Origin of the sequence: Desulfosediminicola ganghwensis (assembly GCF_005116675.2) — a bacterium.
In the GTDB taxonomy this organism is placed as follows: domain Bacteria; phylum Desulfobacterota; class Desulfobulbia; order Desulfobulbales; family Desulfocapsaceae; genus Desulfopila; species Desulfopila ganghwensis.
On sequence record NZ_CP050699.1, the window covers coordinates 2,168,432 to 2,283,774 of the forward strand.

At 48.6% G+C, this 115,343-nt stretch carries 87 protein-coding genes, 1 tRNA gene and 5 pseudogenes (1 of these 93 cut by a window edge); 56 read left to right on the forward strand and 37 right to left on the reverse strand.

Annotation, left to right across the window (positions count from 1 at the left end; translation table 11 throughout):
• Both FCL45_RS09155 and FCL45_RS09160 read right to left on the reverse strand, forming a co-directional pair.
• Positions 1-647 carry the start of a sigma-54 interaction domain-containing protein gene (locus FCL45_RS09155; RefSeq protein ID WP_136799495.1) on the reverse strand. The gene continues 835 nt to the left of window position 1, outside the view, so the window shows 647 of its 1,482 coding nt (coding positions 1-647); its start codon is at positions 645-647; its stop codon lies off the left edge, out of view.
• Positions 648-775: 128 nt separating this feature from the next.
• A pseudogene (locus tag FCL45_RS09160) lies at positions 776-1,108 on the reverse strand (GGDEF domain-containing protein); the annotation flags it as partial.
• 267 nt (positions 1,109-1,375) lie between these two features.
• Between FCL45_RS09160 and FCL45_RS09165 the strand changes: the two are divergent.
• Positions 1,376-1,567, forward strand: a complete 192-nt coding sequence (locus FCL45_RS09165) for a hypothetical protein (protein WP_136799497.1) — start codon at positions 1,376-1,378, stop codon at positions 1,565-1,567.
• A 16-nt stretch (positions 1,568-1,583) separates the two neighbouring features.
• On the opposite strand, the gene nhaA is transcribed toward FCL45_RS09165, so the two are convergent.
• Positions 1,584-2,933: a Na+/H+ antiporter NhaA gene (gene nhaA / locus FCL45_RS09170; protein ID WP_136799498.1), complete on the reverse strand. Its 1,350-nt coding sequence runs from the start codon at positions 2,931-2,933 to the stop codon at positions 1,584-1,586.
• Between the two features lie 1,254 nt (positions 2,934-4,187).
• Here nhaA and FCL45_RS09175 point away from each other — a divergent pair.
• Positions 4,188-4,406, forward strand: coding sequence for a hypothetical protein (locus FCL45_RS09175; RefSeq protein ID WP_136799499.1), 219 nt, complete (start codon positions 4,188-4,190; stop codon positions 4,404-4,406).
• Positions 4,407-4,697: 291 nt separating this feature from the next.
• Here the strand turns inward: FCL45_RS09175 and FCL45_RS09180 are convergent, their stop codons facing one another.
• Positions 4,698-5,432, reverse strand: coding sequence for an IclR family transcriptional regulator (locus FCL45_RS09180; protein WP_136799500.1), 735 nt, complete (start codon positions 5,430-5,432; stop codon positions 4,698-4,700).
• A 321-nt stretch (positions 5,433-5,753) separates the two neighbouring features.
• Between FCL45_RS09180 and FCL45_RS09185 the strand changes: the two genes are divergently transcribed.
• From FCL45_RS09185 to FCL45_RS09225, 9 genes are all read left to right on the forward strand, one after another.
• Positions 5,754-5,978 carry a 4Fe-4S dicluster domain-containing protein gene (locus FCL45_RS09185; protein WP_228721466.1) on the forward strand — a complete coding sequence of 75 codons (225 nt, stop codon included), beginning with the start codon at positions 5,754-5,756 and terminating at the stop codon, positions 5,976-5,978.
• A 1-nt stretch (position 5,979) separates the two neighbouring features.
• Entirely contained in the window at positions 5,980-7,047 is a 1,068-nt protein-coding gene (gene vorB, locus FCL45_RS09190) for a 3-methyl-2-oxobutanoate dehydrogenase subunit VorB (RefSeq protein ID WP_136799501.1), read from the forward strand.
• On the forward strand, positions 7,032-7,775 hold the full coding sequence (locus tag FCL45_RS09195; protein WP_136799502.1) for a thiamine pyrophosphate-dependent enzyme: 744 nt from the start codon (positions 7,032-7,034) through the stop codon (positions 7,773-7,775). The genes vorB and FCL45_RS09195 overlap by 16 nt, the downstream gene beginning before the upstream one ends.
• Entirely contained in the window at positions 7,768-8,304 is a 537-nt protein-coding gene (locus FCL45_RS09200) for a 2-oxoacid:acceptor oxidoreductase family protein (RefSeq protein ID WP_136799503.1), read from the forward strand. The genes FCL45_RS09195 and FCL45_RS09200 overlap by 8 nt, the downstream gene beginning before the upstream one ends.
• Before the next feature lie 9 nt (positions 8,305-8,313).
• Complete coding sequence (locus FCL45_RS09205) at positions 8,314-10,407, forward strand: acetate--CoA ligase family protein (RefSeq protein ID WP_136799504.1); 2,094 nt, start codon at positions 8,314-8,316, stop codon at positions 10,405-10,407.
• A gap of 51 nt (positions 10,408-10,458) precedes the next feature.
• Positions 10,459-11,640, forward strand: a complete 1,182-nt coding sequence (locus FCL45_RS09210) for a Glu/Leu/Phe/Val family dehydrogenase (RefSeq protein ID WP_136799505.1) — start codon at positions 10,459-10,461, stop codon at positions 11,638-11,640.
• A gap of 95 nt (positions 11,641-11,735) precedes the next feature.
• A complete protein-coding gene (locus FCL45_RS09215) occupies positions 11,736-12,989 on the forward strand; it encodes an MFS transporter (RefSeq protein ID WP_176360017.1) in 1,254 nt (417 codons plus the stop codon).
• An 86-nt stretch (positions 12,990-13,075) separates the two neighbouring features.
• The gene (locus FCL45_RS09220) at positions 13,076-14,527 is read left to right on the forward strand and encodes a sodium:solute symporter family protein (protein ID WP_136799507.1); all 1,452 of its coding nucleotides are present in this window, start codon (positions 13,076-13,078) and stop codon (positions 14,525-14,527) included.
• A complete protein-coding gene (locus tag FCL45_RS09225) occupies positions 14,508-14,846 on the forward strand; it encodes a DMT family transporter (protein ID WP_136799508.1) in 339 nt (112 codons plus the stop codon). The genes FCL45_RS09220 and FCL45_RS09225 overlap by 20 nt, the downstream gene beginning before the upstream one ends.
• A 560-nt stretch (positions 14,847-15,406) precedes the next feature.
• Here FCL45_RS09225 and glgP read toward each other — a convergent pair.
• From glgP to FCL45_RS24995, 4 genes are all read right to left on the reverse strand, one after another.
• A complete protein-coding gene (gene glgP / locus FCL45_RS09230) occupies positions 15,407-17,932 on the reverse strand; it encodes an alpha-glucan family phosphorylase (RefSeq protein WP_176360018.1) in 2,526 nt (841 codons plus the stop codon).
• 163 nt (positions 17,933-18,095) lie between these two features.
• Complete coding sequence (locus FCL45_RS09235; RefSeq protein ID WP_136800036.1) at positions 18,096-18,341, reverse strand: universal stress protein; 246 nt, start codon at positions 18,339-18,341, stop codon at positions 18,096-18,098.
• A 903-nt stretch (positions 18,342-19,244) separates the two neighbouring features.
• Positions 19,245-19,685, reverse strand: a complete 441-nt coding sequence (locus tag FCL45_RS09240) for an Hsp20/alpha crystallin family protein (protein ID WP_073616346.1) — start codon at positions 19,683-19,685, stop codon at positions 19,245-19,247.
• A gap of 70 nt (positions 19,686-19,755) precedes the next feature.
• Positions 19,756-20,352 (reverse strand): 2,3-bisphosphoglycerate-dependent phosphoglycerate mutase, encoded by a 597-nt coding sequence (locus FCL45_RS24995; protein WP_176360019.1) that lies wholly within the window; start codon positions 20,350-20,352, stop codon positions 19,756-19,758.
• 564 nt (positions 20,353-20,916) lie between these two features.
• On the opposite strand from FCL45_RS24995, the gene FCL45_RS09250 reads away from it, so the two are divergent.
• The 8 genes from FCL45_RS09250 (at position 20,917) to FCL45_RS09285 (ending at position 30,807) form a co-directional block, all read left to right on the forward strand.
• Positions 20,917-21,195: a hypothetical protein gene (locus tag FCL45_RS09250; protein ID WP_176360020.1), complete on the forward strand. Its 279-nt coding sequence runs from the start codon at positions 20,917-20,919 to the stop codon at positions 21,193-21,195.
• 150 nt (positions 21,196-21,345) lie between these two features.
• Complete coding sequence (locus FCL45_RS09255; RefSeq protein ID WP_176360021.1) at positions 21,346-21,609, forward strand: hypothetical protein; 264 nt, start codon at positions 21,346-21,348, stop codon at positions 21,607-21,609.
• Positions 21,610-22,373: 764 nt separating this feature from the next.
• Complete coding sequence (locus tag FCL45_RS09260; protein WP_136799754.1) at positions 22,374-24,464, forward strand: sigma 54-interacting transcriptional regulator; 2,091 nt, start codon at positions 22,374-22,376, stop codon at positions 24,462-24,464.
• Positions 24,465-25,008: 544 nt separating this feature from the next.
• Positions 25,009-26,445 (forward strand): hypothetical protein, encoded by a 1,437-nt coding sequence (locus tag FCL45_RS09265; RefSeq protein ID WP_136799753.1) that lies wholly within the window; start codon positions 25,009-25,011, stop codon positions 26,443-26,445.
• A 4-nt stretch (positions 26,446-26,449) separates the two neighbouring features.
• A complete protein-coding gene (locus FCL45_RS09270; protein ID WP_136799752.1) occupies positions 26,450-27,160 on the forward strand; it encodes an NERD domain-containing protein in 711 nt (236 codons plus the stop codon).
• A 125-nt stretch (positions 27,161-27,285) separates the two neighbouring features.
• Complete coding sequence (locus FCL45_RS09275; RefSeq protein WP_136799751.1) at positions 27,286-28,443, forward strand: iron-containing alcohol dehydrogenase; 1,158 nt, start codon at positions 27,286-27,288, stop codon at positions 28,441-28,443.
• 15 nt (positions 28,444-28,458) lie between these two features.
• Positions 28,459-30,234 carry an aldehyde ferredoxin oxidoreductase family protein gene (locus tag FCL45_RS09280; RefSeq protein WP_136799750.1) on the forward strand — a complete coding sequence of 592 codons (1,776 nt, stop codon included), beginning with the start codon at positions 28,459-28,461 and terminating at the stop codon, positions 30,232-30,234.
• 497 nt (positions 30,235-30,731) lie between these two features.
• Positions 30,732-30,807: transfer RNA gene (locus tag FCL45_RS09285), tRNA-Phe, on the forward strand.
• A 520-nt stretch (positions 30,808-31,327) separates the two neighbouring features.
• Here FCL45_RS09285 and FCL45_RS09290 read toward each other — a convergent pair.
• Entirely contained in the window at positions 31,328-33,550 is a 2,223-nt protein-coding gene (locus FCL45_RS09290) for a cation:dicarboxylate symporter family transporter (RefSeq protein WP_136799749.1), read from the reverse strand.
• A 214-nt stretch (positions 33,551-33,764) separates the two neighbouring features.
• Positions 33,765-34,880: a calcium:cation antiporter gene (locus tag FCL45_RS09295; RefSeq protein ID WP_136799748.1), complete on the reverse strand. Its 1,116-nt coding sequence runs from the start codon at positions 34,878-34,880 to the stop codon at positions 33,765-33,767.
• 509 nt (positions 34,881-35,389) lie between these two features.
• On the opposite strand from FCL45_RS09295, the gene FCL45_RS09300 reads away from it, so the two are divergent.
• Entirely contained in the window at positions 35,390-35,617 is a 228-nt protein-coding gene (locus FCL45_RS09300) for a hypothetical protein (RefSeq protein ID WP_136799747.1), read from the forward strand.
• Positions 35,618-35,832: 215 nt separating this feature from the next.
• Here the strand turns inward: FCL45_RS09300 and FCL45_RS09305 are convergent, their stop codons facing one another.
• Positions 35,833-37,059 (reverse strand): PP2C family protein-serine/threonine phosphatase, encoded by a 1,227-nt coding sequence (locus FCL45_RS09305; RefSeq protein WP_136799746.1) that lies wholly within the window; start codon positions 37,057-37,059, stop codon positions 35,833-35,835.
• A 1,222-nt stretch (positions 37,060-38,281) separates the two neighbouring features.
• On the opposite strand from FCL45_RS09305, the gene FCL45_RS09310 reads away from it, so the two are divergent.
• Both FCL45_RS09310 and FCL45_RS09315 read left to right on the forward strand, forming a co-directional pair.
• Positions 38,282-38,869 (forward strand): LbetaH domain-containing protein, encoded by a 588-nt coding sequence (locus FCL45_RS09310; protein ID WP_136799745.1) that lies wholly within the window; start codon positions 38,282-38,284, stop codon positions 38,867-38,869.
• 673 nt (positions 38,870-39,542) lie between these two features.
• Positions 39,543-39,893 (forward strand): RidA family protein, encoded by a 351-nt coding sequence (locus FCL45_RS09315; RefSeq protein WP_136799757.1) that lies wholly within the window; start codon positions 39,543-39,545, stop codon positions 39,891-39,893.
• Positions 39,894-39,977: 84 nt separating this feature from the next.
• Here FCL45_RS09315 and FCL45_RS09320 read toward each other — a convergent pair whose 3' ends face one another.
• Both FCL45_RS09320 and FCL45_RS09330 read right to left on the reverse strand, forming a co-directional pair.
• A complete protein-coding gene (locus tag FCL45_RS09320; protein ID WP_217907704.1) occupies positions 39,978-41,168 on the reverse strand; it encodes a patatin-like phospholipase family protein in 1,191 nt (396 codons plus the stop codon).
• A gap of 640 nt (positions 41,169-41,808) precedes the next feature.
• Positions 41,809-42,039 (reverse strand): hypothetical protein, encoded by a 231-nt coding sequence (locus FCL45_RS09330; RefSeq protein WP_136799744.1) that lies wholly within the window; start codon positions 42,037-42,039, stop codon positions 41,809-41,811.
• A 293-nt stretch (positions 42,040-42,332) separates the two neighbouring features.
• Between FCL45_RS09330 and FCL45_RS09335 the strand changes: the two genes are divergently transcribed.
• On the forward strand, positions 42,333-43,403 hold the full coding sequence (locus FCL45_RS09335; RefSeq protein ID WP_136799743.1) for a response regulator: 1,071 nt from the start codon (positions 42,333-42,335) through the stop codon (positions 43,401-43,403).
• 186 nt (positions 43,404-43,589) lie between these two features.
• Here the strand turns inward: FCL45_RS09335 and FCL45_RS09340 are convergent, their stop codons facing one another.
• The 5 genes from FCL45_RS09340 to FCL45_RS09360 all read right to left on the reverse strand — a co-directional run bounded on the left by FCL45_RS09340 (position 43,590) and on the right by FCL45_RS09360 (position 49,210).
• The gene (locus tag FCL45_RS09340) at positions 43,590-43,952 is read right to left on the reverse strand and encodes a DUF5329 family protein (protein WP_136799742.1); all 363 of its coding nucleotides are present in this window, start codon (positions 43,950-43,952) and stop codon (positions 43,590-43,592) included.
• The gene (locus tag FCL45_RS09345) at positions 43,949-44,995 is read right to left on the reverse strand and encodes an endonuclease/exonuclease/phosphatase family protein (RefSeq protein WP_136799741.1); all 1,047 of its coding nucleotides are present in this window, start codon (positions 44,993-44,995) and stop codon (positions 43,949-43,951) included. The genes FCL45_RS09340 and FCL45_RS09345 overlap by 4 nt, the downstream gene beginning before the upstream one ends.
• Before the next feature lie 344 nt (positions 44,996-45,339).
• Positions 45,340-46,032 carry a DUF554 domain-containing protein gene (locus FCL45_RS09350; protein ID WP_136799740.1) on the reverse strand — a complete coding sequence of 231 codons (693 nt, stop codon included), beginning with the start codon at positions 46,030-46,032 and terminating at the stop codon, positions 45,340-45,342.
• 775 nt (positions 46,033-46,807) lie between these two features.
• Positions 46,808-46,951, reverse strand: a complete 144-nt coding sequence (locus FCL45_RS09355; RefSeq protein ID WP_153305571.1) for a hypothetical protein — start codon at positions 46,949-46,951, stop codon at positions 46,808-46,810.
• Between the two features lie 186 nt (positions 46,952-47,137).
• Positions 47,138-49,210: a multicopper oxidase family protein gene (locus FCL45_RS09360; RefSeq protein WP_136799739.1), complete on the reverse strand. Its 2,073-nt coding sequence runs from the start codon at positions 49,208-49,210 to the stop codon at positions 47,138-47,140.
• A 748-nt stretch (positions 49,211-49,958) separates the two neighbouring features.
• On the opposite strand from FCL45_RS09360, the gene FCL45_RS09365 reads away from it, so the two are divergent.
• The 5 genes and pseudogenes from FCL45_RS09365 to FCL45_RS09385 form a co-directional block, all read left to right on the forward strand.
• On the forward strand, positions 49,959-50,609 hold the full coding sequence (locus FCL45_RS09365; protein WP_136799738.1) for an MBL fold metallo-hydrolase: 651 nt from the start codon (positions 49,959-49,961) through the stop codon (positions 50,607-50,609).
• Positions 50,610-50,672: 63 nt separating this feature from the next.
• Positions 50,673-50,960 (forward strand): hypothetical protein, encoded by a 288-nt coding sequence (locus FCL45_RS09370; protein ID WP_136799737.1) that lies wholly within the window; start codon positions 50,673-50,675, stop codon positions 50,958-50,960.
• A 185-nt stretch (positions 50,961-51,145) separates the two neighbouring features.
• Positions 51,146-53,089, forward strand: coding sequence for a DUF3604 domain-containing protein (locus FCL45_RS09375; RefSeq protein ID WP_136799736.1), 1,944 nt, complete (start codon positions 51,146-51,148; stop codon positions 53,087-53,089).
• Positions 53,090-53,502: 413 nt separating this feature from the next.
• A complete protein-coding gene (locus FCL45_RS09380) occupies positions 53,503-54,957 on the forward strand; it encodes an IS4 family transposase (protein WP_217907577.1) in 1,455 nt (484 codons plus the stop codon).
• 34 nt (positions 54,958-54,991) lie between these two features.
• Positions 54,992-55,396: pseudogene (locus FCL45_RS09385) on the forward strand (transposase); the annotation flags it as partial.
• A 34-nt stretch (positions 55,397-55,430) separates the two neighbouring features.
• Here FCL45_RS09385 and FCL45_RS09390 read toward each other — a convergent pair.
• The 3 genes and pseudogenes from FCL45_RS09390 to FCL45_RS09400 all read right to left on the reverse strand — a co-directional run.
• A pseudogene (locus tag FCL45_RS09390) lies at positions 55,431-55,625 on the reverse strand (IS3 family transposase); the annotation flags it as partial.
• Between the two features lie 21 nt (positions 55,626-55,646).
• On the reverse strand, positions 55,647-56,705 hold the full coding sequence (locus tag FCL45_RS09395) for an IS110 family RNA-guided transposase (protein WP_136800040.1): 1,059 nt from the start codon (positions 56,703-56,705) through the stop codon (positions 55,647-55,649).
• 213 nt (positions 56,706-56,918) lie between these two features.
• Positions 56,919-57,895, reverse strand: a pseudogene (locus tag FCL45_RS09400) (IS3 family transposase); the annotation flags it as partial.
• A gap of 62 nt (positions 57,896-57,957) precedes the next feature.
• Here FCL45_RS09400 and FCL45_RS09410 point away from each other — a divergent pair.
• The 4 genes and pseudogenes from FCL45_RS09410 to FCL45_RS09425 all read left to right on the forward strand — a co-directional run.
• Positions 57,958-58,268: pseudogene (locus FCL45_RS09410) on the forward strand (transposase); the annotation flags it as partial.
• Positions 58,269-59,021: 753 nt separating this feature from the next.
• Positions 59,022-59,309, forward strand: a complete 288-nt coding sequence (locus FCL45_RS09415; protein ID WP_136798895.1) for a DUF1540 domain-containing protein — start codon at positions 59,022-59,024, stop codon at positions 59,307-59,309.
• A 179-nt stretch (positions 59,310-59,488) separates the two neighbouring features.
• A complete protein-coding gene (locus FCL45_RS09420; protein ID WP_217907705.1) occupies positions 59,489-60,550 on the forward strand; it encodes a M20/M25/M40 family metallo-hydrolase in 1,062 nt (353 codons plus the stop codon).
• 130 nt (positions 60,551-60,680) lie between these two features.
• On the forward strand, positions 60,681-60,956 hold the full coding sequence (locus FCL45_RS09425) for a hypothetical protein (protein ID WP_136798894.1): 276 nt from the start codon (positions 60,681-60,683) through the stop codon (positions 60,954-60,956).
• Positions 60,957-61,108: 152 nt separating this feature from the next.
• Here the strand turns inward: FCL45_RS09425 and FCL45_RS09430 are convergent, their stop codons facing one another.
• The gene (locus FCL45_RS09430) at positions 61,109-62,710 is read right to left on the reverse strand and encodes an acyl-CoA dehydrogenase family protein (RefSeq protein ID WP_136798893.1); all 1,602 of its coding nucleotides are present in this window, start codon (positions 62,708-62,710) and stop codon (positions 61,109-61,111) included.
• Positions 62,711-63,239: 529 nt separating this feature from the next.
• On the opposite strand from FCL45_RS09430, the gene FCL45_RS09435 reads away from it, so the two are divergent.
• From FCL45_RS09435 to FCL45_RS09455, 5 genes are all read left to right on the forward strand, one after another.
• The gene (locus FCL45_RS09435; RefSeq protein ID WP_136798892.1) at positions 63,240-63,872 is read left to right on the forward strand and encodes a tetratricopeptide repeat protein; all 633 of its coding nucleotides are present in this window, start codon (positions 63,240-63,242) and stop codon (positions 63,870-63,872) included.
• Positions 63,873-64,632: 760 nt separating this feature from the next.
• Positions 64,633-65,319 (forward strand): phosphoglycerate mutase family protein, encoded by a 687-nt coding sequence (locus tag FCL45_RS09440; protein ID WP_136798891.1) that lies wholly within the window; start codon positions 64,633-64,635, stop codon positions 65,317-65,319.
• Positions 65,320-65,400: 81 nt separating this feature from the next.
• Positions 65,401-66,249, forward strand: coding sequence for an SAM-dependent methyltransferase (locus FCL45_RS09445; RefSeq protein WP_136798890.1), 849 nt, complete (start codon positions 65,401-65,403; stop codon positions 66,247-66,249).
• Positions 66,250-66,337: 88 nt separating this feature from the next.
• Positions 66,338-67,576: a metallophosphoesterase family protein gene (locus FCL45_RS09450; RefSeq protein WP_136798889.1), complete on the forward strand. Its 1,239-nt coding sequence runs from the start codon at positions 66,338-66,340 to the stop codon at positions 67,574-67,576.
• A gap of 229 nt (positions 67,577-67,805) precedes the next feature.
• Positions 67,806-69,677 (forward strand): multiheme c-type cytochrome, encoded by a 1,872-nt coding sequence (locus tag FCL45_RS09455; protein ID WP_136798888.1) that lies wholly within the window; start codon positions 67,806-67,808, stop codon positions 69,675-69,677.
• Between the two features lie 66 nt (positions 69,678-69,743).
• On the opposite strand, the gene FCL45_RS09460 is transcribed toward FCL45_RS09455, so the two are convergent.
• Positions 69,744-70,307 (reverse strand): hypothetical protein, encoded by a 564-nt coding sequence (locus tag FCL45_RS09460; RefSeq protein ID WP_136798887.1) that lies wholly within the window; start codon positions 70,305-70,307, stop codon positions 69,744-69,746.
• A 328-nt stretch (positions 70,308-70,635) separates the two neighbouring features.
• Positions 70,636-71,088 carry a methylglyoxal synthase gene (locus tag FCL45_RS09465; protein ID WP_136798886.1) on the reverse strand — a complete coding sequence of 151 codons (453 nt, stop codon included), beginning with the start codon at positions 71,086-71,088 and terminating at the stop codon, positions 70,636-70,638.
• Positions 71,089-71,219: 131 nt separating this feature from the next.
• Between FCL45_RS09465 and FCL45_RS09470 the strand changes: the two genes are divergently transcribed.
• Complete coding sequence (locus tag FCL45_RS09470) at positions 71,220-71,513, forward strand: putative quinol monooxygenase (protein ID WP_136798885.1); 294 nt, start codon at positions 71,220-71,222, stop codon at positions 71,511-71,513.
• Between the two features lie 115 nt (positions 71,514-71,628).
• Here the strand turns inward: FCL45_RS09470 and FCL45_RS09475 are convergent, their stop codons facing one another.
• Positions 71,629-71,850 (reverse strand): hypothetical protein, encoded by a 222-nt coding sequence (locus FCL45_RS09475; RefSeq protein WP_136798884.1) that lies wholly within the window; start codon positions 71,848-71,850, stop codon positions 71,629-71,631.
• A 337-nt stretch (positions 71,851-72,187) separates the two neighbouring features.
• Between FCL45_RS09475 and FCL45_RS09480 the strand changes: the two genes are divergently transcribed.
• Positions 72,188-72,367, forward strand: coding sequence for a hypothetical protein (locus FCL45_RS09480; RefSeq protein WP_136798883.1), 180 nt, complete (start codon positions 72,188-72,190; stop codon positions 72,365-72,367).
• A gap of 99 nt (positions 72,368-72,466) precedes the next feature.
• Here the strand turns inward: FCL45_RS09480 and ybaK are convergent, their stop codons facing one another.
• Positions 72,467-72,937, reverse strand: a complete 471-nt coding sequence (gene ybaK / locus FCL45_RS09485) for a Cys-tRNA(Pro) deacylase (protein WP_136798882.1) — start codon at positions 72,935-72,937, stop codon at positions 72,467-72,469.
• Between the two features lie 742 nt (positions 72,938-73,679).
• Between ybaK and FCL45_RS09490 the strand changes: the two genes are divergently transcribed.
• From FCL45_RS09490 to FCL45_RS09535, 10 genes are all read left to right on the forward strand, one after another.
• The gene (locus FCL45_RS09490; RefSeq protein ID WP_136798881.1) at positions 73,680-75,536 is read left to right on the forward strand and encodes an AMP-dependent synthetase/ligase; all 1,857 of its coding nucleotides are present in this window, start codon (positions 73,680-73,682) and stop codon (positions 75,534-75,536) included.
• A complete protein-coding gene (locus tag FCL45_RS09495) occupies positions 75,533-77,920 on the forward strand; it encodes a 3-hydroxyacyl-CoA dehydrogenase/enoyl-CoA hydratase family protein (protein ID WP_136798880.1) in 2,388 nt (795 codons plus the stop codon). The genes FCL45_RS09490 and FCL45_RS09495 overlap by 4 nt, the downstream gene beginning before the upstream one ends.
• Before the next feature lie 136 nt (positions 77,921-78,056).
• Positions 78,057-79,229, forward strand: coding sequence for a thiolase family protein (locus FCL45_RS09500; RefSeq protein ID WP_136798879.1), 1,173 nt, complete (start codon positions 78,057-78,059; stop codon positions 79,227-79,229).
• A gap of 82 nt (positions 79,230-79,311) precedes the next feature.
• Entirely contained in the window at positions 79,312-81,090 is a 1,779-nt protein-coding gene (locus FCL45_RS09505; protein WP_136798878.1) for an acyl-CoA dehydrogenase family protein, read from the forward strand.
• A gap of 325 nt (positions 81,091-81,415) precedes the next feature.
• A complete protein-coding gene (locus tag FCL45_RS09510; protein ID WP_136798877.1) occupies positions 81,416-82,357 on the forward strand; it encodes an MBL fold metallo-hydrolase in 942 nt (313 codons plus the stop codon).
• A 13-nt stretch (positions 82,358-82,370) separates the two neighbouring features.
• The gene (locus tag FCL45_RS09515; RefSeq protein WP_136798876.1) at positions 82,371-84,371 is read left to right on the forward strand and encodes an oxidoreductase; all 2,001 of its coding nucleotides are present in this window, start codon (positions 82,371-82,373) and stop codon (positions 84,369-84,371) included.
• Entirely contained in the window at positions 84,371-84,889 is a 519-nt protein-coding gene (locus FCL45_RS09520; protein WP_136798875.1) for a DUF4442 domain-containing protein, read from the forward strand. Before FCL45_RS09515 ends, FCL45_RS09520 begins: the two co-directional genes overlap by 1 nt.
• Positions 84,890-84,932: 43 nt before the next feature.
• Complete coding sequence (locus FCL45_RS09525) at positions 84,933-86,633, forward strand: acyl-CoA dehydrogenase family protein (protein WP_136798874.1); 1,701 nt, start codon at positions 84,933-84,935, stop codon at positions 86,631-86,633.
• A 55-nt stretch (positions 86,634-86,688) separates the two neighbouring features.
• Entirely contained in the window at positions 86,689-87,870 is a 1,182-nt protein-coding gene (locus FCL45_RS09530; protein WP_136798873.1) for a 4Fe-4S binding protein, read from the forward strand.
• Between the two features lie 246 nt (positions 87,871-88,116).
• On the forward strand, positions 88,117-89,745 hold the full coding sequence (locus FCL45_RS09535; RefSeq protein ID WP_136798872.1) for a choice-of-anchor I domain-containing protein: 1,629 nt from the start codon (positions 88,117-88,119) through the stop codon (positions 89,743-89,745).
• Positions 89,746-89,930: 185 nt separating this feature from the next.
• Here the strand turns inward: FCL45_RS09535 and FCL45_RS09540 are convergent, their stop codons facing one another.
• The 6 genes from FCL45_RS09540 to FCL45_RS09565 form a co-directional block, all read right to left on the reverse strand.
• Entirely contained in the window at positions 89,931-90,788 is an 858-nt protein-coding gene (locus FCL45_RS09540) for an isocitrate lyase/PEP mutase family protein (protein ID WP_136798871.1), read from the reverse strand.
• Positions 90,789-90,793: 5 nt separating this feature from the next.
• Positions 90,794-92,065 carry a TRAP transporter large permease gene (locus tag FCL45_RS09545; RefSeq protein ID WP_136798870.1) on the reverse strand — a complete coding sequence of 424 codons (1,272 nt, stop codon included), beginning with the start codon at positions 92,063-92,065 and terminating at the stop codon, positions 90,794-90,796.
• Positions 92,066-92,078: 13 nt separating this feature from the next.
• Complete coding sequence (locus tag FCL45_RS09550) at positions 92,079-92,579, reverse strand: TRAP transporter small permease (protein WP_136798869.1); 501 nt, start codon at positions 92,577-92,579, stop codon at positions 92,079-92,081.
• 48 nt (positions 92,580-92,627) lie between these two features.
• Positions 92,628-93,620 (reverse strand): TRAP transporter substrate-binding protein, encoded by a 993-nt coding sequence (locus tag FCL45_RS09555; protein WP_136798868.1) that lies wholly within the window; start codon positions 93,618-93,620, stop codon positions 92,628-92,630.
• A gap of 508 nt (positions 93,621-94,128) precedes the next feature.
• On the reverse strand, positions 94,129-95,163 hold the full coding sequence (locus FCL45_RS09560; RefSeq protein ID WP_136798867.1) for a 2-hydroxyacid dehydrogenase: 1,035 nt from the start codon (positions 95,161-95,163) through the stop codon (positions 94,129-94,131).
• A 238-nt stretch (positions 95,164-95,401) separates the two neighbouring features.
• Complete coding sequence (locus FCL45_RS09565) at positions 95,402-96,841, reverse strand: sigma 54-interacting transcriptional regulator (RefSeq protein WP_136798866.1); 1,440 nt, start codon at positions 96,839-96,841, stop codon at positions 95,402-95,404.
• Between the two features lie 201 nt (positions 96,842-97,042).
• Between FCL45_RS09565 and FCL45_RS09570 the strand changes: the two genes are divergently transcribed.
• The 7 genes from FCL45_RS09570 to FCL45_RS09600 all read left to right on the forward strand — a co-directional run bounded on the left by FCL45_RS09570 (position 97,043) and on the right by FCL45_RS09600 (position 110,881).
• Positions 97,043-97,810 (forward strand): lipase family alpha/beta hydrolase, encoded by a 768-nt coding sequence (locus FCL45_RS09570; RefSeq protein ID WP_136798865.1) that lies wholly within the window; start codon positions 97,043-97,045, stop codon positions 97,808-97,810.
• Positions 97,811-97,962: 152 nt separating this feature from the next.
• Positions 97,963-101,877, forward strand: a complete 3,915-nt coding sequence (locus FCL45_RS09575; protein WP_136798864.1) for an MFS transporter — start codon at positions 97,963-97,965, stop codon at positions 101,875-101,877.
• A gap of 596 nt (positions 101,878-102,473) precedes the next feature.
• Positions 102,474-106,934 (forward strand): FAD-dependent oxidoreductase, encoded by a 4,461-nt coding sequence (locus FCL45_RS09580; protein WP_153305562.1) that lies wholly within the window; start codon positions 102,474-102,476, stop codon positions 106,932-106,934.
• Positions 106,916-107,383 (forward strand): hydrogenase iron-sulfur subunit, encoded by a 468-nt coding sequence (locus FCL45_RS09585; protein ID WP_136798861.1) that lies wholly within the window; start codon positions 106,916-106,918, stop codon positions 107,381-107,383. The genes FCL45_RS09580 and FCL45_RS09585 overlap by 19 nt, the downstream gene beginning before the upstream one ends.
• Before the next feature lie 54 nt (positions 107,384-107,437).
• Positions 107,438-108,736 carry a (Fe-S)-binding protein gene (locus tag FCL45_RS09590; protein WP_136798860.1) on the forward strand — a complete coding sequence of 433 codons (1,299 nt, stop codon included), beginning with the start codon at positions 107,438-107,440 and terminating at the stop codon, positions 108,734-108,736.
• 318 nt (positions 108,737-109,054) lie between these two features.
• Entirely contained in the window at positions 109,055-109,738 is a 684-nt protein-coding gene (locus tag FCL45_RS09595; RefSeq protein ID WP_136798859.1) for a methylenetetrahydrofolate reductase C-terminal domain-containing protein, read from the forward strand.
• Positions 109,739-109,939: 201 nt separating this feature from the next.
• Positions 109,940-110,881 carry a methylenetetrahydrofolate reductase gene (locus tag FCL45_RS09600; RefSeq protein WP_136798858.1) on the forward strand — a complete coding sequence of 314 codons (942 nt, stop codon included), beginning with the start codon at positions 109,940-109,942 and terminating at the stop codon, positions 110,879-110,881.
• Between the two features lie 602 nt (positions 110,882-111,483).
• On the opposite strand, the gene FCL45_RS09605 is transcribed toward FCL45_RS09600, so the two are convergent.
• The 5 genes from FCL45_RS09605 to FCL45_RS09625 form a co-directional block, all read right to left on the reverse strand.
• Positions 111,484-111,747 (reverse strand): hypothetical protein, encoded by a 264-nt coding sequence (locus FCL45_RS09605; RefSeq protein WP_217907706.1) that lies wholly within the window; start codon positions 111,745-111,747, stop codon positions 111,484-111,486.
• Between the two features lie 243 nt (positions 111,748-111,990).
• Positions 111,991-112,161 carry a DUF3553 domain-containing protein gene (locus FCL45_RS09610; protein ID WP_167495850.1) on the reverse strand — a complete coding sequence of 57 codons (171 nt, stop codon included), beginning with the start codon at positions 112,159-112,161 and terminating at the stop codon, positions 111,991-111,993.
• A gap of 512 nt (positions 112,162-112,673) precedes the next feature.
• Positions 112,674-112,826, reverse strand: coding sequence for a hypothetical protein (locus FCL45_RS09615; protein ID WP_167495849.1), 153 nt, complete (start codon positions 112,824-112,826; stop codon positions 112,674-112,676).
• 92 nt (positions 112,827-112,918) lie between these two features.
• Positions 112,919-113,119, reverse strand: a complete 201-nt coding sequence (locus tag FCL45_RS09620) for a cold-shock protein (protein WP_136798856.1) — start codon at positions 113,117-113,119, stop codon at positions 112,919-112,921.
• 111 nt (positions 113,120-113,230) lie between these two features.
• Entirely contained in the window at positions 113,231-114,496 is a 1,266-nt protein-coding gene (locus FCL45_RS09625) for a DEAD/DEAH box helicase (RefSeq protein ID WP_136798855.1), read from the reverse strand.
• Positions 114,497-115,343: the final 847 nt, after the last annotated feature.

The window sequence follows — 115,343 nt, forward strand, 5'->3', positions numbered from 1 at the left end:
AAAATCAGGACAGTTGTATCAGAGTGTGCAATCTGCTCAATTTTATAAAAAACATATTTGATCTCATTGCTTTGGCCAATAATATTGTCGTAGTTGAGTTCGAGTTTTATCTCTTCAAGCAGGTACGCTCGCTCAGCCTCAAGCTGATCCTTGAGCTTTTTTATCTCTTCCAGAGCATCTTCGGCAATGCGTCTGCTTTCCTCTGCATTTTTCCGGGAAATCCGCAGTTCAGCAGTGCGTTGCTTTACAAGTTCATCAAGATTTCGTTTGCTGTATTCCCGATCTGTCACATCCTCAATTGCCAGAAGAATCAACTGATTTTCTTCTTTTTCGCTTGCAATGCGCCTGGCATTCAGATGCATGATCTTGAAACCGATGTCAGTAAAGGTATGTTCAACTTCAAAATCATTGAATTCTGAATTCTGGGGGAGGATCGTCTCCAGCAGCTCTCTCAGCCCGGGAATATCCCATTGACCATTGCCAAGATTATAGATTATCACGCCTTCGGTCTGATGAGGCTCAATAGCAAAAAAACGGTAAAATGAGCTGTTAGCCTTGACGACCCTGAACTCACTATCAAGGGCGACCAGAGGCTCACGAACGGCCCCAAGGATATCATCAAAAATGAGTAGAAAATTTTTCTTCATATGCGTCTCTACTCGCCGTTTTTCTTTTTACATCTTCATGCTTATCTGGTCACTACCTGTTAGGTGAAAACATTATTATATCTGTTATATGGAGTGTTATTGAATGGGACCATCGGAGAGGAAAATGATTAGCAGCAAGCGCTGACAACTTTGTTCTTACCTCCACACTTCGCTTTATAGAGAGCAATGTCAGCAATGTATACCAGGTCATTGGCAGATGCCAGGAGATCTGAAGCGACAATGCTGGAAACTTCTATACTCACTGTTATTGGTGGTCCAGCCTCCTGAAAGCAGTGAGCCAGATCTTCACGTAACGTATCCGCCTTTTGGGTAGCTTGAGTACTTGTTGTTTCCGGTAAAATGATAGCGATCTCCTCATCTCCGTAACGTGCAGGAAAATCAGCCTTCCATAGACTGCCAAGAATGGTATTTCCTATTCTTCTAAGCACATCATCCCCGAGCTGTTTACTGTAAAAAACCTATAATCTGACAACGTCTGAACTTATGAGAAATTCGAGCTAAATTTTACATCTGCACTTCAATATCCGAGATATTAAAGAGTATAGAACAACCTTTTTCTACCCTTCGCAGTTCCAACATCTTCACCTACAAATGTATCGCCTCTATCATTTCTTCTCCAGAAAAATTATTATTTCCTGGCGTTGACAAAGATGATGCTCAGTGGATTGTGTGGCTGACCCGAGAGCCGCTCTGCAGTAAAGGGATTTTTGAGACAACTTGCTGAATGTATCCTGGTTCTTGACCTTGAACAATGCACTCGCGACCAGAAGAAAACAGAAGTTGCCAGGCGGGGAGAGTCGTATCAACTACCCAAAGATGAGTCTATTAAGCAGATAATATACAGGATAAAAAAAGCTGTTTTGTTGATGATATATTTCGACATCGACAATGCCATCTAATCCTATAACTCGCCGTTCATTCGTGACCCGCTTCAGGAGTTGCCCCACTCTTTGATACCCACATCAGAAATGCAATTCCCGCCAGTGCAGAAAAAGCAGACGCAAGAAAGATTCCCATCTTAGCACTTCCGATCAGACTCTTGCTGAATGCCATGTTCGCAATAAACAGCGCCATGGTAAAGCCGATTCCTGCAAGCAGGCTCCCCCCGATCATTAATCTCCAGGTGAGCTCATGGGGTCGGATTGCAATGTGCAATCGTATAGCCAACCAGCTGAAAAACAGAATGCCAATTGGCTTACCCAAAACAAAACCTAAGAAAATCGTCAGGGTGACCGAGTTTCCCAGATCGTTTAGAGTGAGTGCTATCCCAGCATTGGCCAATGCAAACAGGGGCATGATGACAAAACCGACCCAAGGATGTAGTGCAATCTCCAGGCGCTCAACCGGAGACAGTGCTTCACGGGCGGCAATTTCAGCAATTTGCAATGTTTGTCGATCTTTCGTGTCTTCACTGCTTTCGCTGGTGACCGGATGTGCAATAACCTGGCCCAATATGGCGTATAACCGATCGTCGCTAACCCATCGGCGCGCCGGAGTCATCAGGCCGAGTATCACACCTGTGATGGTGGCGTGGATCCCTGACGCATCCATTGCCAGCCAGATGCCCACTCCCATCAGCACATAGAGCGGAAAACCACGAAAACCGAGCTTTGCCAAGGCTCGCAAAACCACTAACCCAAGCGCAGCTATCACCAACGGCCACCAGGCAATGTGGCTACTATAGCTGATCGCTACGACCATAATAGCGCCAAGATCATCAACAATTGCTAAAGACAGCATAAACACACGTAAGCTCTGAGGGATGCGCGAGCCGAGCAGTGCCAGGCAGCCAATAACAAACGCTGTGTCAGTTGCCATGACAGTGCCCCACCCATGATGGCCTGGTTGTCCTGATTGTAATGACAGGTAAATCGCGGCGGGGACGATCATACCTCCCAGAGCGGCGGCTATGGATAGCGCAGCCATACGAGGTTTGTTCAACTCTCCGAGAACCAACTCCCGCTTGAGCTCCAATGCGACAATAAAGAAAAACAGGGTCATCAGGCCATCGTTGATCCACTCTCGCAGCGAGCGGGCAAATTCAAACGAACCAAACTGGAGACCTAGCTTTGTCTCCCAGGCGTGTTCAAATGATTCGGCCCATGGGGAGTTTGAGAAAACGAGGGCCGCAACAGTGAATAATAGCAGAATCGCACCACCAGCAGACTGAATGCGCAAGAAACGCACAAAGGGGTTCGTCAGCCGATCAACTAACTCAGTCGGCAACCGGGTTGCTTCGGAATTTACTTGTTGATCTCTACTCATAAGAAACCTTCCCGACTGCCAAACACTAACAGATGTTTACAGATAAACTGAAGACACATACTGCAAAGAGTATACAATCACAACGTGTGTTAGGCAAATTGCCAGATACCACAGAGATATCTCGGTATGATGAATGACTCAGGTAACCGTTCACCGCTGTGTGGAAAACATGCCCGATACCCGAACATGTAAGCGTTTACCAGTGCACAATATGCGTACAAGCAGGCCGCAGGGCTATAGCCTATCTATGCAGGAAGCTATGACCACTCAAAAATGGGGGGGCGTGTAAGAAGTGACCCACCGTTTTCATTAAATAAACATAGAAACAGTACAGTCAGGCCAACATAAAATGGTTTCATGATCTCTTTTTACGAATCCACGTATTGGACCATCTTGAGAAATAACAAAGACGATTGTGTTTTCATTTTCGCTATATTCGATTAATAAGTGCAACATTCTTACCTAAAAGGTTTTCCAGAGGAGTTTGTTCTCCGGGTATCCTTCTTAGGCCAGAAACGTTGAATCCTACCATTTGCATTCACGTTCATGCCTCGCTGCCACTGTGCTGTGGCCTAGATTTACGTAGCCTTGAGATCTGATATCTTTGTTCCTGAGTGAGTTGTCGATAGTGTTTGTGCTGTTTCATGCAGTGCAGACCTTGGTTAAGTGAAGGAGCTAACACTATACCGTAAATAAGAAGTCAAAACAGCACGTTAACGGCAAGGTGCATGAGATGTCAACTTGTATCTCGGATTATCTATGCGAATTGCGTTATGAACGGCTCATGAACAGAATCATCTCTGATTGAATGAAAAATTTTATCTCCAGGACCTCTGCAAAATAGCAAGATACAATCATGCAAAAGATATTGAAGATGTATCTCGGCAATCTAATGGTGTTCGCGGATTAGGGAACTGAAGATTATTCCTGATAATGTCCAGATCCTTCTCGCTGGAAAATTGCTCCATTTTCGATCAGAGGCGGTGAAAGAAACTACTTTCGTATCAACCACCCTGATCAAGCCTAAACAGCCCCTCTGTCGGAAAAGCTATACCTGAGAATGTTCCAGCCTGTCAGGAGAATCTTCACCGCATGGATTGCAGTTTTTTCAAATAGCCGAGGGGATAGATTGTTTCTCTGCTTGGAGAATGTTACGGTTATAGAACTGACTCAAGAAAACGGTTGGGCAACCTATGCTATTGCAGATGTGTGGAAGATCTGCAGAAATATAATTGGTGAGAAGAGGGGTGGGCTATGATAATTCTTGATACTGGCGGAATTAAGGAGCTGATGTTAGGAAGTTTCGTTGCTGCAGTATGTTTTGGTGCTCCCGTATTAATGAAATATACGTTTCCTGAACCTACGGCAATACACGAAGTGGTTAATGAAATGCCGTTTCTCGGCTGTCTGATTGTTGGTTTAACGTTTATCAGACTGTTGCAGCGCAAGAAGAATCTCGAAAAAGATGCATAAAACTAATTAATATGATTACGTTTTTGGCGACCCCACATTGAGTGAGAATAACCAGCACTCTTTAAAGGATTGAAGAGACTACTTTACTGTCAGGCATTACAACAGTGTTGCCTCCCAAGTAAGATACCGGAATGTTTTCCCCAAATTATGTAATGTTCCTGTAAGAACATACATTCATCAAAGCAAAATAGCAGTACAGTTATATCAAACAGAAGTGGGTGCGGTAAATTGGACCATTAGCTAAGGTGGAGATCTGGCTATAGTATCTGTTACTCCATACTATTCTACCGGCTAACCTATCTCTTCCGTAATTATTTGTGACACATTTTTTAATTTATCAGCTACCCCTGGAATTACATCACTGGCAATTTGCAGACCAGATAAAGTCATTGCTGCGATAACTTTTTTATGGATAAAGATTGGTACCGAAACACAAGTAACTAAGTCATTCCATTCACGATCATCTACCCCATAACCACGTTTTAGGGTTGTTTTCAATTCTTCAATGAAGGCGTCTTTTGATGTGATCGTGTTATCGGTAAACGGTGAAAATTTAAGTTTTGATAGAACCTTTTTTTGTTTTGCATCTGTCATATAGCTCAACAACACCTTGCCTGAGGCAGATGCATGCAAAAAGTCTTTTGTGTTCGATGAAGCAGGGGTTATTATTGCTCCCTTCGGGGTATGTTCAAAAACATAATTTAAGACGATCCCTTCAAAAACAACTAAAGAGCTTGCCATCTTCATCTGATCTGAAAGTTTTAAGATGTGTGGCTTTGCAACACCATAGAGTTCTTTATCCCCCGCATACGCCGTGCCAACTTCATTAGCCATAAAACCAATATAATATCGATTGCTTGATTCCCTCAGGAAAAGTGCCATTTTAAGGGTTCGCACGATATCAAATGTACTGGTTTTGGGTAATTTCAGCCTCTCTCCAATTTCCGTAACGGTTAACCCTTCAGGACACTGTGCCAGCAGTTTCAATATTTCAGTAGCTCTATGCGTGGTTCTGTTAATTTTCATTGTAATTGTTTAGTAACTTTATCTGTCATGATTTTCCACTTCTATTTATAAAAGATATTCCCTGAATTGTCTATAGCAACCCCTTGTCGATCGCATATACGAACGACAGATCGCATATACATTTTTGTATTGACTCGTTTTTATTCTTGGTATATGTCTATGCCAAGTTCAACGCGATTCACTTTTTTCAAATGATGGTTCCTTAATCAGTTCTACTTAAAAACTATTTAGGTAGGACTGGTTTTAAATGCAATATCGCAATGAAACCATGTTTCATCTGTAGACAATTGGCTGCATTAAATCTCACCAGGAGCTCAAACTGTGACCAAGACAAAGAAGAAAGCACGCATGGTGCAACATTATGAGAGATGCAAAGGATGCGGATTTTGCGTTCTGGAGTGTCCCAAAGATGCATTGTCGTTTTCTCAGAACGTTAACAAAAAAGGATACACCACTGTTGTTCTCGATATTGAGCGTTGTATAGCCTGTGCAATTTGCTACACAGTATGTCCGGATTACGTATTTGAAAAAAAGGAGGCCTGCTGATATGTCACGCCGTCTCATGAAAGGAAATGATGCCCTTGCCGAAGCCGCAGTTCGAGCAGGTTGCCGCTTTTTCGGCGGATATCCGATCACTCCTCAGAGTGAAATTCTTGAATATCTCTCAGCACGTCTTCCTGAAGTTGGAGGAACTTTCCTTCAAGCAGAATCAGAACTTGCCGGGATCAATATGGTCTACGGAGCAGCAGCAGCAGGATTCAGGGCTATGACCAGTTCTTCCGGTCCGGGTTTCAGTCTGTTGCAGGAAGGAATTTCCTATATCGCATCAGCTGAACTTCCTGCCGTTATAGTTGACGTTCAGCGCTATGGCAGTGGGCTTGGCGACATCTTCCAGGCCCAAAGCGATTACCATATGGCAACCACCGGCGGAGGACACGGGGACTACCATATGCTGGTTTACGCACCGGCATCCGCTCAGGAAAGTGTTGACCTGATGTGTCTTGCTTTTAATAAAGCCGAAGAGTATCGCAACCCTTGTCTGATCCTCACCGATGCATCCATCGCCCAGATGATGGAGCCTGTCGAACTGCCCGAGATGAAAGAAGTAAATCCTGATAAACCTTGGGCAGTACGAGGCAAGAGCGGACAGGATTTCAAGAAAATCACCTCAACTATGTATTATATCGATGACTTCGATACATACATAAAAGAAAAATATGATGCAATGGCAGAGAAGGAGCAGCGTTGGGAAGCTCTCCATATTGCCGATGCAGACGTTGTACTTGTCGCTTACGGAATCAGCTCCCGAATCTGCAAAGAAGCAGTTGCTACTGCGAGGGAGCAGGGTATCCGTCTTGGTCTCTTACGTCCAATTACCGTCTGGCCTTTTCCTGTAGACGGTTTCAAGGAAGTAAATCCGGATGTCAAAGCGTATCTTACCGTTGAGCTTAGCTCTCTGCCAAAACTTGATATAGACGTCAAGCTCGCCTGCAAAATGAAATCACCCGTTGAAAATTTCCTTGGTGGTGCTGTTATTCCGGAATCTCAACAGATTATAGAAAAAGCTGTTTCTGTTCTCGAAAAAGTGGAGGCGACATCATGTCTGAAAAATTAATTCCTAACCTCCTTGTTGAAGACAATAAATTCTGTCCAGGATGTGGCCACGGCATCATTAACAGAGTTGTTGCCGAAGTCCTTGAAGAGATGGATCTTGCAGACAAGGCAGTTGGTTCACTTGCTGTCGGTTGCGCATGTCTGATGATGGATACCTTTGGAACCGACTGGATTCAAGCACCCCACGGACGGGCTGCCGCTGTTGCTGTCGGCGTTAAACGTGTCCGCCCTGAATGTTGTGTTTTCACCTATCAAGGAGATGGAGACTCTCTGGCGATAGGTTTTTCTGAGACGATGTATGCAGCTCTTAGAAATGAAAATATTACCGCCATCATCGTCAACAACGGCATATTCGGAATGACCGGTGGCCAAATGGCGCCAACCACATTGCCAGGACAACGCACGACCACCTCACCTCAAGGAAGAAACGCTGATACAACAGGCCAACCCGTAAATATCATCAACCAAATTAAGGAAGTACCAGTCGGATATTTAGCACGAGGTTCGGTGGATACTGCCAAAGAAATCAACAAGCTGAAAAAATATATACGCACCGCAATCGAAACCCAGATGTCCGGGGGGGGGTACTCTCTGGTCGAAATATTATCCCCCTGTCCCACAAACTGGAAGATGACCCTTGAGGCAAGTCTTGATCATATCAAAACAAAAGTCAAGGAAACCTACCCATTGGGTGAATATGTCAAAAATGGAGAGAGAGTCGATGCTTAGTATTACTTGTGCAGGTTTTGGCGGCCAGGGAGTGCTTACTGCAGGGATGCTGCTTGCCCATGTATCCATGGTTTCCGGCAAAGAGTTAACCTGGGTTCCTTCTTATGGCTCGGAAATGAGAGGAGGAACGGCAAGCTGCCATCTGCGGATAGATGATCGGGAAATATTAAATCCATTTTTTAAAACCCGCGATGCCCTGATCGGTATGAACGAAGAGTCCGTTAAGGACTTCCAGGAGAGTATTATTCCGGGGGGAGTTTTGATTTCCAATGCAACGATGGTAAAGGATGTTTCCTTCAGGGAAGATATCAAGGTCATAGAGGTACCGGCCACCTCGATTGCTGCTGATCTGCAGAATCCAAGAGGGGCCAATATCGTTATGCTTGGTGCGGCAATTGAAGCAACCGGACTCTTTCCGCCTGAAGAATTCGCAGATGGTATTGACGCCTATTTCAGAAAGAAAGGCCGTAACAACCCGCTCAACCGCGAATGCTTTATTCACGGCGTCAAAATTGCTACAAGAGCATAGGGGAATGGGATGAACATTACGAAACTCCTTGCCCCACGAGCCGTCGCTATTATCGGAGCGAGTGAAAAAGAAGGTTTTGGCGGCGATACCTGCCGAAATGTCATATCCTATGCGGATAAAGAGAAGGTCTATTTCGTCAATCCAAAACGATCGACTGTCTTCGGCAACAAGTGTTATCCATCATTAGCCGAGATACCAACAGAAATCGATCTGGTTGTTCTCTGCACACCCCAGAAAACCATTGAACCTCTACTGCGAGAAGCTGCGGTTACCGGTGTTAAAGCCGCAGTGGTTTATGCTTCAGGCTACTCTGAAACTGGAACAGAAGAAGGGCGTAGAGCCGAGGAAGACCTTAAACAGTTGTGTAAAGAGTTGGATATTCTCCTGATGGGGCCCAACTGTGCAGGTTTCATGAATTATGTCGATGAGGTAACTGCTTTCGCTTTTATCTCACAGGAGCGGGACAGAAAAGGTTCTGTAGGACTTGTTTCACAGAGCGGTCAACTTTGCCTTTCATTCATGGATCATCCTGCGATGCGGTTTTCCTACGCGATTTCCGCCGGCAACTGTTCTGTTGTCAGTATGGAAGATTACCTCCATTATCTCGTTGACGACGATCAAACCAAGGTTATCGGGATTTACTTGGAAGGGGTAACCCAACCGGATAAATTCAGCCAGGCTTTAAAAAAGGCTGCTGAAAAGCGAAAGTCGGTTGTTGTTCTCAAGACAGGCAGAAGCGAAAAGGGCAAATTGGTTGCAGCATCGCATACCGGTTCACTTGCAGGAGCCGATGCGATGTATGACGGTATCTTCAGAAAGTTTGGCGTAATCAGAGTCAATGATGCTGAAGAGCTTCTTGCAACAACCCAGCTTTTTGCCACTCTGCCATATATTCCTGAAAAAACAGGCTTTGCTTCAATCAATCTCTCAGGAGGCGAAACCGGAATCTGTGCCGACATGGGGGAATTGCATGGAATTGATTATCCGGACTTTCAGGAAGATACTCTAGCCCGACTGAGAAAACTTCTACCATCGTATGCAAATCCGGCCAATCCCCTGGATACTACTGCCACAATTTCCTACGATGCAGACATCTATGCGCAGGTATTGCAAGCTGTAATGGATGACCCAGGTATAGGTCTGGTAGTTATAGGATATACTCTGCTTCATGAAATTGCCGACCCGTGCATTCATTACATGGCCAAGGGAATTGAACAGGTTGTAGAAAACGGTAACGCAAAGCCGATGGTAATGCTGCCGTTTTTTGAGAATACCAGAAATCCTGAATATGAAATTAAATTGGCCAAAGCGGGTGTGCCCGTACTACCACCTCCTGCCTATGGCTTTGCCGTCCTTAATCATCTCAAAAGTTTTATCGAATATAAGCCTGAAAACCATACCCTCGAACTTGCGATTCCAAAATCTGAGCAGGCTACCCAGCGTAGAACCCTATCAGAGTATGAGAGTTGCAAGGTCCTTGCTGATTACAACATTCCTACTCCAAAAGGGTATATAGCAAAAGACCAGGGTGAGGCTGTCAAAATTGCCAGGGAAGTCGGATTCCCTGTAGTAATGAAGATTGCATCTGCTGATATTGCTCACAAATCCGATATTGGGGGAGTTGCTCTTGGCCTTCGTGATGAAGCAGAGGTGCGCACTACCTTTGATCGTCTTCTGGAAAATGGGAAGAAACATGCCCCGGAGGCAGAGGTGGACGGTGTCTTTGTCCAGCAAATGTTATCTCCCGGCCTTGAGGTAATTATAGGCGTAAATAATGACCCGCAGTTTGGTCCTGCAGTCCTGGTTGGGCTAGGGGGAGTATTTGTTGAAATTTTCAAGGATACCGCCCTGCTCCCAGCACCTCTCACCAAGCCGGAAGCACTGCAGATGATTCAAAGTTTAAAGGGCTTCCCTCTTTTTACAGGATATCGCGGAGCCAAAGAGCTTGACATTGATGCTTTGGCAGAAATTATCGCCCAAGTGTCATTGCTTGCCCAGGACCATAAGGAGAGTCTGGTTGAATTGGATATCAACCCCGTTTTTGTCTACGAAAAAGGGCAGGGAGTCTGTGCTGCTGACGGACTGATTGTAATGAATAACTGAATTGTTCCATCTCATCGTTATTGAAAAGTTGACAGTAAGGAGAAAAAGCAAATGGCTGAAAACAAACCGTATATTCTCGTCGAATGGAATGACACTGAAACCGATGCCAAGGGATGGCTATGTGCCTACAATTTTGTGAACAACTACTGTGGTGGTGGAACAAGGATGCATCCAACGGTTACTGCAGAAGAAGTCGTCCGCTTAGCAACTGCAATGGGCTACAAGTATAATGCTTGCGAATCCAAAACAACTGGAGGCTGTAAAGGCGGAATTGCCTATGACTACAAGGCACCGGACGCCAAGGATGTCTTGCGCCGATACCTCAGGGCAATGATTCCATATATCAACAGCGGGGTTTCTATCGGTGGAGATCTTGGCGTTGATTATGGTGATGTCCTCGAAATTTTAGATGATTTCGGGATCGGTCTTCCACAGACAAACTCAATGCGTAACGATCCGGTACAGCAAAAACGCATTCAGGACCATGACGATGTCTGCAAGATGACCTATGACGGTTTTCTCATGTATGACATGATTACCGGTTACGGTTGTGCTGCCGCTCTTGATGAAGCATGGAAATTCAAAGGAAACGTGGCGACCGGTACCCGTGTCGTATTGCAGGGTTTTGGTTGTGCCGGTGCAAGTATGGCCAACTGTCTCGATAAATGGGGTTACAAAGTTGTAGGTATAGCTGATGCCAACTGTCTGGTTACCTGTGAAGAGGGACTGGATGTCAAGAAACTCGTGGCAACACGTAAGCCAAAAGGAGAGCTCGATCCGGCAGCATTTGAAGAGAATTACACCGTTTTCTCGAATGACAAATGGCTCGATATCGACTGCGATATTTTAGTTCCTGCTGCCCTGGAAGACGTAATCAACGAACAGAACGTGGACAAAGTAAAAGCCTCCCTCATCGTGGAAGCAGCCAACATCCCGGTAACTTTCCAGGCTGATAACGTGCTGGCGGAAAGGGGTATTGATGTTTGTGTCGACTTTGTTACCAACATGGGTGGTATCCGAATCTATGAAGTTGTTGTTTTTGGACTCGTTAACCCGGAACCCAACGCAATAGCGGAGGATACCATGGATATCATACGTAAACAGACAAGAAAGGTTTTTGAAGAAGCCAAAAGAACCGGAGAAAGCACAAGGGAAGTTGCCCGCAGATTGTTCGCTCCCAACAAGTCAGACTTTCCAGATATGCCTGTTAATACTGAAAATATTGCCAATTGAGTCAATAAATCAATGAGTGTCACGTCACCTCATTATTGACGTGACATAAACTGTTCACAGTTTACAAATGACGATTGCTTTATCAGGAGGTTGTTATGAGTCCATTCTTTAGAAAGTACTTGTGTATTCTGGCATTGTCCATAGCCGGAGGTTCCATATATACCCTTCCTTATCTCAAATACGTTTTTTATGATACGCAACTGCAAGTGATGGGGATAACCAATGCTCAATCCGGGTTCTTGCTGAGTATGTATGCAATTGGCTGCATGTTGTCATATATCCCAGGTGGGTTGATTACAGACCGAATCTCGCCTCGAAAAGCTATAGCATATTCCCTCTTGGGCACTTCGGGCCTGGGATTTTTGTATGGCTTCACCTTCAGCTACTCTATGGCACTTGTTATCTGGTTTCTCTTTGCTTTGACTACAGCATTTGTCTTCTGGACTTCGCTGATCAAGGCGATAGGGATGGCCGGAAACCGTAATGAGCAGGCACGGTTATATGGCATCTACTATGCCGGGAATGGCGTAACCGCTGCCATCGTCAATAGTATAGCCCTAAAGGCGTTTACTTTTGGTCAGGACCCCAAGCAGAGCCTCTTCTATGCAGTGGTAGCAATGTCGATTTGTATTCTTCTTTCTGCTGTGATGGTGATGTTTCTTGTAACTGACGAGAAAGTTCAAACAGCCGAAGAAGACAAATTTGATTTTTCTGTCATAAAGGATCTTGTTAAGAGCCCGATGCTGTGGTGTTTTTCTTTTATTGTTTTTGCGGGATATGCTATTTACTCAAGTACATCCTATTTTACCCCATATCTCACCCAGGTTGTCGGTTTGTCTGTGGAGGAATCTGGTGCATTCTCCATTATCAGAAGCTACCTGTTCTATCTGCTTGCACCATTAGGCGGGTATCTGGCTGACCGAGTCCTGCACTCAACCTCCAAACTTTTTACTGTTCTTTTTTCACTTCTTGCTATCAGCATATTCGGAGTAATGTTCCTGCCTTCAACGATGAGTACATTATCCATTAGTATCTATACCCTTATTCCGGGAGCTATAGGCTTAATGCTTTACGGCATCGTGTTCTCGGTAATTCAAGAGTCTGGAATACCTGTCAAAGTTGCAGGTACAGCCATAGGACTGGCTTCGATCATAGGGTACACTCCGGATTTCTTCTTTTCACCAATGTTTGGTCATTGGCTCGACACCCACGGGAACGACGGTTACACCATCATTTTTTACTTTTTAACTGGTGTTGCCGTTATGGGTGCGATTATGTCGTTCATCGTTTATAGACGTAACTTTGCAAAACCGGTCTTTGATGCTGATACTGTAGCCCAAAGTGCATAACCGCGTTTTTTTCTCACCAGCAAGCCGCTCTTTATTGACGGTTTGCTGGTGCTCCTGCAACTCGTATCAGATTCGAGCAGAGTTCCATGCAATCATTTGATTACCTCATTCTTCTTCTCTACTTCTGTTTACTGTTAGTCATTGGCTATTTTGCCAACAAAAAGCAGAAAAATACCGATGATTACTATGTTGGCGGCAGAAACGTTGGAACACTGTCACTAGGAGCATTGTGGATGTCTTCCTGGGTCGGTGGGGCCTGCATTTTGGGTACTGCAGAAAAATCCTATGAAATGGGAATTTCCTCACTCTGGTATTCAATTGCCATGTTTATTGGTTTTATTGTCTTCTCACTTACATTTGCAGGGCGAGTTAAAGAGATGGGAGACAAGTTTCGCCATATTACCTATCCGGACCTGATAGAAGAACGGTACGATACAAGGAGCAGATTAGTCAGTACTGTTACAACAATTGTTGCATACATTGGATATACCGCGACTCAACTCCTTGCGGCAGCACATATAATAACAACCATAACCAACATATCCCTTGGTTATTCGTTTGTCATAGCAACTGTTATAACCATCAGTTATACGTCTTTTGGTGGTTTTTTCGCTGTTGAGAAAACGGATAGGTTTCAGGCTCTTCTGGTGCTTTTGGGAATTTCACTGTTCGCTGTCCCACTCACCTGGAATAAGGTGGGAGGTCTAAGTCAGCTTACCACCAATCTCTCTCCGACCTTTTTTGAACTCGACACATGGGGTGTAAGTACTATTTTTGCAATGATTACAAGTATTATACTCACCTTTTTCACTTCCATGGACAGTTATACACGCTGTTACGCCGCTAAATCTAAAAAGAGTGCAAGAAACGGAACATTGATAGCAGGATTTGCTGTACTTTGTATTGCCTTCTCCGTTTGTTTTCTAGGCATGAGTGCCAGATTGTTATTTCCGGATCAGCCTGGTGGAGAAGCGGCCCTGGTTCAACTTATCATCACAGTTTTTCCTATCGGTATTAAAGGGCTGATGCTGGTAGCCATCTTATCAGCCATTATGTCAACTGCAGACGCCTGTATTTTGAGTGCTTCGGCAAATATAACACGAGACATTTACCAACGTTTCATTAACCCTGAAGCGGATTCTCAAAAAGTATTGCGTTTAGGTATATTCAGTTCTGTGATGGTAGGTACAACAGGAGCACTAATCGCATGGTACTCGGAAAGTATTATTTCACTCTTGGTCATGACTTTCACAATCAACTCTGCCGGGCTCTTTTTCCCAACAATAGGGGCTTTTTTCTGGAAGCGTGCGAATAGTCAGGCAGCATTCTGGAGCATGACAATTTCCCTGGCGATTGTTTGTGTCTGGTACCTTGGGCAATACCTGCATTTTAATTCCACAGTTTTCAACATAGATCCTTTGTGGCCGGGACTTATTGTTTCGTTTACTGTTTTTAGTCTTATGTCGGCACTTTCTACGGATTCTTCAACAGAAATGGATTTGACCAAAGGTATTCTTAATGTCTCTGACAATCGTTAGCTGGATCTATCTTTACGCCGCAATACTACTTGAGGTTACAGGAACATATTTCATAAAGCTCTCGGAAGGCTTTTCAAGGCCGCTTCCGTCTCTTTGTGTTCTACTCTTCTATGGCATCTCTTTTTGGTTGATGAGCCTTGCTGTAAGAAAAATAGATCTTGGTATAGCTTATGCCATCTGGTCTGGCATAGGAATTACCGCAATCACAATCATTGGAACTGTAATTTTCAAGGAACCTATTACCATTAAAAAAATTATCAGCATCGGTATTATCATGATTGGTGTGATTTCTCTCAACCTTGATCCAATGAGCAGCTAACGAGTATACAATGAGCTTCCTTTGGTTTTATTAAGGAGTACGTTGATTACCCGACATAGGCCTGGGATTATATGACGCTAATTCATCACTATAGCTCTCCAGAACGCCTATGCAATGTCGGCTAATCAGGTTCCGTCTTAATAGTATGCAGTAGTTGCCTATATGGGGTATCAAATTCAAGATTTGTTCTGGCAATAACAGGCCATTGACAGATCCATTATTAAGAGATGTTTCCTGATGCTCTTCAGGTGGACGGAGGTGGAAAGCCGATCCCAGGCTTTTGCGGATCAGAACCGGCGATGCACAGTAGCCATTTCAACTTCAAGATTCGGTGGAATCTTCAGTCATTCGGAATGGCTATATTAATCGCGTTATTGGATGGAGCATCTTGTCCCAGCACAAGCCACTTGGAACAGGGGTAATAACGATGTCAGTACAGCCATTATCGGCCACTATTTAACCGATAATTTAGGCATCCTTAGCATGCCCACAGTATGTCATATTGAAGCAAGCAATGCTGCACCCAGAATGGCCCCAGTATTCAACTTCTTATGGAAGCATCATTCCCGCCAGAGAATAAAATTGATTTCTACAGGCACTGAGGCATCCGCATGATATGGTATCACTCTCGGAGTGTAGTCTTGTGCAGATCGCCCTTTTGATACAACTGCATGATATTGATAGCCGATAACAGACCCTGATAGCCTCTCACCACGATCCATGGTTATGCGGACGGGATTCGAATCAGGTGACAGCGGGTCAGCATACAATTCAACCCTAACTGCTGACGGATGCACCTCACCCAGATAGACTTCAACGAGAAACAGGTTTCGCACGGAAGACTCATCGACAGTGCATTGCCCAAAACGCAGCTGCTGCCAGTGACTAAGAAGAGTAAGATGCCACTCATCCAGGGCGGTTGCAAGACTACCATTGTCTGCGGCCCTCCGTTGATACGCCGCTGCTGCCGGCACATAGTAATCGCTGGTGTACTCTCGCACCATCCGATTGCAGGAAAATAGTGGCGTCAGTCGTGCCATGCTATGCCGCATTCTGGTCACCCATGCCGTGGGAATGCCGCGTTCGTCGCGGGTGTAGAATGCCGGTACCACTTCCTCCTCCAGCAGCATATACAATTCTTCAGCCTCTTTGGCATCCCAGGCGGGATCGTGATCGTGCTCCTTTCCATCACCAAGTGACCAACCTACTCCAGGTTCATAGGCCTCGGCCCACCAGCCATCAAGTTCGGACAAGTTGAGCCCTCCGTTAACCAGCACCTTCATTCCACTGGTACCGCAGGCTTCCCAGGGCCGGCGAGGTGTATTCAACCACAGATCAACACCCTGGACCAGTTCAGCAGCAAGGCCCATATCATAATCCTCAAGGAAAACTCCATGCTCACGCACTTCCGGTCGGCGCAAATACTCACTCCATTCGCGGACCAGCCTTTTTCCTTCTTCATCCTGAGGATGTGCCTTACCGGCAATAATAAGCTGAACAGGATGCTGTGGGTGCGTGAGTAGGTGGGTCAATCGTTCCGGGTCGGTAAGTAGCAACCCTGGTCTCTTGTAACTGGCAAAGCGGCGAGCGAAGCCGATTGTCAGCACATGCGGATCAAGCGTCTCACGGCATTGCCGAAGATCTTTTTCAGACAGGCGGCAAGCTTCCTGCTGGCAAATTAGACGACGGCGCACCGCTGTAATGAGCGGTTGGCGTGCCTCATTGCGCATAGTCCACAATTTTTCATCGTCAACGTTTTTCAAGGCATACTCGACGGTTTCCAGGGTGCTGAACCAGCTGCCCTTGCCGCACCGTTCAGTCCAGAGCGTATCGGCAGCCGCAGAATCCCACGATGGCACGTGCACACCGTTTGTGACATGTCCTATGGGGATTTCCTGTTGGGGCCAACGGGGAAAGAGGGGACGAAAAATTTGACGGCTCACCTCTCCGTGCAAGCGACTGACGCCGTTTGTCCTACCGCAGCCCCGGAGTGCGAGATATGCCATGTTAAAGGAATCATGGTTCTCGGCCTCCCGTGAACATCCCAACGAGAGTAGAGCTTCCATGGATATGCCGAGCGTCTTCGTATATTCGGAAAAATATTGCGTCATAAGCCCTGGTGGGAAACGATCAAAACCTGCTGCTACGGGCGTATGGGTTGTAAATATATTGCCAGCCCTGGTTGCCTGAAAAGAAATACTGAATGAACGATCATGCTGATCCATAAACCGGCGGGCTCGCTCCAGCACGACGAAAGCGGCATGCCCTTCATTGAGATGACATACCGAAGGTGATATCTTCAGTGCGTCCAGCAACCGCCAGCCGCCGATACCCAAAACGATTTCCTGTCGCAGGCGCATTTCGGTTCCGCCACCATACAATTCACCGGTGATGCCACGGTCGCCCGGCGCATTGAGCAGATCGTTACTGTCGAGCAAATACAGAGGAACTCTTCCAACCTGCGCCAGCCAGCCACGTAAATGCAGTGTCCGGCCGGGCAGTTCGACACTGACCCGTAGCCATTCGCCATCCGGGCCCTGGAGAGGGAGCACCGGCAGCATGGTGGGATTGTTGAACGGAAAAAATGCCAGCTGTACCCCATTGGTGTCAAGCGCCTGACGAAAATACCCCTGCTGATAGAGCAGTCCAATACCCACCACGGGAATACCCAGATCACTTGCAGTCTTGAGGAAATCCCCTGCGAGCACACCCAAACCGCCCGAATAGATGGGCAGTGCATCACTTAAACCGAATTCCATGCTGAAGTAGACCACAGATCCCAGGCGATCACTTCCATACCTCTCATCATACCATGTGGGCTGTCTCATATACGCCTGTCGATACGCCAGCTGGTTCCGAAGTTCCTCCATAAAGGCTGGATCGGCAGCCAACGTTTCCAACCGCATTCTCGAAACACTTTCCAGAATCAGCCATGGATCTTCCGTACCTTCCCAGATCTCCGGATCAATTGCCCGCCATAGAACATCGGCACAATGATTCCAGTTCCATCGCAGATCCAGCGCCAAGTCCGTCAGCCCTTTAAGCGAAGCTGGTAGAGACCGGGGCAGGTATCGTTCGGGGTTCATGGTCCGCCTCCTTCAGTCAGTTTGAATACTCCAGTTATCATCTCATAGTCTTTCAAAAAGCTAGTTTTCAGTTTCTGGATCCGCATCCGTTTACGGTTAGCTGGATTACTTGTAGTTTGTCCTGAGTGACATTCAAGGCAGCTCTTGCTCTCTCAGCACTTGACTACCTATATGGATTTATAACCAATACCGGGCATGGAGCCTTTCTGAGAAATTGTTCGGAGATACTGCCGAGAACAATTTCACCCTGTGTCTGTTGGCCATGGGTCCCGACAATGATCATATCGGCCTTCTGGCTCTCTGCATGGGTGAGAATTTCACTGACAATATCACCAGCTACCACAATTATGTGATATTTTCGGCATTCACGGGCAGCATTAATGATGCCCTTCAAAAGTGGAGATGACATCTTGAAGGGAATCCTGCAATGCTTTCCAGGTATCCTCAACCCCTTCCATAATTTGCTCCGACACACTGTCCTGAGTCCGATTCAATTCGAGCAACCGCTGCTTTGCTTCTTCAATTCTCTGTTCCAGCAAATCAATACGTCCGACATTTTCGGATCAAACACTACCTGCTACGCTTTTGATGTTAGCTTTGAACTCAGCAAGTTTGACTTGTGCCAGTTCAACATCGTTTTTAAGCTTTTCCTGTAATTTTTTTTTATCACTCATTGTATTCTCCTCAAATAAAGAAAGGTGAGACGATCGTATGCGTTCAGCAGCACCCCATCTTCGCACGATCAGGCTGTCGTGCAGAGGACTCATCTGAATACTCATGGCAGAACCTGTCTTCCACATGAGATGCAGCAGAAGTGTACCTATAATCTTAGTTCAGCAATTCCCATGCTAAGTGCCCGATACCAGCTCTCTCTACACCCCATCACTCTGCATTTTTAGTATAATTCACTTATGCCGCCTCCTCTGAATGTGTGTCGTCACCCACAGGCTAAAGGTCATATTTAACCACTTGGGCAAATATGACCTTTAGACCCTCACTGTCGATGCAGCCATTCCCATTTTATTGGAGCATCTTGTATGCGACGCAATGCTTAGTGCTCACTGTTGTGCTTCACTTCAAGCTCTCGCAAAGGGAATAAAATATGCGAAAAGCTGACAATGTCATGGCTGTCCTGTAATGCTTCAGTTGGAAATGGAGAATCCATTGTTTTGAGTTGGTTGGCCATCCTGATAGCTGGACAAGAGAGTTTATATGATCTTACGTTATCGGCTTGTAAACGTTCAGCAGTGAACCGGCTGGGAAAAGCAAGTGCTTTTCCCAGGTCCTATTGATAGTTAGAATTCATTTCTTGTTACTCTACTTTAATCTCAATGGCTTTTTGCTTTACCTCCTCAGTCTTCAGAATCTGCAGGTTCAGCATGCCATCCTTGAACGAAGCCTTGATGTTCTTTTCATCGACATTGTCGGGCAAGGTAAAACTCCGGGTGAAGATTCCGAAAGATCGTTCGATTCGATGGATTTTTTTTCCTTTCTCCTCTATCTCCTGTTTTCTCTCCCCCCGAATCGTCAAGATACCATTGTCTACTGTAACCTTGACATCTTCTCTATTTACCTCGGGAATTTCTGCTTTGATTACGAATGCCTTATCGGTCTCAATGATGTCTACACGGGGAGCCCAATCCCCTGCAGCAATAACCTCTTGGCTTCCCGCTCGAGGTTGCCCTACAGCTCTCGTGTAGCGTTCGACCATATCCTCAATTTCTCGCCATGGATCCCATCGTACTATTGCCATAATGAACCTCCATATTTGCGGGCATTTGTTTTCCCAACTGGACGATTCCCGCATTCAGCCCATCAGGGGGTTACGTGGATTTCTCTGTGTTTCCAGAATGGTCAACATTTTCATTATCGCTTTTTCCGGCGCTGTTCGAGGATGGCTGCTCGGGAGATATGTTCGCCATTCCCGATGGGGCTACTGACAGCATCTTCCTCAGCTCCTCTCCCTGCACGCTTTCCTTTTCAAAAAGGATATGGGCCAGATCATTCAAGACACCCTGCGCTCTGAGAGAAGCTTCATTGATAATGTTGGCCAGGTCCGCCCCGACAAAACCCGGTGTGCGACCGGCGATTTTGCCGAGGTCGACATCGGGACCAAAAATCACATTTCTGGAATGGATCTTCAGGATGGCTTCACGTCCATGGATATCCGGTCGGTCGACCAGGACCTGCCGATCGAGTTCGTCCAAAACGATCCATAGCGTTCGAATAGCTCGCTTGAGTAAAGAGGTGTAGGCGACATCGAACCGGTATCCCGCCTCGCGCAAGGCAGCACCAGCCTTATGTGCCTCGGCGATTCCGGCTTCGGCAAGGTCTACGTCTTGCCAACCGGTAAAGCGGTTCTGCTGGTTCCAGTCACTTAACCCGTGCCGCAGGAGTACAAGTTTGTGCCTGCTCTCCATAATTGGCTCCCCTGATCCAGGAGATAAGAATTCAAGATTTTGGGATATTGAGCTTTCACTCTGTCAGTTGATCCTGGCCTGCATGCGAGTCATGTGTAGTCATATGCGTCCACCACGAACATGTTGTGCACCAGCATTCACTATCTGGGATATTGAATTTTTAGAGCCACCTTTTCGGCCTTTCGCAATTATTAAGCCGAAACCTGATTGGCGGACATGAATCGATGATTTCTAGTTGGGTAAATATCGTATTATCGGATAGATGCACTTTCGAGCAATGTTCGCTAATTACCCTTCGGCCTAATACACCACAGTCGTTAAAATTATATAGCCTCTTCTGTATGTTCTCAAAGAAAAATTCTGATTTCTAGGCTTTAATAAAAGTTGGCCATTGGGTGAAAACTCGACCAACAGCCCTGCTGCATTAGGACTGCTAAGACAGTTTGCTAAAGCTATTAGCTGCGTACGACCAAAGAGATGGGGGGCGCCGATCCGGACCATCTTCAAACAGTTTGAAGTAGACTCAAGCTTGAAAAGTGATGTATATCCCCTGCACAACAGGGTGTGTCTCGTTGGCTTTGGAGCAGTATCATCAGCTCGAACCACCCCGGAACGATTGAAGGAGATGGGGCAGCCATCCTCGATGGAGACAGCAATAGATTTATCCTGGCAATACATTGCCGTGGATTCTTCACCTCGGTTTACCTTGTTCCTGATAATGTCCAGATCCTTCTCGCTGGAAAATTGCTCCATTTTCGATCAGAGGCGGTGAAAGAAACTACTTTCGTATCAACCACCCTGATCAAGCCTAAACAGCCCCTCTGTCGGAAAAGCTATACCTGAGAATGTTCCAGCCTGTCAGGAGAATCTTCACCGCATGAATGCAGTTTTTTCAAATAGCCGAGGGGATAGATTGTTTCTCTGCTTGGAGAATGTTACGGTTATAGAACTGACTCAAGAAAACGGTTGGGCAACCTATGCTATTGCAGATGTGTGGAAGATCTGCAGAAATATAATTGGTTAGAAGAGGGGCGGGCTATGATAATTCTTGATACTGGCGGAATTAAGGAGCTGATGTTAGGAAGTTTCGTTGCTGCAGTATGTTTTGGTGCTCCCGTATTAATGAAATATACGTTTCCTGAACCTACGGCAATACACGAAGTGGTTAATGAAATGCCGTTTCTCGGTTGTCTGATTGTTGGTTTAACGTTTATCAGACTGTTGCAGCGCAAGAAGAATCTCGAAAAAGATACATAAAACTAATTAGTATGATTACGTTTTTGGCGACCCCACATTGAGTGAGAATAACCAGCACTCTTTAAAGGATAGAAGAGACAGTACTTTACTGTCAGGCATTACAACAGTGTTGCCTCCCAAGTAAGATACCGGAATGTTTTCCCCAAATTATGTAATGTTCCTGTAAGAACATACATTCATCAAAGCAAAATAGCAGTACAGTTATAACAAACAGAAGTGGGTGCGGAAAATTGGACCAGTAGTTAAGGTGGAGTCAAAACATCAAAAAGGACTTCACTCATGACCAAGAGAAGGAAATTTCAGCCGAATTTAAAGCAAAGGTTACCCTCGAAGCCCTGGTGTATCGCTTCTTTTTCATTGAAATCTCCTGTGTCCAAGTATGTTAACTCGGACTCCGGAAATTTCCAATTCACGCTGAGCCTATATATACCCAAGCCGTAAATTCGGCATCTTTGCTCTTGAGTGAGTTGGTGATAGTGTTTGTTGTGATTGTTCATGAAATACCGTGGTTAGGTGTGAGAGCTGAAACCATATCGTCAACTCACTCACTTTTCACCCTTCAGTCTGTTGCACTTATTGTATTACCCCAGCGATGAGCATAACAACAGTCGATCTGTTCTATTTGCCTCTCTTTCTCTGTCCGTGTTTCCGAGCGTAGAATCGATATTTGACCTTTTTCTTAAATTGGTGTTACTTAGCCGGAAAGGGCGTGGGGAAACAGTTTGGGAACTGACCTGCCGGTTCGCTTAGTGAAGGAGGGAGGGATGGATGTTCTTGATATTATGCATGACAGGATAGTGTTCCTGTCTGCTGATGCAACACTTCGGGATGCTGCGAAAAAGTGTGACCAAAACCGGGATAGGGAGATTGTTGTCAAAACGAGCGATGGCATCCCGGTAGGAGTTGTCACGCGCGATGATGTTGTCGCGGCGCTGGCGGCTGGGGCCATGCCTGACGCTAATGTCGGCAGCATGACCCGAAGTTCTGTCGGCAGTACTCTCTCGAATGTACCGATCGACTCACTTGTCAATGAACCATTTGATCGCTGGGTGGTGTATGATGAAGACCAAATTGCCGGCCTGCTGAGGCGTTCTGACTTCGATGTATTTCTCCTCAATACTCCCGATCATATTTTTGCTCTGCTCGACCCGCTGCTTGACTGTGTCGATGAGCCAATCGTCATAATCAACAATCAGTGCCGGGTGGTTGTTGTTAACGCTGCGGCCTGCAAAGAGTTCAAGGCCAAAAGAGAAGACGTTCTCGGGCAAGCAATAACAAACATGTTTGGGCCGACCTCGCCCAAAACCCTCCTTAAGAACAATGATTTCAAGCTGATTCAGAAGTTCAGGCAAAGCGACACCATCTATGTGGCAAATTGGACCTCCATTCGTCATGACGGGAGAATGATCGGAGGTTTTGCTATATTGCGTGACATAACCGACTACGAGTCGATGTCCACAGAGTTGGATCGAATAACTGATATTTCCAAGGAACTCAAGGCGATCATTGATTCTTCCTTTGATGGCATTTTTGTGACCGACGGGGAGAGTACAACTCTGAAAGTCAATACGGCCTATGAGCGCATAACAGGTGTCACCAGAGAAGAAGTCGTTGGCAGGACCATGAGTAGCCTGGTTGAGGAGGGCATTTATGATGAATCTGTCACCTTAAGGGTTCTTCGGGAAAAAATGCCTGTCACAATCGTACAGCATATCATGAAGACTGGCAAGACGGTCGTGGTGACAGGAAATCCGGTCTTTGACGGTGATGGCAACATCTTTCGGGTGGTGACCAACGTACGAGATGTAACCGAGTTGAATCAGTTGCAGAAAAAGATTAGCAAGATGGAACAGCTGCAGTCGCAATATGAGATAGAAATCCAGCAGCTGCGTATGCACGCTGATGATCAGAAGGATTTTGTCATAAAGTCGAAGAAAATGAAGGAGGTGTATACACTCGCTTTAAAGCTTGCCGAGGTGGACTCCACCGTTTTGATCCAAGGGGATTCCGGTGTTGGCAAAGAGGTCGTTTCCGAGATTATTCACCGCCACGGAGCGCGGCGGAATAGGCCTTTTGTCAAGCTCAGTTGTGCGGCAATCCCAGAAAATCTCTTGGAGTCGGAGCTGTTTGGGTATGCGCCGGGAGCCTTCACCGGAGCGAGCAAGGAGGGCAGGGCTGGTGTTTTTGAACTCGCTCACGGAGGAACCATCTTTCTTGATGAAATAGGGGAGATGCCGATGGGGCTGCAGGTAAAATTGTTACGCGTGCTGCAGGAGAGGGAGGTCGTCCGTATAGGTGGAGCCAAGCCCAAGAAAGTTGATATTCGCATCATGGCAGCAACGAACCGGGATCTGGAGCAGATGGTCCGTGAGAAGCTCTTTAGAAAAGATCTCTTCTACAGGCTCAATGTGGTGCCGGTTGTTATTCCTCCCCTCTGTGAAAGGAAAGAGGCCATTAGTCACTTTGTCTATTTCTTTCTCCGCAAGCACAACAAAAAACAGGGGTTGAGCAAGCAGATCACCACGGAGGCGCTGGAGGTCCTGGTCGGTTACGATTGGCCGGGAAATGTGCGGGAACTTGAAAATATGGTGGAGCAGCTGCTTATTATGGCACAGGGAGAGGTGATAACGGTCGAAGCCCTGCCAACCCGGCTGAGAACTCTGCTTTCACCAGTTGCCTCCGTGGCCCACGGGGAGAAACCATTCAAGGTGGCGCTTGAGGAGTTTGAGTGCAGGCTGCTTAAAGGTGCCATAGACAAGCACGGCAGTTCCCGTAAGGTAGCGAAAGCGCTGGGTATCAACCAGTCGACGGTGGTCCGCAAGGCCAACCGTTTCGGGATACAGTTTTGCGGGTGATCACCTGATGCCGGTCGGCATCAGGCGATGCGGATAAGCATCGGTGTCTTGGCATTCCTTTCGATAGAAGGGAAAACCAAATTGTTTGATAGCTGTTTAGAGTGAAAAATGAGTGTGGTTGATGCGAAACAGCATCAATTTTGTGGTGAATTGCTATGGTTGTCGAATATTCTTCCTCTGTTGAAAGCCATCTCCTTTCGATATTTCACTGTTCCCTTTCACCTCCTCCTGACAAAACATGTTTCTCATCGAAAACGGTGGGGTGGAACGTGGATGATGTCACTTTTATCCAGTTATGGCAAATGATTGCCAATCTGCTGGATATTCCCTTTCTGAATGACCATTCAAGGGATCCGTGTATCAGGTTGGTTGGGCCAAATCCAGTCTCATTTTCAAGGAATGACTGAAAATGACAAAAATGTACACTCCGGGCGCGCTTCTTGCTTTACTTGTAACCACCGGCACGATAGCCGGGTTCTCTGCGCGGAGAATTGATGAAATTCAAGCAGGACAATTATTCACGTTTAACCAGGAGTGATTGTACATGAAAGCAAAGAGAGAATATGGTGCATGCCAACCGGGCATACGTATGGGGTCGTTAACCTTCCGTTTGCCTTTCATCCACTACCGATTCGAAATAGCCGATTATCTGCAGGGGCTGCTGATGTGCACGGTTTGCCTTGCGATTATACCGGTACTGACGGGTAAACTGGGGATGTCCTTCGAGGTCGCACTGGCAATCGTCATTATCAACGGAACGCTGTACCTGGCTCATGTAACTTTCGGTGATCCCGTGATTCCGGGCTGGATAACCCCCGCAATTCCACTGCTGATTGCCTACGTTGAAACCTTCGCGCCCGGGGCTGCGCGGATGCAGGCACTTATTGCCTTTCAGCTCACCTTCGGAGTGTTTTGTGTCTTTCTCGGGGTGACCGGTCTGGCGAAGCGTTTTGTCTCCCTTATTCCCAATGCCGTGCAGTCAGCCATCTTGCTGGGGGCCGGCTTTTCCGCGGTCATGCTGGTCTTTAAGCCGGGCGAGGGCTTGAAGAGTTTTGACTCCAATCCATGGACCATTACCATCTGCATAGGTATCGCCTTTTATCTGTTGTTTTCAGAGCATTTCAAGAAGCTCAGGCGTAAGAACAAGTTCATGTATTACCTTGGTAACCTCGGCATGATGCCTGCGCTTGCCCTGGCAATTTTCGTCGGACCACTGCTTGGCGAGCTACCGTGGCCGACTTACGACGGCAGCATCATCACCCACCCTGATTTTGCAGGCCTGTTCAGGGACTTCACCGTATTTGGCAATATCCCGTTTCCCCCACTGGAGATGTTCATTACCGGTCTGCCCATGGTGATCAGCTGCTATATAGTTGTTTTCGGTGATGTAATTCAGTCACAGGCTCTGCTCGATGACGCCCAGAAATATCGTCCCGATGAGAATGTCGACTACAATCCCAACAGGTCCCACATCATTTTTGGTGTCCGTAACAGCATTATGAGTTTCCTCGGACCGGATATTTCCATGTGTGGCCCTCTCTGGGCGGCAATGCAGGTTGTGGTGTGTGAGCGGTACAAGCATGGTCCGAGAGCGATGGACTCCATCAATGGCGGCGCCGGTTCCTTCCGCATGGGAACCTGGACCGGTTATTTTCTTGCCCCGATCGTCTCCACAGTGAAACCGATCCTCGGAGTCGGTCTGGCCTCCACCATGCTGATTCAAGGCTATGTGAGTGTACGGGTTGGTGTGCTGAAGTCGCGGGGATTCAACGACCTCGGCATTGCCGGCGTCGCTGGCGCAATCCTTGCCACCCGAGGCGCCGCCTGGGGATTGGGCTCAGCAATTCTTCTTACTTTCTTGATTTACCTCAGCAGTTTTCCCAAGGCGTACGAGAAGGAAGATCCGATCTTTCCCTGCGATTCACCTGAGAATATTGAAAAGCAAGTCGCTGAAGCATTGAAAGGAAACATGAGGAACTGATCGAATGGCACAAATTGTCGGGTATCAACAGGGCAAGGAGCAGAAGGTTCCGCTCACCCAGGTAGCCCTGATAGTCATAGTTGGGTTTTCCCTCATCGGTTTCATGCTGGTGTCTGATCAGAAGTGGCAGGAGCATATGGTCTCTTTGGTATGCGCCGTACTGGTGATTCTGGTCCTGGTCTATTTCGCATCCAACAGGAAAAACCCAAACTGGTGGAAGCGGTATTTCAAGAAAGCCGACCACGCGCGTCACTTGCAGGGAGAAAAAAAGATTGTCGAGGCTCTCAGCAAACTGGGTGACGATTACACCATCCTCTGTGGCTTCACCCTGGAGTTGATCCATGTGAGTTTTTTGGTCCTGTCACCGAAAGGGATCTTTGTCATTGGCAAGGCTACGTTACCCGGAGCGATTCGGGTAGAGCAGGAGACTCTTATGGCCGGTGATGAATCCCTTGCCAAGTGTACCGGCAATTTGTGGCGAGTAAGTCATCTGGTGAATCTATTGATAAAGAAAGGTTATAGCACTGAAATCATGCCCAAGCCAATCCTGGTTCCAACCCATAGCGATTCATTGCAAGAGGCGCTGTTTGACGGCATATCCATCGTCAAGCCAGAAGGGTTGGCATTGCTGGTTGAAACACTCGCAACAGAGGAAATTCGACCAGACCTGATACACGGTTTCACGGCTTATCTGTATCAAAGGTATTTCAAATAATTTGGGCATATGTGAGCACTTCTCAATGCGGGCAGCTTATGCTGTCTGCTAGAGGTGCTTGAATATGGCCCCTTACGACATGCACATCGCGCCAATCTCCGGGCGGTGTGTCAGGAGATGCTGTTATGTCAAATATAAAGATGTTTCGTACCACCGAGCGCCTGGTCATGGGAGCCGGTGCAATCAATAATATCGTTCAGGAAATAGCCGCTCTGGGGGGCAGCAAACCGATGATCGTCACTGATCCCGGCCTGGTGGCCACAGGCATCATCGAGCGCCTGGAGGAACTCCTGAGTGAAGGAGGGTTGCAATGTGCCAGATTCGACAAGGTCGAGGCTGATCCCCGTTATGAACTGGTCAATGAAGTCGTGCAGCTGGTACAGGCAGAAGGTGTTGACTGCATTATCGGTATCGGTGGCGGCTCTTCCCTGGATATCGCCAAAATCGTTGCGGTAATGGTCAACAACCCAGGCAGCGTGGCAGAATATTTCGGTATCGATCTGGTGAAAAAGCCTGGTCTGCCCATGGTGCTGATTCCGACCACTGCCGGCACCGGCAGCGAGGTTACCCCGATCGTCATTTTGTCCGATCATCAAGAAAAACTGAAGAAAGGAGTGGTCAGCTCACATCTCTTTCCTGATTGCGCGCTGCTCGATGCGGAGTTGACGGTCGGTCTGCCGCCTGCGGTGACCGCTGCCACCGGCATGGATGCGCTTATTCACGCCATGGAAGCCTATACCTCGATCAACGCCAACTCAACCACGGATATGCTGGCAGTCAAGGCGATGGAGCTGATTTTCGATAATATCAGGACAGCTTACGCCAACGGGCAGGACATCGAGGCGCGAGAGAAGATGCTCGAGGGCAGCATGCTTGCCGGCATGGCCTTTGCCAATGCCGGGGTGACCGCCGTTCATGCCTTTGCCTATCCGATAGGTGCAGAGTTCCATATTCCCCATGGTATCGCCAACACCATCATGCTGACACCGGTGATGGAGTTCAATCTCATAGGAAATATAGAGAAATTTGCTGAAATTGCGAAAATTTTCGGGGAAGGCGAAAAGGGCATGAGCCAGCGAAAGCTGGCAGAACTCGGAGTGGCTGCAGTCAAACAGCTGGCGGATGACCTCAATGTACCCCAAAACCTTACTGCGTATGGGGTGAAGGACGAGGATATACCGGGTTTGGCGGAAGGAGTGATGAAGGTTACACGCCTTTTAGCCAATAATCCGAGGACGCTTCAGCAGGAAGATGCTGAAAACATCTATCGGCGTGTTCTTTAGCGGGGAGGAGGGCTTGTGTACGGATTCTATAATAAACTTTTGAAAATAGATGTTACTGATAACAGCTTTGAGTCAATTGAAATCACAGATGAACTGCTGCGTGAGCAAATGGGTGGCAAGGGTTTGGCCAGTCACCTGTTGATGCAGCTCAACCCCCCGGGGGTGGATCCTCTGGGGCCTGATAACCACCTTATTTTCTCTGTCGGGCCTGTGGCGGCGACACGGGTCTGGGGTTCCTGCCGGTACGGGGTGTTCACCAAATCCCCCCAGACCGGTTTCTATGCAGAGTCCTACTCCGGTGGAACCGTGGCCGAATACATCGCCGCGACCGGCTACGACGCCATTGTTTTCCATGGGCGCTCAGAAGAGCTGGTGTGGGTGGAAGTATCGGATGACACCGTGCGGTTCCATTCGGCGGAGCAGCTGCGTGGCCTGGACACCTATGCCACCGAGGACCGAATCAAACAGTGGATTTCCGCTAACAGACCGGAGACACCAAAATGCGGGGTGTCGGTGGTGGGTCCGGCCGCCGAGAACGGGGTGACGTTTGCCTTGATTGAAAACGACTACTGGCGATCTGCGGGACGAACCGGCGCCGGCGCCGTGCTGGGTGCCAAAAACATCAAGGCCATCGCTTTTCACGGCAGGCAGAAAGCCGAGGTGGCTGATCCTAAACTGGTGGCCGCATTTGCCCGGGAGTTGTCGGAAAGAAGCAAGACCGACAATGGGGTGAAGGCGTATAAAAAGCTCGGCACCCCAATGATGGTCGACGTGCTCAATGAGGCCCGGGCATTTCCGACCAGGTACTGGTCGAAAGGGCAGAGCGAACATCGGGAAAATATCAACGCCACCGCCTTGCATGAGCGGTGCGAGGTCAGACCCAATGCCTGCAGAAAATGTTTCATGGCCTGCGGGCGCCTGTCGACGGTCAAGAGCGGGAAACATCAAGGCCTGACCGTCGAAGGACCGGAGTACGAGACCATTTACGCCTTTGGTGGCCTCTGCGAAGTGGATAACATTGAGGATATCCTCTATCTCAACGACCTCTGCGACCGGTTGGGTATGGACACCATCACCGCAGGTAATTTGGTGGGGTTGGCCATTGAAGCCGTGCTTCAGGGTCGTATCGAGCTGGATCTGAGCTATGGAGATACCGAGGCAATTGCCCGACTCTTGCGGGACATTGCCTATCGGCAGGGCTATGGCGATGTGTTGGCCGATGGCATCAAGGTGGCTGCGGAGCAGTGGGACATGGTGGATCAAGCAATCCATGTCAAGGGACTGGAACCGGCCGGGTACGACCCGAGGGTTCTGAAAGGTATGGGGCTTGCCTACGGCACCTCCGCCCGTGGCGCCTGTCATCTGCGGGCGACCTTCTATAAACCGGAAATTACCGGAATGAGCGACCCCGAGAAAATTCAGGGCAAGTCTGAGATGTTCGTTGAATGGGAAGACCGGCTCACCTTTTTTGATACGCTGATTCTCTGTCGATTCTACCGCGACATGTACCAGTGGCAGGAGTTGGCCACCATGGTAAAAGGAGTAACCGGTCTTGATCTAAGTGAACAAGCCATGGTAGCTATTTCAAGACGTATCACTGATAACACCAGGTTGTTCAATATCCGTGAGGGATTGACCGTTGAGGATGATAGACTGCCCAAGCGGTTTGCCAGAGAGGTCTTGCCTGAATCTGGCCGGGTGATCTCTGAGGAAAATATGACCATTCTTCTGGGGAATTACTACAAAACCAGGGGCTGGGACGAGGAAGGTATACCGGTGCCTAAAGGTTAGAACGAAATCGAGATACAGAGTGACTCGTGGAGTTGTGGTGGTGCCCTGTTTAGGGCGCCACCTGGCTCGGGGGTACATAACCGCTGGAGTGAGAATGTTTGTTGTATCACCGGAAGCACTGGAATACGTAAAAAAGAAAGGAAGCGATATAACTGTTTGGCTTGAATTTACTCATTCGGCAGGTGGCTGATGTGGTGGAAGGCAGGTTATTGCCTGCACCCCGGCGGTTCGCTTGGGAAAACCTTCATGCCCGGAGAAGTATCAAAGTACGGTTCTTGAGGATGTTACTATATGGTTTGGTGACAATATTAAACCCGAAAAGGAATATGCAGTTATATCTCTGAAAAAGTTATGGTTCCTAAAAGAGCTGGTAGTCGATGGCGTACAATCGTTTGTCCGGCATGACTGATACCTGTTGCCGGGGCCAATTTATAACCACCCTCGCAGATGTTTTGTAAATGGCATACCCACCCAACGCGTTACACACTATACGCGGTGCCGGGATAGCTCAGTCGGTAGGGCAACGGCTTGAAAATCCGTGTGTCCCTGGTTCGATTCCTGGTCTCGGCACCATTTAGATAGAAAGCCCTTTCAGCAACATGCTGGAAGGGCTTTTTTCGTTTCCTGAATTTGTCCGGTCGTGTTTGCGGACGTTTTTCAATTGCCTGCAGTTATCGTGTGTCGCTCATTGGGTAGGATAATCCTTGGCGGCAATGATGGGGGAGATTCGTTCACGTGTTTGCGCATCTGCTTTTATTGCGTCAGAGTATATCTCTATTCAGTCCGAGCTTTGAAGATCCTATAACCTACCCCAGCCGAAATTATTTAATATCAGAGGAATGACCTACACTGTCGTGAATCTTATACATTGCCTAACGCCTTGTTGTTCTTGATCGCTAACGGCGCTGCCAAAGATAAGCAGGAAACACGTTAACTTCAAGAGGAAGACAACATGGATAACCTTCGGTTTGGCAATAAAAAATTCAATGCTCACAATCCAGCGTTACGGTTGAGGTTACCAAATAATTCACGTATGTCGTATCTGGCAGAAACATACCTCGACAATAGCCCATAAAAATCATCGTACATCGCGTCACCACTTCAAAACATCCCGAAGAATAGACCACCGGGGTAATTTATCACGCTTCATCGCATCACCCAACATCCAGTGGTTATATAGTGCATCAACCACTCCGTACGATTTCTCGTTGAGCAGCCAGGCGTTTATTGCCAGAAGCAACTGTTTATTGTCACGGGCAACAGCATAAACAACGGGTTCTCTGATTACAGGTTTAGGTACTACAAGAGTAAAGGCCGGGTAAAGCAATGTCACAGCAGCACCTTCCTCAGCTAAATCCAGTATTGCATCAACACTATCGAGATTGTTTTCAAGCATCCTCACCTGTTCTTCTCTATTCTGAATGGGCACAATTGTTGCCTTTGGCAGGGCCATTGAAAGCTTGGATAAGTTGCTGATGTTATTTTCAACAGCCACAGTGAAAGACTCTTTTTTAAGTAATATCTCTTGCCAGTTCAGGTAATCATTTCTGTTATGATCTCGTACAATCAGGCCCAAAGATGAGACATAAACTGTCGATGTCAATGAAAATTGATTTGTTTTTTGCCAGGAAACGGACACACTCCGTGTATATACGTCACATGCACTATTATTAAGGAACTGTGCTGCTTCTTGTTCTGATTCGGTTGCTATAAACTCGAGAGGCAAGCCAAATTTCTTTGCAAGCCTGTGCGCCATCTCAATATCAAAACCTACGAGTTGAGAGCGATTCTCATCCGTGAAAAACGATGAAGGATATTCGTCAGGTTGAAAACACACTCTCAACACCCCTCTTTCAACTATCTGCTCAGAATTTGCTGGTTTTGCATCTGTTTCAGTGACACCACCGTCATGGTCGTATCTGATAGTGAACGGTTGAGGAGTACCCCAAAATTGCATACTCTGCAGGGCTTTGTCCTTGGTATAATGAACAACAATAAAGGTAGAATATAACCAGCGAACTCCGAGTAAGATTGCAGTAATGAGCAAGATACTTATGACAGTCACCTGTACAAGCTGGCGCCAGTTGAAATAGGTTCTTCGTAACAACAGCATGGTACCGATCAAACCAATTGTTGCATATTGCATCGCAGATAACAGCGTTCCAAAACGTGAGGTTATTACATCAACAGAGACGAAGACCTGAAAAAGATCTGCGGGGAGATGCATGAGGTCCAGCAAAAACGGTATAGTCTTTATTGTGCCAGCAAACAAAGCGGGTACTCCGGCAGCAAAGAGCAGAGGATAGGAAGATGCAGAAACCTCCGAACCGATATACCACCCACCGAAAAGAAGAAATGATAGTGAGAGTACCCCCATGACACTGGGGAAAGTATAAAAGGTCGGGATTAAGACTTCGACCGATGAATCAGCATCATCCGGCGAAACTGATGGTAATTCGGCCGCATTGATAATTTTTTTACACTGCTCTATGAGCTGAGGTAACACAATTAGAGAACTCCCGGTTGCAAAAGCAGTGATTAAAGGAGTTCGCAGTTCGGAGATGATTCGTCGATAACGAAAGGGTGTAAAAACTGTAATCAGTCCAGGTAAAACAAAGAGGGCCAGAATGAGGCAAATTGCTGAGTAAATAACAACATACACCTGCAGTCGAGCAAAGTCCGCTACATCCGTTGTTCCTGCCATATCTGCCATAAGTGCAAATACGCCTATCGGACTGAGTTTTGAAATAATGGAGGTGATCTTCATGGTAGCCTGTTGAATCAACGTCAGGGGCTCCAGTACCTTTATTTTCTGTGAAAGTCCAATAAGAGCAATACCAAGCAAAATACTAAAGATAACAATGGCAGGAACAGCACCTTCGGCATAGGAGCTAAAAGGGTTTGAGGGAATGAAAAGTCGCTGGAAATCAAATGGAACTGGCTCAGTAATTTGACTTGTACTGAAAAACGACGATGTAATCCAGGAAGGAAATGCTATTGGAATGAGTATCACCAATGAAACCGCTATCGCCCAGATAACGAGCAGGATGCTTCCACCCTTGATAGCCAGAGATTTCACCTCCTCATAGTGGAGAGATCCTATTCCGGTGATCAATGCCAGAGAAATGTAAGGGATTACTGTGATCTGTAATAATTGAATAAAAACTTCACCTACAATTTTCAACCACCCCACTTGTTCACCAAAAAATAGACCAGTGATAATACCCAAAAAGACGCTGAGTAAAACCTGTTCGGGCAGACCAAAGCGAAGGGTGGCAGAGGGGGGGGGAGTTGGCGGCATATTGGAATTACTCATGGGTGTATTTTCCCTTGACTTGTTGAACCGACATTCTGTGATACAGGGTGAGCTAGTAAATTAAATGGTCGTGGGTGATCAGAAGAGATCAGACTTTACTAGCATACGTAATTGACGACTCTAATTTCGATCGAAGAATTTGACACCATGAAATGTTGAACAAAAAACTTTACAGTAAATCGATTTATTTTTTATCATCCTCTCGTTTGCAAACCTAGTCGAAGATCATGACTAAATACGTAACAAAAAGAATCAGATGAACCACTCCATGAATTATATTTGTCTTGTTACTGGAAAAGGTCACGATAGAAACAACCAATGTTGTGATTAGTAAAACCATGTCCACCTGACCAAGACCAAGAACCACTTTGCTGCCGGTCGCAAGACCAATCAGCAAAATTGCCGGTACAGTCAAGCCTATAGTGGCAAGGGCCGAGCCAAGGCAAATATTGACTGAACGCTGGAGTTTATCAGAGGTGGCTGATTTAATGGCCGCAACACCTTCAGGTGCAAGAACCAGCACCGCAATCAAAACACCTCCAAGGGCCATTGGAGCATTGTATGCTACAATCTTGTAATCGATAATCTTTGCCATGTTTTTTGAAAGTAAAACGATAGGCAGCATATTGAGAAGCAGCAGACACGCGTGATATGGCACTGAGCGAATAACCAGGTTGCCATGGTCATGCTCACCTTCCGGGTCACCACCTGGTATCATAAAGAACCCTTGATGACGCATGGTCTGTATTGCCAGGAAGGTACCATAGAGTGAAACAGAGGCAAGAATACCAAAAATCATCTGAGTAGTAGAATATGTCCCCCGTTCAGTGGCAAGGGTAAAATCTGGCAGGATGAGGCTCAGAACCGATAGTGGAATGAGAACAGTGAGGAAGGTATTGGCACCCTGAAGATTATGGACTTGTTCTAAATGGCGTAAACCTCCACAAAGTAATGAAATGCCGATCAACCCATTGAGTACTATCATCAATACAGCAAACATCATGTCGCGACCGAGGGTCGGGTTTTGATCCCCTGTTAGCATAACTGCTGAGATCATCACAACCTCGATACTGATTACTGAAAGTGTAAGAATGAGTGTGCCATAGGGCTCACCAAGCTTAATTGCCAGGCAGTCAGCATGTTTGACCACACCAAAAGACAACCACAGCATGATAAGGAAAAGCCAGAAGAAAAAGGCTGTTGGTAAAACCGCACCTGACATGTTGGTCAGCGAGGCCTTGCCCAAAAGTAGAAAACAGGCAAGAGTTATCAAACCAGCCAGTAGACCAACTTCTTCCTTTACGAACTTACCTAACGTATCTCTGTTCATCCTACTCCTAACTTGCTTTTGAATTATATTTAAATAAGTAAAAGCTTGAAGCACCCGTAGAGATATAGACCTACATGAAGTCTTTGATAGATAACCAACAGCAATACACTTTATCGTAATGATAGAGGCTATTATTTGTAATGTAAACTATTTAAGCAAATCTGAAAATTCACTCGAGTTCCTGTTACGGTTCACTTAATGCGTATTGGAACAGTTGTTCCATCAACGGCAAAGGGCTGTGGACAATTCCACTTTGGTGTCAACCACCCTGATCAAGCCTAAACAGCCCCTCTGTAGGAGAAGATCTATCTGAGCATGTGCCAGCCTGTCAGGAGAATCCTCACCGCCTGGATTGCAGTTTTTTAAAAGAGCCGAGGGGATAGATTGTTTCTCTGCTTATAGAATGTTACGGTTATAGAACCGACTCAAGCAAACGGTTGGGCAACCTGAGCTATTGCAGATGCGTAGAAGATCTACAGAAATATAAATGGTGAGAAGAGGGGTGGGCTATGAGAATTCTTGATACCGGCGGAATTAAGGAACTGATGTTAGGTAGTTTCGTGGCTGCAGTATGTTTTGGTGCTCCCGCATTGATGAAATATACGTTTCCTGATCCTACGGCAATACACGAAGTTGTGAATGAAATGCCGTTTCTCGGTTGTCTGATTGTTGGTTTAACGTTTCTCAGATTGTTGCAGCGTAAGAAGAATCTCGAAAAAGATGCAGAAAATAATTAGTGGGATCAGGTTCTTGGTGACCCCGCATTGAGTGAGAATAACCGGCACTCTTTAAAGGATAGAAGAGACTACTTGCAAATCAGGCATTACAACAGTGTTGCGCCCCAAGTAAGGTACCGGAATGTTTCCCCCAAATTATGTAATGTTCCTGTAAGAACATACATTCATCAAAGCAAAACAGGCAAAACAGGCAAAACAGGAACATCAATTGATTGCTAAATAATTTTCACGATAACTATGGTAATATCATCCGCTTGAGCGACTCCTGAGGTAAAACTGTTATGCTCCTGAATGATCTGGTCAAGAATGTTCTTCGCTGTTTGAGTTGAATGTTGTCGGACTATATTTTGCATGCGTTCTTTACCAAACATTTCATTATCTTGGTTGCAGGCTTCATAGATACCATCTGTTGTCAACAGAAGAACTTGATGAGGTGCCAGGCTCTCGAATTGCTGCTGATGGTAGTCATAATCCTTATCAATACCGAGTGCGAGACCGGGGCCTTTCAACTCCGTAAAGAGATCGGTAACCGGGTCGTACAGAACTGCGGGGTCGTGCCCGGCGCGAACCCACTCCATGCTCGTATGACACCGATCCAGAGTAAGATAAAACAATGTCATGAACCTGCCGTTTTTTTCCATATCTTCGGTCAAATGTCGATTCATGGCCATCACTATATCCTTCACTGCTCCTTGCTGTGACGCCCGCATCCTAAGAAATGCTCGAGCACTTGCCATCAGAAGAGCGGCATCAACGCCATGTCCGCTAATATCGCCTATGATTATCGATAAAGATCCATTCCCCGTTGTAGATTCGGGTAAATAATCGAAATAATCACCACCCACCTCATCACAGGGGAATGTTTTTCCTGCGATATCGAGGCCGTCAATAATGGGATCATCCTCAGGCAAGAGGCTCTTCTGCACTTCTGCCGCAAGTTGAAGAGCTTTTTTCTTCTCATGAATATCGATCACAATACCCTGGTGGTAACGGGTTCCTGTAGAGGGGTCTTCGAAAATTGAGGTGCGATCCTCGATCCAGCGAATATCACCATTGCCGGTGATAATACGATATGTCTGAGAGTAGCTCTCTATCCCTTGTTTTACAAAATCCTGTATTTCCTTTAGAGTTCTCGCTGAATCTTCATGATAGACAATATCCCTGAACATGATTTTTCCCACCAGAAAGTCTTCTGCATGATAACCAAAGCACGAGATGTTTGGAGACACATAGACCATTTTACGCTTTTTGGGATCATCGGCTGCCAAACGACGAAAGAGGATGGCGTTACTGTTTTCAAGTATAATTTCAGTCAGTGATAACGCGCCTAAGTTTTCGACTTCCTGCTCTTTGGATTTCAGTCGATGAGTCAACTCCGCAATCTCTTCTCGCAGGGAACGGTTTATGGATTCAAGGGTGCTGCATTCTTTATCCGAGGTCATTATCAGTTGCTCCAGAAGCCTGTATTGTCAATTTCCGTTTCATTAGAAGGGGGCTAGCCGCCTGCTATAAACAGGTTAGAGCACCTTCTGGCCCAGATCAAGTCCTGTATTTCACTAAGTTTACTGCTAAACCAGGTTCTATTTTTGCGAAAAATGAGACACTCAATCATGTAACGAGTTATTAACCAGGAGCCTGTCGGAGAAAACCCTTTTCCCCAAGTCGGCATTATAAATGGAAAATTAATGCTTGTAATATCAGCCATATGGTCCGGCATGATCTGCCACCCCCCTCGATGTCTCGATCTGTGCAATAATTGCAATTCTCCGACAGGCTTCGAGTAAAGTGAACAGGTAGAGACCAGAGGAATTCACTCAATATCCTCCAGAGGCTTTTTTTTGAACTTGTGGTGTCTGAGCCTGAGAGAGAAATCAAAGATGATGCATCGTTTGAAAATGCTTTTCTTGATAAACGGGAAAGCCGATTTTGCTGTGGTCGATAGCAGTAGTAGTTTTGCAGTATCAATGTAATCAGGAATTTTTGTGCAGGATTAGGATTCTCAGGTCCCACTCCGGTCGTCTGGAGGTTGAAGGACAACTTCTGCAAATAGCATTTGAATTGTCATCGTGCGGAGCAGACACTGCAACTGTGGCGCAAAGAAGCTGTAAAACTGGTGCTGGAGCCGGGTAAAGGCGGCTGACATAATGAATGATTCAGTCAGGCAGGGAGCAAAGAGACGGGAAGGAGGCAAACCTTACCAAGATCTCTGGGGAGAGGCGTTACACCAAGACAAAAATTGTGTTGGGTGAAAATCAGCTTGGCGCGGTGCGGATGCATGAGGAAAAATCAGGACTGTAATGAACTACGAACTCTACGCAGTCTAACCAATTGCTGGCCTTTTTCCATGTGGTTTATACCGCTCCGGTATGGGAAAAGATACTTCTCCATCTATCTGAAAATTGGTGCTATTATTTTAAATCGGTTGGTTGTGTATTGCTTATAAAGACATGGATGAGACAAAAGTCAAAGGGGTTTCGTATCCTGTATGTTCTCTGGTCCAGCTTCAGCGTATCCATTGAGATTTTGATCCTGCGAGGAATGCGGGGACGTGGGCCCATGTTCTGTGTGTGGCACAGTTTCACGTAACCTTGATTTTGACTTGTTAGTTGTGACGTTGGGGATGTCGAGTATTTTGGAGGAAACTAACCAAGAGGAGAAGAAAAAATGATCAGTGCGTGCAATAATATCCGGCCAAATCTTGTTGGAGATTATCCAGAAATTGATCCCACGGCTCTCATAGATCCATCAGCACAGATAATAGGGAACGTAAAAGTGGGCAAAAATGTATTTGTTGCTCCGTTGGCTGTAATCCGATCTGATGAACCGGGGCCTGATGGTAAAGTTAGCCCAATCATTCTGGGGGAGGAATGCAATATTCAGGATGGTGTCATTATCCACAGTCACGGTGGCGATATTGTCAGTATAGGGGAACGTTCTACCGTGGCCCATGGCGCGGCTATTCACGGGCCTTGTGAGGTGGGAATAGGGTGCTTTATTGCCATGCGCAGCACAGTGTACAGCGCAAGCCTGGAAGCAGGTGTGTGGGTGGGGATGAACGCGACCATAATGAAAACGACTCTTGAGGCTTACACCTATGTACCCGCCGGTGCGGTAATTCGATCAAACCGTGACGCTCTTGATCTCCGTCTGGTCTCTGAAAAGGAAAAGACGTATATGGACAATGTCTTGCTGGCAACGAATCGGTTGCGGGAGGATTACCGACGGATGCTGACAGCCAGGTCTGCTGGCTAATTACAACCTGGATGGCCCGGGCCGTTACTCCTGTCGGGAGAGGCCTCCTGAGTGTATAACAGTGAATGAGTATCGGGGGCCCGCTTCATTGTGGCACAAATCTAATGGGTGGGGATTTGGCCCTGTCTTTGTCTGGTGTCTTCCTGGGTTAAGTTACCCGGGCGTGTTGCTCGTTTGGAATTCAAATAGGAATGACAATCCTCGGTGCCAATGTTGGTTGAAGATTCGCTCACGTGTTGGCTCATCTGCTTTTATTGCGTCAGAGCACATCTCTATTCAGTCCGAACTTTGACGACCCTATACTCACTTCTGTTGAGATGATTTACTGTAAGAGAGGGAATGAACGATACTGTGGTGGTATATCTCATCAGACTGATAACTTCACAGCCAGATTGCAGGGTGCGCCCGACAGACGACTACTGTTAATGTTCTTATATCGCAAGACATAAGCTTGAACTTGTGTTCCTCTGGCTAACCTGAGATGTTAGCCAGGTGTACAGAGCAGACAAGATGGCTGCGCGAAGAGAGAACTGAAAGAATTGAACGGGAAAAACTTTATCTTGAACAGGAGTCTCCCTGGATCATATCTGAGTCGATCCTCCCAGTTATTTTGAATATGTACATCTCAACAATAAAAACATTCGACAGCAAACAAATAGAGAACAGGAAAATGATAATTACACGAATGGAAACTAAACAGCGGATGAGTAGGATCGTTATCCATAACGGTACAATCTATCTCTGCGGTCAGGTGGCGGAAGACGCGAGCATGGGTATCAAGGAACAGACTGAAACGATGCTTGCCAAAGTTGATTTTCTCCTTGAACAGGCTGGAAGCGACAGAAAACATATCCTCTCTGCCACCATCTATATAAAATCCATGGAAGATTTTGCCGAGATGAACGAGGTTTGGGATAACTGGGTCCCTGAGGGGCACGCACCGGCACGTGCCTGTGTGGAGGCGTCTATGGCAAGAGACGCGTTGCTGGTTGAAATCTCCGTTGTAGCGGCTGTTGCAAAATAGCAGTTTTAAAGGTTAGGATCTTACCTGGCAGTTAGAGTTGAGCAATAGTGTCCTACCCCGGCCCGAACGATTTTGATCATCATATCAAAGATCCTTGAGGGTTGGCGGTGTTGGAAGCCAGGGCTCACCAGATTCTGCCATCTGGTAGCCGAGATCGAATAATTGACGCATATAGTTGGGGTCAAATATTTCACTTGGTTTCTCATTAAAATCAGCAGGTATGAAAGCCAGATTGTAATTCAGTCCATCCCTCACCGCGCCATAATATAATCTGTACATGTCGCCGATACCTTGGGTGCGGATGAGTGAGGTAATTGCGCTACCTGCAATTGGAATGATTTTGGGATCAATGGGTTGCATTTGGGGGTACAGGCGGGCATTACGTATCAGATATAGATTGGGGGTGCCTTTGATTTCAAGCTTCCCAATCACTGTTGACCACTTAACGCCCACCGGATAGAGGAATATCTGGGTTGTTGTACCACCATCGACATGAATTTCGTCATAGCGCTGCCCGTTTGCTTCGACCTCGATAAAAATGGGTGGGAAGGCCGCTGGTATTGACGCAGATGCCAGCAACACTTTATGGATCAATTCTGATGCCTGTGGATGGCCGCTGGCCGCAATTTCGGTAATGTTCCAGATAACCGGCCTTCCCGCCTCCAGATTGGTTGTTCCGATAAACAGCTTGCGCCCTTTGGTATTCTCTGTCGCAATTGCGTCTACGACTTTTTGATCTATGTATTTCTTGATTTGAGCGTAAATCGGTTCGTTCCCCATCGCGGCGTCCCCCGATATGATCGAGAGGATTGAACGTCTTCTCAAGAGATCTTTCGTTGACAGGGTGGTGTAAATTTCTTCGAGTTGCGCATCGTATTCCGGACCCAGAAATGCAAAAGGTGCGGTGAGAGCTCCTGTACTCACACCGGTCACGATGGTGAATTCTGGGCGTGTACCGGTGGCTGACCAGCCCACGAGCAGTCCTGCTCCAAAAGCTCCCTCGGCTCCTCCACCAGAGATTGCCAGATAATTGTGTTCTCTCCCCATTATGCCGCTGAAGTCATCTGCGAGTTCTTCCTTGGAGAGTGTTTGCCACCTGTCAGCCCAGGGCGGTGGCAAATCGCCCCAGAACCTACCTTTGAGGGGTATTCCTGGGATCTGGGCCAGTCCTTTGAAATCAGATGGCAACGGTTGGTGGGGCGTTACTGAAGCACAACCGGCAACAATACTCATGGTCACTACAATGAGTATCAGGAGGTTTCCTTGTATTTTCATAATCTGATCTTTAAATAATAATTCATCTATCAAATTGTTATGGTTTGATTTTCTAGGGAATGTCTTTCTGCTTCTTGCGTTTGGCTGGGTCGCTGTCAACTCCCAATACAGGACTGTGATTTCGGCGGGCAGTTTCCACGGACAGGGTTGGCATCATGTGATCATTGCCGTCTGCGAGAACATCAATGTGGCGTTTATTCCTTGATTGTTGTGTATGCACCGGGCCCACGTCGGGGTAAGAGTTGAACTCATACCAACCACGAAACCACGCTTTATGTACTCACGATAGATGCAATGAGCACACAAAGTCTAATAAAAAAATCTGAGGAGACTCTGGCGGAGGTTGAATAAAACGGACACCAGGGGAAAAAATGCCAACGGCAATGGAGGTGTCGCTAAACGCTGACCATCAGACCTTTCTGTTCAACGATTCCAGGTGGTCGTGTTCACAGAGCTACCACCAGGCAAAAAGGGATTTACCCAACCTGCCGCAGTTGCAGGAGCTGAAACCATGAGGCTGCCAGTTACGGCTCACAGCAATAATGACATGTCATTGCTATTGATATCGCCAGATTCGCTTACAAGCAGTCTCGCAAGGCCCTCGCTCATACATTCGGACTGCATGGTGTGGAGGGCCTCATTAGCCCGGCATTTCAATCACCTGTCTGCCTCGTTTGCCACTGACTTTTGGTATCTCAGACTCGCCTATAACTCTCTTCGTCTGAGATTGGATACCTTTTAACAGGCGGTGGCTACCGGCCAGTATGATTTTCATCGCGGAAAGGGTGATGGTGTTGCCTGCGTATGGAAAATAAGCAGGCCGCAACCCATATCCGAGTTGTCTTCTCTCGATGGCATTGACATTGGACACGGAATAGAAATTTGTAGAATTCTGTTTAGTTACCTACTTACGTCGAAGAGCTTTACGGGCAACTGTGGAGAACTGGCGCTGAATTGAGGCGGCTTTTAGAGGCAGAAAATGTGGAATATGCATATCATTTAACACATACTATTCAAAGGAATAACAGGTAATCTGGTTATAAGCCGGGCGGCAACTGTTGCCTCCAGCATCAATACCGCTATCAAGAAACAGTAAGGAGCCTGATTGTGACGGAGCAAAGGGGAAAGCATTTAAACTGGCATTGAAATTACAGATGGATATGGATGAATAGTTTGAACAGCAACCGGTACAAAATACTGCTGGTAGATGATACACCTGTCAATTTGAAGTTGTTGGGGCAGATTCTGGACCCTGAGTATGAGGTGTTTTTTGCCGAGGATGGGGAGACGGCCATTGAACTTGCCGGCACGGTTAGGCCGGATCTGATACTGCTGGATGTCATAATGCCAGGATTGAACGGCTATGACGTATGCCGACACCTGAAGGCACAACATGACACAGCCAATATTCCCGTCCTTTTTGTCACCTCTATGGGGGAGTTGGAAGATGAACGCCGAGGTTTTGAGGCTGGCGGGGTGGATTATATCACGAAACCGATTTCCCCGTCGATTGTTCTGGCAAGAGTGCAAACGCATCTGGCTCTCTACAACCAGTCTCGATTGCTTGAGGATATGGTCGAGCAGCGAACGAAACAGTTGAAGCAAGCCCTCGAGACAATAAAAAATGCCACCTTGGAAACCATTCATAGGCTATCCATGGCAGCCGAGTACAAGGATAAGAATACCGGCGCACATATTCAGCGCATGAGCCATTATTCTGCTGCGTTGGCCCGGCAAATGGGATTAACGGATGGGGAGGTTGAAAATATTTTTCACAGTGCTCCCATGCACGATGTGGGCAAAATTGGTATCCCCGATCGTATCTTGCTTAAGCCGGGAAAGCTTGACGCCGATGAGTGGAAGATTATGAAGCAGCATACGACTCTCGGTGGCAAACTTTTAAAGTCGTCTACCTCCAAATTTTTTAAGACCGCTGAAATCATAGCCTTAACCCATCATGAGAAATGGGAGGGCAGCGGCTATCCCAAGGGATTGAAGGGAAGAGAGATCCCATTGGTGGGGCGCATTGTTGCCATTGCAGACGTATTTGACGCCTTGACCGTGCGTCGGCCATATAAAGATCCTTTTTCTTTGAAAAAATCTTATGCCATTATCCAGGACAAAAAGGGAAAGCATTTTGACCCGGATGTGGTGGATGCCTTTTTTGCGATCAAGGACGAACTGATCAGCATTAAGGGCAAGTTCCAGAATAAGGGAATCAGTTCAATATTTTAGTTAAACTGATCTGGTTGCGTACCCTATGTGTTTCCATCATCAGGACATCGGGGTAATGAAATAAACTTTTCCGCCGGTGGGTGCGGACGCACATGTGCGGTTTACCACTCAGTGAGATGCGTCGGGTGGGTGAGGAGAGTGCCGTCCCGATATTCTTTATATCCAGGGGGGACGCGGCTAGTTGATTTATGAATGGCGGCTTTCCAACCTGAAAGACTCCAGCGCATCCTTGAGCCATTTACCTGAAGGCAACCGCTCATCACCACATTGGACTTCATACTGCTTTCTGGTGATGGAACTGGCTGAAGCGATTTTAGCGATGAAGGTATCGGCGTCGGGGATACGGTTTTTTACCTTGCCGTATTTGTATTGAAGGTGTTCCGCGGCTTTGGTGGAGGGGTACTCCTTGCCGTTGCGAATGAAGGTGCAGCCGCTCTCGCTGATATAGTTCAGCAGGTAGTCAATTTCTTCATTTGCCCGGTTCTCAGAAGCGGCAAGGTTTGTTGTGGTGGTGGCGAAAAATATAAGGGATAGCAGAAATACTTTCATGGGTGGTTGGTTCTGTACTGGCTGAGAAGCGGATTTGCCAAGCGAAAAACAGCGGTTATCGGGTTGTGATCAGAAGAGTCCACCAGATGCACATCATTAGAGACAACTTCAAGTCCGCGGTAGAGAATATGGTCGATAGGGGCATTGAAGACAGTTGTTCTCTCATCATCCTCAAAAGAGAGTGCGGTCAGGCCGAGGCTTCCGGCCAGTTCATCAATCACTGCCGATCGTTTGTCGCTCCAGTTATTGAAATCCCCGGCCAGGATGATCGGGCCGTTATGATCATCCATTAACTGCTTCAGGGTTTGAAATTGCTTTTTGTAGGTGGCGGTGCCCAGAGTGAAATTCACCCCGTGAATATTGGCAACCATCAGCGTCTTCGTTGAACCGGCGACAGGATAGAGGCTGATCAGGGCAGTTTTGGGCAGCCTGAGCAGCGGTTCCATCTCCTGAACTCCGCAACTCTCTTCCGGTGATATCCATGAGGCGATCATGACCCCCGAAGCCACTCCCTTGTAGCTGAAGGCACTGTTGAAGTTCCAATACAGGCCTTTTGCCGAAAGACTATCCAGATTGTTTTGAAACTCGTTGTCGAGATAGGCCTCCTGCAGCAGGATCAGGTCTTTGCCTGCACCGAAAGTGCGCAGATCCTCCCGCCAGCCATTCTTGTTCTTTTTATAGATATTCCAGGTAAGAACAGAGATATGTTCAGGGGTAAGACCGGTGATATTTAAAACCGGATTCAGACGCTGGTTTTTGCCCGCTATCTGATCGCAGGTACCGGGGCTCACGGAAACGGGCGACTCATCTTTGGCTGAAACCATCCGCTCACTTTCAGGCGTGGGCGCGCAACCGTTCAGCAGAGCCAGCGTTGTGGCAATGAGAAGCAGGGCTGATGATTGGGGGATAAATCGTTTTATGAATCGGGCGATATGGGTTGCAGGGTGTCGAGTCATTGTATGACAATTGTGATTCGAAGGTGGAAAAGCAAGGATAACTTTAAGAAGAAAGCATAAGGGTGAATAATTATCACCTTGCTTCATACCATGTTCCAGGTCTGCTTATGAAGAATAATTTGTGCATGGTGCAGGCAAATGAGCAGTGTACTGGCGATTTATTGAAAATAAATTGATCAATAAATATCTGGTAACTATTTAAAATCAGATGGTTGCGGAGATTCGGTTGACTCAGATAACAGCAACAGAGGCCAGGGAATTTTTTTTAGCGAGCGGGAGAGCCAAGGTGCTTGAAAAGACGTAGCTGATCAATGGCACCGGTGATTCGGCGCCAACGTATGCGTGGCAAGCATGGAATCTGAAATGGGCATGTCGATGCGGGAATGAGCGTGATTTTCTGGTGAGAAGTTCACGCGACACGTTTCGAAGATTCAGATAATCGACTTCACCATGAAATAGAGCAGTGGCAGAAAAATAGCCGGCAACATATTACCAATCTTGATTGTGGTGATTTTCAGCATATTGAGACCGATAGACACGATAAGCAACCCGCCCACCGAGGTCATCTGGGCGATGGTTTCGGGTATCAGATAGCTTTTGAGGAAACCGGCCGAGATTGTGATCAGCCCCTGGTAGGCAAAGACGGCGATGCTGGAGAAAATGACACCGATGCCCATGGTTGAGGCAAAGATAATGGATGTTACCCCGTCCAGTACAGATTTGGCCATTAAGGTCTGGTGATTGCCGGTAAGGCCGCTCTCCAGTGAGCCAACAATCGCCATGGAGCCGACACAGAAGACCAGGCTGGCGGTGACAAAACCACGGCCGATGGCGCTGGTGTCTCCCGATGCGGAGGCCATTTTCTTTTCCAGAAACTTGCCGAATCCCTCGAGTTTATTTTCAATAGCCAGTGCCTCTCCAAGCAGCGAACCGATGATCATGGAGAAGATGACGACCATGAGGTCATCCGTAACCAGTGCACTTTTCAGGCCGATCAATACCACCGACAGGCCTATGGCACTCATCAGGATCTCTTTGTACCTTTCTGAAATCCCTTTATTAAAGAGCAGCCCGATAAGACTGCCGCCGATTATGGCCAGACTGTTGACGATGGTTCCGAGCATGATATGAGCCGATCCTTGCCGCTGTTACGCGCTGTAAAAATATAAAACTATCAATTTGTTCCAGCAATACTATCTACATGGTTCAGGTTGTTTTAACCATTGTATATTTTGGTTTTCTTCTATTTTCTGGCTGGCAAAATTGATAAACGGCCTCGCTTTTTCAGACTGCAGATGAGTGGTTTGAGCAGCCAGGGGGACAGGTAAACAGGGAACTGGGCAAGAGCGAAGTAGAACCCAGGCCAGATAAGGAGGTGCTGGTGAGGGCACGGCGAGTGGTAATCCGATATTTCATTGGGAAACCATAATGCCCATGGTGTGTGCATTGAGTTTAATGGGGCAGATAAAAATCACTACTTTTCCAAATACCACCAAAAATTCAGGCACTCTATGAGATTCTTTCTAATAGAAAAAAAGTAGATAACGACTGATATCGTCAATGTTGCCGGCTTTTTTACTTGGTGGAAACGGCGTCAACCGAACTAACATTCTAAAAGTCTATTTTATGGCAATTCACAACAGTTTCCATAACAAGGAATTTCACAATACACACGCTGATACACACAAATGAGAAATGCCCTAAATTTATTCCACCACCTAATCTATCCCAACAATTTGACCTGATGCATGATTGAATGACCTGTGTAGCAGCTACACCGGATAGTCAATATTCAAGACCTGATCCCGATCTTTACTCGTCTTTGCCCTTCTTCGTCATGGCTTTTTGTTTTTATTGTAGCTGATTTTTTGTTTCCAGGCAGGGAATGGAAAGAGACTGTCAGTTCGCTCCTGGCAAGGTGTCGGCATGGGAAAAGTGCAGCATCAGGAAGGTGTCAGTTCGCCAGGTTGGCAGTTGTGGGTGGGTATCGGGAGCCGATATCTGCTCCACCGAGAATACATACGGAATGACAGCCCGACTCATGACGGCTCTACCGGACCACGCGGCCACAATCAATAGGGTAGAATCGGCAGTATAGAAAACACATCAGGACAATAATCTGATTAGCGGGTCAAGGATCGGCTCAACTCTTTCTCATCCAATAGGGTCGCCGATGGCGACCCTATTCCGATGAAGGTTACCGATGAGGGTTACATATGCTCAGACACCTCAATCTTCTTCTACTACTTGCAGCACGCGCATCATCTCGTGGTCCTCATGCGAGAGGATGTGGCAGTGCCAGACATATCGACCCGGCTTATTGAAGTGCGCTTTAATCCGCACCAATTGGCCGGTTGGGGGGTCTCCATCAGGATCGCCTGGCAAAGAGGTCACCATGTCTTTCGGCGCAGCCTCGAAGTATTCCGAACCCACAGATACGGCTGAAAAATTTCGAATATTGGAAATCTCCGGAGCCTCTCCAGTTTTGCCATTGTGCTGAGCGATTGTCTGGGTACCGGTTATATCGTATTCGAAATCCTCCCGATCCAGGATATCAAAGTTCACCAGATGCAGATGGACGGGGTGCGCATCCGCCGTGAAGTTGTAGATCTCCCAGATCTCCGTGCTGCCTAAGACCGGGGTTTCAGTGGTCGGCTGGAACCAGGTGTAGGCGGTCGCAACATTAGTACCGGTTAAATCACCATCAGCCACCGTACCCAGCAAGGGCTGCAATCGTCCGAAATCGTCCTTACCCTCGAAAAGCGCCACCCGCCGGGTTGTTGGCTCTGTCCCGCCGTTGGTTACCAGATTATATCCAGGAAGACTGGCAGGGCTGAAGGTATCCTCTACACCGGACAGTGGCATGACCACATCAAACGCCATGATACGGTCGGTTTGTCGATCAGGGAACAGGTCTTCAAGGTCAAGATCGTCACCGAAAGCACCACCGAAAGGCGCATCCCCGCCGAGGTTTTTCATAATAACTCGGCTACCGGACGGGACCTGCGAGAAGTCAACGACTACATCGTAGCGGCCGCCGGGCTCAAACACCAGCGTGTCGGTCTGTTGCGGAGTGCCGAGCCCCTGATCGCTGCCGATAACCCAGAACGGGATGGGATCGCCCGCGGTGTTAAAATTGGTTTCTCCGGCGTTGACAGCCACGAACTGAACAACCATGAAGCGACTGTCACAACCGTTGAGCAAGCGAAGGCGGTAATTTCGCGGCTCGACGTTTTCCTTGGGCCAGATCTTGCCGTTGACCACCATGTGATCGCCAAAGAACTCGGCCAGCGCTGTAGGTCCGCCACCAGGGAACAGGTCTGGCGGCAATTCGGCTCCTTCTCCGGTGATGAAATCATCATAGAACGGATCGCCCGGAAAAGCCGGGTAAAAAAGCGCCCCCCGGTCGGTAAACATGCGATCCTGGACAGCATAGGCCAGCTCGTACGGAAAGGCCGGCAGACCGAGAGGATTGCCCGTCTGACCGGTATCGAACTCATCACGGACAAAGTAGAAACCGGCCATCCCCGCATAGACATTCAAGCGGGTGAGGCCCAGGGCATGATCGTGATACCAGAGGTTGGCGGCCGGCACACCGTTGTTGTAGCGGAAGGTGTTGGTGAATCCACCCTCCACGAAATCCCACTGCGGCCCTTTAACCGTTCCATCGGGGCTGTAGAAGAACTCCGGATTCCCGTCGAACTGAAAGTCGGTATTGCCGCCGTGAAGGTGGGTGATAATCGGCACCCCGTTCTTTTTGATGCTGTACTGTCTGTAATCAACGTCATTTGAAGAGCTTGCACCATGCAGGGAATAGCACCAGTGAAGATTGGTGTCCACGGGAAGCAAATGTTTCTTGCCTTGAAGCTCATTCTCCCAGCGGACCACCGTTTCATCCGCACCACCAGCTGATGTGCTCATTACCTGAAAGGTCTGCCCGGGCCAGGAGACGGTGTCCGCGCCATAACCCCAGATTTTCGTGCTCAGCCTACGGCCATTTCTCGGATTGATGAGCCCGGTCTGCTGTACGGCCTCTTTGACGCGAAGACTGAAGTTCGGACGTTGAGCTGGCCCACCATCCTGATTGAGATCCTTAAACAGGAAACCCGGATCCAGTGCGTTCGGCGCCAGTTCGACAAATTTGGGCTGGCGAGCTGGATCGCTCAACCCAGCCAGTAACTCTATACCGAATGCATTTCGTGGCAGAAACCTCAACGGTAGCATCATTCCCGCACCACTGACCATGCCAGCCTTCAAAACCTGTCGTCGGGTTATCTTAAAGTTCGATGTATGACTTTTCATGGTATTACCTCCTCATCGAAAGGGTAATAAGTGAACGTATGTTTTTTTCAGCAACCGCATTCGTTATCTCCAATTCAGGAGCACCTCCTTTTCCAGTGAATCTCTAGTCGGCTGGTCTGGAAACACTCCTCAACAACTGAATCAATTCAGCTTGTTGGATTTTGGTCAGGGCAACGAAATTCAAGCCGCGAATGCGTCTTTATCCTCCTCTGAAGGAACGACCTTCCACCCGGGTGGGTATGCCATAAACGGTCCTCCCCGGAATATTCTGCAGGGAACCGCAAACCGTCGCTTTCCACCCCAGCCTCACGGCTAGGGTGGCTTTGTCTTGAGCATCCCCACATCGAAAACACACTGTCTCCTAAAGTACGTTTAGGAGTGAGTTAAATTATGACAGAGTGGTACTTTGAGTCAAGGGGCAAATCTGTAAATTCGACGCACATCCAGCCACATAAGCAATGTCAGGCAATACAGTCATTGGACAACACTCACGTTTTTGTAATTCTCTTTGTAGTACAATTTCTCATCAGTCCTTTTCTGGTCGTATCATCTTCATCCAGGAAATAGCGTTTGGCAATTTGCCGATACTGCCGGGCGGCAAAACCATTCCTGACGCACCCATACCCTTTTCACCTGCAGGAAACGGTCATATAATCATTGAATACGTACCCTATTCATCAGCCAGGCAACCTGCACTTACAGGCTCAACAGCCAACCCGGCAGCTTACTCTCCGCAAAGGGGGCTACCATGAAAAAATCGTCTCTATACTCAACTGTTTTCAGTGCAGTAGCGTTTTTGGTCCTCTGTACCTGCTCCGCCCAGGCAGCAGGTGGCGGTGCGGTTGAGAGTGATTGGTCGCCGACCAGGCCATGCCCCCGGCATGAGGTCTATTTTCCGGGAACAGAAGAGCTTAAGCCAGATGAGATGCGCGTCATTACCATTGGCTCCGGTATGCCCATGCCGCGCCTCAAACAGGCCGCCGCAGGATTTCTGATAGAACTGGGCAACGGCGACAAGTTTATCTTCGATGTGGGGACCGGTTCGTTCACCACCCTCTATTCGCTTGGTATTCCACTGGACTATATGACTAAGATCTTTATCAGCCACCAGCATGCGGACCACATGGGTGACTTGCCCACCTTCTGGATCTACGGCATGCAGAATGGACGGTCCCAGCCCCTGGTGAGCTGGGGGCCGGGTGGCGGCGGCATGCCCGACAGCTGGGGGATGAAGGCTGCTATGGATGGGATTCTGCAGTTCTACAACTGGATGCTGGAGACCAGCAAGGGCGGCCTCGATACAAGATCATTGGCCATGCAGGTGACTTTTTCCGGCGACACCCTCGCCAACCAGTGGTGGGTCGGGCACACCGGGAGGGGTGGATCTGTCGATCCATGAATGCTTTTGCCCAACGAGTACTTTGTCATCAAATACAAATTTCAGCCAGCAGAGGCAATTTACGTGAGCACTCTGGTGCATACTGCAGCACCTGTATTCGGCAAGATCATGGCCATGACAGAACCGAAACGGGCGGTGGCCTATCATTTCCAGAACGACCCGGACACCATTGCCGATGTGGTTACGGCGGTGCGCCAGTATTATGACGGTCCTGTTGATTTTGCGGTGGACGGCATGACCTGGAACATCACCCTGGATGAGATCGTAACCCGGGTGGAGGTGATGAACTCCCAGCCTTTTCCTCCTCCTTCGGTGACTCCCCGGCAGCCTGAAAATGAGCACAAGGAGTGATGGATTAGAGAGGATGTACTTCCACAACCATAGGGGGAGCCCACTCTTGTCTGTTCCAACTTCAGTGAAGAAGCATCAGACCTCTTGAGACTGAAAGGCAAGTAGCAACCTCGGAGAAGACTTCAGAACCATCAAGCACGTCATCGGCAGCGGCTAGTCCCTGACAACATTAGAGAGGATACACAATGAATTTCACAACTGCTTTGCCCAAGACACTTGCGTTAGCTACAGCTGTTTTGACTCTGCCACTAGCTGTCCTGGCATACGACATCGGAAGCACTGACCCCGAGGTTCTTAAGGAACTTTACCCAGGTGCAACCTATTCGCCGTATGCACAGCGTACGTTCCCAAGTACGGTCTACTGGGGAGAGACCCACTTACACACGGGATTATCGCTCGATGCAGGACTGTTCGGCAACATCCTAGGTCATGAGGATGCATACCGATTCGCACGGGGTGAAGAGATTACCTCATCTACCGGCTTACCGGTAAAACTCAGCCGGCCTCTTGACTGGATCGCTATCACTGACCACTCCGACATGATGGGCATTGCCACGGATATTCAAAACGGGGCGCCGAACATCGTCGCGGATCCAAAAGGCAGGGAGTGGGCTGAGGGCTTCCAAAAAGGAGGTGAGGCCGCCGCTAAGGCCGCCTTCGACCTGATTACCAATTTCTCCCAGATGACAATTCCTGAGAAACTTGTTGCCGACTACTCCCCCGGTTCCGGAGTGTATAATAAACTGTGGGACAAAATTATCAGCACTGCCGATGATTTTTACGAACCGGGCCGCTTTACCACCTTAATCGGCTTTGAATGGACTTCAGTTCCCAAAGGTTACAACTTGCATCGCAATGTCATTTTACGTGATGATAGCCGCCGGGCAGGAATGGTCATTCCTCTTACGACGCAACCTCCCTTGGGCACCCAGGACCCTCTTGATCTCTATAAATGGCTGGAGACCTACGAAAACAAGACCGGAGGCCAGGCCTTTGCACTGGCCCATAACGGTAATCTTTCTAACGGCTGGATGTTTCCTCTGGTGGAAACCTATGCAGGAGGCAAGGTTGACGAAAATTACCTCACTCTGCGGGCCAAATGGGAACCACTCTACGAAGTCACCCAGATCAAGGGTGATGGGGAAGCACATCCGTTTCTTTCGCCCGATGATGAGTTCGCAGACTATGAAACCCTGGACAAGGGCAACCTTGACCTCACCGATCTCAAAAAAGATGATATGCTGCAGCGTGAGTATGCCCGAGAGGCTCTGAAAAACGGCCTCCTACTGGAGCAACAACTGGGCATCAATCCGTACAAGTTCGGCATGGTCGGGGCGACAGACAGCCACACAAGCTTATCCACAGCCGAAGAAGAAAACTTCTTCGGGAAATCAACCAGTGCTGAACCTTCAAAAACACGAGTAGCGCACCCATTTGTCAAATCAGAACTGGGGGCTATTGAAGGTTATGAACTATCTGCGTCCGGCTATCAGGCTGTTTGGGCATCAGAGAATACCCGTGAGGCTATTTTTGATGCCATGGAGCGCAAAGAGACCTATGCCACAACTGGTCCCCGTATCATAGTCAGGTTTTTTGGCGGATGGGAATTCGTTGAAGATGATATCAGAAATCGAGCTCCTGCCTTTATTGGATACCAAAAGGGCGTTCCCATGGGCGGAGATCTGACAACTGCGCCTGAAGACAAAGTACCAAGTTTCATGGTGGTCGCACTCCGTGATCCTATAGGTGCGAATCTGGATAGAGTCCAGATCATCAAGGGCTGGCTTGACGAGCAGGGCAAGACCCATGAACGCATCTATGATGTCGCCGTCTCTGACGATCGTTCGATAGATGCAAATGGCCGCTGCCTGGAAGCTATTGGCAACACCGTCGACATTGACAAGGCCACATGGAGCAATAGCATCGGAGAATCAGAACTCACTGCCGTTTGGACCGACCCCGAGTTCGATCCAACCCAAAAAGCTTTTTATTACGCAAGAATACTTGAGATTCCAACACCCAGGTGGGTGCTCTATGATAAACTCCGCTTTGGCGCTGAGATACCTGATGAAGCACAACTCACCCATCAGGAGCGGGCATATACGAGCCCTATCTGGTACACGCCGTAGCAACGGTAAACGAAACAGAGACCATGGCAGAAGTGGCCTCATTGCCCAATGCTCATTGCAGGCAAGTGCATATGTTCCGTATCCGGTTTCTGGCTGGCCTCATCATTCGTGTAATGATGAGTGCTGGCTATGCATAAGCCAAACCAATTTTACCTTGGTATTTAAAGATATTTTCGGTTGGAGTGGCACTTTACCTGAGCACCCTGGTGCATGCTACGGTGCCCGTTTTCGGCAGCAAGATCATGGCCATGACAGAACCACGACTGGCCGTGGCCCATCACTTCCAGAACCACCCGGAATGATCCGTGGTCTGTCCCGAATGGCGCTAGTTTAAGCGTGTTTTATAGGTGAAAAGCAACTGAATATATTGGCAAAAATTGGTATAATTTGCTATGCGAAACCAACACCAAATCATGCCAATGTTGCCCGGTTTTCACCTTCCCAAACGAGGTAGAAAACCTCATAGCCAACAACAAAAATTTGCTCGAAAAATCACTTCCCTCAGACAGAACTCTTTTAAACAGATAGGAGAGATTTTTGGGCAATTCATTCCCACGAAATTGCTCAAACAGGATCCTTCGGGAAAGATGAGCAGACGACGTTTGTTTACCAAGGAAAACACTTTTTGGTCCTTCTTAGGCCAAGTCCTTGATGCAGACGGTGGATGTAGAGAAGCTGTAAAAAAGTTGCAATCATATGCATCTAACCACGGCCTTCGGCTTCCATCATCATCTACCGCTTCATATTGCTGTGCACGTAAGAAATTAGATGAAAATCTGCTTGTTGAGGTGTTTCAACATACTGCTAAATGGTCCGGAGCACGACGTGCATCTCATTCATTAAATGATCGCCAGGTAATTGTTGTTGATGGGACAGGTGTTACAATGGCGGATACAGCAGAAAATCAAGAGCTTTGGCCACAGTCATCGAACCAGAAACCAGGATGCGGCTTCCCCTCAGCACGAATATGCGCATACTTTTCATTGCAAACCGGAACAATGCTCAGCTATGCCATCGGTAATAAAAAGAGTAACGAACTTCCATTGTTCCGTAAGCAGTGGTCCACCTTTGAGGCTGGTGATATCTTTCTTGGTGATAAAGGTTTTTGTAGTTACTTCGATTTAGCCGAGCTGAAAAAACGCTGTGTTGATAGTGTGATAACACTTGCTCGTAGAAAACCAGTCGGTAGGAAAAACTGCATTAAAGAATTCGCTCCTGATGATCTACTGATTGAATGGAAAAAACCAGTATACAGGGAAATGGTGTCGTATTCGCGGAAAACCTGGGAGGACCTTCCCGACAAACTCGTTATGAGACAAATCAAAGTAAAGGTGACTCAATCAGGGTTTAGAACAAAAGAATTTCATATTGTTACCACGCTAATCGATCAAGATCAGTACCTGAAAGACGAAATTGCAGCGTTATACCTTAAGCGTTGGGATGTCGAACTTTTCTTTCGTGATATCAAGACAACGATGGGATTTGATATCCTCCGGTGCCAATCGCCTGAAATGATAAAGAAAGAAATTTTAATGTACTTCATAGCGTACAACTGCATCCGGCGCATAATGTTACAAGCGACACAGCTGGTAGACATTGATATCCGGTCTATCAGTTTCAAAGGAAGTCTACAGGCTATTAGAAGTTGGGAACCACGGTTGGGGTCCTCTAGGTTGAGCACAAATGAAAGACAAAACATGCTCTCAGATTTATCCTTTGTCGTGGCTCGTTGCAAAGTTTTCGACAGGCCTGGACGAAGCGATCCGCGGTGTCTTAAGCGAAGACCAAAACCTTATCAGTTACTCAACAAACCTAGGAGTGAAATGGTCGAAATACAGCATCGGAGCAGATATGAAAAAAAGGCTTAAACTAGCGCCATTCTGGTCTGTCCCCAGATTCTTCATGACCAAACTCGGAATCCTCCCACAAGGATACATTTACCCCAAAGAAGTGCGACCTATACGAGATCTCTTAAGAAAACGAGGACATTTGGTCAGTTTGCGGACCTCATTAATCAACAGCCTACAGGGGAGATTGTCAAGAAACTGTGGCCACAGCCTTAATGGCAACAAGATCAAACAGACAACAGAGAATCACGTAGCACCCCTCCTTTGTGACAATGATGACTTGGCGCTCAGCGGCGAAGTTTCCAAACAGAGCATCGATTATCTGAGCAGGCAAATAACCAGGATAGAAAGAACCTGCCATGAAAGGATGAAAATTGAAGATCAATATAGAAATTTACTCACCATCCCAGGTGTAGGCAAAATTCTGGCCTTAACCATTTCCCTGGAAACAGGATCTATCGCTATGATCTTGCAACAATAAAGTGGAACCCTAGTTAAGCCGTTTTTTCCCTATCCCACCACTCCTGCTCAAAAAGAGCTGGTGCTTTGTAACCGTTCGTCGAGTGCTTCCTCTGACGATTAAAATAGACCTCTATATAGTTGAACAGTGAATGCTCGGCTTCCAATTTGTCGCGAAATTTCACATGATGAGTCAGCTGTGTCTTCAAAGAGGCAAAGAAGGATTCAGAGACTGCATTGACGCTCCTATGTCAAGAGGTCAAGGCGGCATCTTCCAAATCAGCCAAAATTAATGGGTACAATTCTCTGACAATATAACGTTTCAAACAACGATGTATCTCTTTCACGGATTTTCCTTCTGCAGTTCTACGAGCGACATAAACCTGGGTGCGTGGATCACTCCTCATGCGTACCATGGCGATCGTCCAGAGAGCATTGTTTGCAGCTCGGTTACCACCTCTATTCAGGCGGTGACGGACTGTTTTCCCAGAAGATGCTTCCAAAGGGTTAACACCGCACAACGATGCAAGTGCTGATTCACTTCGTAAACGTTCAGGATTATCGCCGGCTACAGATAGCAATATGGCAGCTGTTTGAGGCCCGACACCAAACTGCTTACGCACCCGCGTAGCTGCTTTTGCAGTCAATTGTTCCAGATCTTTGTCTAATAACTTCAGTTCTTCTGTCAAGTATAACCAGCGCTTAGCAAGGAGGCGAAGTGTTGTTGCCAAGGTTTTCGACCAGTTTGTTTCACCCAAAGAACGAAGGCGTGCACAGCATTTCGCACACTCGGCAGCATTTGATTTCCATAATCTTGATCTTATTTCATCTGGCGCAGAAATTAACAAGCCTCTTAGCTGGTTGATTGTCTGTGTCCTGGATTTAACCGTGCTACGTCGAGCAACTGAAATAATACGCATTGCTTCTGCTGCACCTGACTGTGATTTTGGAACTGCACAGTCGGTACCTGATAAAACGGTGCGGGCTGCACTCTCAGCATCTGTTGGATCAGATTTTCCACGAAATCGGCGCATTGAACGATCTGGTCGATTAATTTCCAGAACTAAAACATCCTCCGCAGCAAGATACCTGGCCAGGCCCGCACCATAAGTTCCAGTACCTTCAATCCCCGCTCTTTGCAGGTCTCCAAAAGATCGAGCCCATTTAGCTAATTGTTTATATCCTTTTGAATTAGCTGTAACTGATAAATGACCTAAAAGTTTGCCTACGCTATCAATGACGACTCCAATGTGCTGGTCCAAGTGGGTATCAACACCAAGGATTACCTCACGTGTCAGTTGGCTGCTCATCGACTACCTCCTAAAAGTTTAGTAGGTATCACCAGCCCGGATTACAGGACAGGACACTCAAGATGCAGGACAAAGCTCCTATTAGGTCACAAGCAATCGGCCCAGTGATGCATGGGGAACGCCAGGGCCAGCCGACAGGTCAACGCAAAGGCAATAGAGCCAATCCCAGCACGGGTCAGGCTAGCCTGACATTCAATACCACTATAACTGAGTATCCCAACAATTTCCCTTGCGACTCATGCTTTGAATATATCCATTCTGTGTTAGTACAGCCCTGAAACTGGAACTTGCATACTGAATGCCACGATCACTATGGATCATCAAACCTGGTGCAGGCCTGCGCCTCATTATTGCTTTTTTAAGTGCATATATTGCAGATTTACTCTCCAGGGATTCGCTCAGATCCCAGCCAACAATCGCGCGAGAAAATAGATCAATAAACACTGTGAGATAATGCCATTTTGCACCGACCTTGATGTAGGTGATATCGCTCACCCAGGTGGTGTTCGGTGCTGAAACTGAGAAATTACGATCAAGCAGATTCGGCGCTACAGGTTGCTTATGTTTTGAATCGGTTGTTACTACGAATTTCTTTGTTGTTTTGCACCTCAACCCCATTTCTTTCATTAATCGCGCAACGCGAGGCCGACTAACGCTGGAAAATTCACGCTCATCTCGCAAGTCAGCGGTAACAAGCGGGCTGCCGACCATGCCTTTATGAACGCTAAAGATCTCCTTCACGCGCTCTTTAATCCGTATATTTTCTCGTTTTCGCTTGGAGATAGGAGCTTTCTCCCAACGATAGAAACCACTCGGGGTAACTTCTAAAGCCTGGCACATCTTCTTCACCGGAAATGCTGAGCGGTTCTTTTCAATAAATCTATATTTCATTTCGGTGCTCTGCTGAAGATGGCCACAGCTTTTTTTAGGATATCTCGTTCCATCTCGGCATCCTTGAGCTTTTTCTCCAGGTCCCTGATTTTCTTTTCCTGCTCAGTCAGAGCCTCACGACCGTTCCCAGGGAAAGCTAGTTCTTCTTTGGCTCGAAACTCACGCCTCCACTTGTAGAGAAGGTCTTTAGAGATACCGAGACTGTCGGCAACATCTTGCACTGACCTGCCGGGATCATCGGTCAGCTGAACTGCATTGCGCTTGAAATCTGGATCGTATCTTCTTCTTTGAACACTCATATCTTCCTCCTGCCAATCTCTTTAATATTGGCTTATCTGAGTGTCCACTCTTTTATAGCAGGATCACTAGGTTTAAAACGGTCGGAGACTATGCGTCCTATTGTCGAAAGGTGCCGACAAAATGGCTAAGCAACAAAAACGCAAAGGGAAAGGCAACAGCAAAAACGGTAACAAGTACCTCTCCTGGGCATTCGCCGAGGCTGCGGAATATGCCCGGAGATATAACGATCAGGCAAGGACCATTTACAACCGGAAATCGTCTAAAGCTACAGCATCTGTCGCCTATGCAGCATTAGCACATAAACTGGCACGCGCTGCCTACTATATCATGAGGGATAATGTTGAGTTTGATGGCAACAAACTCTTTGCCTGAAAAATCGGCCGGAACGGGGAACCTGAAGAGGGGATGGAACAACCACCAGATCTGATTGGTATCCGTTTCGCCTGTGCCGAATATCAGTTTCTTTGGCGCCCATGCTGTGAGCCACTAAAGGGTTGGGTTTAAGCCACGAGATCTGTGCAAACAATTGGACACAACATGGCACCGATAATTTTCTGGGTCCGCGAGTATGCGGACAGGGCGTAGGTTGAAGGTTACATTGCTCCACTGCGAGATGTTGTGCGGGTCTCTCCGTTCTGTAATGTAACCTTCAACCTACGCCTCGATCCTGATGGGTGACTGGTGCGGGAAAGTATTTCCCGACACGCTACTCTGAAAAGACGGGCGCGAAAAAGATCGGTATTCTGCACGCCAGGTGTTTTATTGCAAGCACAACACCTTAAAAAGGAAAGACGTTCGTTTCCTCACAGGGGAGTATTATCCATTGACAAGGGGCCTTTTAATGGGTGCCCCCGATCTTTATCACAGAACCTGATTGACCGGTTGAGCGCTTGAATAAAACACCTGCATACGATAGGCTTTCAGGTAATCAGCTAACGAGTGACAGGTACGGTGAGTTCAAAAGTTAGCAACACCTGCGGCAATATTCAATGACTATAAGGAGACCCATCACCTGAGTTTTCATCTACCTCTGAAAGGCCATGAAGAGACGGAATAGAATGGCTTTCTCCAGATGCAACCAACATGAGGTTTCTGTAAGAGGGGTGCTTCAGGAGGACAACGACCATGAAAATGCCAAAAGTAATGGATTGCACTGTTTCCGGCTGCGCTTACAACACCAGCAAGGCCTGTCATGCCATGGCAATCACTATCGGTGGTAATCCCGACCAACCAATTTGCGATACATTTTTCCAATCTTCAACCCACGGCGGTGTCAAAGATTCAACCGCCGGCGTCGGAGCTTGCAAGACCTCTGATTGCAATTTCAATGAGGAATACGAGTGCGTAGCACCCAATATTAATGTCGGCATGCGCAACGGAGAACCCGACTGTCTGACATTCAGGAATAAATAGCAAACGCATTACACCCCTCAAGACAGAAACCTCTGTAATTTTAAATTGATATCGACGGGTCGAGCAAAAAGAGCTTTGCCCGACAGGCTCCTGGCCACCTTAAAGGAGATGGACAATCCTGGTGGGATGCAGGGCGATTGAGGATGCAGGCCATCTGAAAAAATGGGGAGGAGTCAGAGGTGAGATTGAGGTTTGCGCCTCAGGGGATACTGCAATGGCTGGCAACACTGGGTTGTCTTCTGCTTCTGATGGTAGGAATTATGAGCAGTTTCCTTGCCCTTATAGGGATGCCGGGCTCTTCTTATACCGGTCCCCTGCAGAAATTAAGTGCTGCCGAGAGCTACAGCACCGCGAGACTGGCCGGTCATGTCCGGGCTCTGGCCCAGGACATCGGCCCGCGTAATATCTGGACGACCGGCTCCATGGCTGATTCGGTTCGCTATATCCACGATGAACTCGCCGCCCTGGGCTATCAGGTCGAGGCTCAGGAGGTACCAAGCGTCAAGGGGATGGTTGTCAATCTGGAAATCGGGATCCCTGGCCGGAAGCTGGCCTCGGAGATTGTGGTGGTGGGAGCCCATTATGATACCGTGCCCGACTGCCCCGGTGCCAATGATAATGCATCCGGCCTCGCCGTCTTATTGGAACTGGCCCGCCTTTTGGCGGACTGCGAGCCGCAACGCACCATCCGCCTGGTGGCCTTTGCCAACGAGGAGGCCCCTTTCTTTGCCACTAAGTCCATGGGCAGCCGGGTCTATGCCATGCAGGCGCGGATGCGACAGGAGAAGATCACGGCCATGCTGTCCCTGGAGACCATGGGCTACTATAGCGATGAACGGGAGAGCCAATTCTATCCTTTTCCCTTAAGTTATTTCTATCCCGATCAGGCCAACTTCATAGCCTTTGTCAGTAATATCAAGTCGCGCCGACTGGTTCGAAGAGCCATCAGCGCCTTTCGCCGCCATGGCCATTTCCCCTCGGAGGGGCTTGCCGCCCCCGTTTGTATCAGGGGGGCGAGCTGGTCTGATCACCAGTCTTTTTGGGCAGAGGGCTATCCGGCCATCATGGTAACGGATACCGCATTTTATCGTTATGCGGCCTACCACACCCCACATGACACCCCGGAGAAGCTCGACTATGAACGTCTGGCCCGTGTGGTTAGTGGTCTCGCAGCCACCATTCAGGAACTGGCCTCTACAAACCAGGAAAATATGAAAAGAATCGAGAATGGCGTTAGGTGAGTTTCCATCCGAAAACGGTGCTTTTCCTCTGCTGTATCTCCCCTATCATATCTTGATTCCGATACATGTATGCCTACAGTATAGTAACAAGGCGGTTCCCGCTTTGTAATGTAAAAGGAGCAGGTACGTCATGGCATCAAAAGAAGATATCTGTAGAAAAATAGAGCAGGTTATACCCGAAGCCGGGAAGTGCGGAATCGATTATAAGGTCGAATATGATGACACAAACCACTGCTGGGCTGTAGATATGCAGGAAAGTGGTCATCACTTGAAAACCTTTATTGAGAAGTTCGAGGCTGAGGAGTGTATCGGGAACGAGAAGTGTATCCCGGTCGGAGTGCAGATCGGTCAGCTGAAGGAAAACCTGAAGCTTTACCACAAATGCGCAACCTCGAAGGTTCTGTAACACGCATTTCCCACGAACGGCTCTTACCGGCAGCTCACGAGGCGCCGGGCAAAACAAGCCAATCAATCAGTTGTCGGCATCATTGGATGACAGGCAAGGGGGAGGTCGCATCAGGTGACCTCCCCTTTTATTGTATTCGCTGAGCGTGTATTTCAAAACTCAACCTGATTCACTTCCGCAAGCGCCAGGTCCTGATACGCATGAAACAGGCGATGGCAAAGGTTATCCCACTCCCTGCAGGCCGTACGCATCGCAGGGTTCTCTTCCGTAAGGCTGGGAAGGGTGGCAATTTTCTCAACCTCCGCAGCCAGATCCGTCACAAGCGCAGTGTCCGCTCCGGCAAGGAGGTTGTGGACAAACTCCGCCGGCTCATACCACGGTTTTGCCCTGTGCAGATCACGGTGAATTTGATCCAGCAGGACATTTCGCGGTCCCTCCCAGAGCTCATTCACCACCCCATCCCGATATAACCTGGGCAGAGAGGAGAAGTCTTCCATTACGCCATGCCCTCCGAAGATCGACATGGCCAACCGCAGCTGATCCACTGCATCCCTGGAGGCCGTTATTTTCTGTAGCATTACCAGTTCGCGGGCATTGAACCGCTGTTGCTGAACCGGGGGGCGTTCCTCCGGATTAATACTCAGCTTGTTTTTGCCGTCGAGCTGCAGGAATTGACTATAGAGCTTGAACGCTCCGGCAGTCGATCTTTTGGCACTGTGCTCCAGATCGGCAAGTTGGCCGGCCACCATTGGAAACTGGTGTATGGGGCGGCCGAAGGCGCTTCGGAATTCAGCATATCTCAGAGCTTCCCTGGCTGCCCTCGTCATGCTTGCGGCTGCGGACAGACCTACTGTCAGACGGGAATAGGTCAGGACAATGCCGACAACATGGGCCATTCCGCGATCGAGTGGGCCTATCGGATAAGCAACTGCACCCCTGAAGGTCATTTCTCCGGTGGTCAATTCAGTGGTACCCATCTTCCATTTAAGGCGATCGATGGTATGCCCGTTGCGAATCTCCCGTGCTTTGTTGCCCGGCAGCCAGGCAGGTACGACGAACGTGGCGATGCTCTGGGAACCGCGGGGCTTGGCGGTTACCAGGGCATAGTCGGCATGGGTTGCGGAACAAAAGAACTTGGTGCCGTACAGCCTCCAGGTGGTTCCTTCCTGAACGGCCTCCAGCAGGTTGGCGGGGACATCAGATCCGCCCTGTATCTCGGAAAGATACTGGGCCCCGATAGCGAAATCGCCGTCTATCCCTTCCCGACAGTGGGCAAGGATCTGCTTTGTCTCGTCCGTGTCGGCAAATGCCTCCAGAATTGCCACCAGCCCTTCCGTGCAGGTAAGCGGACAAGCAATACAGGCCTCGCCGTTCTGATAGATCAGAAACATCTTGACCAACCGCTCCCAAGGCGAGGTCTTCCGGGAAAACAAAGCCTCAGCGAAAACCTCCTCTTCCATGAGAACCGTTTCCAGCGGCCGGACAATCCGGTCGATACGATGATTGTGACCGTCATACTGCAGCAGATAAGGGCTGTTTTCCGGCCTTGCCGCACGATCGGCAAGATCGCGCCAGCGAAAGGAGGCCTGGCGTGAGAGTATTCGGGCTGCCGTATCAACGTTTGGCCAGTCGTCACCTGCAAAGTGTCGCACCAGTTTTTGCAAAAACGGGTCATCCGCGTAGTAGTCGACGTTATTTCGCCAGCCGATGAATGCATCGAAGTTGTACGGATTGTCTCTGTTGGGAAAGGACATGTCATCCTCCGTCAGGGTTGCTGTCTTCTTATGTCCACCTGGAAAAATTTCTTTTTCAGGGTGTCCTCATGCTATTCCCGATGCTTCAGGCCACAATAGTCCGGGAGCCATTTGCAGCAGTGCTCAAAAGCTAAGCCTGGTGTTGCCTCCTGCAGATAAGTATACCATGGTATGCATTGTATTATATGGCCTTCGAAAGAAGAAACGCTCGCTCAGAACCCACATCTGCTGGCCTTAAAGTACTATATTAACGTGGATGTATGGCGAACTGCAGCAATAGGTCCTTGATAAATTTTCTGCCCCAACTTTCAGGGAGAGCATGGGTGCGCAGTTGCTCGGGACGCACGATCGATGCCGGTGCTAAAATTTGAATTCACCTGTACCCAATTCAACTCGAAGATAGTTTTTTATGTAATGACAGTTCATTACTCTCATTGCTATTATGTTTGCTGCTATCGGTGGACAACTCGTGCCGTGCTCAAGGTTACAGCAACTATCTGAAACTTATTAATCAAGCAGTGGGGAGAGCATGAAGAGAGAACAGGAAATCGCTGATGCTTTCAGGGTCGACGAGGCTGTTGAGGCAATCAAAGCCCGGGACTGTACGACGGCAAAGGAGATTTTGCAGGATGTTGCGGCAGGCGCTCCCATGCAATATGAGAATATGATAGAGGTCGAAGGAGCGATCTTTATTAAATGCTGGGATCTTGATGCCTTTTTCCATTATCTGAACTACCAGGCAGAACATGGCGACCCGAGCCTTGATATTCACTGGTCTCCTGGCGCCTACCCCAGAGCGTACTATTATCTTGGTTATCTGGCAGTGCAGGACAGCGACTTTGATAGCGCAATAGAATATTTAAATAAAGGTTTACTGCTGGAGCCCGAACATCCCAAACTCCGGCTTGAAAAAGCACAGGCACTGATAGGTAAGCATGAATTTCAGGCAGCGCTGGCAACGCTTTTGCCAATTACCAGTACCACCTCGCTGGTAACCGAAGCCGATCTTGCTGCGGTGTTGCGTTGCCGTGCCTTTATTCTTATCGAGATGGGCGATCTGAATACCGCCAGGGGATTGTTGCATGCTTCATTACGACTTGCCCCCGATAATGACATGGCTCGCGATGAACTGGCCTATATCGATAACCAGGAAAAAGTCTGAGCCGACATTCGTCATTGCAGAAAGGTATGCCTGAACTGAATCTGATGATCTTTCTATTATTTTTTCTTTGAACTATCAAAATTTTATGGGGCTCTTTTCATTGCAATTCAGATAGCCATCAAATGTAATCAGGTGAACAGGGTGATACGCTGATACCCCCTGATATTCTGCTTACAGATTGGCACGTGCCCACTGCCTGAAATCATAACGCAATCCCTTTGTAGAGAACAGCTCTTAGCTTTAAGTTGTTTGCCCTGTCGCCGCTCTCTTCCGTCCTCCCGCCTAAAAACTCCCTTACTTTTATATGCTCTGTGCAACTATTTGACAGCGACTTCAGTTTGTGATGCTATTGGGATATTACAGGCTGTCATTTGCTGGAGGGCTTGAAATTACAGCTTCTTTGCGATGGTGCGCAGGGGTTCAAACCATTTTCAGCTAACAACTTCAATTTAATGACGAAAGCCGTGTGGAGTGTTTCCGGTTGAAGAACTCTTTGTTGGCAATGTTGCTACAAATGGCCCATGAACAGTTCTGGGGTGATGGGAAAGTATTTTAAAGCAAGGTAGCGCCAGGTTTTGGGGCTGTAGTGGAAATGTTGCCGGAAACAGCAGGGGCTGGTGGACGGCATGGTGAGAAGATGCTCCTTGAAAAGCCTAGCTATATATAGGTTCATTCTCTGTCTGGCTGTTGGCTTGCTGCCTGGTTCAGTCAACTTTCGTCAATAGGGAACCGGGCAGAACATGATTCGCCTGGAGGTGTTATGTACGAGTTACCTGGGATAGCAAAAGATATCGTACTTATCAGATGTGGCCAGAGCAGTGACTTGCCGGGTGAACCGAATGATGCCGGGAATCCCGGGTTAAGTGAATTAGGCAAAAAACAGATGACAGCCGTAAAGGCTCGACTGGATCAGCACACGTACGATTTTGTCTATGTCAGCCCTTTGCTGCGTGCGTATCAATCGTATCAGATTGCCTCCCCGAAGGCGTGCTATGTGGAACTTGATAACCGCATCACCGAAAACAATGCGGGCAGAAATTGGTATCAGTCGATGGTCGGATATCTGCCGGCGGATCGACTTACCTGTCGATGTGGTGACGGCTGGCTGATTCCCTGTGAAAAACGGGCTGAAATGATTGCTGCAAACATAGCCGCCAACGGTGCGGAGAAAATCCTTATTTTCGGCCACCAGGAGATCATTAAATGTCTTATAGCGACCTGGCTTGGAGTAGATGGTGTCAAGCTGCATGAAAATCTGGTTCTCGATAATGGGTCATTCACCGGCCTACTGCTTGACTCGACGGGATGCAGGCGGGTGAAGTATGTGAACGACTCCAGCCATTTGACTTTCGCTCAAGCTCATCAGGCAAAGTCTATGAACCCGTGGGGGCAAGCTGAGTTTCAGGGCGCTGGGGCAATGCGTCAGCAAAAAAAGAACGATGATTGAAGGCGGACATTGAAAATACTTCCGTATGTACTGGGAATGTGTTGTGAATTTTTATGAAATATTCGGTGCGGGAGTTGAGTAATGAGCGATACCATCATCAGAAACGATCTCACTTTGAAGTTTGAAGATTCTGAAGAGATAAGCCGTCAGCAGGATGCGCCTGAGGCGATTGAGGCCAAGGCGTGGGAGATTATTTCAGGTGGTTGGCTGCACCACGGCTATTTTGATGAAGCCAATGTAGATGCCAGTCTGGCGGAGGGGGCTGAGCGATTTGCCCGGATGATGATTGATAAGACCTCCATTTCCGCCGGACAGACTTTTTGTGATCTGGGTTGTGGGGTCGGCCGTACGGCTATTATGCTGGCTGCAGAGCGGGGCTGCTTTGTAGAGGGCGTGACCAACAGTTATCACCAGCAGCAAATTGCGACTAGACATGCCTGGCTGGCGGGTCTGGATCATCTGGTGGCATTTCATCTTGAAGATGCCAGGGATCTGCCCTTTGCCGGAGAGTCGATGGCCGGTGGCTGGTTTTTCGAGTCGATCTCACGCATAGGCCATGAAAAGGCGCTGATCGAGGCAAGACGGGTCTTGAAAAGTGGTTCTACACTCCTCATTGCAGACCTTTACCTGCGGGGGGAGGCCCAGCGCGGCTTTTGCCAATATGCGGTTCGGGAGATGCAAACTCAAATCATCCGCTTGCAGGCGTATCGTGAGGTGCTCGCCGATTGTGGTTTTGAAGTTGTTGAACTGGAAGACGTGAGCACATTTGTCGGTAAACCTTTTCCGCAGAAATTTGCCGAGGCCTTTCACCTCCACCGACATGAGATCGCTCATCTTGTCGGGGAAAAAGAGGTTAAAAGATGGCTCGAGGTTCATGAGACAATTGCCAGAAATACCGGCTATATCACTGTTGCTGCCAAAGCTGTGTAACACCGGAGCCGACCTGTCTATGGGCCAGAAGTGCGGTTGACTGTGGTGAAGAAAGACAATCCTGCAATCCACACTGGGAGATGTTGACGTGCTAAAGAAACGAATGATGAAAACAGGGTACTTGATTACCGGCGGTTTGAAAATTTTCGCTCTGGTTTGCTCCATTACTTTCTTCTGTACAGGATTGTCGGCGGCGCAACTGGAACGCATTCCTTCTCCGAAATCTTTTTCAGCAGATGAGGTTCATTTCATAGTCTTCGGTGACAGCCGCAAGAACGTTCTGGTGGGGAAAGACAGGTATGACGAAGATAAGGTACGCAGTGCCCGCAGATACAACCATTTTCGACATCTGGTTTTTTCGGATGTGGCGGCAAGTCTGGAAAAGCGTGAGGCGGATTTTACACTTTTTACCGGAGATTTTATCTGGATGGGAGGCGATAAGAAACAATGGCAGGAAATCCATCGGTATTTCCCACGGGGGCTGCGCAGCAACGGTTCTGCGCAGATGTTTCCGGTACTCGGTAACCATGAGTTGCTGCAGGAGCCGGGCAAACAGGACGCGCTCAAGAATTACTTTGCAACCTTTCCCTATCTCACCGACGGCGGGAAAGGGCTGCATAACTACTATTTCACCGTTGGCTCAAACCTCTTCGTGTCTCTTTGCAGCGGTAATACCACTGATGATGAGAAAAAGGTGCGCCGTGAGTTGGACCAGTACTGGAATTGCGATTGCGTGGTCTCTTTCGATAGCCTGATGCTGGAATTACTGTCACTGCTCGATGGGGTGATGCTGGAAGATGGCTTGCAGAATGTTTTCGTGCAGTATCATAAGCCGTCATTCAGCAATTCGGTTCATCCGCCCCTGAACAGCTCATTCGACCCACTGATGGCTTTAGGGCAGTGGAAGAAAGAGCATCCGGAGGTGAATGTGGCTGTCTTTAACGGGCATAACCATACGACTGAGATGTATCGTACTCAGGAGGGAATTCTGGTGATGGTAACCGGAGGTGGCGGTGCTTCCCAGGATGGCTATCTGGCAGCACACCAGCACACCAAACAGACACCCGATGAACTGTTCTGGCAAACTCTGGGTAAGGTTGAACGTGAGCCGCGGATAAATTATTTCAGGGTCGATATCGATGCAGAAGGGCAGGCTGTCATCCGTGAGATGGTATTGGTGATAGACGGTGGGCTTTTCCCTCATCTGAAGACCCATTTCGCAGAAGGAGTGAGGATTCTGGCCAATGGGGAAATGTTGCCACCCGTTATTCAGCTGGAAAGCATCAGGATGAAAAGGCTGCTCCATGCCAGAATGGGAGCAAGGTAAGTTTCTTGCGTTATATGCTGGTTGAGTCGACTGGAGGGCCACTAGGCGCAAGGTTGCTGTTGCTTGACTAATAGCTGGGCGTCAAGCGATAATGAAGCACGTTTGGCCTCGTTTGTAACAGTTGATGCCCTGAGAAGCAGCTAAATGATTCTCTGAGTTCGTGTTACTTGAAAGATCACACGTTAGGTTCTCCGGGTTGATTCTCAATCTTTTCCATGGAGAGGTTGCTATGCGATGGAAAGTATTTTTTGCCTTCCTGTTGGCTGTCCTTTTGTGTGTAACAGTAGCCCAGGCCGAAAATCAGTGTCTGACTTGCCATGAGGGGATTGAGCCAATTTCCGAAGATCCGGAAGTACATGATATGGAGTGCGTGGAGTGTCATTTCGGTGACGCTTCTGCCACAGATGCTGAGGCGGCGCATAAGGGGATGTTTGCCAATCCCAGTGACATGCGGGTTATCGATCAAACCTGTGGTACCTGCCATGACGAGATTGTGGAGCATGTGAAAAAATCACTCCATGCCACCAGCGCCGGAAAAATTTCAGGCACGCGCTACGCCTGGGGGTTGCAGGATAAAATGGCTGCAGAGTACGCCACCTACGCTGTCGAGGATGACAGTCCGGAAGGTGAGCATGCAGTCAAATCCCTGGCCCAGCTCCCCATGTACAAGTATGACCAGCCAGAGAGCCCGGACAACCACCCGGCCAACGATTATTTACGGAACCAGTGCTTGCGCTGCCATGTCTGGAGTGATGGACACCAGCGCGATGGTGACTACCGTGCCAGTGGCTGTGCTTCCTGCCATGTGGAGTATTCTGATGCAGGGCTTTATGAGGGTGGTGACCCAACTATACCGAAGGATCAGAAGGATCGCCCAAAGCTGCATCGCATTACCAAAAAAATAACTGAGACCCAGTGTCTGCATTGCCATAATCGTGGTGGACGTACCGGCGTGAGCTATATCGGCACCATCGAAAGTGATGGCTACGGTACCCCATGGCGTGCCGATGGCAGCAAGCAACCCAAGCTGCATGGCAAGAATTACAACCATCTGCAGGCCAATATTCACTATGAAAGGGGAATGACCTGTATTGACTGCCATACCATGCTGGAGTTGCACGGTGACGGAAATATATATCTAAAACGGGAACATGCGCTGGAGGTTGTCTGTGTGAATTGTCATGGCACCCTTGAAGCCGCAACGGATATGAAGACCAGCCGTGGCAATGAGATGACGAATCTTGCCAAAAAGGGTGATTCGATTGTGCTTACTTCAAAGCTTGATGGCAAGGAACATGTGGTTCCGCAATTGGTGGAAGCAGAGCTTTCTCCTGAGGCGTATGTGGCCAAAAAGGCGGTGCCGGTACATATGGAGAAACTTGAATGTTATTCATGCCATGCCAGGTGGGCCTCTCAATGTTATGGCTGCCATGCCAAGCAGGATGTCTCAAAGCCATCGGGCGATTGGCTGCAGGGCAAACCCGGTGGCGATCCGAGTAAGAATTCCATGAAGGGGAATCGCGAAAACAGTGCCTACGCCTGGGATGAGTCCCGCTCCTATGTGCGTTGGATAACCCCGGTTCTGGGGATCAACTCCAGGGGCAAGGTGAGCCCCCTTATTCCTGGTTGCCAGGCTATTTTCACCCAGGTTGATGGCGAAAACCCGCTGGTAAACAATAAGGTCTTTACCACCAGGGATGGACTCACAGGTATCAGTCATACGCCGATTCACCCCCACACTACTTCTATAAAAGCCAGAAGTTGTATGGACTGCCATGCAAACCGCAAAACTCTGGGACTAGGAGGTGGAATATATGATATCGAAGGGAATTTTCCAGACGGAGCGCCCATCGATTTTGAGCTTGAGCGAATAGTGGATGAAAACGGTACGCAGCTACAGGCTATTCCCCATGAGGTCGCACGGCCATTTAACAAGGAAGAGTTGGAGCTTATGCAAAAGGCGGGGACCTGCATCGCTTGCCACAAGAAGGATCAGAAATTCTGGATGAGCCTTAAAGAGAAAAGTGGAATTAAAGGAGCGCCGAATGACGAATTGCACCAGAAGGCGATTGAGGCGATTCTGGAACATGGTAGCAAGTAGCTGAAACGGAATAAAAAGATGTGATGAGCCGACAGCCGCTACAATACATATCTGTGCTGTATATGGCTACTCCTGCACGAAGCTCTTAACATAGGCCAGGTGCTGGTTATAGCTGTCGGTTCCGAGTTCGTTGGTCATCAGGCTGAAGCCCAGTACCGAATCGGTTGACAGACGAACCATGCCCTTGGTGAGGTATTTAAAAACACCAGCGGGGATTTGCTCTTTATCTGCGAGCTGCCTGTCGGAGAGAATCGTCAGGTAGCCGCGTCGGTTTTTCCAGAAAAACTCCCGTAGCGCTACTTCCGTTTCAACGACATAAGGCAGGTATGGTGTGGCTGCCTGGTAGAGGTTGTCCCGGATTTTTTGGGCAGTATCAAATTGGGCGAGATCGGGAGTGTCGCTTTTGAAAAAGAGCAGGAGGTCAAAATCTTTGCCATTTTGGGGAGTGACCTGAACATTGGCAAAGCGGAGGATAAGTTGCTTCTGGAGAGTGACCTTGTATTCCTCTGTATCCTTGACGATGAAATAATCATTAAGGCTCAGACGAATCCGGTATTCTTTGGGACCGCTCGCAAAAGAACTGTTTTGCCAGAAAAGCGACAGTAGAATCAGTAACTGGAGAAGCCTCATGCGCTCTCCCTTTAGTAGAATATGTGTGAAACCCTATCACGTTACTGCATCAAGTTATCTCTTTTTCAATTGCAACGCAAGACTAATTTGTTTGTTATGGTCAGCTATAAATTTCTGAGGGAGGGGGACAAAGGGGGGAGGTGTGGCTTGATCGTAACAAGTAGGGCTGTAAATTTTTTACTATTTAATATCAATGCGATAGGGTGAATGACATAGTAACTCAACGCAAACTGCATCAGGGCTGCGCCTGACCAGCTCTTGTTGAGTCCCAGGGTGGAACAAAAAAAATGAGTGAAAACAGTCTGTTGAGATCTTCTGGGGGCGATAATTATAATTTTCTCTGGATGTAGGAGCTGTAATCCTGCAGCTGTGGATGATACTCCTGCCGCATTAACGGCGATGAAATCAGGAAATCTGCGCTGGAGCGGTTATTTGCCGTGGGAAGATTGTAGAGTACGGTAATTCTCAAGAGTGCTTTTACGTCGACATCGTGCGGGTGTGGCTGCATCGGGTCCCAGAGGAAAATCAGCATATCCACTTTCCCTTCAGCGATCATCCCGCCCAGCTGCTGGTCACCGCCTAAAGGCCCGCTTTTCAGCTTCGTGATCAACGGGGCTGGCGCACCGTTTTGGCATAGACACTCCTCCACCAGTTTGCCGGTGGTGCCTGTGCAGATAAGTTCATGTTTTAGGAGTTCGTCACGGTTGTGATCAACCCATTCGATGAGTGCCTCTTTCCTGTTGTCGTGGGCCACCAGGCCAATTCTTTTTTGTACTTTCATAGTTGATCATTCTAATTCCTTCAGAATAAAAGGCTATATGATTTCGGTTATTTTTCCGATAAAGATTCGGTTCTGTCGTCTCGCTGTTGTAGAGTGTTTTATAACCCGTTAACCCTGAAAAGGAGTATCTCATGTATATCGTAAGTGTATGTTTTGTTATAAAGGATGCATATGTCGAACTGTTTAAAAAGGAGATGAGCCAACAGGCCAGAAGGTGTCTGGACAGGGAGGAAGGCTGTCTTCAGTTCGATCTGGGGCAGGACCCGGATAACCCCAGCCGTTTTTTCCTCTACGAGTTGTATACCGATGAGGCTGCCTTTGAGGTGCACAAAAAGACCGAGCATTTTGTCTCTTTTGCGGAACTGGTGGGAGATTGGATTGCCGAAAGAAGCCTGGATACCTGGCAGAGGATAGAGCAGCAATAGCAGATCTGCATTTGCCCGGAAAGCAAATTGGCGGTTGAGCAAGATGGAATAGCAAAAGCCCCGTCGGGTGACGGGGCTTTTGCGTTTTTACAAAGAGTAAGGATGTGGTTTCGGATCAGTCTGTCTTGACTGGATTGCAGAGACGACCGGAATCTGCGGAAACTCTGCCGCAGGAGTCACAGGTAAATTGCATTTCAGTTATCTTCTCCTGGCATACAGGATCTTTTGCTGAGTCGCTGGTGCCGCACAGGGGGGCCCCTGGTACCTCGTCGATGGGATTGCAGAGATGGCCCGGGGCTTTTGCCGAGACTCCGCAGGTTTTACATGTATATGCCATTTCGTTACTCCTCCAAGCGCCTGATACAGATAGGCGCAATCGGGTCATCGTATAACGATCTTCAATCGCTGTGGCGGGTTTGAGTCTCTTGGACTGCTTTTAAGGAATTTCATTGAGCAATCAAGTTCTGTCGAACCCAGCTCAAAAATTAAAACTGTATCCTGCTGCTGTCAAGTTGGCGGGCTGGCGTCGCTCGCGGTATACAACCAACAAACCAGGAGCCGGCAGGTTGCCTGCGTCAATGTGTTTTGCCTTTTACCATTCATGTATTATCTCTTCTACAAGGCCTCTTGAAGGCTGCAAATATGATCAGCGCAAGACGTTATGAGGTACATACATGTTAGCATCAGATAAGATTGCCGGAGCTTTCCTGGCAATAGTCGAGGAAGCGGAAAAACTTCGTGGCACCAGTCTGAATGAAGAGCAGGAGAAAGCGGTGAAAACTATTATCTCCATCGCCAAACACCAAAGTGACATTAGAAATGCTAAAGCGGGCGAATGTCCGGCACATCCATGATGTGAATAGCCGATATTGAAATACCCTGCAAACAATGGGATTACCGACTCGTATCCGGTACTCCCATTGCTTTTCAGCGTGCCAGGTGCAGTTCAGTTTTTAAACCTGACATATATCAGCCAGTGCTCCTCGGGTAAGCGTCAGTAAATCATTGTGGTTCAGCTCAATTTCCAACCCTCTTCTCCCTGCACTTACATGGATGGTGGGGAAGGTGGCGGCACTCGCATCAATATAGGTTTTCAGCAGTTTCTTCTGGCCGAGCGGGCTCACTCCACCCAATACGTAGCCGGTGGTTTTCTCCACTTTTGCTTTATCAGCCATGGTAGCTTTTTTGGCGCCGGCGGCTTTTGCCAGCAATTTCATGCTGAGCATCTGATTGACGGGGATGATGGCAACGACCAGGGATCCATCACCGAGTTCCGCCACCAGGGTCTTGAAAACCTGATCAGGGTCCAGGCCAAGCTTTTCAGCCGCTTCAAGACCGTAGGATGGATGGTCGCCGTCATGGCTGTAGGAGTGAACTTTATGGGTGATTTTCTTTTTCTTCAGGATATTGATTGCGGGTGTCATAACAGGATTACGTAAGAAGTGGCTAAGTGCCGTGATTGATAATTGTTCTAGTCGGACTGGTCTGCAACGGATCATCAGGGAATTTCTCTGACAACAAGCCCGACAGATAATATGTCATGCATTTTCTCGTCTGTAAATCGTTTGTCGATATAATCATTCTTCCCGGCAGCAAGGCATCGCTTGCCTTCTCATCCGGAGGTACCGTCCAGCCAATCCCTGAGGGCACTACAAGTATACCTATGCCTGGGGAACTGAACAAGTTGAAAGCATAGTGGAAATTGGAACTTGAACCATTCTGGATGTATCCACGATAGTCCCGGTCCTTGAGCCTCAACCAGCCGGAGTGACGGAATCTGCACCGGTAATGAAGGGAGAGCCTGAAATTCCTACCTGTTTAAGATGCATAAACGCCCACCAATGATTACCATCTATTTTACGTAAACAATGAAATATGCTGTTGCGGCAGCAGTTCAGTATTTGCCGGTGCTGTCGTTAAGCCAAGCGCTGTTCGTTACTGAGCAGAGGTCCTATAACTCTATACTTTCAATGTAAAACTGGAAAATATGTGGCAGGCCATGACAACACTTTCGTAACTGCAAAAGTGGTTTGAACGAGAAGAAAAGTTTTTGAAAAATGGTTGACTTAAACGTAAAGGTACGGTATCTAGGGGTTGATGCATAAGTTTTCCGCGTGAGAGTGGGCAATAGTGTCAGTGTGAAAATTAGTGTGGAGCAGATGAATTATGAACTTTCTGTCATATCAGTCGGTCCCAGCAATTCTCAGAGACAATGCCAGGAAATATGCCGGAAGGACGGCTATCAGCTATAAAAAGCGTGGGGTATTTCTTTCCCTGACCTACCAGGAGTTTTATGAACGGGTAATACTGTTGGCGCGAGGTCTGAAGAAGGCTGGCGTCAAGCCCGGGGACAGGGTGGCGATTTTTTCCGAAAACAGATTGGGCTGGGCGATTTCCGATTTTGGAATTCAGTCGGCGGGGGCCATTACAGTCCCGATCTACGCAACAAACACCGGCAAGCAGGCGGCATACGTTATCAACCACTGTGAGGCCAAGGTAGTCTTCGTTTCAACCAAGTCGCAGTACGAAAAGCTTTTTGCCATACGGGATCAGATTCCCAACGTCGAACTGGTTATCTCATATGAACGTTTTATGGGAGACCGCTCTTTTCCGGTTTACACCCAGTATCAGCTTTCTGAAGTATCGACTCCGCTTTCTGAAGAAGATTGTAGTGTTATTGAAAAGGAGATCGATTCAATCAAGCAGGAAGATATCATCACCATTATTTACACCTCTGGCACCACCGGTGTTCCCAAGGGCGTGCTGCTCACCCAGAGGAACATCCTGGCCAATGCCCATCACGGTATCAAAAGAGTAAAAGTGACGGAGAGTCAGCAGACATTTTTGTCCTTTCTGCCACTCAGTCACGTGTTGGAGCGTACCGGCGGGTATTACACTACGCTGCTTACTGGCAATCACGTCGCTTTTGCCGAGAATGTGCAGAAGGTCATGGAAAACATGGTCGAGATACGTCCGACCAACATGGTCAGCGTACCGCGTCTGTTCGAGAAGATCTATTCCCGCATTTACGAGAACGTCCATCAGGCATCAAACTTCAAGCGTAACCTGTTCCACAGGGCGGTTGAGGTCGGGCGGGAATATGTGCATAAAAAGTATATTAAAAAAGAGCCACTCGGTTTGCTCGAGTTGCGCTATCAATTCTTTGACCGTCTGGTTTTCAAAAAGGTCCGAGAACGTTTTGGCGGTAAGCTCGATTACTTTATCTGCGGCGGTGCACCGCTTGACAAGACCGTCAACGAGTTCATGTGGATTATCGGTCTGCCGGTCTTTAACGGCTACGGTCTGACTGAAACCAGCCCTGCGGTAACGCTTTCAAGTTACCAGGATGTTCGTTTCGACTCTGTTGGTAAACCGTTGGATGAAACCGAGGTGAAGCTCGGTGACGACGGTGAGCTCTTTGTCAAAGGTCCGCAGGTCATGCGTGAGTATTACAAGAATGATGAAGCCACCAGTAAAAACCTCGAAGATGGTTGGTTCCGGACCGGCGATATCGCCACCATAGACGAGCAGGGGTTTGTCTATATCATCGACCGCAAAAAAGAGATCATCGTTACAGCGGGTGGCAAGAATATCGCTCCGCAACCAATCGAAAATGAATTGAAGCTTGATAAGTACATCTCCCAGGCCTACGTGTACGGCGACATGAAACCGTATCTGGTGGCACTGCTCACCCCGAATCTCGAACGTCTGATCGATTTGGGCCGTGAACTGGAGGTGGACTATATCGACATGGAAGAGCTTGTTACCCATAAAAAGGTGATGGAGCTTTATACCGAGCGTGTGGAGGCACTCAATGCGAATTTGCCTTCATATAAAACCATTAAACGATTTGCCCTTCTTCCTCGGGAATTCACCATTGAAGGAGGCGAGCTGACCCCCACTCTCAAACTGAAACGTAAAGAAATCTTCAACAAGTACAAAGACACCATTGAAGAATTGTACATGAAAGCTGGTAACGGCTTAGTCGGCCGGCCGAAAACAGATAATGGAGATAACAAATGAGGCAGATTAATCGTGTAGGTGTACTCGGCGCCGGAGTCATGGGAGCGACTATCGCTGCTCATCTGGCAAATGCTGGGCTTGAGGTTCTTTTGCTGGATATCGTGCCGAAGGAACTTACTGAGCAGGAGCAGGCAAAAGGCCTGACCATGGAAAGCCCCCAGGTGCGTAATCGCATCGCCCAGGCTGGTCGTGACGGACTGCTGAAGATGAAACCGGCCCCGTTTTATTTGAAAGAATATGTTGCTCAGATTGCAGTGGGCAACCTGGAAGATGACCTGGCTAAACTTAAAGAGTGCGACTGGGTTATTGAAGTCGTGGTCGAGTACATGCCTATCAAACTCGACTTGCTGAAGAAACTGGTACCTAATCTTGCTCCGGGTGCGATTCTTTCCACCAACACTTCAGGACTCTCGGCAAACGAGATGGCCGAGGTGCTTCCTGCGGAGATTCGCAAAAATTTCCTGGTAACCCATTTCTTCAATCCACCGCGCTACATGCGTCTGATGGAGCTGGTGCCAACCACTGCCACCGACCCGGCAGTTATGAAGGGCATGGCCGATTTTATCTCCAGCCGTCTGGGTAAGGGTATTGTTTTCGCCAAGGATACCGCAAACTTCATCGGTAACCGCATCGGTGTCTATGCCATTTACAAGGCCATGCAGCATATGGTCGAGATGGATATGACAGTAGAAGAGGTTGACGCAGTAGCAGGTCCGGCCACAGCACGGCCCAAGAGTGCCGCTTTTAGAACCGCTGATCTGGTTGGTCTCGATACCCTGGCCCATGTAGGGAAAAACTCGTATGATCTTTGCCCGGATGATGAGGAGCGTGAGGTCTTCAAGACACCTGATTTCATGGCCAAGCTGGTTGAGAATGGCTGGTTGGGTAACAAGACCAGGCAGGGCTTTTATAAAAAAGCGAAGGTAGATGGCAAGCGCCAGATCTTTTACTTCGATTACAAAGAAGGTGACTACAAGCCGTTGGCCAAGCCGAAGTTCGCTTCTGTAGGCATGGTCAAGCAGGTGGATGACCCAGCCCAGAAAATCAAGATGATCGTTGGTGCCGCCGACAAAGGTGCTGAGTTTGCCTGGAAATCAATCCGCGACACCCTCATTTATGCTTTTAACCGCATTCCGGAAATTGCTGACGACGTAGTCAATATAGACAACGCCATGAAGTGGGGTTTTAACTGGGAAATCGGCCCATTCGAGATGCTGGATGCAATCGGTATTGCTTCTTTCGTCAAGCGGGCGGAAAAAGACGGTGTGGTTGTTCCCGAGAAAATGAAGGGAATTGAGAGCTTCTATCGCTTCGCTGATAACGGAACCCAGGAATACTACGACGTTCTCAAGGGCGAATACGTACCTGTACCGTTGAAAGAGGGTCAGATCAAGCTCGATATCCTGAAGAAAGCCGGCAAGGTTGTCGAGAAAAACGCCAACTGTTCCATCATCGATCTGGGTGACGGTGTTTTCGGTTTCGAGTTCCATTCCAAGATGAACTCTATCAGTGGCGACATCCTGGCCATGACCCATAAAGCGGTCAAGCGGGCTGAAGAAGAAGGTGTTGGCCTGGTGGTCGGTAACCACGGGGCGAACTTCTCCGTAGGTGCCAATCTGATGATGCTGGCAGTCGCCATGGCCGAGGGTGCGTACGACGACATCAATATGGTGCTCAAGAATTTCCAGAATGCCACCATGGCTCTCAAATACGCCAAGGTGCCGGTTGTTGCAGCTCCATTTGGTATGGCTCTGGGCGGTGGTTGTGAGTTCAGCCTCCACGCCGATGCTATGAATGCCTATGCCGAAACATATATGGGGCTGGTTGAAATCGGTGTTGGCCTGCTGCCTGCGGGTGGTGGTACCAAGGAGATGTGTGTTCGTGCGGTTGATATCGCAGCTCAGTATAAAACCGACCCACAACCATTTGTCTTCAAACACTTCGAGCAGATCGCCATGGCAAAAGTGTCCATGGGTGCTGCAGAACTGGCTGGCATGGGCTACATGCGCAACGGCGATTCCATCACCATGGACATCGACAGACTGATTGGTGATGCCAAGCAGAAGGTGCTGGCTCTTGCAGTGAATTATCGTCCGAAACTCAAGCGCACTGATATCGCAGCCCCAGGTCGCAACATTGCTGCATCAATCAAGAGTCAGCTCTGGAATATGCAGCAGGGTAATTTCATCACTGAGTATGAGTCCCAGATGGGTGGCATGATTGCAGATGTTATCTGCGGCGGTGATGTGAACCCCGGCACCATCGTGACCGAGGATTATTTGCTGCAGCTCGAGCGTGAAAATTTCGTGCGGTTGTGCGGCAACAAGAAGACCGCCGAGCGTGTCCAGCATATGCTTAAGACCGGCAAGCCGCTAAGAAACTAGGAGAGCCTGTCGGAGAAAGCCCTTACTCCCCATTTCTGTGTCATGAGCTGGGAGAAGATGGCAGTTCTCCGACAATCTCCAAGGGTAGCGAAAGTGTCCGATCACATACGAAGAATACACTAAAAGAGGATCAGATATGAAAACAGCCTACATTCTGGCAAGCTACAGAACTCCTGGCTGCCGGGCGACTAAAGGAAAATTCAAGGATATGCGGCCGGATGACCTGGCGGCACTTGCCATAAAAGGACTGGTGGAGAGGACGGAAATCGATCCCGCCACCGTGGAAGATGTTTATCTTGGCTGCGCCTTCCCGGAAGGGGAGCAGGGCATGAACATGGGCCGTGTGGCGGCAATGAAAGCGGGCTTGCCCATCGAGGTATCCGGTCAGACAATAAACCGCTTCTGCTCTTCAGGTCTGCAGACCATTTCCATGGCGGCAGAGCGTGTCATGTGCGGTTTTGCCGACTGTATCATCGCCGGTGGCGCCGAGTCCATGTCCAGTGTGCCCATGGGCGGTTTGAAATACTCCGCCAACCCGGGCCTGATGGTCAACTGGCCGGAGGCGTTTGCTTCCATGGGTGTTACCGCAGAAAATGTGGCCGCGCAATATGGCATCACCCGTGAGATGATGGATGAGTTCGGTGCTGCCAGCAATGCAAAAGCAGCCGCGGCAATCAAAGAAGGCCGGTTTACCGATGAGATCATCCCGGTAGAGATTGAGCACACCAAGCTGGTGGGCGGCAAGATCAAGCGCGAAAAGGAACTGGTCACGGTTGATGATGGTGTTCGCCCTGGCACAACTGCAGAGAGTCTTGGCAGGCTGCGTTCCGTATTCAAGGTAGGCGGCCCGGTTACAGCCGGTAACTCCTCTCAGATGACCGATGGTGCGGCGGTGACACTGGTAGTTTCAGAAGATTACCTGAAAAAGATCGCTAAAGATCCTTTTGCCCGCTTCGTATCCTTTGCCGTGAAAGGTGTTGCCCCTGAAGTTATGGGTATCGGCCCTATTGCCGCTATCCCGGAGGCGCTGAGGCTGGCCAACCTGAAGAAAGAAGACCTGGACCTTATCGAGCTGAACGAGGCTTTTGCTGCCCAGGCCCTGGCCTGCATCAAGACACTCGGTCTCAATAAGGACATTATCAATGTCAATGGTGGCGCCATCGCTCTCGGTCATCCGCTTGGATGTACCGGTGCCAAGCTGACCGCAACCCTGCTGCACGAGCTGGGCCGCCGTCAAGGCAAGTATGGCATGGTTTCCATGTGTATCGGCGGCGGTATGGGCGCAGCCGGAATATTCGAAAAACTGTAAGTACGTCAAGCGCACGCGGGGCAAGCCCCGCGTTCCCTACTTATAGAGATAAGAGCATCTTTGAAGGAATATAGGTGATTAAATGTCTGATAATATATTAAAAGGCGGCGAATATCTGATAGCGGAAACTCCTTGTGCGAGTGTCTTTACTCCGGAGGATTTCTCAGACGAACAGCGACAGATGGGGGAAACCACAGAGCAGTTTGTTCAAAACGAGATTTGGCCTCATGTGGAAGAGATTGATAAGCAGGATTTTGATATCGTAGTCAAGGGCTTGCGGCAGTGTGGCGAGCTCGGTCTGTTGATGATGGATGCGCCCGAAGAGTATGGTGGCCTTGAACTCGATAAGGCTTCATCAATGCTGGTTGCGGAAAAAATTTCCCAGGGCGGGTCGTTCTCTGTGGCATATACCTGTCACACTGGTATCGGCACCCTGCCACTTGTCTATTATGGAACCCCGGCGCAGAAAGAAAAATACCTGGAGAAGCTCATCTCCGGCGAATGGCCTGCCGCCTATTGTCTGACCGAACCGGGTTCGGGCAGTGACGCCCTTGGTGCTCAGTCGACTGCGACCCTTTCTGAAGACGGGAAGCATTATATTCTGAACGGTACCAAGCAGTTTATTACCAACGGTGGTTTTGCCGAACTGTTTACGGTTTTCGCCAAGATCGACAAAGAGCACTTCACCGCCTTCCTGGTTGAAAAGTCATTTGACGGTCTGGTGGTTGGTGCTGAAGAGAAGAAACTTGGTATCAAGGGTTCTTCCACTACCCAGATCATTCTCGATAACTGTAAGGTTCCTGTAGAAAACGTGTTGGGCGAGATCGGCAAAGGGCATAAGATCGCTTTTAACGTGCTGAACATCGGCCGTTTTAAGCTCGGTGCAGCTGTCGCCGGTGCGTCCAAAATGGCTCTTGTTGAAGGAATCAAGTATGCCAACGAGCGCTCTCAGTTCGGCAAGAAAATCTCCAGTTTTGGCGCAATAGGTGAGAAGATCGCCAATATGACAGCCGAGATCTACGCCGCAGAATCTCTGGTCTACCGCATGGCCGGTGTACTTGATGAGACCATTGCCAAGATCGACAGATCCGCCGACAATTACTACGAACTGTATCTGAAGGCAATCGAAGAGTACGCCCCTGAGTGCGGTATCGCTAAAGTCTACTGTAGTGAGGTTCTGCAACGCACCGTGGATGAGGTTGTCCAGATTCATGGTGGGTACGGTTTTGTCAGCGAGTACCCTGCAGAACGTTACTATCGCGACGAGCGTATTAACCGGATATTTGAGGGAACCAACGAGATCAATCGTCTGCTCATTCCAGGCATGATCCTCAGAAAAGCCATGAAAGGTCAGCTGCCGCTGCAGTCAGAGGCAATGAAGGCCTTTGAGTCGCTGATGACCCCGAGTTTCGATGAGATTGACGACTCCATACCTTTTGCAGCGGAAAAAGCGTTGATCAAGAATCTCAAAACCCTGTTCCTCATTCTCGCCGGCGCTGGTGTCCAGAAGTACATGGATAAGATTGCCGACGAGCAGGAAATCCTGATGGCGGCTGCTGATATCGCCATTCAGATCTACGCCCTTGAGAGTGCAGTGCTTCGTGCAGAGAAAATCATGCCGGCCGCAAGCGAGCGTAAGCAGGAACTGGTGAAAGCCGCAGTGAAAGTCTGTGCATTTACCATGACCGAAGAGGTCAGCAAAGCGGCAAAGCAAGGCGCTTTTTATATCGAAGAGGGCGACACCCTGACCATGATCCTCTCCGGTATCCGTAGATTTGCCAAGTACGATGCAACCGGCCTTTTAAAGGCCAAGCGTCTCCTGGCTGCAACTGCCTGTGAAGAAGAGAAATATCTCTTCTAGCAGCTCAGCACTTCCCGGGCCCCTTCTCCAATCCTCGCGCCCAGGCCCGGGGGGTGCTTTTTACACGCTGATACGGTCAGCTATCCTGTGTCGCCTTTGAGAACCACATACTCAAGGTAGAGTGATTTTCAAGGCTTCTCAGCCAGCAGACCATCTCAACGTGTAAAATCCTCAAAATATCTGGGTATGAAACGTGGGGTTTTCCTCCAGAGCAACGACGAGTTAGAGGAAAAGAGCCGTTTCGGCCAAAACCTGGAAATTCCTCCGGGGTTCCTGTGGTACCGCTTACGCGACCGGTGCCGCGGGAATCCCGGTCTCGGAAAGTATGCTTACGCAACATACAATCAATACACCCTACATTGTCGGACCTGTTCACTGTTACACTTTAGAGCGTGACGGTGAGTTGCTGCTTTTCGATACCGGCCCCTACACTATGGACGCGATGGGCTTTATGCGTAACAACATAGATCTCAGCCGTCTTCGCCATATCTTCATTACCCATTGTCATATCGATCACTACGGATTGGCGCATTGGCTCGAAAAAGAGACCGATGCCACCATTTACCTGCCATATCGCGACGCCCTGAAAATGGAGCACCATCATGACCGGATGGAGTTGATGTATGACTTGCTGGTCAGTCTGGGGTTTGGGGAATCGTACCTGAGAGAGCTCAGGAGAATATTTGAAAGCGGCGTACTGTTTCCACCGTTTCCCAAAGAGTACCAAATAAGCGAAGATTTTATACCAGAGGAACTTGGCATAGAGGTGATCAATTGTCCCGGTCACTCACAGAGTGACGTGGTCTATGTGGTGGATGATTACGTGGTGACCGGGGATACGTTGCTGCGTGGTATTTTTCAGTCCCCCCTGCTCGATATCGACCTGAACACGGGCAAGCGCTTCAAAAACTACGATGCCTACTGCAAAAGCATCGTGAAACTCGCTGCTCTCAACGACTACACGGTACTTCCCGGTCATCGTGAGAGTGTAAGCAGTATTGAAGATATCCTGCTCTTTTACATTGATAAGCTGCTGATTCGGGTTGAGCAAATGGTGCCGTTTCGTGATCAGGACAATGTTTCGTGGATCATAGAAAAGTTTTTCAACAAATCCATGACCGATGTATTTCACATTTACCTCAAAGCATCGGAGATACGTTTTATGCAGGATTTGCTGGCTGAACCCGAGCAACTGAAAAGATCTCTTGAAACAATAGGTCTGTTTGACAAGGTGGCCGATAAATATGCGCGTGTAGCATTGAAATAACAACGGAGACAAAATGCACGATCCTTTATTTCAACCCTGGAACATTGGGCAGTTAAGCATCAGGAATCGAATTTTCATGCCGGCTATGCATATGAATATGTGCCGGAATTTTGAGGTGACTGATCAGATCGTCGACTTTTACCGGGAACGTGCCTTTGGCGGTGCCGGCCTGATAAGTGTCGGTTATGCGACCGTTGACGAATTGTCCGGAACCCCGCTGAATATCGGTGCTCACAGTGATGCATTTGTGCCGGGGCTCGCCAGGCTTGCTGCCGCGATCCATGAAGGTGGTGCCCTGGCAACAGTTCAGCTCAACCATGCAGGGCGATACAACGCTTCGTTCTTCCTCGGCGGTAAAAAGCCGGTGGCGCCTTCACCAGTGCCGTCCCGACTGACCAGGGAGACCCCCCGCGAGATGACCAGAGAGGAGATCGATGCGACGGTTGCCAGCTTTGCCGATGCGGCGGTTCGGGTAAAGGAGGCAGGGTTTGACCTGGTCGAAATCCTGGCCGGTACCGGCTATCTCATCAGTTCCTTCCTGTCGCCGTTTACCAATCAGCGTGATGACGAATATGGCGGCAGGCTTGAAAACCGTATGCGCTTTGGTATCGAGGTGATCAAGGCCGTGAAAGAACGGTTGGCTGGCGCTTGTCCGATATTGGTTCGTATCAACGGCAACGACTACATGCAGGGTGGTATCGGTTCAAAAGATATGCAGGCCTTCGCTGTAGCACTGGTCGAGGCCGGTGTTGATGCCTTGTGCGTCAATGTGGGTTGGCATGAGGCCCAGGTGCCCCAGATTGTGACTAAGGTGCCGAGAGGTGTGTTCGCTTATATGGCACGTGAGATCAGGGAGAAGGTCGATGTACCCGTCATCGCTTCCCATAGAATAAATGACCCGGCCACAGCCCGGAGACTCATCAGCCTTGGATATTGCGATGCGGTGGCAATCGGCAGGGCGCTTATCACAGATCCCGAATTTCCGGAAAAAGCACAACGGGGCGAAGAGGATCAGATTGTTCACTGTATAGCCTGCGGCCAGGGTTGTTTTGACAACATCTTCAAGATGCGGCCGGTCGAGTGTGTCTGTAACCCGAAAGCAGGTTATGAGAAAGAACGAAAAATCGAGCTCAGCGACTCTCCTTGCAGGGTAATGGTTGCTGGTGGTGGCGCTGCCGGTATCAGCGCCGCGCTGGCTGCAGCGGAACGTGGCCACCGGGTAAGCCTCATTGAATCTTCGATGAGGCTTGGTGGCCAGCTGCATCTGGCCGGAGCGCCTCCAGGCAGAAATGAATTTCTGGTCTATGCGAATGATCTGAAAAGTAAATTGTCAGCCTCAGGTGTTGAAATTGTGCTGAACACGTCGGTGGATCGGGCGTTGCTTGATGAGCAAAGACCTGATGAACTGATTGTTGCTACCGGCGGCAAGCCGGTCACTCCGCAGATAGCCGGGGTCGAACAGGATCATGTGGTGCAGGCCTGGGATATTCTATCGGGTAAATACCAGGCGGGTCGCAGGGTGGTTGTTGTGGGTGGTGGTGCAGTGGGTGTTGAAACGGCACTGAAACTTGCGGAAGAGGGCACATTGAGTGGCGAGGAGTTGAAGTTCCTGCTTGTGAACCAGGCAGAGGACCCTGCTGAATTGGTCCGCCTGGCCACAGAGGGCGGCCGGGAAATCGTGATGGTCGAGATGCAGGAGAAGGTGGGGACAAATTTCGGTAAGACCACCCGCTGGGGCATGTTGCAGGATGTCGCCCGACATCGCGTTCAGGCACTGGCAGCAGCGAAGGTTCTGGAAATTACCGCAACCGGTGTATGCGTAGAGGTTGAGGGCAATAAACGTGAAATTCCGGCAGACACGGTAGTGCTGGCGGTGGGAACGGCTTCGGAATACTCGCTGAAAGCTGATGCTGTCGAGCTCGGTATCCGGGTCCGGACCGTGGGGGATGCTTCCCAGCCGGGTACTGTTTTTGAAGCGTGTCACCAGGGTTTTCTGGCAGGACGGGGGATCTGATGCAACTCTTTGATCTGCTCGACCCGCTGACCACGCGGGCACGGGTATCGAAGGGATGGCTGTGGGTGCTGAACCGTATCGTTATGTGGGTAATTCCGTTTAATGGAGCACATAATTTTGTTATCGCTGGCATCGGTGAAGATTTCGTGCGCACCAAGGCCCCGTACAGAAGAAAGAACTTCAATCATATCCGCGGAATTCACGCCTGCGGTATTGCGACTATAGCAGAATTTTCTGCAGGATTTCTATTGCTGACTCAGCTCGATCCATCCAGGTATCGTTTGATCATGTCCCATATGGAAGTTGAGTATACTTACCAGGCTAAAGACGAGATCTATTCGGAATCACGGCAGAGTCTTGATAAACTGAACCGTGATGTGGTGGAACCGTTGAAAAGTAAGGATCTGGTCACTGTCACCATGGAGAGCAGGGTTACTGACAGTTCCGGCAATAATGTGGCGCTGGCCCACACGACCTGGCAGATCAAAAACTGGCGGAAAGTGAAGACCAAGGTGTGAATTCCGGACTATTGCCATACAGCAAAAAGCTTAGGAGACTTAAATGTTACTCAATCCAAAGAATTATGATCGTCCCCATATTGATGAACGCTATCGTGAGCTGGTGGAGAAAACCATCGAATATTTCGAGACCAAAGGGCTGAATAAGATCAAGGAAGATGATCAGTCCCAGGTCTGGTATGAAGATTTTCTGGAATTTATCAAGCATAAGAAGGTATTCGCTACCTTGCTAACTCCTGAAGCGTACGGCAAAGGTGAAACCCGCTGGGATATGTACCGTATTAGTGAATATAATGAAATTCTGGCATTTTACGGACTTTGCTACTGGTATGCCTGGCAGGTCACTATTCTTGGTCTTGGCCCTATCTGGATGGGTAAAAATGAGGAGCAGAAGCAGTTGACGGCAAAGCTTCTGCAAGAAGGTGGGGTGTTTGCTTTCGGCTTGTCCGAGAAGACCCATGGGGCGGACCTCTACTCTTCAGAGATGACCCTCACTCCGCAGGAGGATGGCACCTATCTGGCCAACGGTTCGAAATATTATATAGGCAACGGCAACTGCGCGGCCCTGGTCTCCACCTTTGCCAAGATGGCCGATACCGGTGAGTATGTGTTCTTCACCGTGAACCCAGAGCACCCTGCATATGAATGTGTTAAAAAGATCGACACCTCCGGTGTTCGCCAGGCCTATGTGGCTGAATATGCCCTGCACGATTACCCAATCACCGAGGCAGATATTCTCTCTGTCGGTGAACATGCCTGGAACTCCTCGCTCAATACCATTAATGTCGGCAAGTTTGAACTGGGCTGTGCTTCCATAGGCATTGCCACCCACTCATTTTACGAGGCGCTCAACCATGCGGCCGCACGAAACTTGTATGGTCGTTATGTGACGGACTTTCCCCATGTGCGTAAGATCTTTGTAGAGAGTTACGCCCGCCTCTGTGCCATGAAGCTGGTGGCCTATCGCTCTGCCGACTATCTGCGTGTGGCCAGTGACGAAGACCGCCGCTATCTGCTCTTTAACCCCATCGTCAAAATGAAGGTGACCGGCCAGGGGGAAAAGGTGGTGGCGCTCCTGCATGAGGTGATTGCAGCCAAGGGCTTTGAGCAGGATACCTATTTCGAGATGGCCATTCGTGATATCGGTATGTTGCCCAAGCTGGAAGGAACCGAGCATGTCAATATGGCGCTCATCATTAAGTTCGTGAAAAACTATTTCTTCGAGCCGGTAGAGTATCCGGAGGTCGGGAAACAGTGTGAGGCCAAAGATGACAGCTACCTGTTCAACCAGAAGACCGGCAAGCTGGCCTCTGTGCGCTTTGCCGATTACCGCCGTGCTTACAAAGGTTTTGAAACGGCAAACATCCTGTTGTTCAGATCACAGATGGAGCTGTTCAGAAAGCTGCTTATTTCCGCACCACCATCGAAAGAGCAGGCAGCTAATATCGATTATATGCTGAGTGCCGGTGAGCTTTTCACCCTGGCAGTCTATGCCCAGCTTGTTCTTGAAAACAGTAAGATCAATGGCGTGGACAGCGACCTTCTGGAGCAGATCTTCACCTTCCTGGTGCAGGATTTCTCCCGGGCAGCCCTGCAGATGATCGTCAGCTTTGACAACAGTCCTGAGCAGGAAGAGATGTATCGGGAAATGCTGAAGAAGCCGGTAAACGACAGCGACAGTTTTGACAGGGTCTGGCAGAACCAGGTCTATCCCTTGCGGGATACATATGTTATGAATGACTAGATAATTAAGCTGATAGAGTAGTCAATATATATACTTTGCATTTTCAGGGGTTGAGATGGGTCATCATATTAATGGTAAAGATTCGATAGTTCCGCTGATCGATCGATTGAACAGGTATCCGATCGGTTTGCCCGATAATGAAAAACTGCGGCAGATTCTGGCCATTCTCTTTTCTGAAGATGAAGCCTATGTCGGTTCGAGGTTTCCCTTGCAGGAATCGACCATGAAGGAGTTGATACGCGCCACCGGCTGGCAGGAAGAGAAGCTGACGCCGGTACTTGATTCCATGGCCGACAAGGGTCTGATAATGGATTTCAAGTATGGCCGTCGTGTCTACTACCTGCTCTTGCCCGGCCTGATCGGTTTTTTCGAGCTGACCTTTATGAAGCGTAGGCAGGATCTGCCGGTGGAGGAACTCGCGCAGCTGATGCACGATTACCTCTTTGAAGATCCCGATGATTCCATGGGCAATGAATTCTTCAACAGCCCGACTCCGCTGACCCGTTCGCTTACCTATGAAGAACATATTCCGGTGCACTCCGAGGTGACAACCTATGAAAGTGCCCGCGATATAATAAAAAAGGCGGGCTATGGTGCGGTGGGCATGTGCTATTGCCGCCACAAGAAGGAGCATCTCAACAAGAGTTGCGATAAAAATGCTCCGGTGGAAGAGATCTGCATATCACTTGGACATGGGGCAAAGTTCATGGTTCGCCGTGGCTTTGCTGAAGAGAGAAGTGTCGATGAACTGCTGGCAGTTCTGGATCGTGCCCGGGAATTGAACCTCACTCATATCACTGACAATATCCGCAATAAGCCGTCATTTATCTGCAACTGTTGTTCATGCTGCTGTGAACTGCTGGGCGGTGTACTGCGTGGTTTTCCAAACGGTGTGGCCAAGGCGAATTTTACCCTGGAGATTGAGGCTGAGAGTTGTAAAGGATGTGGGTTATGCGCCAAAGCCTGTAATGTTGAAGCGCTTGTCCGTGTGGAAAATCCGGCTGGTGGCAAACCGAAGTTCAAGATGACAGTTGATCCGGAGCGTTGCCTTGGCTGCGGTGCCTGTGTATCCGCCTGTAAAACAGACTCCCTGTCAATGGTTCGCGTTGAACGTCCCGAGACTCCGGAGAAGAAAAAGGATCTCTTTAAACAGATCTTAAAAGAGAAGAAGCGTCTTACTCCATTTGTGATCGAAGGGGTAAAAACAACGGTGATGAGGAAGATTGGTCTCAGTTAGTCCTATATCGTAGTTTCAAGTCATATTGCACTCCCAAAGCCCCTCGGATCCCGCCTGAATTTTTAATATCCTTGGGGCTTTTTATCGCTTTATTCCAGTTGTGTCCGGATTTGTATTTTTCTTATGTTTTTCAGCATATACTCTAGCCCTGCAATGGTATTGTAATGTTTTATTAATCTTCATCTAACCTCGTCGTAGAAAGGTAAATGTTTTAAGATACTTAAACTCTACACAAGAGGAACAGGGATGAAAAAGACTATTGTTCGTGGAGCAATTGCGCTGGGATTAGTGTGTTTTGCAGGGCTTGGGACTTCATGTAAAAAGGATGTCGATACCACCGCGCTTGAGATCAATAACCCGAACTTCGGTGGGGGGAAGGTGCTTCTGTATACCACTGGCGGTGAGTTCAAAGGTGCGGCACATGTTGGCAATCTTCCGGATATGGTGGCTTTCCTGCCTTCAGGTGATGGCTTGATTGTTGCCAATGAGGGGGAACCAAAGGATGACTACTCTGTTGATCCGATTGGTTCTATCAGCATAATTACCTTAAATCCACGGCTTGATGGTCTGGTCCAGGATGTTACTACACTCAACTTTGATGGTGTGGCTATTCCATGGGATGTACGAATCAAGCCTGGTGCGACACCAATTGCCGACCTCGAGCCTGAGTATGTGGCAGTAAATGAAGATGGTACCAAGGCCTGGGTTACCTTGCAGGAGAACAATGCCATTGCCGTCGTCGATCTGGAAGCGAAAGAGATTGTGGCAGTTAAATCTCTGGGCAAAAAGAGCTTTGACAAGGTTGATATAGACACGAAGGACGGTGCTAATGTGGTTGCGCCACCAGCAAATGTTTACGCACTGTATCAGCCGGACACAATCAAGTCCTATCGTGTTGACGGTGTCGACTATATCGTTACCGCCAACGAAGGCGATGATCGTGAGTATGCTGGTTGGGAGGATTATGAAAAAGCATACAAGCTGACCGGGAAAGCAAAGGTCTCCGAACAATTGACTCAAGATGTTCTTGCTCAGAAGGGCAAAAAGAAGCTTCGTGTATTGAAAGATATGGGTATGGACGGCACCGGTACCTACACCGAGTTTTATCTCGCTGGAGGTCGTTCATTCTCGATATGGGATGCTGAGGGCAATCAGGTATATGACAGCGGCAGTGAGTTTGAGAGGTATCTGGCTAAGAATTTTGCGGATAACTTCAACACCCGTGTCGATGATACCAAAGATCCTGAGGATATAGCCGAGCTGATCAAAGATGGTGTACCTTTTGAGATGGTAGGTGAAATAGTCTACTTCTGGGAAGGTGTGGATGCACGTAGCCAGAAGAAAGGTGCTGAACCAGAGGCACTGGCCCTTGCTGCAATTGGCTCCAGAACCTTTGCCTATATTGGTCTCGAGAAGCAGGGTGGTTTCTTTATCTATGACATCTCTAACCCGAAACAGCCTGTAATGATCAATTACATCAATGAGATCGACTTTGAATCGCTGCCGAGCGAAAGTGGTGATCTGGCTCCAGAGGGAATGGTCACTTTCGTTCAGAACCAAAAGCATTACCTGGCTATTGCCAATGAGTTAAGCGGTACCGTAGCGATCTATCAGCTTGCTGCAGATGGTGATGCCACCAGGCTTGCCTCTCTTGGCATTGGTACTTTCGGTGAAGGAGCTGCTGAGATTCTCGATTATGATCCGAAGAGCCAACAGCTTTTCGTAACCAATGGTGAGAAAAAGAGTGTTGATATAATCAATGTAGCTCAGCCGGAAGCACCTGAACTGGTTGGTTCAATTGATTTCTCCACCCATGCAGACAGCCTGCAGTCGGTTGCTGTGAAAAATGGCCTGGTTGCCATTGCGGTGGAGTAAGTGCCGGATTGTACATTGTGCTGAATGGGGAAATTTCTTTTGGCAGCGGTAGCAATAAAAAGGGGCCTCAGTGGGCCCCTTTTTATACCTGTTGTGCTCCTCTTTTCTGTGCCAAAGTTATGCACTGCTGGAGGAGGTTGGTGTGCAAAAACTGAAATCACGCCTACCTCCTGCCGTTGTAGACATTACTTGTTGTACCGCTCTTCTTCCCGATAATAGTCATTAAAGCCAATCACATCCTTAACGTGCTCGAAATCACGGAGTCCTTGCGGATGGGCCCCTTCCAGCAACCCGGCGAGCGCATTCTCCATGGCGGTGATATTGGCCTGCAGCAGGGTGAGCGGATAAGCGGCAATGGAAAAACCCAGCTTGTGCAACTCTGCCGGCGAGAGCACCGGGGTGAGGCCATGCTCGATCAGGTTAGCCATCTTGACACCAGGAACAGATTCACAGAATTGCTGCATTTCTTCCATTGATCTCGGTGCTTCCAGAAAGAGGATATCTGCACCCAGATCGTGAAACGCCTTCATTCTGGTCAGTGCCTCCTGCATGCCAAGTACGCCACGGGCGTCGGTCCTGGCCATAATCAGGATATCCGCACCTTCCTCACGTGCATCAACAGCGGCCCGGATTCTCAGCACCGCTTCATCGAAATCGACCACCTGCTTGCCTTTGGTGTGGCCGCAACGCTTGGGGGACACCTGATCCTCTATCATGATGCATGATGCACCGGCGGCGCCATATTCACGCACGGTGCGTTTGATATTCATCGGGTTGCCGTAGCCGGTGTCACCATCAGCCAGTACCGGAATTGAGACACCGCTGGTGATGGTACGCAGCTGGTCGACCATCTCCCCAAAAGAGATTAAGCCGGTGTCCGGCATGGCCAGCCGGTTAGCAGAGACGGCAAAGCCGCTCATGAAGGTGATGGGAAAACCGGCACGCTCAATGATGCGTGCAGAGAGTGCGTCGTGGCAGCAGGGCATGGTCAGCATCTCCCCGCCCGCCAGCAGTTCTCGTAATTTTTGAGTTCTTGGGTTCATAACAATCACAGTTTAAACGGTATATAGAGAACGATATCCGGAAAGAGATAGATCAGGATAACAGAAGTGAACATGATAATGATAAATGGCCAGACGCCTCTGATTACCTCTGACAGTTTTGATTGGGCCACTGCCTGTATCACAAAGAGGTTCATACCGACAGGCGGAGTGATAAGAGCACATTCTATCATTACCACAAAGAGAATGGCAAACCATACCGGATCGATCATTAAGGCGCCGAGGGCCGGGTGAAGAACAGGAACCATGATGAGCAGCATGGACATCGATTCCAGGAAAAAGCCCATGACCAGGAGTACACAACAGACCATGACCACGAACATCAGCGGCTCTGAAAAGGTGCTGGTAATGGCCATGGAGAGTTCCTGCGGGATTCGATACAGGGTAATGGCTTTACCGAACAGCTTGGCACCGGCGATAATCAGAAAAATTGTCACGGTGGTAATCATTGAGCTGTAAATCGCTTCTTTAAACTTCTGCCAGTCGAGTCTTCGCATCAGGCCGACGATGAGAAGCGAAAGCGCAAGGCCTACACCTGCAGATTCGGTTGGGGTAAAGATGCCGAGGTAGATGCCGCCAATAACCACAGTTGCCAGGAGTATGGTGGGCAGCGCCCTGATGCTGGCACGCTTTCTCTCCTGCCAGTCGGCTTTGTCGCATGGGATGTAATTTTTATCGAAGTGTGAATAGATCATGCAATACAGCATGAAGAAAAAGGTCAGCATCAAACCGGGACCGACACCAGCCAAAAACAGATCGACAATGGACTCTTCGGCAATGACACCGTAGAGGATAAGCGGAATGGAGGGTGGAATGAGTATGCCGAGTGTTCCGCCAGCTGCCAGCAGGCCGAGAACAAAGGGCTTGTTATAGCCACGTTTGGTCATCTCCGGAATAGCCACGGTGGCGATGGTTGCGGCGGTGGCGACAGAAGACCCGGAGATTGCTGAAAACATAGCACAACTTATGATAGTGGCAACACCAAGGCCCCCAGGCCAGTGGCCTACCCAGGACTGAACTGCATTGAAGAGGTCTTTACCAACCCCGCCTTTAAGCAGAATATTCGACATCAGCAAAAAGAGCGGCACGGCCAGAAGTACAAAGTTATCAGTGGTGCTGTAGAGCGACTGGGGCACCATGATGATGTTGATATCCTTGAGCCAGAGCAGGAAAAGGCCGAGTCCACCAAGGGCAAAAGCTACCGGAACCCGAATGAGCAGAAGTGCCAGCAGGGCAATTAATATTAAGGCTGTAGTCATTTCGGTAAAAAGCTCAGTGGTGGTTATTGGTATTGGGCTGCGAATATGCGAAAATGGTTCGGTAAAGTTCGGCCAGACACTGCAATAACAGGAGACCAAAACCGATTGGAATGGCGATCTCAGTCATCCAGCTAGGTACTGCCATCATGGTGGAGGTAGCTCGACCGATCTTAACTGAAGCAATGACAATCTTGATGCCGTAGATGCAAGCCACCGATGAAAAAATCGCGATTATCACAAGGGACAGCGATTCGAAGAACTGCTGGGCACGATGCGGCATTTTGCTGACGACCACGTCGATTGCAATCAGCTTACGCTGGTGCAGGATGTATGCTGCTGCAAGGTAGGTGGCCCAGATCTGCAGAAAACGCGATATTTCCTCACTCCAGATGGTAGGTGAGAAGAATAGGTAGCGGGCGATTACTTCATAGACGATTATGCCGCCTATGACGAAAAACATCCACGCTGCGAGTTTGGCAAAGAAGGTAGTTGTAGTGTCAATCAGTTTAAGCATGGAATTATAGAGAGCGGGGACCAGGCAGGTCCCCGCTACGTAATGGGATTACATCGATTTTGCTGCTTCAACAAGTTGCTTGCCAAGATCACCCGCATTCTGGATGTACTCTTCAACTACCGGCTGGGCAAGTTCACGCCAGGCGACCATTTCCTCTTCTGTGAGGTGAACAACGTTCATCTTGTCATCGACAAAGTCAAAAGCTTCAGCTTCAAGGCCGCTCATCTGACTGCGCAGTTCTTCTTCAACTCTCTTGGCGGCGGCGGTGATGATCTCCTGCTGTTCGCCGGTAAGGCCTTGCCATACCTGGTCGTTGATCAATACCACCCACTCGATGTCAACCATGGATGGTGGCGCGGTGAGGGTATTCATTACCTGGTAGAGTTTACGCTTCTGCACTGCGGTTACACCGGTGGTGCCGACATCGACGGTGCCGCGCTGGTAGGCGATAAACTGTTCGGAACCGGAGATTGAAGTTGCTGCACCTCCGGCTGCCTCGATCATGGCACCAAGGGTTTTACTGAATACGCGAACCTTTTTACCTTTAAGGTCGTCAGGTGAGCGAAGCGGGGTGTCTTTGCTCAGGAAAACGGCATCACCATATGCCTGCCACCAGAGAACGCGAGCGCCGGTTTTGAGTATTTCATCATCAAGAGGTTGGCGAATTGGGCTGCCTGGAGCGACTGCTTTACGTACAGCTTCTTCATTTTTGAAGAGGAATGGCACGTAAAAAAGATCAACAGCCGGGATGGTGCCTGCAAAGCGTGTGAGAGAAGCTACACCCATTTCGATAGCGCCGGAAGATACAGCTGCCGGGACTTCTGTATCTTTATAGAGTTGGGCAGAGGGGTAAACCTCGACATTGAGTTGACCGTTGGTCTTTTCCATCACTTCATCTGCAAAAGACTGGATATTGAGACCAAGATGATGGGATGCCGGAAGCTGCAGGGTGATTCTGATAGTTTTCTTGGCGTGGGCGGTTGTAGTAAAGATAACTAAGGCTGCAATTGCCAGGAACAGGCCTATTCTTGAGCTACGCATGACTTCTCCTTGTCTGAAAGTGGGAAACTGCTGACTATTGTTCGTAAAGAGTCGTGAAATATCATTTTTGATTAAGCAAAGTCAAGAAAAATGGCTAATGAAGTTCAATTGGTTGGGCCATAGAGACAGCCTGAACGATTAAATCTTACCGTAACCTGATGATAATCATTCGTAAATACAGAAGATATAGTTGTTAAAGAAGGTGGGCCACGGTGTGTTAAAGTGTTTGCTTGTGTTGACCGGCCGGATGCAGCCAACCTTTTGCTGAGCAGGGGGAAGGTGTCGGAAAAAGAGCCGAAAAGGAAAACGCCCGGCGTTCAACCTGGAAGATGAATGGCAGAAGGGGGGGAATCGGTGTTCAGGGGGGGAACGATCCGGTCAATCAGGATAAAAAACCGACTGGAATTCTGTAATTTCTGGTCGGGCAAACAACGTGTTAATATTTAATATTTCTTATTTTACAGGATAAATTAAATGGGGAAGAGGATGCGGAATCATCATCGTTGAATTAATCGTTAATACGTTTGACACCCCAACCTTTAGTGCCATCAACATAGGCCAATTCATTCGTCATAGTTTTTTGATCAACGAATTCCTGAATATTACCTAAGGTGGTTGTGGCAATATTCCCCAATGCATCTTCAGTGAAATACGCCTGGTGGGAGGTGACCAGCACATTTGGGAACATAATCAGCCTGGAAAGTACATCGTCACCAATACCTTTTAAGGAAAAATCTTCGTAGAAATATTCGTTTTCTTCTTCGTAAACATCCAAGGCTGCGCCACCGACTTTACCGGTTTTTAAGGCATCAATAAGATCTAAAGTGTTAATGAGTTTGCCTCGACCGGTGTTGACGATAATTACGTCATCTCTCATTATATTCAGCGTCTCGCGGTTAATCAGGTAATGATTGTCTCTTGTTAACGGACAGTGCAGGGAAATAATATCACTGTTTTTGAAAACGTCTTCCTGAGACATATATTCGAAACCGACTTTTTGGGCGTAGTCATGATCCGGGTACAAGTCATAGGCAATAACTTTACATTTGAATCCCATGAGGATTTCTATGAAAACCCGGGCGATTCTGCCGGTTCCGATGAGACCAACTGTCTTGTTACAAAGATCGTAGCCCAGCAGACCCTGGAGGGCAAAGTTAAGATCGCGTGTACGGTTGTATGCCTTGTGAATCTTCCTGATCAAGGTGAGAATCATCAGGATGGTGAACTCCGCTACGGAATTAGGTGAATATGCAGGCACATGTACTACCTGGAGTTTACCCTGTGCCGCCTCGAAATTGACGTTGTTATATCCTGCACATCTCAAGGCGATAAGTTTAACGCCGAAAGAATACAGTTGGTTGACAACTAATTCTGAAGCATCGTCCGCCACGAAAATACAAACTACGTCAAAACCTTTTGCCAGGACAGCACTTTGCTCTGTGAGACGTTCCTGAAAAAAACGTAATTCAAAGTTGTAATTTTTATTGTGAATTTTAAAGATTCTTTCGTCGTATCCTTTGGAATCAAAAAAAGCAATTTTCATGATGCACCTGATTTAAATCAAATATTACTGAAATTTAGCCTTTTATTTGGATATATTTCACTGTGTTAAAGTCTAATGCACAAGCCGGGTAAGTCAACGTTGTCTCTATGTTTGCATTACGACCAATAAAAGGCGTGTTGTTATATAATTATGTTGTGTTTTGAGCAGGAGTCTCAGGAGAAAATAGAGAGGAGAGAGTAGAGGGGATGGTGTGTCATGTTGCCGTGGCAGAATCGTCTCATGCCGACTCGACATGCTTCTTGACGGTTCTTCGGTCCAGCCTGGTTATGCGGGCTACTGCTTCGTAGGTTCCGTGCTGGCTGTAGAGCCGGGCGCAATATTTGGCCAGTAATTGTTGAGCACTGTAGCCCTCTTCGGCAAGACTGGCGAGATTGTGCTGCAGGGTGGCCTGGTGGGCTGATTTTTGCTGCCAGCTATAGCTCTTGTTGAGCAGCATGCGTCTGGCGCATTGTTCGAGTTCGCGGATGTTGCCCGGCCAGTGATAGTCAGCTGGTAAACTGTCCCTGATTGAACCATGCAGCTGTTCGGTAAGCTCCTCAGAGACACCGCCGATTATGCGTTTTACTACAACGGTAAGCAGTTCCTTCAACTCTTCAGGGTTCTGCATGATTCTGAGTCGAAGGGGCGGGATTTCAATGACATCAGAGCAAAGGCGATAGTAGAAATCGTCCCTGAAGTCACCGCTTTGCCGCAACTTTCTGAGATCCTTGTTGGTAGCTGCGATAATCCTGCCCTGGAACAGTTCTGTATTCCGGCTGCCGACTGGGGTAAATGTTCTGGATTGCAAAACCTGCAGGAGTTTCACCTGTACCGGCACGGTAACATCGCCGATCTCGTCTAAGAAGATCGCACCACACGGGCTGCACCTGGAGAATACTCCATGATGGGACTCTATTGCCCCGGTAAAGGAACCTTTTTTATGGCCGAACAATTCCGATTCAATGAGCTGTTCAGGAAATTGGGAAAGATTTATCGAGGTAAAGGCTTTGGCGAAACTTTCACTGAACGTTCCTGTTTTCGCATTGAAAGGAATAAAGTTGGAGCGACCGATAGCAGTGGCTGAAACGCCTTTGCCTGTGCCGGTCTCTCCAAGGAGCATGGTCGAGAAATCTTCCATGCGATTCCAGAGATAACGATGGTATACCTTTATATCCCCGGTAAAGATGTTACTCCATAACGCGCTGCGAAGTTGCCGCACGCACTCACTGGAGCCGGTTATGGAGCGAATGAAAAAATAGGCCCGGCGCATTTGAAAGGCGAGTTCGAGAAACCTCCCGGCATCCGCATCATTGAAGCCGAATTGACTGAGCATACCGAGAAAACCGTCGGCAAATTTGACCGGGCAGCATTCATCTCCCTGCTTGATCTGGTCCTGAATGTGGGCGTCGATGTCCTCACAGAAGAGGTGAAAAGTGTAGAAGAGCTTGCCGTAACGCAACAGTTCTTTTTGCTCTGAGTCCAGCTGGTGCTGTTGGCACTCGACTTCCTGGATTGTGTTTCCTACTTTTTCTACAAGGCTTTTCAGAATTACCGGTAATGGGGAACCGCTGGTCATGCCGGTTGCCTGCAGGTCGTGTTCAAGCCTTGCCGAACCAAAGGGGTTTGCGAAAATTGCTTCCCTGACTGATGTGAAAAAATCCAGCTCACTGCCCAGCATAACGTTGTCTCCTGTTCATTAATTGTGCGTCAACTATACAAAAAATGAACATTGCTTGCCAGGTGAAAAACGCTGTATATCAAGTGCGCCAAATGAATCCTGCGAAAAGACAGGGGTAAGTGATAAATATATGATATTGGTACGGTTCCTGCTTCCTGGGTTAGCAAATGAGGTTTTTTTGAGAATTCAGGGAGAAAAAATATGACATTTCAAGACGGGGTAAGGACAGAGCAAATGATCTGTTTCAGGATGACACTGCTGGCTACGGCACTGCTGTTCAGCTTTGCCGGAACAGGTTCAGCCGGGGTCACAGAGCAGAACGAGGTAGTGATTCTTCTGCATGGTCTTGGCAGAACTGATAGATCAATGGCAAAGATGGCCGATAAACTCCAAAAGGCTGGCTATGCGGTGGAAAACATAGGGTACCCATCCACTCGATTGTCTATTGGCCAGATCAGCGACCAATACCTGGTGCCGACTGTGCAACGGGCCTCAAAAAAATATGAAAAAATCCACATCGTCAGCCACTCCATGGGTGGCATTGTCATCCGTCAGTATCTCGCTGATAACGGTTCGGACAAGATCCGCAGGGTGGTAATGCTCGCTCCCCCCAATCATGGCAGTGAGGTTATCGATAACCTAAGAAAAATTGGCCTGATGAAGTCCGTGCTTGGGCCGGGTGCCGATCAACTCTCAACTGCTGCTGATTCACTGCCGAATACCTTGCCGCCTCTCAATTGTGAAGACTGCCAGGTGGGCATTATTGCCGGAACGCGTTCGTATAACCCCCTTTTTTCGTACTGGGTTAAGGGCAAAGATGACGGTAAAGTCTCGGTACAGTCTACCACCCTTGAAGGTATGTCGGACCATCTGGTGGTGAAGGCAAATCATTCATTTATCATGCGAAACAAAAATGTTATCGAGCAGACTATCTATTTTCTGAGCGCTGGTCGGTTCAAGGCAGATTGAGCTGGAATTATCATCAGATCCAGATCGTGTCAGCCAAGGTGAACACGTTGGATATTTGATGCAAACCGGCATTTGACTGAAAAAGCTTGAGACACAGAGTTTTGTGAAATTGATTCGATGTTCATGGGAACTGCAGGTTAAAGGAGAACATAATGAGACCAGCTAACAGACAGAAATCACTGCCGGCAATGGCTGCTACGTATTGTCTGGGAGTTTTTAACGATAATTACTTCAAACAGGCTGCAATGCTCCTGGCCGTGGCGGCGGGTGCCAACCAGTTGCAGGGGTGGGCCGCCATTCTCTTTGCTTTGCCCTTCATCCTCTTTTCAGCACACGGGGGCTGGTGCGCTGACAGATTTGCGAAAAAGCGTGTGGTCGTCATGGCCAAGGGGCTTGAAGTGTTGGCGATGATGGTCGGTGCTGTAGGACTGATTACCGGCAGTTGGGCCTGCATTCTTATGATGGTTTTTGTGATGGGGCTTCAATCCACCTTTTTCAGCCCATCTCTGAACGGCTCTATCCCGGAGTTGTATCCTGCGGAGTCGGTTCCGCGCATCAACGCAATTATTAAGTTGGCAACCACCGTGGCCATTCTGGCGGGCATCGCTATCGCCGGCATCTCCCTTGATCAGAACTGGATGGATACCGATGCAGCCCCCTTCGGTGTACTCCTGGTGGCGGTGACGTCGGTTCTGGTGGCAGTGACGGGTCTTGTGGCCAGCTTCGGAATTCACAAGTATAAAGGGGCGACAGAGAATTCAGAGGTGCCGTTTCCCTGGTTCGGGCCATACCGCTCGGTCAAAGATCTCATCGATATTTGTCGTGATCGACAGCTGCTGGTGGCTGTAGCTGGTGATGCCTGGTTCTATTTCATCGCCTCCATCGCGGTCCTGGTTATTAATGCAGTTGGAATCCAGCAATTCGGTTTTTCCCAAACCATGACCAGTCTGCTTTCCGTATCCCTGATGCTCGGTGTCTGTGCAGGTTCCTTTCTGGCAGCCCGTCTGACCCGTGTTGATAATTGGTCAGCCTATCTGGTTCCGGCAGTTTTGGGCATTGCAATCGGTTTGATTATGGCCGGCATGACTACCAGTGTGCCGGAGAGTGCCCGTTTCTGGTGGCTGATGTTTGCACTCGGATTCGCAGGTATTGCCGGTGGATTGTTCCTTATCCCGATTACCAGTTTCCTGCAAATTCGACCGGCAGATTCAGACAAGGGCAGGGTACTCGCCGCTGCCGGTTTCACCGCTTTTGTGGCCATTCTGCTCTCTGGCATGCTCTATAATATTTTTGAGTCACTTCTTGCTCCCACCGCTTTCATGCTGGCACTTGGTGTGCTGAGTGTGCTGATGGTTTTTGTCTTCCAGCGGCTGGTGGCAAGCACCGGCAGCACTCCTCGCAGCTTTGTCGGAACCGTACTTCGCACTATGCTGTGTCTGCGCTACAAGATCACTGTGCAGGGACGTGAGGAACTTGTAAAAGCTGCAGAGCATGGTGGAGACCGCCCTCAACCTGGTACGATATTTTTGCCGAATCATCCGGCACTGATCGATCCGGTAATTGTGATGTCCATCCTGCATGACAGGTTTGCACCGCGACCTCTGTCCGATGAAGCGCAGCTTAGAAAACCACTGACAAAACATGCCATGCGTTTTATCGACCCGATCGCTCTTCCCGATATAAAAACCAATGGGCGAGGCAGCAGGGAAGCAGTTCACCAGGCAATAAATGAGGTGGTCGCCTCCCTTAAACGTGGCGAGAATGTACTTTTTTATCCGGCAGGTCGTTTAAACCGAGGACCGCTGGAAGATCTGGGCGCAAATTCGGGTCTTGAGTTTATCCTGCGTAATGTGCCGGGTGTACAAGTGGTTCTGGTACGAACAACAGGTCTCTGGGGGAGCAGTTTCAGCCGGGCTTCAGGCAAATCACCAGCACTTGTTAAGCATTTGAAGCGTTATCTGACAGCGCTCCTGGCCAATGGACTCTTTTTCGGGCCGAAACGAGAGGTTCGTGTCGAGTTCAGACGGGATGACCTGGTGCAGGAGCTCGGTGAGAGAAACAGCATCAACAGGTATCTGGAGGAATTCTACAACGAAACTCCCCAGGCTAATATCAGTGTACCCTATTTCTGGTGGCAGGGAACAAAGCAGGTAGAGCTGCCCGAAGAAATAAAAAATACTGCTGAACAGGATCTTGCCGCAGTGCCAGTCTCACTGCAGCAACAGGTCAAGGCAAAAGTTGCCGAGCTTGCCGGTGTCGAAATAGACGCGCTCGGCCCCAATCTGCGGCTGGCCAACGACCTGGGCCTTGACAGCCTCACCATTATGGAGATCGCCACCTGGCTGGAGAGCGAGTTTGGTACCAGGATTGATGATCTGGCAGTGTTGGACAGTGTTGAAGACTGTATTATGGCTGCGGCCGGTCAGCTATATCACTCTGAAGCGGTACAGCATGAACCGCCGCCGAAGAAGTGGTTTAAAGAGGATGCAGAGATTCTCAAGGTGAGCGGTGCGCAGACTCTCACAGGGGCATTTCTGGATAAGGCGCTGGCAAATCCGGGAAAAGTAATTCTGGCTGATCGTATTGCCGGAGTAAAAACCTACCGGGATATCCTTACAGCTGTCTTTATCCTGCAGCCTGTTTTAAAAGAGCTCAAAGGGCAACGGGTCGGCGTAATGTTGCCCGCCTCGGTCTCAAGCTCAATCGTTTACCTGGCCTTGCTATTTGCCGGTAAGACGCCGGTTATGTTCAACTGGACCTCTGGCCGGGTAAATATGCAACATGGGATAGAGGAGACTGGTGTCAACTATATCCTGTCAGCCACTCCGCTCTGTTCCCGCCTGGAAGAGCAGGGGCTTGATCTCGCCACGTTACCGGTAAAGTGGTTGCAGCTTGATCAGGTGCTGCCAAATCTTGGTAAAAAGGCAAAACTGCTTGGGGTTGCCAAATCGTACCTGTTGCCGCTATTTGCCGGAAAATTGCGAAGAGCAGAGGTGGGAGAGAACGCCGCCATCCTTTTCACAAGTGGTTCAGAGTCGAGGCCCAAATCCGTACCTTTGAGCCACGAGAATATTCTCACCAACCTGCGAGACCTGTCCGGTGTGCTTGAGCTTACCGGCGAACACAAATTACTGGGCATGCTGCCTCCATTTCACTCGCTCGGCCTGGTGGGTAATATTGTGCTGCCGCTGACCATGGGAATCCGCACAGTCTATCATGCCAACCCGACTGAACCGGTGATTATGGCGGATATCATCGACCAGTATAAAGTTTCCCTGGCCCTTTCAACTCCGACCTTCTTAAACGGAATTCTCCAGGCGGGTGAACCAGCCCAGCTGGAAAGTCTGCGACTGGCGTTTACCGGTGCGGAGAAATGCCCTGAACATGTGCGACGGAATTTATATGAAATGGTGCCTGAGGCGGAACTCTGCGAGGGGTATGGTATTACCGAATGCTCTCCTCTGGTGAGTTTGAACCTGCCGGGAGAGTCGCAGGCAGGGACTATAGGCCGGGTGCTACCTTCGGTGGAATTTGCCGTTGTCGACGAGGCTCAGACCAGAGAAGTGGAACCTGGAGAACGTGGGCAGTTATTGGTCAAAGGGCCATCCATCTTCAATGGCTATTTGAATAATGATAACCTGAAGGGGTTTTGTGAGTTTGATAATTCAATCTGGTATCAGACCGGTGATTTTGTGTCGGTGAATGAAGATGGTCACCTGGTCTTCAAGGGGCGCAAAAAACGCTTTGTGAAGCTGGCCGGTGAGATGATATCCCTGCCTGCAATTGAAACGACACTCTTTGAGATGATTACGGCAATAGATGAGCTTGATGGTCTACTTGAGAATTCAGGCCCGAGACTTGCTGTAGAAGCAACTACAGGTGATGGCCATCCTGAGATAGTACTGTTTACCACGGTTGGTTTAAAACGCCAGAAGGTGAATGCGTATCTCAAGCAGCAAGGGTTTTCTGCACTGCATAATATCCGGCGCCTGATTGAAATTGATGAAATCCCGGTACTGGGAACAGGAAAAACCGATTACACCAGATTACGTAGTTCACTCGCTTGATTGGTCGCATATTCAACTCCTGAGCTTTGAAGTCCAGGAGTTGAATATGTCAGGCAACATTCAAAATCTCTTTCCTGCTGGATTCTCCTCTTCGTCTGCCGACCTGGCAGGCTGACAAATACCCCTGTTTGCACATTCCGTATAAAACCCACCGGCCAGTCTGGAGGTAGCGAGAATACCATTAACATTGCAAGCGTCTGGTTGCTTTTCTGCCATAATCAAATTTGCTTGTCTGGTGGGTAGAATTGAATTGATATATGCTTCAAGTAATCAAGATGTCAGGAAAATTATGACCCACAAGTGTCACATTTCTGGACCATATGCCTTATATTGTGTATTTATATTGATATAACGCAAATTTATAGATACTATCAGTCGTTAGCGGGTTTGTGTTGTGGACGGGCCGGTTCCCACCTGTACAAGGTGGTGCCGCTATCATTTATCAATTGCTGTAATACCAGACAGCTATATTAACAGAGAGGAGGTCTTCAGCGTCTATCAGCGAAAATCGATGGTTTTCTCCGATAGATACCAACACTTAAAGCAATATTGCAGAGGTATACGAACACTTAACCATCAGCACTTAAGGAGTCATCATGGTATTTGAGACGCGCGAGAAGAGTGGATCGGTTATGGTTGTAGGAGCAGGAATTTCAGGGATGCAGGCATCGCTCGATTTGGCTGAGTCCGGCTATTACGTTTACCTTGTAGAAAAATCTGCCGCCATCGGCGGAGTAATGTCACAGCTCGACAAAACCTTTCCGACCAACGATTGTGCAATGTGAGTAATTTCACCAAAACTGGTCGAGGTCGGCCGGCATCTGAATATTGAACTGTTGACGAATACAGAGATTCTGGAGCTTGAAGGCGAGCCCGGAAACTTCACCGCGAAAATTCACCAATCACCAAGATTTGTAGACCTGACAAAATGCACCAGCTGCGGCGAATGCGCCAAAGTCTGTCCGGTCTCCCGCCCCAACGAGTACAACGAGAAGCTCGACTTTCGTAAAGCAATTTATAAGCAATATCCCCAAGCCATTCCAGGCGGTTACGGCATCAATAAGGAAGGAACAGCCCCCTGTAAGGCTACCTGCCCTGCCCATGTCTCCATTCAGGGGTTCGTAGCACTCATCAACGAAGGAAAGTACGACGAAGCGCTCAAACTTTTCAAGCAGGATCATCCTTTCCCCGGCATCTGTGGCCGTGTATGTCACCACCCTTGTGAGAGTGAGTGTACCCGCACCCAGGTGGACCAGGCGCTGAACGTTCGGGAATTACACCGGTTCCTGGGCGATTATGAAAGAGAGAAGGGCGAGTTTTATATGCCTGAGATCGAGGCGGAGAAACGCGATGAGAAGATCGCGGTCATTGGTTCCGGCCCAGCCGGCGTGACCGCGGCGTATGAGTTATTGCAGCAGGGGTATCAGGTAACCATCTTTGAAAAGCAGGAGGAACCTGGCGGCATGATGCGTTACGGCATCCCGGAATACCGGTTGCCGCGCGATATCCTGGCTGGCGAAATCGAGGTCGTTCAGAATATGGGCGCCGAGATCAGGTGCGGGGTCAATTTCGGCACCCATGTGACCTTGGAGAGCCTCAAAATGGATGGCTACTCTGCCGTGTTTCTGGCAATTGGTCTGCATGCCGGGCGAAATCTGGGCATCGAAAACGAAGAAATGACAGGCGTTTTGCAAGGTGTCGATTTCTTGCGCGATGCGGCCAGCGGCAAAAAAGTCGAGGTCGGCAAAGAGGTCGTTGTGGTGGGCGGCGGTAACGTGGCCGTGGATGTGGCCCAGACCGCCAAGCGTCTTGGCGCCGAGAACGTGACCCTTATCTGCCTTGAGCGCAGGGAAGAGATGCCTGCCTGGGAGTATGAGATAATCGAGGCGCTGGAAGATGACATCAAGATCGTCAACAGCTTCGGTCCCCGCAATTTCCATATAGATAAAACCACTCAAAAGGTCTCCGGCATCGAGTTCAAGAGCTGTAAATCTGTCTTTGATGAGAGCGGCCGTTTCAACCCGGAATATGACGAGAGTGTCTGTGAGATATTCAACTGTGATACGGTAATCGTGGCCATCGGCCAGGCCACCGACCTGAACGGCATCAAGGAGCAGGGGATCGCAATTTCGCGACCAGGCGGCCTGGAAGCCGACCCGGTCACCCTGCAGACCCCGATCGACTGGGTCTTTGCCGGTGGCGATGCTTTCTACGGCCCGAAATCGGTGGTGGACGCGGTGGCATGCGGTAAGGAAGCGGCCATCTCCATCCATCGCTATATCAACGATATGGACCTGCGCGAAGACCGCGACAAGGTGTGGGAATATGTACGACCCGCTATCGAAGGGGAAGGAATCATCGAGCGGATCAAGGCCAGGCATCTCGACCCGGAAGTCAGGGCTGGGAATTTTCTGGAAGTTGCCAGCGGCTACAACGAAGAGCAGGCACGTCTGGAATCAGCCAGGTGCATGAGTTGCGGTATCTGTTCTGAGTGTTACCAGTGTCTCGATGCGTGTCTGGCCGGGGCCATCGACCATGAGATGCTGCCGGTTGACAAGGATCTTACCGTCGGTTCAGTAGTGCTTGCTACCGGTGCCAAACCCTACGATCCAAGCCCCCTCTCTGAGCTGTACCTGTATAAACAGAATCCCAACGTACTTACCAGTCTGGAATTTGAACGGCTGCTCTCTTCAGGTGGACCGACCATGGGACATCTGGTACGGCCATCTGATCATAAGGAACCGAAGAAAGTCGCCTGGCTGCAGTGTATCGGCTCGCGGGATAATAACAAGTGCGGCAACAGCTACTGCTCTTCCGTCTGCTGCATGTATGCCATGAAAGATGCGATGATCGCCAAGGAGCACGCCAGCGAAGACCTTGACGCTGCCATCTTCTATATGGATATTCGCTCGTACGGCAAAGATTACGAGATGTACTACGACCGGGCCCGTGACCGGGAGGGTATCCGTTTCGTCAAGGCCAGGGTTCATTCGGTGGTCGAGAACAAGGAGAACAAAAACCTTATCCTCCGTTTTGCCGACGAGAATGGCCTGATTCTGGAAGAAGAGTTCGATATGCTGGTACTCTCGGTGGGGCTTGAGGTCTCTAAGGAAACACTGGAACTGGCGGATAAGCTCGGTATTGAGGTCAATAAAAATAATTTCCTCAAGAGCGATCCATTTAATCCGCTGGAAGCTACCAGAAAAGGTATCTTTGCCTGCGGCACCTTCCAGGGACCAAAGGATATTCCGTCTTCGGTTACCGAAGCAAGTGCGGCCGCTGGTCTTGCCGGTTGTCTGATCGCCGAGGCCCGCGGAACTGATACCAAGGTGCTGGAGGTCCCGGAAGAGATCGATATCAGTGGCCAGGAACCACGGGTCGGCGTATTTGTCTGCAACTGCGGCTCGAATATTGCGGGCGTAGTCGATGTGCCGGCAGTTCAGGATTATTCAGCGACACTGCCCGGCGTGGTCTTCACAGACAACAACCTCTTCACCTGCAGTCAGGATACCCAGGCCAAGATCAAGGATAAGATCCTGGAAGAAGGGTTGAACCGGGTGGTTGTGGCCTCATGTAGCCCCAAGACCCATGCACCGATGTTCATGGAGACCCTGGAGGCCTGCGGTTTGAATCGCTATCTATTTGAGATGGCCAATATCCGCAACCAGGATTCCTGGGTCCATACCAATAATCCGGAACTTGCCACCGAAAAGGCAAAAGACCTGGTGCGCATGGCTGTGGCCCGCGCTGTTACGTTGCAACCGCTGCACGGTAAAGTTATCCCCGTGAACAAGCATGCTCTGGTGGTCGGTGGCGGTATCGCCGGCATGAACGCGGCGCTGGATCTGTCACGGCAGGGGTTTGAATCCACCCTGATCGAAAAGCAGTGCGAGCTGGGCGGCATGGGCAAGAAGCTGCACCACACCATCGAAGGTGCAGATATTAGAAACTATGTGGATAAGCTATCCAGCCAGGTTGTGGCGGATGAAAAGATCACCGTGCTCACCGAGTCGGAGATTGTTGCATTTGAGGGCTTTCAGGGCAACTTCAAGACCGCTGTCAGTGCCGGCGGCCGGGAGGCGCAGCAGATTGAACATGGTGTGATCATCGTTGCCACAGGTGCGGGCGAGAACACGCCAACAGAGCACCTCTACGGTGAAGACGACCGAGTGCTCACTCAGAGCCAGCTGAGCGACAGGCTGGCGGATAAAGGGGCTGCAGATCTTGACACCGTGGTAATGATCCAGTGTGTCGGTTCACGTAACGAAGAGCGGCCCAATTGTTCGCGGATCTGTTGTCAGGCCGCGATCAAAAATGCCCTGGATATCAAAAAGAAGAGCCCGGATACCCAGGTCTATATCCTCTATCGCGACATGCGTATGTACGGTCAGATGGAAGACTATTACACCGAGGCCAGGCAGCAGGGTGTGCTTTTCGTACGCTACACCAAGGACAAGCTTCCGGTTACCGTTTCTTCAGATGAAGGCGTGCTGATAACGGTGAAAGATCATGTGCTGCAAAGGGATATCGAGATCTGTGCCGACGTGCTGGCCCTGTCGGCAGGGGTGCTGCCCAATATCTCGGATGAGCTGGTGAACAGGATGAAGCTCAACACCAACCCTGAAGGCTATTTCCTTGAAGCGCATGTCAAACTGCGCCCGGTGGATATGGGTAGTGACGCAGTCTTCTTATGTGGCACGGCCCATAGCCCGCAGCTGATTTCGGAGGCAATCGTCCAGGCGAATGCTGCGGCATCGAGGGCGGTCACCTTCCTTTCCAAGGATGAGATCAAACTTTCGGCAATCAAGGCCGAGGTCTTCCCTGAAAATTGCGTCAAGTGTCTCACCTGTGTTCGGTCCTGTCCGTTTGAGGTACCAACGTTCAATTCTATAAAGGGCGAGATTGAGATCGATCCGGCACTCTGCCAGGGATGCGGTGTATGTGCCTGCGTCTGCCCGAGACAGACCATCAACCTCAATAACTACAAAGACGACCAGATAACCTGTGAGGTCGAAACTCTGCTGGCTGAGGAGCTGAAATGGACGATATCAAATTAAACATTGTAGCGTTTTGTTGCGATTATTGAGGGTACTCTGCAGCGGACCTGGCAGGTTCGATGAGGCTGACATACCCAACCAATATCAAGATCATCCGTGTTCCCTGCACCGGCAAGGTGGATGTGACCTATCTGCTCAAGTGCTTCCAGCAAGGTGCCGACGGCGTTTTTTGCGTTGGCTGCCTTGAAGGCAACTGTCACTACAACGAGGGCAATCTCAGATGCCGGGAGCGGGTCGAGTATATCCATGAGCTGCTGGAAGAAATCGGAATCGAGGGCGAACGGGTCAGGATGTATAATCTCTCTTCCGGTGAAGGACCGACCTTTGCCAGGTATGCCGAGGAGATGACCGAACACATCCGCGCTCTCGGGCCCAATCCATTGCGGGACAAACCCAGAAAAGCGGCTGAACCCGTGTTGGACGGGGAAAGTGCCGGGACTCTGAATTAGCAGATTTGGAAAGGATACGTCGAAAATAGCGGCACCTCATAAAAGGAGTCAATCATGTATGAAGGAGCTATTCGAATAGGCGGTAAAAAGAAAAGCAGGTTGATGGACCAGGTCAAGCAACTGCTGCCCGAGGGCGGCAATCTTGATATGTGCCTCACCTGCGGAGCCTGTACTTCAGGCTGCCCTGCAACGGGGCTGGAAGATATGGACCCGCGCAAACTGCTGCGCATGGCCGCCATGGGCATGGACGATGAGCTATTGGCCTCTGACTGGCCCTGGATGTGCACCATGTGCCAGCGTTGTATTTACGTCTGCCCTATGAAGATTGATATTCCCCAGCTGGTATTCAACCTTCGGGCTCTACGACCACGCGAGGAGCGCCCCAAAGGCATCCTCGGTTCATGTGATATGGCGCTCAGAAGTGACACCTGCAGTGCCATGGGGGCAAGCGAGGAAGACTGGAAGTTCGTGGTGGAGGACGTAGCCGAAGAAGTACGGCGGGATCAGCCGGGAATGGAGAACCTGCAGGCGCCCATGAATAAGGAGGGCTCCTACTTCTACCTTAACCAGAATTCCCGCGAACCGATGACCGAGCCGGATGAGATGGTTCCGCTCTGGAAGATATTAGATAAGGTCGGAGCCGACTGGACCTACGGATCCAAAGGCTGGGCAGCAGAAAATTACTGTCTGTTCCTTGCCGACAACAAGAGCTGGGAGCATATCATCAGGGTGAAAGCCAAGGCGGTGGATGATCTTGGCTGCAAGGTGTGGCTCAACACCGAATGAGGTCACGAACTTTTCGCAGTCCGGGCCGGACTGAAAAAATTCAACATCGAGCATAACTTCGAGATTGCCAGCATTATTACATATTACGCCAAGTGGATACGGGAAGGCAAGCTACCGGTAAACTCCGACTGGAACAAGGAGAGAAAGATCACCTTCACAGTGCAGGACCCCTGCCAGCTGGTACGAAAATCTTTTGGCGACCCGGTAGCCGACGATCTGCGTTTTGTGGTGAAGCAGGTTGTGGGTGAAGAGAATTTCATCGATATGGCGCCGAATAAATCCAACAACTATTGCTGCGGCGGCGGTGGTGGTTTTCTGCAGTCAGGCTTCCCAGAAGCCCGGCGGGAATATGGACGTCTGAAGTTTGACCAGATCAAGGATACCGGAGCGCAATACGCCATCACCCCCTGCCATAACTGCCACGCCCAGGTGCATGATCTGGCAGAGCATTTCGGCGGCGAGTGGCACACCCTGCATCTCTGGACGTTAATATGCCTCTCCATGGGGATGCTGGGTGAGAATGAACGTGTATATCTTGGGCCGGATCTGGCTGAGGTCGGCCTGTAGCGCGAATATCTCAGGAGCATTTTGTCGAAACTCAAGAGGGGGATCCATTATCAATGCTTGAAAGTACCTACAAGAATAAGGGTTTCGACAAAATGCTCACCAGAGCTGCCCTGAAACAAATGCTCTTGGAGTGCAGCCCATGCGGTGCCATCTTCTTCAGTATTTTGGCTGTCAAAGTAGTTCACTATGATTTACAGCCCAAAACTTCGAAGCTGACACCGTCTGAACTGACGAGAAATTCGAGCCAGCATACATTTTTTCAGAGGATCGGGGGGAAGGAATTGTTCAATTTCCCGGTCCATATTGGAGGACATTTTTATGATAGTTGCCAATAGAAAGCCTTTTGCCGAGATTAAGGAGATGCTTGAGGGGTATACCAAGGTCTTAAACGTCGGCTGCGGCACCTGTGTCTCTGTCTGTTTGACAGGTGGAGAGAAAGAGGTGGAGATCCTGAACACCGAGCTGGAGATGGCCAGGCGTCTCGATGACAACCCCATAGATATTCACGGTCATACCATCGAGCGTCAGTGTGATCGCGAATATCTGGCCGAGCTTGACGAGAAGATAGCAGAAGGTGAATTTGACGCGCTGATGTCCATGGCCTGTGGTGTGGGAATCCAGTTCCTGGCGGAACGATATCCCGATATCCCAACGTTTCCTGCAGTGGATACCAGTGGTCTTGCGGTTAATCAGGCGGTTGGCTGGTATGAAGAGCGTTGCAGATCCTGCAGTCAGTGTGTGCTCGGTTTTACCGGCGGTATCTGCCCAATCACCCTCTGTGCCAAAGGGCTGTTAAACGGCCCCTGCGGCGGGACGAATATGGGCAACTGTGAGATCTCAAACGATCAGCCGTGCGCATGGTTCAGGATTTATGAACGTCTCAAAGGTCAGGACAGGCTCGATGCGATAAAAAGCATTAACGTCAGCCGTGGCTGGAAAGATCAGTCTCCAAGAGATCTGCTGCAGCCGGGATATAAAAAACCGGAGAGCATGGCCAAATAGTTGAAACCCGAAAGCGGTGCTTTTTCTCTAACTGATCGTTGTTCAATGATTTTTACCCTTGGGGGATTTGCTATATGGTTCCGGTAAAATGAATCGAATCTCTCGATTTAGAAGAAAATCAATCGCTTCGGGATAGATGCTAATTGACTGAACGTAAATGGTATCATTTCCTCGCTACCATCAATAATCAGAGGATTACATATGAGCACAGAAACGAAAGTAAATCCCAAGAGCAACCTGGAAAAGGTGCTGACAGGTGGCCACTTTGCTTTTACCGGAGAACTCGGTCCCCCAAGGGGTACCGATGCCCAAGAGGTAAAAGAGAAAGCCCGCTTTCTAAAAGGCAATGTCGATTCCGTCAACATCACCGATAATCAGACTGCAGTGGTGCGAATGTCAAGTTGGGCGGCATCGCTTCTGATCCTCGAAGAAGGTCTTGAGCCCAATTACCAGATGGTCTGCAGGGACAGAAACCGCCTTGCCATGCAGGCGGATATTCTGGGTGGAGCTGCCCTGGGCATAAAAAACATGCTCTGCCTCTCCGGTGACCATCAGCAGTTCGGCGATCACCCGGATGCCAAAGGTGTTTTCGACATCGATTCGATCCAGCTGATAGCCATGGTTAAACAGATGCGGGACGAAGGAAAGTTTTTAAGCGGTGGCGAAATTGAGCATCCGCCCGGGATGTTTATCGGCGCAGCTTCCAATCCTTTTGCTGAACCGTTTGAATGGCGTGTGGATCGTCTGGCCAAAAAGATTGAGGCGGGTGCAGACTTTATTCAGACCCAGTGCATCTATAACATGGATCGTTTCCGCGAATTCATCCATGTTGCCAATGAAGAGGGGCTGACGGATCAGGTCTATATTCTTGCCGGGGTAACTCCCATGAAGAGTATCGGTATGGCCAGGTATATGAAGAGCAAAGTTCCCGGTATGGATGTACCTGATGAGATCATCGATCGTTTAAAGGGGGTCGAGAAGAAGAAGGTCGCCGATGAAGGCATCAGGATAGCCTGCGAACAGATTGAAGAGTTCAAGGAAATGAAAGGGGTCCACGGCGTGCATATGATGGCGATCGAGTGGGAGCATAAAGTTCCTGAGATTGCCGAGAGGGCAGGGGTGTTACCTCGTCCGGGACTGTAATCTTTCTTTTGGAGTGATACTGCCACAGATTCAAACCCGGCTCCTGTCGGAGCCGGGTCACTATTGAAGGTTTCGTCCCAATAGTAACCTGGGTGAAGTCGTATTTGCCAACGATGAAGTCACCGTTCAAACAGGCCAAGGGGGATACATCTGCAGAAAGCCGGGCTTGTGAGGTATAAAAATTTTCTAGCTATCAAAATTGTATAGAGCTCCCTTCATGGCAATTCAGATAGGCGTTAATTGAACCTGGAGAGCCAGATGGGGCGTTGATAACCACTAAAGCTCAGCTTCAGGGAGAGAGGTGTTCGGAGAAAGGTGATTGGACTGACAACTTAAAGCTAAAAAGCTCTTCTCTACAAGCCGATTGCAGAATTGTCCAGGGATTGGGCACTGGCCAATCGGTCACGTTTCACAATGAACCTTTATAACCTCATCTTTTCAAGCTGAAGATCAGGGGCAAACAGATCTGATTTTACTCTGTCCTTCGTTGGTCGCCCTTCCTTAACATCACAAGCGGTTACTGTTAAGGAAGAATCTAACGTTTCGGGTGATGGCTGCAAGACGAAGATTGCCAAAGCAAATGTTTTCTAATTGAATACAACCTAAGTCATCACGCCAAAAGGGAATTTCTTGCCTCCCAGATCTCTGTTTTTTGAGTTCTTCACTGTATTCTGCCCCAGAAGCTTGACCTTTTTGGCAGTTAGGCAATGCTTGTCTATGTGGCACTCGAACTCAACCGTTACACCAATCTTCAAAAATTGACAGTTTACCAGATCAGCCTTACGAACCATTATGTCCGGACCATTTCCGTTTTCGAGAAATCCGGTGCCTTTGTCACGGAACCATTTTTTAACTACTGTTTGCAAAAATATACCTCCAATTTGTTATTGAATTCTATAAGATTTCATAGAATTGAACATAATCATAGCCAATAACCAACATTCTTTTGTCGAACCAATGCGTTTTAGAGAATCTGCTAAAATATGAAAGAGGCAATTCTATTCTGAAGCCAATGAAACAAAGCAACGAACCGTTGGATGGATGGGCAACTTCTTATCTGGGATTTGCCTGTATGTCTTCAATATTACAGAGCATGAGGCAATCAAGACCTATGAAATCTTAGTAAGATATTTTGAACCTTTGGCGATGGATATTTTCTTGTTGCCTTCAAAGATAACTCTAATCACACCACCTTTTTCTACAGTAACAATTTTTCCAATACCCCAATCCGCTTTCTTGTTGTGTCGAACTTTTTCACCTGCATATAATATTCCACTCATTAATTTCCCTCCAGGAAAATATTTAAACACCAACATACTATTATAAACCTTAATCGTATAAAGGTCCCAGGTTTTATAATAATTATAGATGTGGCCTCTTCGGGTAACACGGCAGTCCACAAATTATATTTGGCCGAAATTGATTAATCGCTTTAAAGATGCTGGTGGAGATCGCAACAAAGTAGGTCTCATCCAAGATGTTGTTTTACCAGGGGTTAACCTGGCAAATACGAGCCACTGAAACCTTTGGAACAAGGGCGTGGGGCACCTCAGCCTTGGTGCGAGTATTTGGTATAAACGAGATGAAACCCCATCTTTTTTTCTGGTGATAAAAGGTCGTTCTCGGTTTTGAGGTACTTGGCCAAGTCCGCGGCCAGAGACTGCACCAGTTACTTTTCAGGTCGAAGTAAATTGATTGTAAGCAGTTAGATAATTTTATTTATAGACTCTCAGGCGGCAGGAAGATAAGAGAGTTCTGGTAAAAGCTGTATTTTGTATAGGTCGATCAGTTCTTAATTTTTGGATTCTGTGGTGGAGGTGTTCTCCTGATCCTCTTCCGGACTGTTCTGTTTATCTAGCTTGCGCTGCCTCTTATCCTCTTTTTTCTTTTTCTTTTCCAGTTCCTTTTGGCGCTTTTCAAATGAATAGTTTGCTTTTCTGGCCATGATTTTCCTCGGGAAAGTTTAATTCAATTGCTGCCAAGAATGTACAAAGTAAAGACCCTGCCAGGCAGGGTCTTTACTTTGTACGACAGCTATTACAGCTGGACTACATTCGCTGCGGCTGGTCCTTTCGGACCATCTACAATCTCGAAGCTCACGCGTGCATTTTCTTCTAGGGTCTTGAAGCCTTGAGCCTGAATTGCTGTATGGTGGACAAATACATCTTTGCCGCCATCTTGCTCAATAAAACCAAAACCTTTAGCATCGTTAAACCACTTAACTGTTCCTTCAACCATTTTGTGATACTCCTGTGTACCTGGTTCCCTTGGGAACCTTTTGTTAAAAGCCATGCCATCAGTTGTGGCTTGGCCGGTCATCCGGTTGTTCCGGATGGAATGTTTTTATTCTCAGCTTGAAAGACTATTGATTCCAAAGTCAAAGGACGTAGCCTTGCTTCGATTGCTCTTTCTCGGAGCAGTACGAGCCGGATGCCTTTTCTGGCTAGTCTTTCTGTAAGGGGCTGAGGTACCCTTTGGGTTTGTTGTATTATCTTTGACGTCACCGAAAGATTCGATCTGTTCAAGATTCATCTTTTTACCGAGATTTTTTTCGATAAGAGAAATAATTATACGATCATCTCTGTCGGCGAAAGTGATGGCACTACCGCTTTTTTTAGCACGCCCAGTCCGTCCGGTTCTGTGGGTATATGTTTCTGCTGTATCAGGCACGTCGTAGTTTATTACGTGGGAAACGCCGGATACATCTATTCCACGTGCAGCAATGTCTGTTGCGACAAGAATCCTGTAGGTGCCGTCACGGAAGCCATCCATTGCACGTCGACGACTTTGCTGGGAAAGATTACCCTGGATAGAGGCTGCTTTGAGGCCTGCTTTTTCAAGCTGTAATGCAAGATTTTTCGCCTTATGCTTGGTTCGGGTAAATACCACGGTGCTCGTCATTTCCTGCCTGGTCAACAGATTTTTGAGTAGAGAGGTCTTCTGTGCTTTCCCGACATTGATGAGGGTATGGGAGATCGTTGCCGCAGGTAATGCGTGATCGATCTGAACGGTACATGGGTCTACCAGAATCTCTTCGATAAGGTGTCTGATTGCTTTGGGCATAGTAGCGGAAAAAACCAGAGACTGCCTTTTGTTTGGTAACTGCTTGATGATTCGACGAATATCAGGGAGGAAACCTTTGTCGAACATATGGTCTGCTTCATCAAGAACAAATGTTTCCACGTCCCGAAGTGAAATACCCTGCTCTTTGAGGAGATCAAGAAGACGTCCCGGACAGGCTACGATTATGTCAACCCCGGAACGAATTGCTTTTATTTGGGGTTGCTTTCCTACACCGCCATATACGACGACACTGCGAAGTGCAGTCCCATTTGTCATACTGGTGATTGTATCATGAATCTGTTGTGCCAATTCTCGTGTGGGGGCGATGATTACTGCCCGTGTTTTTTTGGATGATCCTGTTATCAGTTTCTGCAGTATCGGTAAGACAAAAGCTGCAGTTTTGCCGGTACCGGTTTGGGCAAGCCCAAGAACATCCTGACCCGCGAGGATCGGCGGTATTGTTTTTTCTTGTATAGGTGTTGGGGTGGTGTAACCACAGGAGGATATGTTGCTAGTGATGGAAGGGTGAAACCGAAAATGCTCGAAACTCATTAAAACTCCGTTGAGATCTTATAGTGTGTAGCCAAGGCTTACCAAGGCTTGAAAGTGCGTACAATGGGTGAGCGCCGATCAACTGCGAAACTCAGTTCAATGTGGAACCTGAGTGTAAATCAACAGCTATTGACCAGATGCAGAACGGTCATCAAAAGTACACCTTCATACTGATTCCTGTTTAAGTAAACAGTATAAACTTCTATGGTTGCGAACTACGCTAAGACATAAACGAGGTTTACGAGGAGAACATAAAGGAATTTAACTTCTACTTTGTAGGATTGTCAGGATTAATATACTCGTCCTGAGCAATAGTGCAATAAAATAATAATGTTTTCTTAAAATTACCATTTCCTGTATGAGCAAAAAGCTTTTTTTTCAGAGCTATTAGAAGCGTAATTTCAGCCAGATACATGGATGGTGATTTGATTGTTGAACCAGCCGCATAGAATGCTGGTGATTAGCAGAAAAAGACAAATACGTGTTCGGTAGGGCAGTCACAGCGAATCGTGCCTGGCAGACTTTTAACTCTTTACTCACAAGACAGCCAGGTCTCCCGGGTTGGGTTTGATTTCACGCAGATAAATCAGGTAGGCGGAAGGGGGTACGAGGTGCATGGTACGCCAATTGAGTTGGAGCATAAATCGCCGGAGATTGCTGAGAGGCCTTTGACTGGAGGTGTGATATTATTTTTGAATTCAACCTGCCAAATATTGAAACCCGGCTCCTTTAGGAGCTGGGGCCATATTCAAGGGCATGCCAGTCACCAATATATCGTTGGAATATACAAAGCATTCTAGCTCAAGCCAATAGAGTCATACCCAGGTCGACAAATCAAGTCTTTGCC

What these genes read in the sequence shown, in the direction of transcription:
- FCL45_RS09210 (WP_136799505.1), top strand. Translation starts at nt 10,459, where the DNA reads ATGGCTGAAAACAAACCGTATATTCTCGTCGAATGGAATGACACTGAA.
- FCL45_RS09495 (WP_136798880.1), top strand. Translation starts at nt 75,533, where the DNA reads ATGAGGCAGATTAATCGTGTAGGTGTACTCGGCGCCGGAGTCATGGGA.
- FCL45_RS09415 (WP_136798895.1), top strand. Translation starts at nt 59,022, where the DNA reads ATGAAAATGCCAAAAGTAATGGATTGCACTGTTTCCGGCTGCGCTTAC.
- FCL45_RS09360 (WP_136799739.1), bottom strand. Translation starts at nt 49,210, where the DNA reads ATGAAAAGTCATACATCGAACTTTAAGATAACCCGACGACAGGTTTTG.
- FCL45_RS09540 (WP_136798871.1), bottom strand. Translation starts at nt 90,788, where the DNA reads ATGAACCCAAGAACTCAAAAATTACGAGAACTGCTGGCGGGCGGGGAG.
- FCL45_RS09180 (WP_136799500.1), bottom strand. Translation starts at nt 5,432, where the DNA reads ATGAAAATTAACAGAACCACGCATAGAGCTACTGAAATATTGAAACTG.
- FCL45_RS09435 (WP_136798892.1), top strand. Translation starts at nt 63,240, where the DNA reads ATGAAGAGAGAACAGGAAATCGCTGATGCTTTCAGGGTCGACGAGGCT.
- FCL45_RS09345 (WP_136799741.1), bottom strand. Translation starts at nt 44,995, where the DNA reads ATGAAGCAAGGTGATAATTATTCACCCTTATGCTTTCTTCTTAAAGTT.
- FCL45_RS09555 (WP_136798868.1), bottom strand. Translation starts at nt 93,620, where the DNA reads ATGCGTAGCTCAAGAATAGGCCTGTTCCTGGCAATTGCAGCCTTAGTT.
- vorB (WP_136799501.1), top strand. Translation starts at nt 5,980, where the DNA reads ATGTCACGCCGTCTCATGAAAGGAAATGATGCCCTTGCCGAAGCCGCA.
- FCL45_RS09445 (WP_136798890.1), top strand. Translation starts at nt 65,401, where the DNA reads ATGAGCGATACCATCATCAGAAACGATCTCACTTTGAAGTTTGAAGAT.
- FCL45_RS09625 (WP_136798855.1), bottom strand. Translation starts at nt 114,496, where the DNA reads ATGAGTTTCGAGCATTTTCGGTTTCACCCTTCCATCACTAGCAACATA.
- FCL45_RS09225 (WP_136799508.1), top strand. Translation starts at nt 14,508, where the DNA reads ATGTCTCTGACAATCGTTAGCTGGATCTATCTTTACGCCGCAATACTA.
- FCL45_RS09380 (WP_217907577.1), top strand. Translation starts at nt 53,503, where the DNA reads ATGCCAATGTTGCCCGGTTTTCACCTTCCCAAACGAGGTAGAAAACCT.
- FCL45_RS09425 (WP_136798894.1), top strand. Translation starts at nt 60,681, where the DNA reads ATGGCATCAAAAGAAGATATCTGTAGAAAAATAGAGCAGGTTATACCC.
- FCL45_RS09375 (WP_136799736.1), top strand. Translation starts at nt 51,146, where the DNA reads ATGAATTTCACAACTGCTTTGCCCAAGACACTTGCGTTAGCTACAGCT.
- FCL45_RS09310 (WP_136799745.1), top strand. Translation starts at nt 38,282, where the DNA reads ATGATCAGTGCGTGCAATAATATCCGGCCAAATCTTGTTGGAGATTAT.
- FCL45_RS09350 (WP_136799740.1), bottom strand. Translation starts at nt 46,032, where the DNA reads ATGCTCGGAACCATCGTCAACAGTCTGGCCATAATCGGCGGCAGTCTT.
- FCL45_RS09470 (WP_136798885.1), top strand. Translation starts at nt 71,220, where the DNA reads ATGTATATCGTAAGTGTATGTTTTGTTATAAAGGATGCATATGTCGAA.
- FCL45_RS09500 (WP_136798879.1), top strand. Translation starts at nt 78,057, where the DNA reads ATGAAAACAGCCTACATTCTGGCAAGCTACAGAACTCCTGGCTGCCGG.
- FCL45_RS09305 (WP_136799746.1), bottom strand. Translation starts at nt 37,059, where the DNA reads ATGACCTCGGATAAAGAATGCAGCACCCTTGAATCCATAAACCGTTCC.
- FCL45_RS09515 (WP_136798876.1), top strand. Translation starts at nt 82,371, where the DNA reads ATGCACGATCCTTTATTTCAACCCTGGAACATTGGGCAGTTAAGCATC.
- FCL45_RS09355 (WP_153305571.1), bottom strand. Translation starts at nt 46,951, where the DNA reads ATGAGTCGGGCTGTCATTCCGTATGTATTCTCGGTGGAGCAGATATCG.
- FCL45_RS09240 (WP_073616346.1), bottom strand. Translation starts at nt 19,685, where the DNA reads ATGGCAATAGTACGATGGGATCCATGGCGAGAAATTGAGGATATGGTC.
- FCL45_RS09275 (WP_136799751.1), top strand. Translation starts at nt 27,286, where the DNA reads ATGTCAAATATAAAGATGTTTCGTACCACCGAGCGCCTGGTCATGGGA.
- FCL45_RS09200 (WP_136799503.1), top strand. Translation starts at nt 7,768, where the DNA reads ATGCTTAGTATTACTTGTGCAGGTTTTGGCGGCCAGGGAGTGCTTACT.
- FCL45_RS09535 (WP_136798872.1), top strand. Translation starts at nt 88,117, where the DNA reads ATGAAAAAGACTATTGTTCGTGGAGCAATTGCGCTGGGATTAGTGTGT.
- glgP (WP_176360018.1), bottom strand. Translation starts at nt 17,932, where the DNA reads ATGAACCCCGAACGATACCTGCCCCGGTCTCTACCAGCTTCGCTTAAA.
- FCL45_RS09220 (WP_136799507.1), top strand. Translation starts at nt 13,076, where the DNA reads ATGCAATCATTTGATTACCTCATTCTTCTTCTCTACTTCTGTTTACTG.
- FCL45_RS09440 (WP_136798891.1), top strand. Translation starts at nt 64,633, where the DNA reads ATGTACGAGTTACCTGGGATAGCAAAAGATATCGTACTTATCAGATGT.
- nhaA (WP_136799498.1), bottom strand. Translation starts at nt 2,933, where the DNA reads ATGAGTAGAGATCAACAAGTAAATTCCGAAGCAACCCGGTTGCCGACT.
- FCL45_RS09610 (WP_167495850.1), bottom strand. Translation starts at nt 112,161, where the DNA reads ATGAGTGGAATATTATATGCAGGTGAAAAAGTTCGACACAACAAGAAA.
- FCL45_RS09265 (WP_136799753.1), top strand. Translation starts at nt 25,009, where the DNA reads ATGAAAGCAAAGAGAGAATATGGTGCATGCCAACCGGGCATACGTATG.
- FCL45_RS09595 (WP_136798859.1), top strand. Translation starts at nt 109,055, where the DNA reads ATGATAGTTGCCAATAGAAAGCCTTTTGCCGAGATTAAGGAGATGCTT.
- FCL45_RS09570 (WP_136798865.1), top strand. Translation starts at nt 97,043, where the DNA reads ATGACATTTCAAGACGGGGTAAGGACAGAGCAAATGATCTGTTTCAGG.
- FCL45_RS09365 (WP_136799738.1), top strand. Translation starts at nt 49,959, where the DNA reads ATGAAAAAATCGTCTCTATACTCAACTGTTTTCAGTGCAGTAGCGTTT.
- FCL45_RS09430 (WP_136798893.1), bottom strand. Translation starts at nt 62,710, where the DNA reads ATGTCCTTTCCCAACAGAGACAATCCGTACAACTTCGATGCATTCATC.
- FCL45_RS09320 (WP_217907704.1), bottom strand. Translation starts at nt 41,168, where the DNA reads ATGAAAATACAAGGAAACCTCCTGATACTCATTGTAGTGACCATGAGT.
- FCL45_RS09475 (WP_136798884.1), bottom strand. Translation starts at nt 71,850, where the DNA reads ATGGCATATACATGTAAAACCTGCGGAGTCTCGGCAAAAGCCCCGGGC.
- FCL45_RS09480 (WP_136798883.1), top strand. Translation starts at nt 72,188, where the DNA reads ATGTTAGCATCAGATAAGATTGCCGGAGCTTTCCTGGCAATAGTCGAG.
- FCL45_RS09175 (WP_136799499.1), top strand. Translation starts at nt 4,188, where the DNA reads ATGATAATTCTTGATACTGGCGGAATTAAGGAGCTGATGTTAGGAAGT.
- FCL45_RS09335 (WP_136799743.1), top strand. Translation starts at nt 42,333, where the DNA reads ATGAATAGTTTGAACAGCAACCGGTACAAAATACTGCTGGTAGATGAT.
- FCL45_RS09290 (WP_136799749.1), bottom strand. Translation starts at nt 33,550, where the DNA reads ATGAGTAATTCCAATATGCCGCCAACTCCCCCCCCCTCTGCCACCCTT.
- FCL45_RS09615 (WP_167495849.1), bottom strand. Translation starts at nt 112,826, where the DNA reads ATGGCCAGAAAAGCAAACTATTCATTTGAAAAGCGCCAAAAGGAACTG.
- FCL45_RS09395 (WP_136800040.1), bottom strand. Translation starts at nt 56,705, where the DNA reads ATGAGCAGCCAACTGACACGTGAGGTAATCCTTGGTGTTGATACCCAC.
- FCL45_RS09560 (WP_136798867.1), bottom strand. Translation starts at nt 95,163, where the DNA reads ATGAAAATTGCTTTTTTTGATTCCAAAGGATACGACGAAAGAATCTTT.
- FCL45_RS09455 (WP_136798888.1), top strand. Translation starts at nt 67,806, where the DNA reads ATGCGATGGAAAGTATTTTTTGCCTTCCTGTTGGCTGTCCTTTTGTGT.
- FCL45_RS09530 (WP_136798873.1), top strand. Translation starts at nt 86,689, where the DNA reads ATGGGTCATCATATTAATGGTAAAGATTCGATAGTTCCGCTGATCGAT.
- FCL45_RS09270 (WP_136799752.1), top strand. Translation starts at nt 26,450, where the DNA reads ATGGCACAAATTGTCGGGTATCAACAGGGCAAGGAGCAGAAGGTTCCG.
- FCL45_RS09565 (WP_136798866.1), bottom strand. Translation starts at nt 96,841, where the DNA reads ATGCTGGGCAGTGAGCTGGATTTTTTCACATCAGTCAGGGAAGCAATT.
- FCL45_RS09620 (WP_136798856.1), bottom strand. Translation starts at nt 113,119, where the DNA reads ATGGTTGAAGGAACAGTTAAGTGGTTTAACGATGCTAAAGGTTTTGGT.
- FCL45_RS09465 (WP_136798886.1), bottom strand. Translation starts at nt 71,088, where the DNA reads ATGAAAGTACAAAAAAGAATTGGCCTGGTGGCCCACGACAACAGGAAA.
- FCL45_RS09340 (WP_136799742.1), bottom strand. Translation starts at nt 43,952, where the DNA reads ATGAAAGTATTTCTGCTATCCCTTATATTTTTCGCCACCACCACAACA.
- ybaK (WP_136798882.1), bottom strand. Translation starts at nt 72,937, where the DNA reads ATGACACCCGCAATCAATATCCTGAAGAAAAAGAAAATCACCCATAAA.
- FCL45_RS09205 (WP_136799504.1), top strand. Translation starts at nt 8,314, where the DNA reads ATGAACATTACGAAACTCCTTGCCCCACGAGCCGTCGCTATTATCGGA.
- FCL45_RS09575 (WP_136798864.1), top strand. Translation starts at nt 97,963, where the DNA reads ATGAGACCAGCTAACAGACAGAAATCACTGCCGGCAATGGCTGCTACG.
- FCL45_RS09295 (WP_136799748.1), bottom strand. Translation starts at nt 34,880, where the DNA reads ATGAACAGAGATACGTTAGGTAAGTTCGTAAAGGAAGAAGTTGGTCTA.
- FCL45_RS09195 (WP_136799502.1), top strand. Translation starts at nt 7,032, where the DNA reads ATGTCTGAAAAATTAATTCCTAACCTCCTTGTTGAAGACAATAAATTC.
- FCL45_RS09545 (WP_136798870.1), bottom strand. Translation starts at nt 92,065, where the DNA reads ATGACTACAGCCTTAATATTAATTGCCCTGCTGGCACTTCTGCTCATT.
- FCL45_RS09235 (WP_136800036.1), bottom strand. Translation starts at nt 18,341, where the DNA reads ATGTCATCTCCACTTTTGAAGGGCATCATTAATGCTGCCCGTGAATGC.
- FCL45_RS09300 (WP_136799747.1), top strand. Translation starts at nt 35,390, where the DNA reads ATGAGAATTCTTGATACCGGCGGAATTAAGGAACTGATGTTAGGTAGT.
- FCL45_RS09510 (WP_136798877.1), top strand. Translation starts at nt 81,416, where the DNA reads ATGCTTACGCAACATACAATCAATACACCCTACATTGTCGGACCTGTT.
- FCL45_RS09525 (WP_136798874.1), top strand. Translation starts at nt 84,933, where the DNA reads ATGTTACTCAATCCAAAGAATTATGATCGTCCCCATATTGATGAACGC.
- FCL45_RS09490 (WP_136798881.1), top strand. Translation starts at nt 73,680, where the DNA reads ATGAACTTTCTGTCATATCAGTCGGTCCCAGCAATTCTCAGAGACAAT.
- FCL45_RS09260 (WP_136799754.1), top strand. Translation starts at nt 22,374, where the DNA reads ATGGATGTTCTTGATATTATGCATGACAGGATAGTGTTCCTGTCTGCT.
- FCL45_RS09215 (WP_176360017.1), top strand. Translation starts at nt 11,736, where the DNA reads ATGAGTCCATTCTTTAGAAAGTACTTGTGTATTCTGGCATTGTCCATA.
- FCL45_RS09600 (WP_136798858.1), top strand. Translation starts at nt 109,940, where the DNA reads ATGAGCACAGAAACGAAAGTAAATCCCAAGAGCAACCTGGAAAAGGTG.
- FCL45_RS09505 (WP_136798878.1), top strand. Translation starts at nt 79,312, where the DNA reads ATGTCTGATAATATATTAAAAGGCGGCGAATATCTGATAGCGGAAACT.
- FCL45_RS09520 (WP_136798875.1), top strand. Translation starts at nt 84,371, where the DNA reads ATGCAACTCTTTGATCTGCTCGACCCGCTGACCACGCGGGCACGGGTA.
- FCL45_RS09550 (WP_136798869.1), bottom strand. Translation starts at nt 92,579, where the DNA reads ATGCTTAAACTGATTGACACTACAACTACCTTCTTTGCCAAACTCGCA.
- FCL45_RS24995 (WP_176360019.1), bottom strand. Translation starts at nt 20,352, where the DNA reads ATGGAGAGCAGGCACAAACTTGTACTCCTGCGGCACGGGTTAAGTGAC.
- FCL45_RS09460 (WP_136798887.1), bottom strand. Translation starts at nt 70,307, where the DNA reads ATGAGGCTTCTCCAGTTACTGATTCTACTGTCGCTTTTCTGGCAAAAC.